This window comes from Pectobacterium wasabiae CFBP 3304, from assembly GCF_001742185.1.
In the GTDB taxonomy this organism is placed as follows: Bacteria; Pseudomonadota; Gammaproteobacteria; order Enterobacterales; family Enterobacteriaceae; genus Pectobacterium; species Pectobacterium wasabiae.
In genome coordinates, this window is sequence record NZ_CP015750.1 from 1095759 (window position 1) to 1208379 (window position 112621).

The 112621-nt window shown below is 50.6% G+C and carries 122 protein-coding genes, 2 tRNA genes and 3 rRNA genes (2 of these 127 only partly in view); 40 read left to right on the forward strand and 87 right to left on the reverse strand.

Annotated features, from left to right (window positions below):
* Nucleotides 1-14, forward strand: partial view of a DASS family sodium-coupled anion symporter gene (locus tag A7983_RS04855; protein ID WP_005972958.1) — the end only. Its footprint begins 1441 nt before the window's first position; the window shows 14 of its 1455 coding nt (coding positions 1442-1455); its start codon lies off the left edge, out of view; its stop codon occupies nucleotides 12-14.
* 276 nt (nucleotides 15-290) lie between these two features.
* Here the strand turns inward: A7983_RS04855 and metH are convergent, their stop codons facing one another.
* Entirely contained in the window at nucleotides 291-3974 is a 3684-nt protein-coding gene (gene metH, locus A7983_RS04860) for a methionine synthase (RefSeq protein WP_039478939.1), read from the reverse strand.
* A 457-nt stretch (nucleotides 3975-4431) separates the two neighbouring features.
* Here metH and iclR point away from each other — a divergent pair, with 457 nt between their 5' ends.
* The 4 genes from iclR (at nucleotide 4432) to A7983_RS04880 (ending at nucleotide 7392) form a co-directional block, all read left to right on the forward strand.
* Nucleotides 4432-5265 carry a glyoxylate bypass operon transcriptional repressor IclR gene (gene iclR / locus A7983_RS04865; protein WP_005972953.1) on the forward strand — a complete coding sequence of 278 codons (834 nt, stop codon included), beginning with the start codon at nucleotides 4432-4434 and terminating at the stop codon, nucleotides 5263-5265.
* A 144-nt stretch (nucleotides 5266-5409) separates the two neighbouring features.
* Nucleotides 5410-5799 carry a hypothetical protein gene (locus A7983_RS04870; RefSeq protein ID WP_005972951.1) on the forward strand — a complete coding sequence of 130 codons (390 nt, stop codon included), beginning with the start codon at nucleotides 5410-5412 and terminating at the stop codon, nucleotides 5797-5799.
* Between the two features lie 4 nt (nucleotides 5800-5803).
* A complete protein-coding gene (locus tag A7983_RS04875; RefSeq protein WP_005972947.1) occupies nucleotides 5804-6463 on the forward strand; it encodes a lysophospholipid acyltransferase family protein in 660 nt (219 codons plus the stop codon).
* Nucleotides 6464-6480: 17 nt separating this feature from the next.
* Entirely contained in the window at nucleotides 6481-7392 is a 912-nt protein-coding gene (locus tag A7983_RS04880) for a phosphatidate cytidylyltransferase (RefSeq protein WP_043885453.1), read from the forward strand.
* Here the strand turns inward: A7983_RS04880 and aceK are convergent.
* From aceK to A7983_RS04930, 10 genes are all read right to left on the reverse strand, one after another.
* A complete protein-coding gene (aceK, locus tag A7983_RS04885; protein WP_005972942.1) occupies nucleotides 7385-9151 on the reverse strand; it encodes a bifunctional isocitrate dehydrogenase kinase/phosphatase in 1767 nt (588 codons plus the stop codon). The genes A7983_RS04880 and aceK overlap by 8 nt on opposite strands.
* 49 nt (nucleotides 9152-9200) lie before the next feature.
* A complete protein-coding gene (gene aceA, locus A7983_RS04890; RefSeq protein WP_005972939.1) occupies nucleotides 9201-10508 on the reverse strand; it encodes an isocitrate lyase in 1308 nt (435 codons plus the stop codon).
* A 28-nt stretch (nucleotides 10509-10536) separates the two neighbouring features.
* Nucleotides 10537-12135, reverse strand: a complete 1599-nt coding sequence (gene aceB / locus A7983_RS04895) for a malate synthase A (RefSeq protein ID WP_039478935.1) — start codon at nucleotides 12133-12135, stop codon at nucleotides 10537-10539.
* Nucleotides 12136-12411: 276 nt separating this feature from the next.
* A complete protein-coding gene (gene metA, locus A7983_RS04900) occupies nucleotides 12412-13341 on the reverse strand; it encodes a homoserine O-acetyltransferase MetA (protein ID WP_005972935.1) in 930 nt (309 codons plus the stop codon).
* A gap of 137 nt (nucleotides 13342-13478) precedes the next feature.
* Nucleotides 13479-13850, reverse strand: a complete 372-nt coding sequence (locus tag A7983_RS04905; RefSeq protein ID WP_005972932.1) for a YjaA family stress response protein — start codon at nucleotides 13848-13850, stop codon at nucleotides 13479-13481.
* Between the two features lie 133 nt (nucleotides 13851-13983).
* Nucleotides 13984-14099, reverse strand: a 5S ribosomal RNA gene (rrf, locus tag A7983_RS04910).
* 131 nt (nucleotides 14100-14230) lie between these two features.
* Nucleotides 14231-17137: ribosomal RNA gene (locus tag A7983_RS04915) — 23S ribosomal RNA — on the reverse strand.
* Nucleotides 17138-17354: 217 nt separating this feature from the next.
* Nucleotides 17355-17430 (reverse strand) — tRNA-Ala (locus A7983_RS04920).
* A gap of 42 nt (nucleotides 17431-17472) precedes the next feature.
* Nucleotides 17473-17549, reverse strand: a tRNA-Ile gene (locus tag A7983_RS04925).
* Between the two features lie 73 nt (nucleotides 17550-17622).
* Nucleotides 17623-19165, reverse strand: a 16S ribosomal RNA gene (locus A7983_RS04930).
* Together the 16S, 23S and 5S rRNA genes with 2 tRNA genes alongside form the textbook arrangement of a ribosomal RNA operon.
* A gap of 507 nt (nucleotides 19166-19672) precedes the next feature.
* Between A7983_RS04930 and A7983_RS04935 the strand changes: the two genes are divergently transcribed.
* Complete coding sequence (locus A7983_RS04935; RefSeq protein ID WP_005970227.1) at nucleotides 19673-20221, forward strand: gamma carbonic anhydrase family protein; 549 nt, start codon at nucleotides 19673-19675, stop codon at nucleotides 20219-20221.
* On the opposite strand, the gene A7983_RS04940 is transcribed toward A7983_RS04935, so the two are convergent.
* The 6 genes from A7983_RS04940 to dprA are packed head-to-tail and all read right to left on the reverse strand — an operon-like array spanning nucleotide 20206 to nucleotide 24013.
* Complete coding sequence (locus A7983_RS04940) at nucleotides 20206-20463, reverse strand: DUF1488 family protein (protein WP_005970229.1); 258 nt, start codon at nucleotides 20461-20463, stop codon at nucleotides 20206-20208. The genes A7983_RS04935 and A7983_RS04940 overlap by 16 nt on opposite strands.
* Nucleotides 20460-21287 carry a shikimate dehydrogenase gene (aroE, locus tag A7983_RS04945; RefSeq protein ID WP_005970230.1) on the reverse strand — a complete coding sequence of 276 codons (828 nt, stop codon included), beginning with the start codon at nucleotides 21285-21287 and terminating at the stop codon, nucleotides 20460-20462. The genes A7983_RS04940 and aroE overlap by 4 nt, the downstream gene beginning before the upstream one ends.
* Nucleotides 21288-21306: 19 nt before the next feature.
* Complete coding sequence (gene tsaC / locus A7983_RS04950) at nucleotides 21307-21876, reverse strand: L-threonylcarbamoyladenylate synthase type 1 TsaC (protein ID WP_005970231.1); 570 nt, start codon at nucleotides 21874-21876, stop codon at nucleotides 21307-21309.
* Complete coding sequence (locus A7983_RS04955; RefSeq protein WP_005970232.1) at nucleotides 21869-22426, reverse strand: DNA topoisomerase family protein; 558 nt, start codon at nucleotides 22424-22426, stop codon at nucleotides 21869-21871. The genes tsaC and A7983_RS04955 overlap by 8 nt, the downstream gene beginning before the upstream one ends.
* 20 nt (nucleotides 22427-22446) lie before the next feature.
* Nucleotides 22447-22920: a DUF494 family protein Smg gene (smg, locus tag A7983_RS04960; RefSeq protein ID WP_005970234.1), complete on the reverse strand. Its 474-nt coding sequence runs from the start codon at nucleotides 22918-22920 to the stop codon at nucleotides 22447-22449.
* Entirely contained in the window at nucleotides 22892-24013 is a 1122-nt protein-coding gene (gene dprA / locus A7983_RS04965; protein WP_005970235.1) for a DNA-protecting protein DprA, read from the reverse strand. The genes smg and dprA overlap by 29 nt, the downstream gene beginning before the upstream one ends.
* Nucleotides 24014-24141: 128 nt before the next feature.
* Here dprA and def point away from each other — a divergent pair, with 128 nt between their 5' ends.
* The 5 genes from def (at nucleotide 24142) to mscL (ending at nucleotide 28919) form a co-directional block, all read left to right on the forward strand.
* Nucleotides 24142-24654 carry a peptide deformylase gene (gene def / locus A7983_RS04970; RefSeq protein WP_005970236.1) on the forward strand — a complete coding sequence of 171 codons (513 nt, stop codon included), beginning with the start codon at nucleotides 24142-24144 and terminating at the stop codon, nucleotides 24652-24654.
* 23 nt (nucleotides 24655-24677) lie between these two features.
* Nucleotides 24678-25625, forward strand: a complete 948-nt coding sequence (gene fmt / locus A7983_RS04975; protein ID WP_005970237.1) for a methionyl-tRNA formyltransferase — start codon at nucleotides 24678-24680, stop codon at nucleotides 25623-25625.
* A 67-nt stretch (nucleotides 25626-25692) separates the two neighbouring features.
* Nucleotides 25693-26982: a 16S rRNA (cytosine(967)-C(5))-methyltransferase RsmB gene (gene rsmB, locus A7983_RS04980; RefSeq protein WP_005970238.1), complete on the forward strand. Its 1290-nt coding sequence runs from the start codon at nucleotides 25693-25695 to the stop codon at nucleotides 26980-26982.
* 56 nt (nucleotides 26983-27038) lie between these two features.
* Complete coding sequence (trkA, locus tag A7983_RS04985; RefSeq protein ID WP_005970240.1) at nucleotides 27039-28415, forward strand: Trk system potassium transporter TrkA; 1377 nt, start codon at nucleotides 27039-27041, stop codon at nucleotides 28413-28415.
* A gap of 90 nt (nucleotides 28416-28505) precedes the next feature.
* Nucleotides 28506-28919, forward strand: a complete 414-nt coding sequence (mscL, locus tag A7983_RS04990; RefSeq protein WP_005970242.1) for a large-conductance mechanosensitive channel protein MscL — start codon at nucleotides 28506-28508, stop codon at nucleotides 28917-28919.
* 33 nt (nucleotides 28920-28952) lie between these two features.
* On the opposite strand, the gene A7983_RS04995 is transcribed toward mscL, so the two are convergent.
* From A7983_RS04995 to A7983_RS05185, 39 genes are all read right to left on the reverse strand, one after another.
* Complete coding sequence (locus A7983_RS04995) at nucleotides 28953-29165, reverse strand: alternative ribosome-rescue factor A (RefSeq protein WP_005970245.1); 213 nt, start codon at nucleotides 29163-29165, stop codon at nucleotides 28953-28955.
* Nucleotides 29166-29287: 122 nt separating this feature from the next.
* A complete protein-coding gene (gene rplQ, locus A7983_RS05000; protein ID WP_005970246.1) occupies nucleotides 29288-29680 on the reverse strand; it encodes a 50S ribosomal protein L17 in 393 nt (130 codons plus the stop codon).
* A 40-nt stretch (nucleotides 29681-29720) separates the two neighbouring features.
* Complete coding sequence (locus tag A7983_RS05005; protein WP_005970247.1) at nucleotides 29721-30710, reverse strand: DNA-directed RNA polymerase subunit alpha; 990 nt, start codon at nucleotides 30708-30710, stop codon at nucleotides 29721-29723.
* Between the two features lie 25 nt (nucleotides 30711-30735).
* A complete protein-coding gene (gene rpsD, locus A7983_RS05010; protein WP_005970249.1) occupies nucleotides 30736-31356 on the reverse strand; it encodes a 30S ribosomal protein S4 in 621 nt (206 codons plus the stop codon).
* A 30-nt stretch (nucleotides 31357-31386) separates the two neighbouring features.
* Nucleotides 31387-31776 (reverse strand): 30S ribosomal protein S11, encoded by a 390-nt coding sequence (rpsK, locus tag A7983_RS05015; RefSeq protein ID WP_002919257.1) that lies wholly within the window; start codon nucleotides 31774-31776, stop codon nucleotides 31387-31389.
* 16 nt (nucleotides 31777-31792) lie between these two features.
* On the reverse strand, nucleotides 31793-32149 hold the full coding sequence (rpsM, locus tag A7983_RS05020) for a 30S ribosomal protein S13 (RefSeq protein ID WP_005970252.1): 357 nt from the start codon (nucleotides 32147-32149) through the stop codon (nucleotides 31793-31795).
* A gap of 146 nt (nucleotides 32150-32295) precedes the next feature.
* Nucleotides 32296-32412, reverse strand: a complete 117-nt coding sequence (gene rpmJ / locus A7983_RS05025; RefSeq protein ID WP_002227352.1) for a 50S ribosomal protein L36 — start codon at nucleotides 32410-32412, stop codon at nucleotides 32296-32298.
* Between the two features lie 33 nt (nucleotides 32413-32445).
* Nucleotides 32446-33777: a preprotein translocase subunit SecY gene (secY, locus tag A7983_RS05030; RefSeq protein WP_005970255.1), complete on the reverse strand. Its 1332-nt coding sequence runs from the start codon at nucleotides 33775-33777 to the stop codon at nucleotides 32446-32448.
* Between the two features lie 7 nt (nucleotides 33778-33784).
* A complete protein-coding gene (rplO, locus tag A7983_RS05035) occupies nucleotides 33785-34219 on the reverse strand; it encodes a 50S ribosomal protein L15 (protein ID WP_005970256.1) in 435 nt (144 codons plus the stop codon).
* Between the two features lie 3 nt (nucleotides 34220-34222).
* Nucleotides 34223-34402 carry a 50S ribosomal protein L30 gene (rpmD, locus tag A7983_RS05040; protein WP_004846568.1) on the reverse strand — a complete coding sequence of 60 codons (180 nt, stop codon included), beginning with the start codon at nucleotides 34400-34402 and terminating at the stop codon, nucleotides 34223-34225.
* A gap of 6 nt (nucleotides 34403-34408) precedes the next feature.
* Nucleotides 34409-34909, reverse strand: a complete 501-nt coding sequence (gene rpsE / locus A7983_RS05045) for a 30S ribosomal protein S5 (protein WP_005970257.1) — start codon at nucleotides 34907-34909, stop codon at nucleotides 34409-34411.
* 14 nt (nucleotides 34910-34923) lie between these two features.
* On the reverse strand, nucleotides 34924-35277 hold the full coding sequence (gene rplR, locus A7983_RS05050) for a 50S ribosomal protein L18 (RefSeq protein ID WP_005970258.1): 354 nt from the start codon (nucleotides 35275-35277) through the stop codon (nucleotides 34924-34926).
* 9 nt (nucleotides 35278-35286) lie between these two features.
* Entirely contained in the window at nucleotides 35287-35820 is a 534-nt protein-coding gene (rplF, locus tag A7983_RS05055) for a 50S ribosomal protein L6 (RefSeq protein WP_005970259.1), read from the reverse strand.
* 12 nt (nucleotides 35821-35832) lie between these two features.
* Nucleotides 35833-36225 (reverse strand): 30S ribosomal protein S8, encoded by a 393-nt coding sequence (rpsH, locus tag A7983_RS05060; RefSeq protein WP_005970261.1) that lies wholly within the window; start codon nucleotides 36223-36225, stop codon nucleotides 35833-35835.
* A gap of 33 nt (nucleotides 36226-36258) precedes the next feature.
* A complete protein-coding gene (gene rpsN / locus A7983_RS05065) occupies nucleotides 36259-36564 on the reverse strand; it encodes a 30S ribosomal protein S14 (protein WP_005970263.1) in 306 nt (101 codons plus the stop codon).
* Nucleotides 36565-36577: 13 nt separating this feature from the next.
* Nucleotides 36578-37117, reverse strand: a complete 540-nt coding sequence (gene rplE / locus A7983_RS05070) for a 50S ribosomal protein L5 (protein ID WP_005970265.1) — start codon at nucleotides 37115-37117, stop codon at nucleotides 36578-36580.
* A gap of 14 nt (nucleotides 37118-37131) precedes the next feature.
* A complete protein-coding gene (gene rplX / locus A7983_RS05075) occupies nucleotides 37132-37446 on the reverse strand; it encodes a 50S ribosomal protein L24 (protein ID WP_005970267.1) in 315 nt (104 codons plus the stop codon).
* A 10-nt stretch (nucleotides 37447-37456) separates the two neighbouring features.
* Nucleotides 37457-37828, reverse strand: coding sequence for a 50S ribosomal protein L14 (gene rplN, locus A7983_RS05080; RefSeq protein WP_000613954.1), 372 nt, complete (start codon nucleotides 37826-37828; stop codon nucleotides 37457-37459).
* 163 nt (nucleotides 37829-37991) lie between these two features.
* The gene (gene rpsQ / locus A7983_RS05085; protein WP_005970270.1) at nucleotides 37992-38246 is read right to left on the reverse strand and encodes a 30S ribosomal protein S17; all 255 of its coding nucleotides are present in this window, start codon (nucleotides 38244-38246) and stop codon (nucleotides 37992-37994) included.
* On the reverse strand, nucleotides 38246-38437 hold the full coding sequence (gene rpmC, locus A7983_RS05090; protein WP_005970272.1) for a 50S ribosomal protein L29: 192 nt from the start codon (nucleotides 38435-38437) through the stop codon (nucleotides 38246-38248). Before rpmC ends, rpsQ begins: the two co-directional genes overlap by 1 nt.
* Entirely contained in the window at nucleotides 38437-38847 is a 411-nt protein-coding gene (gene rplP, locus A7983_RS05095; RefSeq protein ID WP_005970273.1) for a 50S ribosomal protein L16, read from the reverse strand. The genes rpmC and rplP overlap by 1 nt, the downstream gene beginning before the upstream one ends.
* 12 nt (nucleotides 38848-38859) lie before the next feature.
* Nucleotides 38860-39561, reverse strand: a complete 702-nt coding sequence (gene rpsC / locus A7983_RS05100) for a 30S ribosomal protein S3 (RefSeq protein ID WP_005970274.1) — start codon at nucleotides 39559-39561, stop codon at nucleotides 38860-38862.
* Nucleotides 39562-39578: 17 nt separating this feature from the next.
* Complete coding sequence (gene rplV, locus A7983_RS05105) at nucleotides 39579-39911, reverse strand: 50S ribosomal protein L22 (protein WP_005970275.1); 333 nt, start codon at nucleotides 39909-39911, stop codon at nucleotides 39579-39581.
* 14 nt (nucleotides 39912-39925) lie between these two features.
* Entirely contained in the window at nucleotides 39926-40204 is a 279-nt protein-coding gene (rpsS, locus tag A7983_RS05110) for a 30S ribosomal protein S19 (protein WP_004929772.1), read from the reverse strand.
* A gap of 16 nt (nucleotides 40205-40220) precedes the next feature.
* Nucleotides 40221-41042 carry a 50S ribosomal protein L2 gene (rplB, locus tag A7983_RS05115; RefSeq protein WP_005970276.1) on the reverse strand — a complete coding sequence of 274 codons (822 nt, stop codon included), beginning with the start codon at nucleotides 41040-41042 and terminating at the stop codon, nucleotides 40221-40223.
* Nucleotides 41043-41059: 17 nt separating this feature from the next.
* On the reverse strand, nucleotides 41060-41362 hold the full coding sequence (rplW, locus tag A7983_RS05120) for a 50S ribosomal protein L23 (protein WP_005970277.1): 303 nt from the start codon (nucleotides 41360-41362) through the stop codon (nucleotides 41060-41062).
* Entirely contained in the window at nucleotides 41359-41964 is a 606-nt protein-coding gene (rplD, locus tag A7983_RS05125; protein ID WP_005970278.1) for a 50S ribosomal protein L4, read from the reverse strand. Before rplD ends, rplW begins: the two co-directional genes overlap by 4 nt.
* Nucleotides 41965-41974: 10 nt before the next feature.
* On the reverse strand, nucleotides 41975-42604 hold the full coding sequence (gene rplC, locus A7983_RS05130; protein ID WP_005970279.1) for a 50S ribosomal protein L3: 630 nt from the start codon (nucleotides 42602-42604) through the stop codon (nucleotides 41975-41977).
* A 32-nt stretch (nucleotides 42605-42636) separates the two neighbouring features.
* Nucleotides 42637-42948: a 30S ribosomal protein S10 gene (gene rpsJ, locus A7983_RS05135; protein WP_001181005.1), complete on the reverse strand. Its 312-nt coding sequence runs from the start codon at nucleotides 42946-42948 to the stop codon at nucleotides 42637-42639.
* A gap of 307 nt (nucleotides 42949-43255) precedes the next feature.
* Nucleotides 43256-43729 (reverse strand): bacterioferritin, encoded by a 474-nt coding sequence (gene bfr, locus A7983_RS05140; RefSeq protein ID WP_005970280.1) that lies wholly within the window; start codon nucleotides 43727-43729, stop codon nucleotides 43256-43258.
* 72 nt (nucleotides 43730-43801) lie between these two features.
* The gene (gene bfd / locus A7983_RS05145) at nucleotides 43802-43996 is read right to left on the reverse strand and encodes a bacterioferritin-associated ferredoxin (protein WP_005970281.1); all 195 of its coding nucleotides are present in this window, start codon (nucleotides 43994-43996) and stop codon (nucleotides 43802-43804) included.
* A 204-nt stretch (nucleotides 43997-44200) separates the two neighbouring features.
* Nucleotides 44201-45385, reverse strand: a complete 1185-nt coding sequence (gene tuf / locus A7983_RS05150) for an elongation factor Tu (protein ID WP_005969581.1) — start codon at nucleotides 45383-45385, stop codon at nucleotides 44201-44203.
* A 69-nt stretch (nucleotides 45386-45454) separates the two neighbouring features.
* Complete coding sequence (fusA, locus tag A7983_RS05155; protein WP_005969576.1) at nucleotides 45455-47569, reverse strand: elongation factor G; 2115 nt, start codon at nucleotides 47567-47569, stop codon at nucleotides 45455-45457.
* Between the two features lie 96 nt (nucleotides 47570-47665).
* Complete coding sequence (gene rpsG, locus A7983_RS05160; RefSeq protein ID WP_005969574.1) at nucleotides 47666-48136, reverse strand: 30S ribosomal protein S7; 471 nt, start codon at nucleotides 48134-48136, stop codon at nucleotides 47666-47668.
* A 96-nt stretch (nucleotides 48137-48232) separates the two neighbouring features.
* Nucleotides 48233-48607: a 30S ribosomal protein S12 gene (rpsL, locus tag A7983_RS05165; RefSeq protein WP_005969567.1), complete on the reverse strand. Its 375-nt coding sequence runs from the start codon at nucleotides 48605-48607 to the stop codon at nucleotides 48233-48235.
* A 131-nt stretch (nucleotides 48608-48738) separates the two neighbouring features.
* Nucleotides 48739-49026, reverse strand: a complete 288-nt coding sequence (gene tusB / locus A7983_RS05170) for a sulfurtransferase complex subunit TusB (protein ID WP_005969566.1) — start codon at nucleotides 49024-49026, stop codon at nucleotides 48739-48741.
* An 18-nt stretch (nucleotides 49027-49044) separates the two neighbouring features.
* Nucleotides 49045-49404 carry a sulfurtransferase complex subunit TusC gene (gene tusC, locus A7983_RS05175; RefSeq protein ID WP_005969565.1) on the reverse strand — a complete coding sequence of 120 codons (360 nt, stop codon included), beginning with the start codon at nucleotides 49402-49404 and terminating at the stop codon, nucleotides 49045-49047.
* Nucleotides 49405-49413: 9 nt separating this feature from the next.
* Nucleotides 49414-49803, reverse strand: a complete 390-nt coding sequence (gene tusD / locus A7983_RS05180; protein ID WP_005969563.1) for a sulfurtransferase complex subunit TusD — start codon at nucleotides 49801-49803, stop codon at nucleotides 49414-49416.
* Nucleotides 49803-50525 carry a helix-turn-helix transcriptional regulator gene (locus A7983_RS05185; RefSeq protein WP_005969561.1) on the reverse strand — a complete coding sequence of 241 codons (723 nt, stop codon included), beginning with the start codon at nucleotides 50523-50525 and terminating at the stop codon, nucleotides 49803-49805. The genes tusD and A7983_RS05185 overlap by 1 nt, the downstream gene beginning before the upstream one ends.
* A 178-nt stretch (nucleotides 50526-50703) precedes the next feature.
* Between A7983_RS05185 and eptA the strand changes: the two genes are divergently transcribed.
* Genes eptA through pmrB form a run of 3 tightly spaced genes read left to right on the forward strand, consistent with a single transcriptional unit; the run spans nucleotide 50704 to nucleotide 54112 of the window.
* A complete protein-coding gene (eptA, locus tag A7983_RS05190) occupies nucleotides 50704-52350 on the forward strand; it encodes a phosphoethanolamine transferase EptA (RefSeq protein ID WP_005969560.1) in 1647 nt (548 codons plus the stop codon).
* On the forward strand, nucleotides 52347-53015 hold the full coding sequence (pmrA, locus tag A7983_RS05195) for a two-component system response regulator PmrA (protein WP_005969559.1): 669 nt from the start codon (nucleotides 52347-52349) through the stop codon (nucleotides 53013-53015). Before eptA ends, pmrA begins: the two co-directional genes overlap by 4 nt.
* Nucleotides 53012-54112 carry a two-component system sensor histidine kinase PmrB gene (pmrB, locus tag A7983_RS05200; RefSeq protein WP_005969557.1) on the forward strand — a complete coding sequence of 367 codons (1101 nt, stop codon included), beginning with the start codon at nucleotides 53012-53014 and terminating at the stop codon, nucleotides 54110-54112. Before pmrA ends, pmrB begins: the two co-directional genes overlap by 4 nt.
* Nucleotides 54113-54171: 59 nt before the next feature.
* On the opposite strand, the gene fkpA is transcribed toward pmrB, so the two are convergent.
* Entirely contained in the window at nucleotides 54172-54990 is an 819-nt protein-coding gene (fkpA, locus tag A7983_RS05205) for an FKBP-type peptidyl-prolyl cis-trans isomerase (protein ID WP_005969555.1), read from the reverse strand.
* A 282-nt stretch (nucleotides 54991-55272) separates the two neighbouring features.
* On the opposite strand from fkpA, the gene A7983_RS05210 reads away from it, so the two are divergent.
* Nucleotides 55273-55491: a protein SlyX gene (locus A7983_RS05210; RefSeq protein WP_005969553.1), complete on the forward strand. Its 219-nt coding sequence runs from the start codon at nucleotides 55273-55275 to the stop codon at nucleotides 55489-55491.
* A 103-nt stretch (nucleotides 55492-55594) separates the two neighbouring features.
* Here the strand turns inward: A7983_RS05210 and A7983_RS05215 are convergent, their stop codons facing one another.
* Entirely contained in the window at nucleotides 55595-55960 is a 366-nt protein-coding gene (locus tag A7983_RS05215) for a winged helix-turn-helix transcriptional regulator (protein ID WP_005969551.1), read from the reverse strand.
* Between the two features lie 91 nt (nucleotides 55961-56051).
* Here A7983_RS05215 and A7983_RS05220 point away from each other — a divergent pair, with 91 nt between their 5' ends.
* Both A7983_RS05220 and A7983_RS05225 read left to right on the forward strand, forming a co-directional pair.
* Entirely contained in the window at nucleotides 56052-56378 is a 327-nt protein-coding gene (locus A7983_RS05220) for a nuclear transport factor 2 family protein (protein ID WP_005969549.1), read from the forward strand.
* The gene (locus A7983_RS05225; RefSeq protein WP_005969547.1) at nucleotides 56378-57157 is read left to right on the forward strand and encodes an SDR family oxidoreductase; all 780 of its coding nucleotides are present in this window, start codon (nucleotides 56378-56380) and stop codon (nucleotides 57155-57157) included. Before A7983_RS05220 ends, A7983_RS05225 begins: the two co-directional genes overlap by 1 nt.
* A gap of 267 nt (nucleotides 57158-57424) precedes the next feature.
* On the opposite strand, the gene slyD is transcribed toward A7983_RS05225, so the two are convergent.
* The 4 genes from slyD to kefG form a co-directional block, all read right to left on the reverse strand.
* The gene (gene slyD / locus A7983_RS05230) at nucleotides 57425-58009 is read right to left on the reverse strand and encodes a peptidylprolyl isomerase (RefSeq protein ID WP_005969545.1); all 585 of its coding nucleotides are present in this window, start codon (nucleotides 58007-58009) and stop codon (nucleotides 57425-57427) included.
* A gap of 120 nt (nucleotides 58010-58129) precedes the next feature.
* Entirely contained in the window at nucleotides 58130-58324 is a 195-nt protein-coding gene (locus tag A7983_RS05235) for a YheV family putative zinc ribbon protein (protein WP_005969543.1), read from the reverse strand.
* Between the two features lie 69 nt (nucleotides 58325-58393).
* Nucleotides 58394-60205 carry a glutathione-regulated potassium-efflux system protein KefB gene (gene kefB / locus A7983_RS05240; RefSeq protein WP_005969541.1) on the reverse strand — a complete coding sequence of 604 codons (1812 nt, stop codon included), beginning with the start codon at nucleotides 60203-60205 and terminating at the stop codon, nucleotides 58394-58396.
* A 1-nt stretch (nucleotide 60206) separates the two neighbouring features.
* Complete coding sequence (kefG, locus tag A7983_RS05245; protein WP_005969540.1) at nucleotides 60207-60758, reverse strand: glutathione-regulated potassium-efflux system ancillary protein KefG; 552 nt, start codon at nucleotides 60756-60758, stop codon at nucleotides 60207-60209.
* 125 nt (nucleotides 60759-60883) lie between these two features.
* Between kefG and A7983_RS05250 the strand changes: the two genes are divergently transcribed.
* Nucleotides 60884-62791, forward strand: coding sequence for an ABC transporter ATP-binding protein (locus tag A7983_RS05250; protein WP_005969538.1), 1908 nt, complete (start codon nucleotides 60884-60886; stop codon nucleotides 62789-62791).
* A 66-nt stretch (nucleotides 62792-62857) separates the two neighbouring features.
* On the opposite strand, the gene A7983_RS05255 is transcribed toward A7983_RS05250, so the two are convergent.
* On the reverse strand, nucleotides 62858-63460 hold the full coding sequence (locus A7983_RS05255; RefSeq protein ID WP_005969536.1) for a LysE family translocator: 603 nt from the start codon (nucleotides 63458-63460) through the stop codon (nucleotides 62858-62860).
* Nucleotides 63461-63566: 106 nt separating this feature from the next.
* Between A7983_RS05255 and A7983_RS05260 the strand changes: the two genes are divergently transcribed.
* The 3 genes from A7983_RS05260 to A7983_RS05270 all read left to right on the forward strand — a co-directional run bounded on the left by A7983_RS05260 (nucleotide 63567) and on the right by A7983_RS05270 (nucleotide 65813).
* The gene (locus A7983_RS05260; protein ID WP_005969533.1) at nucleotides 63567-64583 is read left to right on the forward strand and encodes a hydrolase; all 1017 of its coding nucleotides are present in this window, start codon (nucleotides 63567-63569) and stop codon (nucleotides 64581-64583) included.
* 1 nt (nucleotide 64584) lies between these two features.
* The gene (locus tag A7983_RS05265) at nucleotides 64585-64821 is read left to right on the forward strand and encodes a YheU family protein (protein ID WP_005969531.1); all 237 of its coding nucleotides are present in this window, start codon (nucleotides 64585-64587) and stop codon (nucleotides 64819-64821) included.
* Between the two features lie 122 nt (nucleotides 64822-64943).
* Nucleotides 64944-65813: a phosphoribulokinase gene (locus A7983_RS05270; RefSeq protein ID WP_039478803.1), complete on the forward strand. Its 870-nt coding sequence runs from the start codon at nucleotides 64944-64946 to the stop codon at nucleotides 65811-65813.
* Between the two features lie 162 nt (nucleotides 65814-65975).
* On the opposite strand, the gene A7983_RS05275 is transcribed toward A7983_RS05270, so the two are convergent.
* On the reverse strand, nucleotides 65976-66383 hold the full coding sequence (locus tag A7983_RS05275; protein WP_005969525.1) for an OsmC family protein: 408 nt from the start codon (nucleotides 66381-66383) through the stop codon (nucleotides 65976-65978).
* A gap of 374 nt (nucleotides 66384-66757) precedes the next feature.
* Between A7983_RS05275 and crp the strand changes: the two genes are divergently transcribed.
* Nucleotides 66758-67390, forward strand: coding sequence for a cAMP-activated global transcriptional regulator CRP (gene crp, locus A7983_RS05280; RefSeq protein ID WP_005969523.1), 633 nt, complete (start codon nucleotides 66758-66760; stop codon nucleotides 67388-67390).
* Nucleotides 67391-67498: 108 nt separating this feature from the next.
* On the opposite strand, the gene argD is transcribed toward crp, so the two are convergent.
* Both argD and A7983_RS05290 read right to left on the reverse strand, forming a co-directional pair.
* Entirely contained in the window at nucleotides 67499-68725 is a 1227-nt protein-coding gene (gene argD / locus A7983_RS05285) for a bifunctional acetylornithine/succinyldiaminopimelate transaminase (protein WP_005969519.1), read from the reverse strand.
* A gap of 120 nt (nucleotides 68726-68845) precedes the next feature.
* Nucleotides 68846-69421, reverse strand: a complete 576-nt coding sequence (locus A7983_RS05290; protein ID WP_005969517.1) for an aminodeoxychorismate synthase component II — start codon at nucleotides 69419-69421, stop codon at nucleotides 68846-68848.
* A 334-nt stretch (nucleotides 69422-69755) separates the two neighbouring features.
* Between A7983_RS05290 and A7983_RS05295 the strand changes: the two genes are divergently transcribed.
* From A7983_RS05295 to A7983_RS05305, 3 genes are all read left to right on the forward strand, one after another.
* Nucleotides 69756-70025, forward strand: a complete 270-nt coding sequence (locus A7983_RS05295; protein WP_005969515.1) for a type II toxin-antitoxin system RelE/ParE family toxin — start codon at nucleotides 69756-69758, stop codon at nucleotides 70023-70025.
* Nucleotides 70009-70332 carry a helix-turn-helix domain-containing protein gene (locus A7983_RS05300; RefSeq protein ID WP_005969512.1) on the forward strand — a complete coding sequence of 108 codons (324 nt, stop codon included), beginning with the start codon at nucleotides 70009-70011 and terminating at the stop codon, nucleotides 70330-70332. Before A7983_RS05295 ends, A7983_RS05300 begins: the two co-directional genes overlap by 17 nt.
* A gap of 218 nt (nucleotides 70333-70550) precedes the next feature.
* Nucleotides 70551-71030 carry a hypothetical protein gene (locus A7983_RS05305; RefSeq protein ID WP_005969510.1) on the forward strand — a complete coding sequence of 160 codons (480 nt, stop codon included), beginning with the start codon at nucleotides 70551-70553 and terminating at the stop codon, nucleotides 71028-71030.
* 178 nt (nucleotides 71031-71208) lie between these two features.
* On the opposite strand, the gene A7983_RS24800 is transcribed toward A7983_RS05305, so the two are convergent.
* Entirely contained in the window at nucleotides 71209-71421 is a 213-nt protein-coding gene (locus tag A7983_RS24800) for a phage integrase central domain-containing protein (protein WP_407670468.1), read from the reverse strand.
* A 572-nt stretch (nucleotides 71422-71993) separates the two neighbouring features.
* Between A7983_RS24800 and pelA the strand changes: the two genes are divergently transcribed.
* From pelA to pelZ, 4 genes are all read left to right on the forward strand, one after another.
* Nucleotides 71994-73118, forward strand: a complete 1125-nt coding sequence (gene pelA / locus A7983_RS05310) for a pectate lyase PelA (RefSeq protein WP_005969507.1) — start codon at nucleotides 71994-71996, stop codon at nucleotides 73116-73118.
* A 540-nt stretch (nucleotides 73119-73658) separates the two neighbouring features.
* Nucleotides 73659-74783, forward strand: coding sequence for a pectate lyase PelB (gene pelB / locus A7983_RS05315; protein ID WP_005969504.1), 1125 nt, complete (start codon nucleotides 73659-73661; stop codon nucleotides 74781-74783).
* A gap of 708 nt (nucleotides 74784-75491) precedes the next feature.
* Complete coding sequence (pelC, locus tag A7983_RS05320; protein WP_005969502.1) at nucleotides 75492-76616, forward strand: pectate lyase PelC; 1125 nt, start codon at nucleotides 75492-75494, stop codon at nucleotides 76614-76616.
* A 169-nt stretch (nucleotides 76617-76785) separates the two neighbouring features.
* The gene (gene pelZ, locus A7983_RS05325; protein ID WP_005969499.1) at nucleotides 76786-78063 is read left to right on the forward strand and encodes a pectate lyase PelZ; all 1278 of its coding nucleotides are present in this window, start codon (nucleotides 76786-76788) and stop codon (nucleotides 78061-78063) included.
* A gap of 86 nt (nucleotides 78064-78149) precedes the next feature.
* On the opposite strand, the gene ppiA is transcribed toward pelZ, so the two are convergent.
* The 7 genes from ppiA to A7983_RS05360 form a co-directional block, all read right to left on the reverse strand.
* A complete protein-coding gene (gene ppiA, locus A7983_RS05330) occupies nucleotides 78150-78719 on the reverse strand; it encodes a peptidylprolyl isomerase A (RefSeq protein WP_005969497.1) in 570 nt (189 codons plus the stop codon).
* 208 nt (nucleotides 78720-78927) lie between these two features.
* Nucleotides 78928-79704 carry an ABC transporter ATP-binding protein gene (locus A7983_RS05335; protein WP_172645144.1) on the reverse strand — a complete coding sequence of 259 codons (777 nt, stop codon included), beginning with the start codon at nucleotides 79702-79704 and terminating at the stop codon, nucleotides 78928-78930.
* A gap of 44 nt (nucleotides 79705-79748) precedes the next feature.
* Entirely contained in the window at nucleotides 79749-80636 is an 888-nt protein-coding gene (locus tag A7983_RS05340) for an ABC transporter ATP-binding protein (RefSeq protein WP_005969493.1), read from the reverse strand.
* Nucleotides 80608-81489, reverse strand: a complete 882-nt coding sequence (locus tag A7983_RS05345) for an ABC transporter permease (RefSeq protein WP_086002459.1) — start codon at nucleotides 81487-81489, stop codon at nucleotides 80608-80610. The genes A7983_RS05340 and A7983_RS05345 overlap by 29 nt, the downstream gene beginning before the upstream one ends.
* Before the next feature lie 38 nt (nucleotides 81490-81527).
* A complete protein-coding gene (locus A7983_RS05350) occupies nucleotides 81528-82568 on the reverse strand; it encodes an ABC transporter permease (RefSeq protein WP_005969489.1) in 1041 nt (346 codons plus the stop codon).
* A gap of 132 nt (nucleotides 82569-82700) precedes the next feature.
* Nucleotides 82701-84311: an ABC transporter substrate-binding protein gene (locus A7983_RS05355; RefSeq protein WP_005969487.1), complete on the reverse strand. Its 1611-nt coding sequence runs from the start codon at nucleotides 84309-84311 to the stop codon at nucleotides 82701-82703.
* Nucleotides 84312-84411: 100 nt separating this feature from the next.
* Nucleotides 84412-85566 (reverse strand): mandelate racemase family protein, encoded by a 1155-nt coding sequence (locus A7983_RS05360; protein ID WP_005969485.1) that lies wholly within the window; start codon nucleotides 85564-85566, stop codon nucleotides 84412-84414.
* A gap of 636 nt (nucleotides 85567-86202) precedes the next feature.
* Between A7983_RS05360 and nirB the strand changes: the two genes are divergently transcribed.
* The 8 genes from nirB to A7983_RS05400 all read left to right on the forward strand — a co-directional run bounded on the left by nirB (nucleotide 86203) and on the right by A7983_RS05400 (nucleotide 95844).
* Entirely contained in the window at nucleotides 86203-88773 is a 2571-nt protein-coding gene (gene nirB, locus A7983_RS05365; protein ID WP_005969483.1) for a nitrite reductase large subunit NirB, read from the forward strand.
* Nucleotides 88770-89138, forward strand: coding sequence for a nitrite reductase small subunit NirD (gene nirD, locus A7983_RS05370; RefSeq protein ID WP_005969481.1), 369 nt, complete (start codon nucleotides 88770-88772; stop codon nucleotides 89136-89138). Before nirB ends, nirD begins: the two co-directional genes overlap by 4 nt.
* A gap of 55 nt (nucleotides 89139-89193) precedes the next feature.
* Nucleotides 89194-90573 carry a siroheme synthase CysG gene (cysG, locus tag A7983_RS05375; RefSeq protein ID WP_005969479.1) on the forward strand — a complete coding sequence of 460 codons (1380 nt, stop codon included), beginning with the start codon at nucleotides 89194-89196 and terminating at the stop codon, nucleotides 90571-90573.
* A gap of 537 nt (nucleotides 90574-91110) precedes the next feature.
* Nucleotides 91111-91827, forward strand: a complete 717-nt coding sequence (locus tag A7983_RS05380) for an ABC transporter permease (RefSeq protein ID WP_005969477.1) — start codon at nucleotides 91111-91113, stop codon at nucleotides 91825-91827.
* Nucleotides 91827-92561, forward strand: a complete 735-nt coding sequence (locus A7983_RS05385) for an ABC transporter permease (RefSeq protein WP_005969476.1) — start codon at nucleotides 91827-91829, stop codon at nucleotides 92559-92561. Before A7983_RS05380 ends, A7983_RS05385 begins: the two co-directional genes overlap by 1 nt.
* A complete protein-coding gene (locus A7983_RS05390) occupies nucleotides 92558-93322 on the forward strand; it encodes an ABC transporter ATP-binding protein (protein ID WP_005969475.1) in 765 nt (254 codons plus the stop codon). Before A7983_RS05385 ends, A7983_RS05390 begins: the two co-directional genes overlap by 4 nt.
* A gap of 101 nt (nucleotides 93323-93423) precedes the next feature.
* Complete coding sequence (locus A7983_RS05395) at nucleotides 93424-94293, forward strand: transporter substrate-binding domain-containing protein (RefSeq protein ID WP_005969474.1); 870 nt, start codon at nucleotides 93424-93426, stop codon at nucleotides 94291-94293.
* 93 nt (nucleotides 94294-94386) lie between these two features.
* A complete protein-coding gene (locus A7983_RS05400) occupies nucleotides 94387-95844 on the forward strand; it encodes a M20 family metallopeptidase (protein WP_005969471.1) in 1458 nt (485 codons plus the stop codon).
* Between the two features lie 75 nt (nucleotides 95845-95919).
* Here A7983_RS05400 and trpS read toward each other — a convergent pair whose 3' ends face one another.
* The 12 genes from trpS to pilM all read right to left on the reverse strand — a co-directional run bounded on the left by trpS (nucleotide 95920) and on the right by pilM (nucleotide 106190).
* Nucleotides 95920-96924 (reverse strand): tryptophan--tRNA ligase, encoded by a 1005-nt coding sequence (gene trpS / locus A7983_RS05405; RefSeq protein ID WP_005969469.1) that lies wholly within the window; start codon nucleotides 96922-96924, stop codon nucleotides 95920-95922.
* Nucleotides 96921-97625 carry a phosphoglycolate phosphatase gene (locus A7983_RS05410; protein ID WP_005969467.1) on the reverse strand — a complete coding sequence of 235 codons (705 nt, stop codon included), beginning with the start codon at nucleotides 97623-97625 and terminating at the stop codon, nucleotides 96921-96923. Before A7983_RS05410 ends, trpS begins: the two co-directional genes overlap by 4 nt.
* Nucleotides 97618-98295 carry a ribulose-phosphate 3-epimerase gene (rpe, locus tag A7983_RS05415; RefSeq protein ID WP_005969459.1) on the reverse strand — a complete coding sequence of 226 codons (678 nt, stop codon included), beginning with the start codon at nucleotides 98293-98295 and terminating at the stop codon, nucleotides 97618-97620. The genes A7983_RS05410 and rpe overlap by 8 nt, the downstream gene beginning before the upstream one ends.
* Nucleotides 98296-98407: 112 nt before the next feature.
* On the reverse strand, nucleotides 98408-99220 hold the full coding sequence (gene dam, locus A7983_RS05420; protein ID WP_005969457.1) for an adenine-specific DNA-methyltransferase: 813 nt from the start codon (nucleotides 99218-99220) through the stop codon (nucleotides 98408-98410).
* Nucleotides 99221-99299: 79 nt separating this feature from the next.
* A complete protein-coding gene (locus A7983_RS05425; protein WP_005969455.1) occupies nucleotides 99300-100301 on the reverse strand; it encodes an SPOR domain-containing protein in 1002 nt (333 codons plus the stop codon).
* 166 nt (nucleotides 100302-100467) lie between these two features.
* Nucleotides 100468-101553, reverse strand: a complete 1086-nt coding sequence (aroB, locus tag A7983_RS05430; RefSeq protein WP_039478754.1) for a 3-dehydroquinate synthase — start codon at nucleotides 101551-101553, stop codon at nucleotides 100468-100470.
* Between the two features lie 51 nt (nucleotides 101554-101604).
* Entirely contained in the window at nucleotides 101605-102126 is a 522-nt protein-coding gene (aroK, locus tag A7983_RS05435) for a shikimate kinase AroK (RefSeq protein ID WP_005969451.1), read from the reverse strand.
* A 351-nt stretch (nucleotides 102127-102477) separates the two neighbouring features.
* A complete protein-coding gene (gene hofQ, locus A7983_RS05440) occupies nucleotides 102478-103752 on the reverse strand; it encodes a DNA uptake porin HofQ (protein ID WP_005969445.1) in 1275 nt (424 codons plus the stop codon).
* A 57-nt stretch (nucleotides 103753-103809) separates the two neighbouring features.
* The gene (locus tag A7983_RS05445) at nucleotides 103810-104190 is read right to left on the reverse strand and encodes a HofP DNA utilization family protein (protein WP_005969444.1); all 381 of its coding nucleotides are present in this window, start codon (nucleotides 104188-104190) and stop codon (nucleotides 103810-103812) included.
* Complete coding sequence (locus A7983_RS05450) at nucleotides 104187-104774, reverse strand: hypothetical protein (RefSeq protein WP_039478759.1); 588 nt, start codon at nucleotides 104772-104774, stop codon at nucleotides 104187-104189. The genes A7983_RS05445 and A7983_RS05450 overlap by 4 nt, the downstream gene beginning before the upstream one ends.
* On the reverse strand, nucleotides 104767-105336 hold the full coding sequence (locus tag A7983_RS05455) for a PilN domain-containing protein (protein ID WP_005969440.1): 570 nt from the start codon (nucleotides 105334-105336) through the stop codon (nucleotides 104767-104769). Before A7983_RS05455 ends, A7983_RS05450 begins: the two co-directional genes overlap by 8 nt.
* 2 nt (nucleotides 105337-105338) lie before the next feature.
* Nucleotides 105339-106190, reverse strand: coding sequence for a type IV pilus biogenesis protein PilM (gene pilM, locus A7983_RS05460; RefSeq protein WP_005969438.1), 852 nt, complete (start codon nucleotides 106188-106190; stop codon nucleotides 105339-105341).
* Nucleotides 106191-106301: 111 nt separating this feature from the next.
* Here pilM and mrcA point away from each other — a divergent pair, with 111 nt between their 5' ends.
* Nucleotides 106302-108857, forward strand: a complete 2556-nt coding sequence (mrcA, locus tag A7983_RS05465; RefSeq protein WP_005969435.1) for a peptidoglycan glycosyltransferase/peptidoglycan DD-transpeptidase MrcA — start codon at nucleotides 106302-106304, stop codon at nucleotides 108855-108857.
* Nucleotides 108858-108941: 84 nt separating this feature from the next.
* On the opposite strand, the gene nudE is transcribed toward mrcA, so the two are convergent.
* Nucleotides 108942-109499, reverse strand: a complete 558-nt coding sequence (gene nudE, locus A7983_RS05470; RefSeq protein WP_005969434.1) for an ADP compounds hydrolase NudE — start codon at nucleotides 109497-109499, stop codon at nucleotides 108942-108944.
* A 436-nt stretch (nucleotides 109500-109935) separates the two neighbouring features.
* On the opposite strand from nudE, the gene A7983_RS05475 reads away from it, so the two are divergent.
* Together A7983_RS05475 and yrfG are read left to right on the forward strand one after the other, a co-directional pair.
* A complete protein-coding gene (locus tag A7983_RS05475) occupies nucleotides 109936-112083 on the forward strand; it encodes an intracellular growth attenuator family protein (RefSeq protein ID WP_005969433.1) in 2148 nt (715 codons plus the stop codon).
* Nucleotides 112084-112210: 127 nt separating this feature from the next.
* On the forward strand, nucleotides 112211-112621 hold the 5' portion of the coding sequence (gene yrfG / locus A7983_RS05480) for a GMP/IMP nucleotidase (RefSeq protein WP_005969431.1). The gene runs 276 nt beyond the window's last position; only the first 411 of its 687 coding nucleotides appear in the window; the start codon lies at nucleotides 112211-112213; the stop codon falls past the right edge of the window.

A 112621-nucleotide genomic window follows, 5' to 3' on the forward strand; every position in this document is an offset into this window, starting at 1 on the left:
TTGGGCTATATTAATCGCTAGCTAATACATGATGTGAAAAAGCCGAGTTTCCTCGGCTTTGAAGAAAAAGCGAAAGGAACATCATCTTCAGATATCTATTTGAAAATTCAGACTCATATGAGCCAGCAACGGCTTTAATTATTACCACCACTCAGGTGCAATAACATCGCAGTCCTTTCACGCCAGGGTTGCGAGGAACAGGGCTGAATAATCAGGGGGGCTGGCGCATACTCGCCATCCCCCTAAATATTCGGTTATAAAAGCAAATCACACAGATCGGTTCTCATAACTTAATCCGCATCATAACCAAGATTCGGCGCCAGCCAGCGCTCAACTTCACTCACGTCCATGCCTTTACGCACGGCGTAATCCTTCACCTGATCGTGCTGAATTTGGGCGACGGCGAAGTATTTGCTGTCAGGGTGGCTGAAATACCAGCCGGATACCGATGCGCCCGGCCACATGGCATAGGATTCAGTGAGCTTCATTCCGGTATGTTTTTCTACATCCAGTAGTTGCCAGATTTGCACTTTCTCGGTGTGATCTGGACAAGCTGGGTAGCCCGGCGCGGGGCGAGTGCCTTGATAATTCTCACGAATCAGCAGCTCACTACTGAGATTCTCATTCGGCGCATAGCCCCAGTAAACCTTACGCACGCGCTCGTGCAGGTATTCCGCAAAAGCTTCCGCCAAACGGTCAGAGATCGCTTTCACCATAATCTTGTTGTAATCATCGTGTTGAGCTTCCCACAGATCGGCCAGCGTATCCTCTTCCAGCCCACCGGTTACTGCAAACGCTCCCAGATAATCTGGCTTACCGCTGGATTTTGGTGCCACAAAGTCGGACAGACAATAGTTAGGAAAGTCAGTTTTTTCCGTCTGTTGACGCAGGTGGTGGCTGACCAACAGCACCGTTTCACGCCGTTCATCGGTATAAATCACCACGTCATCCCCTACGCGGTTCGCTGGGAATAGGCCAACCACGCCACGAGGATTCAACGCACCACGCGCTGACAAATCGTCCAACATCGCGTTAGCATCAGCAAACAGGCGCTTGGCTTCTTCACCGACCACCTCATCTTCCAGAATTCGGGGATATTTCCCCGCCAGCGACCAGGTCATAAAGAATGGCGTCCAGTCGATGTAGTTGCGCAGCGTTTCGATGCTGGCCGTTACCGCCTGCACGCCCAGACGATGTGCAACGGGAGGCGTGTAGTTTTCCCAATCCAAATCAGAAGCGTTAGCGCGGGCTACTTCCAGCGTCACGGGCGGCGTTCTCGGTTTTTTACGCGCGTGCTGAATACGCACGGTTTCATACTCTTTACGGGTACGCGCAACAAAATCATCATACTGTGTACTGGACAGCAGAGCCGATACCACGCCAACAGAGCGTGAGGCATTCTGCACGTAGACGGTCGGGCCACTGTAGTTCTGCTCAATCTTCACGGCAGTATGCGCTTTAGAGGTCGTCGCGCCGCCAATCAACAGCGGCAGCGTAAAGCCCTGACGCTCCATCTCTTTCGCCACGTTGACCATTTCATCCAGCGACGGCGTAATCAGCCCTGACAGCCCAATGATATCAACCTTTTCTTCACGCGCGGTCTTCAGGATCTTATCTGTCGGCACCATCACGCCCAGATCGATAATTTCGTAGTTGTTACATTGCAGCACCACGCCGACGATATTCTTACCGATATCGTGAACATCGCCTTTTACCGTCGCCAGCAAAATTTTTCCAGCAGACGCGCCTTTGTCTTTGCTGGCGTCAATATAGGGTTCGAGGTAAGCCACCGCCTGCTTCATCACACGCGCAGATTTCACTACCTGCGGTAAAAACATTTTGCCTGCACCAAACAGATCGCCGACCACATTCATGCCGTCCATCAACGGACCTTCGATCACTTCAATCGGTCGTGTCGCCTGCTGGCGCGCTTCTTCCGTATCCAGCTCGATAAACTCAGTGATGCCTTTAACCAGCGAATACTCCAGACGCTTCTTCACATCCCAACCGCGCCACTCCGCCTGCGTTTTACTGCTTTCATCTTCTGTTTTGCTACCGCGATATTTTTCCGCCAGTTCGAGCATGCGCTCGGTAGCATCACTGCGACGATTAAGGATCACATCCTCAACGGCATCACGCAGTTCAGCAGGAAGATCGTCATAGATCGCCAACTGGCTGGCGTTCACGATCCCCATATCCATACCATTGCGGATCGCGTAATACAGGAAGACGGCGTGGATCGCCTCACGCACCAGATCGTTGCCACGGAACGAGAACGACACATTGGACACGCCGCCGGAGATCATCGCATGCGGCAACTGTGCCTTGATGTCTGCACATGCCTCGATAAAATCCACTGCGTAGTTGTTGTGCTCGTCGATCCCCGTTGCCACCGCGAAAATGTTCGGGTCAAAAATGATGTCTTCCGGCGGAAAACCGACTTCTTCCGTCAGGATGCGGTAAGCCCGGCGACAAATTTCAATTTTGCGTGCACGGGTATCCGCCTGCCCGACCTCATCGAAGGCCATCACCACGACGGCTGCACCATAACGCCGCACCAGCTTAGCGTGATGGATAAAGGTCTCAACGCCTTCCTTCATGGATATCGAGTTAACAATGCCTTTGCCCTGAATGCATTTAAGCCCTTTCTCAACCACTTCCCATTTTGAGGAGTCGATCATAATCGGCACACGGGCGATATCAGGCTCACCGGCAATCAGATTCAGGAAGCGGGTCATCGCCGCTTCCGCATCCAACATGCCTTCATCCATGTTGATATCGATGATCTGCGCACCGCTTTCCACCTGCTGGCGGGCAACATCCAGCGCCTCGTTATATTTCTCTTCTTTAATCAGGCGTTTAAAACGCGCAGAGCCGGTAACGTTCGTCCGTTCGCCCACGTTAACAAACAGGGTGTTGGCATCGATAGTCAGCGGTTCAAGGCCGGATAAGCGACAGGCTACCGGGATATCCGGCAGTTTTCGCGGCGGCACGCCCTCCACCACTTTCACCATCGCGGCAATGTGTGCAGGCGTCGATCCACAGCAGCCACCGACAATGTTCAGAAAACCGGATCGCGCCCATTCCCCGATATGTTTCGCCATATCAGCGGGATCCAGATCGTATTCTCCGAAGGCGTTAGGCAGTCCTGCATTCGGGTGCGCGCTCACATAGCATTCTGAAATACGTGATAGCTCGGCGACATACTGACGCAGCTCATCTGGCCCCAATGCACAGTTCAGACCGAAGGAAAGCGGACGAGAATGACGCAGGGAATTGTAAAAGGCCTCTGTCGTTTGACCAGATAACGTCCGTCCTGACGCATCCGTGATCGTACCGGAAATCATCACCGGTAATACGATCCCTAACGCCTCAAATTCACTTTCGACGGCGAAACTCGCCGCTTTAGCGTTCAACGTATCGAAGATGGTTTCGATCATGATCAGATCGACGCCACCTGCGATCAATGCACGGGTTGATTCACGATACGCTTCTACCAGTTGATCAAAACTGACGTTACGAAAAGCCGGATCGTTCACATCAGGAGAGATCGACGCAGTTCGGTTCGTCGGGCCGAGGACGCCAGCAACATAGCGCGGTTTATCCGGCGTTAACGCTGTCCATTTATCCGCGCTGGCACGCGCCAACTGGGCGGCGACGGTATTGATTTCCGCCGACAGCGATTCCATATCATAATCCGCCATCGCGATGGTGGTGGAGTTGAAGGTGTTAGTCTCGAGAATATCGGCACCGGCTTCCAGATAGGCATCATGGATTTCACTAATCACCCGCGGCTTGGTCAGCACCAGCAGATCGTTATTTCCCTTCACATCGCTCGGCCAGTCGGCAAAACGCTCGCCGCGATAATCTGCTTCCTGCAGGCGATAACCCTGAATCATGGTACCCATACCACCATCCAGCACCATAATGCGTTGCGCCAACTGACGCCGCAATTCATCTACCCGATTACTCACGCGAACCCCATTCCCGGCCAATAAATACGATATGTTGTGTGTATACCCAAAATAATCCGAGTTGCAGGACAAAACGTTAACGTTTTGAACAGCGCGAGGCGTTGGCCCTTTAGGGCAAGGCTCATTCATGAGCCATGTCACGCGACAATCGCATGACAAATTCGTCTGGAACGAATTTGACCAGCCAACGGCTGACCTCTGGTGAGAGATAGGATGTCTCTCATTTCATCCCCAGGAGCTTACATAAGTAAGTGACTGGGGTGAGTAAGAGAAGCCAACACACATGCAGCTTGGAGTATGACGGGTATATCCTAGCATAAGTTATGAGCACGCTAACGCGAGGTAGCATGAGACTTTTTCAGGTCATTTGCCGATAAAAAACACAGAGAAAGAAGAGTTGCATTCTGTGGTAAAAAAACGAAAATCAATTCCATTACCATAAAAAGGGATCGATGCCATGACGCCACCAGAATCAGCCAAACGCGGCAAGAAACCCAGAGTCAGCCCGGGCAATACCGCGCAGCCAACTGGGCAGGTTCAGTCGCTGACCCGTGGCCTGACGCTGCTTGAATATATCGCCAAAGCAAACGGCAGCGTGGCGCTAACCGATCTGGCCCAGCAAGCTGGTTTACCGAATTCCACCACCCACCGCCTGCTTACTACCATGCAACAACAGGGCTTTGTGCGTCAGGTTGGCGATCTGGGGCTGTGGACGATTGCGTCGCACGCGTTTATCGTTGGCAGTAGCTTTCTGCAAAGCCGCAATCTGTTGGCGATTGTGCATCCGATATTACGCGCGTTAATGGAGAATTCGGGCGAGACCGTCAATCTGGCCGTTCTCGATCAGACGGATAGTCAGGCGATCATTATCGATCAGGTACAATGCACCGCGCTGATGCGGATGTCTGCACCGATCGGCGGTAAGTTACCGATGCATGCCTCCGGTGCTGGAAAAACGTTTTTGGCACATTTACCCGATGCGCAGGTCACACAACTGCTGCACAAAAAAGGGCTGCATGGCTATACACCACACACGTTGAGTTCGCCGCAGACTCTGAAGGAAAATCTCTCGCTGATTCGCAAGCAGGGGTATTCGTTCGATGACGAAGAGCACGCGCTGGGGCTACGCTGTATCGCGGCCTGTATTCTGGATGAACATCATGAAGCCTTTGCCGCCATTTCCATTTCCGGCCCCGTATCGCGCATTACGGACAATCGCGTAACAGAACTCGGCGCATTGGTGATCAAAGCCGCTAAGCAAATCATGCAGGAATATAGTGGGATACCATGATAATGGGCGAGCAGACCAGCCCGAAGATAAGCCCTGCGGCGTGAAAAAGAAGAGGTATAAAGGGGTGTTCGGCTCTTGTAATACCATTATTCTTACTGGCACTTACAGTATGCCTATACGTTTCACCAATGGATAATGTACATCATGGAACAAGATATAAAAGATCGCCGCCCCATTAAGGCTCGACAAACACGCTGGGCCAGCTATTTCGCTCGGGCGTTGCAATTGAGGGGCTTTACCCCTAACGCTATTTCCCTTCTCAGCATCCTTTTTGCTTTTATCGCCAGTATCAGCTTTATTTTCGCTTTTCGTACCGACCAAGACACCACCACTCGGCTACTCCTGCTGGTAGGGGCAATGGCAAAGCAGCATCGTATGGCCATTTTAACGCTGGTTTCCTTACTCGCCCTGATCGTCCCTGCTTATGGACAATGGCTTTTCATCGCCGCACTCGGGGTGATTCTACTCGGTTCGACCGTCACCTGTATTAACCGCACTCGACAGATTATGAGCGCACTACGTATTCAGGGATAATCTTATGGCTAACGTTTTCTCTGGGCTGGACAAAAAAATTGTCAGTTCACTTTTGGTCACGGTTTGTCGACTCCTCACCGGCGTTCGCGCACACTGGCGAAGCGAGCCCGATCTGACACGCCCTAAAATTTATTATGCCAACCATAGCAGCCACCTTGATGGGCTGGTGATCTGGGCCAGTCTGCCACACGAACTTCGGGCTATCGTACATCCGGTCGCTGCCGCCGACTATTGGCTAACAAAGCCACTACGCCGCTATCTGGCTCTGCGTATTTTTCAGGCTGTCCTGGTCGAGCGACGCAATAAAACCACAGAAGAGGGGCACTCGGAACGGCTTTCACAAGATCCACTGCAACCGCTAAAGGCAACGTTAAGCAAGAACCAGTCACTGATTCTGTTTCCCGAAGGCACGCGGGGAGATGGCGACCAGTTGAATAGCTTTAAAAGCGGGCTTTATCACTTATCAAAACAGTATCCAGACATAGAATTGATTCCCATCTGGCTGGAGAACCTTAACCGCGTCATGCCAAAGGGGTCGCGGCTGGTCGTTCCTATCATTTGCCACGCCACATTTGGTGAACCAATACAAGGCGTTGCCGAGATGGAGTCGAAACAGGATTTTCTTGAACGCGCTAAGCAAGCGCTTGAGGAGTTATCAGCGTGATAGCCTGGGATAACGAAATGCAATGGCTGCTGAGCGGCCTATTCGGATTACTGACTTTTGCCAGCCTAGTCGGTTACATACTGGCAAAACGTCAGCAAAATGCCACCATCATGAACCTCAATGCCCGAATTCGTGCCTGGTGGCTCATGTGTATTATTTCTGTGTTGGCGATGATGATTGGCCCCATCGGTTCGACGATCCTCTTTGCCCTGATGTCATTTTATGCACTGCGAGAATGCATTACGTTGATGCCAACCCGCCGGGGCGACCACGAGGCGCTGTTCTGGTGTTTTTTCATTATCCTGCCGCTTCAGTATCTGCTGGTTGGCATACAGTGGTACGGCGTTTTTATTATTCTGATACCGGTATACGCATTTCTATTCGTCCCTGCGCGTCTGGCGTTAGCGGGAGATACGCTGCATTTTCTTGAGCGTGCCGCCAAAATTCAATGGAGCCTGATGATCGCCGTCTATTGTGTCAGCCACGCGCCAGCGCTGCTGATGCTAGATATCGCAGGGTATGAGCACCAGAATATCAAGCTATTGCTGTTTCTCATGATCGTGGTGCAACTATCGGACGTGCTGCAATACGTTTTCGGCAAACTCTGGGGAAAACGCCCCATCGTTCCCAAACTCAGCCCAAACAAAACGGTAGAAGGGTTTATCGGTGGTATTTTGACCGCCAGTCTGGTCGGTATGGGGTTGTGGTGGATCACACCATTTTCTCCCTGGCAGGCCTTTCTCATCGCTTTCGTGATCGCACTACTTGGTTTTGCTGGCGGGCTTTGCATGTCCGGCATTAAGCGCGATCGCGGCGTGAAAGACTTCGGCACCATGCTGGAAGGGCACGGCGGGATGATGGATCGCATCGATTCTCTCTGCTTCTCTGCTCCCGTCTTCTTCCATATCGTGCGCTATTTTTTCACCTGAATGCCACATCAGCCGTCGGATGCCCTGACGGCTGATGCCCGCCCCGCTGGCTAAAACGCTTCCGACGCCGGTAAGCGTAAACATCCTCGATATAACCGTCCTTGATACGCTGCTGCAATACCCGCCAGTAATCTGCACAAAACAGATCGCCATGCATTTCCTCAAACAGTGTACGGATGTGGCGGTCGCTGCACAGGAAATGCGGGAATTCTTCGGGAAACACATCATTCGGCGCGACGCTGTACCACGGCTCTGCGGCCAGTTCGTCCTCTGGGTGACGCGGTGGCGGAATCTTGCGGAAATTTACCTCGGTCATGTAGCAGATTTCATCGTAATCATAAAACACGACCCGCCCATGACGCGTAACACCGAAATTCTTAAACAACATATCACCGGGGAAAATATTCGCCGCAGCCAACTGTTTGATAGCATTGCCATACTCTTCAATCACATCGTGCAACTGCTGTGCGTTTGCCTGTTCCAGATAGAGGTTCAGCGGTGTCATCCGGCGTTCCATGTACAAGTGTCGGATCACTAACTTATCGCCCAGATCTTCCAGCTTATCCGGTACTTCCCGCCAAAGCTCATCCAATAATTCCAGGCTGATGCGGTGCTTATCGATGACGAAATTTTCATATTCCTGCGTATCCGCCATACGCCCGACGCGATCGTGTTCTTTCACCAGTTGATAGCACGCCATTACTCGCTCCGCACTCACCTCTTTCTGCGGCGCAAAACGATCTTTAATGACCTTAAATACGCGATCGAACGAAGGCAGCGTAAATACCAGCATCACCATGCCTTTCACGCCAGGAGCGATAATAAACTGCTCTTCTGATTCGGCAATGTAATGCAGATATTCTCGGTAATACTCGGTTTTGCTGTGCTTCTGGCAGCCAATAGCCAGATAAAGCTCCGCCGTCGTCTTCCCCGGCAGAATGTCACGCAGCCAGGCCACCAGCGCGAACGGCAACGGGGCATACACCATGAAGTAAGAACGAGCGAAACCAAACACAATGCTGGCATCTGCCTGACTGGTTAAGCAGGTATCAATAAATAGTGCACCACATTCGTTGTGGTGAATCGGCAGCAAGAACGGAAAAACACCGTCAGGCAGCGACAGTTTCCCCACCAGCCAGGCCGCTTTGTTACGGTAAAATAGCTCATTCGCGACCTGTAACGTCGCCTGATCAAGCTGCTCAGCAGAGAAGGTGCGCTGTAAATACGTAACGATATAGTCAATATCACGCGGCAAATCTTCCCACGGTAAACGCAGCGGTACGTCGCCCAGCAACTTTTCCAGCATGCTTTGCCAGCCAGTAGTTGGCACAAACGTCTTAGCAATCGGTCTAGGAATCTCATGAAAGCGCTGTTCTGGCTGAGAACTGAAAACAAACAGTTTATCAGGAGCAAGTTCCCGATGATTAAACAGCCGACAATAGACGGAATTGAAAAAGCTCTCTGCAATCTCGAAACGCGGATAGTCCGGCAATAAGCCAGTGTAGATATGCTTCACCCGCGCCAAAAAATCCGCATCATCGCAGCGGATGCCGGTAATACAGCGCAACTGTGCGACCACCAGACCAACATGGTGATCGTATAAGTGAATACGCTGTTTCATTGCCTGTTGCACAGCGGGCCAGTCAGCCTGTTCAAAACGTTGCTGTGCGCCCGCCGTCACTTCAAGAAAACGACCATATTGCGCATCAAACCCTTGCAGGATCGTCTGCGCCACCAGCTTTTCAAGGTCACGCGTCATCATGATCTCCAGATGAAACCCGGCCAGCCGCACACTAGCCGGGTTAGGATCAGAACTGCTGTTCTTCCGTCGATCCCGTCAGCGCAGTCACCGAAGACTCGCCTCCCTGAATGATGTTCGTTACCTTATCGAAGTAGCCCGTTCCCACCTCCTGCTGATGCGATGAGAAGGTATAACCGTCTTTAATCGCGTCAAATTCAGGCTGCTGCACTTTTTCTACGTAGTGCCGCATCCCCTCACCCTGCGCATAGGCATGCGCCAGATCAAACATGTTGAACCACATGCTGTGGATGCCAGCCAGCGTAATAAACTGATACTTGTAGCCCATCGCTGACAGCTCATCTTGAAAACGCGCAATCGTGCTGTCATCCAGATTCTTCTTCCAGTTAAAGGAAGGCGAACAGTTGTATGCCAGCAGCTTGCCAGGGAATTTCGCGTGGATGGCCTCGGCAAAACGACGCGCTAGCGACAAATCCGGCGTCGACGTTTCGCACCACACCAGATCCGCATAAGGTGCGTAGGCCAGTCCGCGACTGATTGCCTGCTCGATCCCAGCACGCGTGCGATAGAAGCCTTCCACCGTGCGTTCCCCAGTAATGAAATCACGGTCATATTCATCACAGTCGGACGTCAGCAAATCGGCTGCATCCGCATCAGTTCGCGCAACCACTAAAGTGGGCACGCCCATGACATCCGCCGCCAGCCGTGCCGCGACCAGCTTCTGAACCGCTTCCTGCGTGGGAACCAGCACCTTGCCGCCCATGTGTCCGCATTTCTTCGCCGATGCCAGTTGATCTTCAAAGTGAACCGCCGCCGCGCCTGCTTCAATCATCGATTTCATCAGCTCAAACGCATTAAGCACACCGCCAAATCCGGCCTCGGCATCCGCAACAATCGGCAGGAAATAATCGGTATGGCGCTTATCGCCCGGCTCAATATGATTCGCCCACTGAATCTGGTCAGCACGCCGGAAGGTATTATTGATGCGTTCGATCACCGCCGGCACAGAGTTCGCCGGGTAGAGCGACTGATCGGGATACATGCTGGATGCCAGATTGGCATCCGCCGCCACCTGCCAGCCGGAAAGGTAAATCGCCTCAATACCCGCTTTCGCCTGCTGTAAAGCCTGCCCTCCCGTCAGTGCGCCCAGGCAATTAACATAACCTTTACGGGCTTCACCGTGCAGCAGGTTCCATAGCCTCGCCGCACCAAGCTGCGCGAGTGTGCATTCCGGGTTCACCGATCCACGTAGGTTAATCACATCTTCCGCGCTGTAGGGGCGCGTAATACCTTCCCAGCGGGCGGTTTTCCACTCTTTTTCGATATGCTGGACTTGTTGGGTACGAGAGTTCGTCATAGCAGAGATTCCTTTTTATTAGTCAGGATTAATCAAGCAATGCGTAGCCGGGTAACGTCAGGAAGTCGATCAGTTCATCTTGCGTAGTAATTTGCTCCATCAGCCGAGCAGCCTCATCAAAGCGCCCTCCGCTGAAACGGGCATCACCGAGTTCTTCCTGAATTACAAACATCTCTTCAGCCAACATCTGGCGGAACATCGCTTTGGTGATCACGCGTCCATCGCTCAACGCCTTGCCATGACGGATCCACTGCCAGATTGAGGTACGGGAAATTTCTGCCGTCGCCGCATCTTCCATCAATCCATAAATCGGGACACAGCCATTACCAGATATCCACGCTTCGATGTACTGCACGGCAACGCGGATATTCGCACGCATACCGATTTCCGTGCGCTCTCCCGGACAGGGTTCCAGCAATTCTTCGGCGTGGATAGGCGCATCGTGTTCACGGCGGATATCGAGCTGATTTTTGCGTTCACCTAACGCCCGATCGAACACCTCCATTACCGCATCTGCCAACCCCGGATGAGCCACCCAAGTGCCATCATGACCATTGTGAGCTTCCAGCTCTTTGTCTTTACGTACCTTATCCAACACCCAGTTATTACGCTCAGCCTCTTTACTCGGGATGAACGCAGCCATCCCGCCCATAGCGAATGCACCGCGGCGATGACAGGTTTTGATTAACAACCGCGAGTAAGCGCTAAGGAAGGGTTTTTCCATCGTCACCGACTGGCGATCGGGTAGAACGCGATCGCTGTGGTTCTTTAATGTCTTGATATAGCTGAAAATATAATCCCAACGGCCACAGTTCAATCCAACGATATGATCGCGTAAGTGGTAAAGGATTTCGTCCATCTGAAAAACAGCAGGCAGTGTTTCAATCAATACCGTTGCTTTGATCGTCCCACGGGGAAGGTCAAAGCGATCTTCTGTATAGCAGAAGACATCATTCCACCAGGCCGCTTCCTGCCATGACTGCGTCTTTGGCAGATAGAAATAGGGGCCACTGCCTTTCTTCAGCAATTCCTGGTAGTTGTGGAAAAAATACAGCGCGAAATCAAACAGGCTGCCGGGAATGGCTTCTCCCTGCCAGGACACGTGTTTTTCAGGCAAATGCAACCCGCGCACCCGGCAAACCAATACCGCAGGGTTGGGTTTCAACTGGTAGATTTTTCCTGTTTCATTGATGTAGGAAATCGTACCGCGCACGGCATCGCGTAAGTTGATTTGCCCATCAATCACCTTTTCCCATCCCGGTGACAGCGAATCCTCAAAGTCTGCCATGAAAACCTTCACATTGGCATTCAATGCGTTGATCACCATCTTGCGCTCAACCGGGCCAGTAATTTCAACACGGCGATCCTGAAGGTCATCGGGAATGCCGCGTATCGTCCATTCTTTATTTCGAATGGAATCCGTTTCCGAAATGAAGTTTGGTAGCTTACCCTGATCGATATTACGCTGCTGTACCTGCCGTTCGGCGAGCAACTGATTACGTGCTGGCGTAAAATGTGCGACCAACTCCGCTAAAAAATCAACCGCCTCTTCAGTAAGAATGTGCTTCTCACCTTCGCCAAAACGCTGACTAAATGCCAATTCTCTGTTTATCGTCTGCTGCATCATTCGTGGTTCCTTTTCAGATTCCGCTTCATTCATCAACAACCGCCAAGTCGGCAAGCCAGTATGTACATTTCTTAGCCGACAGAATTAAGCGTAATACAATCAAAATCAAAATCAAAAACAATTTCCATTTTTACGTAAATTTCACACTAACTCATTAATAAAAATGAAAATTAAAATAGAAAAAGAAATGGCTTTCACCAATTAACAGAAATGAAATGATTCAGCACAAAAAGAAAGGCACCTCGAAAGGTGCCTTAGAGAAAGAACGAGGATGGATTAGTCCAGCGTAGGGTTCATTCGACGTAAATCGTAAGGCGTAATCTGGTAAACGTAGTAATTCAGCCAGTTAACAAAAAGCAGATGACCGTGACTACGCCAGCTCGCTCTCGGTGCCAGCTCAGGATTGTCATTCGGGAAGTAGTTAACCGGAACCGCCGGATCTAATCCAGCATCGCTATCACGGAAAAACTCTCCTGCTAGCGTCAGAACGTCATACTCTGGGTGCCCAGTAACGAACGCCAGACGTTTATCTTTACTGGCAAACAGGTAAGCACCGGCCTGCTCCGACTCAACCAGAATATCTAAATCCGTATGCTGTCGAATCACATCAGATGGGAAATCTGCGTAGCGCGAATGTGGGGCCAGAAACGTTTCATCAAAACCGCGGGTCAGCAAAGCGTGGGGTTGTAGTGTTTGATGCAAGTAAACGCCAGATAACTTTTCCTTCCGGGTCATCTTGGGAATGCCATAGAGGATATTGAGAGCAGCCTGTACAGCCCAGCACACGAATAATGTGGATGTGACATGCTCTTTTGCCCACTCGATGACACGAGCGATCTGCGGCCAATACACAACATCGCAGAAATCGACGAGTCCCAGCGGGGCACCAGTAACAATCAAACCATCAAAATTTTCGTCCTGAATATCGTCAAAGTTGCAGTAAAAATTATTCAAATGCTCAGTTGGCGTATTCTTTGATTCTCGGCTATCGATACGCAGCAGTTGGATATCGATCTGTAGGGGAGAATTGGATAACAGGCGTAGAAACTGATTTTCAGTCTCGATTTTTTTAGGCATCAGGTTCAGAACCAGCACTTTAAGTGGACGGATTTCCTGCGTTTTAGCCCGCGAGGACGTCATTACAAATACGTTCTCATTGCGCAGAAAATTAACGGCTGGTAACTCATCAGGAACCCGAATTGGCATAACCTTATATCCTCAAAGCATACGTTTAAACGTTTAGACATCCAGATGCCCGAAGATAGCGAGTTTTCAGACTAATGTCGAGTACTCAGCGCATAAGGTGAAAATGTTTCACTGTGCCTAAAAAAACGTGATGCGCTTTATCCATTTTTCTTTGCTTGTTCAATAACTTCCGCATCGGCTAATACGCGAGCATTTTCGATCACAACTAGTCTAGCTCTTGGTGAAGTGGAAACGGTTATTTCCTGAAGAATGCGTAGCTCAACCTGAGACAACCCACCTTCATTCATTTCAAGAGCATGAATGACAAGTACATCTTGCCCAAATTTAAACCAACTACGTTTTATTAATTTTCGGGCTAAACCTTTAAGCACCTTCTCTGCACGAAAAAAATCAGCAACCAGTAGACGTGCATTACTGAAAACCTGACTGGAATCACCTAGCTCTTGGTGTGTTTCAGGATTACGCACAACCATTTTGTTCTTACGGATCTGGATATATAAGATCGTCATTTATTTCCCTATATTTCTTATTCCTAGTAGATCTCTATGTGCAAACGGTGAACAAATCTATTACAGATAAGGTCAAAAATAATATATAGCAAAAAGCCCCTGTCTTTCGACAGGGGCTTTCCACGTAGTTGATGCCTGGCAGTTCCCTACTCTCACATGGGGAAGCCCCACACTACCATCGGCGCTACGGCGTTTCACTTCTGAGTTCGGCATGGGGTCAGGTGGGACCACCGCGCTATCGCCGCCAGGCAAATTCTGTTTCATCCTAACCGTTATGCTCTACTTTCTTTGTATCGCACAACCATCAGAACCAATCTTTGAACAAGCTGAATATCGTTTTATATGAGTCTTTCATCACACCAAAACACCTTCGGTGTTGTAAGGTTAAGCCTCTCGGGTCATTAGTACTGGTTAGCTCAACGTATCGCTACGCTTACACACCCAGCCTATCTACGTCGTCGTCTTCAACGGCCCTTCAGGGGCATCTAGTGCCCAGGGAAGACTCATCTCGAGGCAAGTTTCCCGCTTAGATGCTTTCAGCGGTTATCTCTTCCGCACTTAGCTACCGGGCAATGCAATTGGCATCACAACCCGTACACCAGTGGTGCGTTCACTCCGGTCCTCTCGTACTAGGAGCAACCCCTCTCAATCTTCCAACGCCCACGGCAGATAGGGACCGAACTGTCTCACGACGTTCTAAACCCAGCTCGCGTACCACTTTAAATGGCGAACAGCCATACCCTTGGGACCTACTTCAGCCCCAGGATGTGATGAGCCGACATCGAGGTGCCAAACACCGCCGTCGATATGAACTCTTGGGCGGTATCAGCCTGTTATCCCCGGAGTACCTTTTATCCGTTGAGCGATGGCCCTTCCATTCAGAACCACCGGATCACTAAGACCTGCTTTCGCACCTGCTCGAGCTGTCACTCTCGCAGTCAAGCTAGCTTATGCCTTTGCACTAACCTCCTGATGTCCGACCAGGATTAGCTAACCTTCGTGCTCCTCCGTTACGCTTTGGGAGGAGACCGCCCCAGTCAAACTACCCACCAGACACTGTCCGCAACCCGGATTACGGGCCTACGTTAGAACATCAAACATTAAAGGGTGGTATTTCAAGGTTGGCTCCATGCAGACTGGCGTCCACACTTCAAAGCCTCCCACCTATCCTACACATCAAGGCTCAAGGTTCAGTGTCAAGCTATAGTAAAGGTTCACGGGGTCTTTCCGTCTTGCCGCGGGTACACTGCATCTTCACAGCGAGTTCAATTTCACTGAGTCTCGGGTGGAGACAGCCTGGCCATCATTACGCCATTCGTGCAGGTCGGAACTTACCCGACAAGGAATTTCGCTACCTTAGGACCGTTATAGTTACGGCCGCCGTTTACCGGGGCTTCGATCAAGAGCTTCGCCTTGCGGCTGACCCCATCAATTAACCTTCCGGCACCGGGCAGGCGTCACACCGTATACGTCCACTTTCGTGTTTGCACAGTGCTGTGTTTTTATTAAACAGTTGCAGCCAGCTGGTATCTGCGACTGGCTTCAGCTCCATCCGCAAGGGACTTCACCTACGCGCCAGCGTGCCTTCTCCCGAAGTTACGGCACCATTTTGCCTAGTTCCTTCACCCGAGTTCTCTCAAGCGCCTGAGTATTCTCTACCTGACCACCTGTGTCGGTTTGGGGTACGATTTGATGTTACCTGGAGCTTAGAGGCTTTTCCTGGAAGCGTAGCATTGGTTACTTCATCACCGTAGTGACTCGTCATCACGCCTCAGTGTTAACGATGACCCGGATTTACCTAAGTCACCCACCTTCACGCTTAAACCGGGACAACCGTCGCCCGGATAACCTAGCTTTCTCCGTCCCCCTTCGCAGTAACACCGAGTACAGGAATATTAACCTGTTTCCCATCGACTACGCTTTTCAGCCTCGCCTTAGGGGTCGACTCACCCTGCCCCGATTAACGTTGGACAGGAACCCTTGGTCTTCCGGCGTGCGGGTTTTTCACCCGCATTATCGTTACTTATGTCAGCATTCGCACTTCTGATACCTCCAGCAACCCTCACAGGCCACCTTCAACGGCTTACAGAACGCTCCCCTACCCAACAACACCTAAGTGTCGCTGCCGCAGCTTCGGTGCATGGTTTAGCCCCGTTACATCTTCCGCGCAGGCCGACTCGACCAGTGAGCTATTACGCTTTCTTTAAATGATGGCTGCTTCTAAGCCAACATCCTGGCTGTCTATGCCTTCCCACATCGTTTCCCACTTAACCATGACTTTGGGACCTTAGCTGGCGGTCTGGGTTGTTTCCCTCTTCACGACGAACGTTAGCACCCGCCGTGTGTCTCCCGTGATAACATTCTTCGGTATTCGTAGTTTGCATCGGGTTGGTAAGTCGGGATGACCCCCTAGCCGAAACAGTGCTCTACCCCCGAAGATGAGTTCACGAGGCGCTACCTAAATAGCTTTCGGGGAGAACCAGCTATCTCCCGGTTTGATTGGCCTTTCACCCCCAGCCACAAGTCATCCGCTAATTTTTCAACATTAGTCGGTTCGGTCCTCCAGTTAGTGTTACCCAACCTTCAACCTGCCCATGGCTAGATCACCGGGTTTCGGGTCTATACCCTGCAACTTAACGCCCAGTTAAGACTCGGTTTCCCTGCGGCTCCCCTATACGGTTAACCTTGCTACAGAATATAAGTCGCTGACCCATTATACAAAAGGTACGCAGTCACCTAACAAGTAGGCTCCCACTGCTTGTACGTACACGGTTTCAGGTTCTATTTCACTCCCCTCGCCGGGGTTCTTTTCGCCTTTCCCTCACGGTACTGGTTCACTATCGGTCAGTCAGGAGTATTTAGCCTTGGAGGATGGTCCCCCCATATTCAGACAGGATGTCACGTGTCCCGCCCTACTCATCGAACTCACAATCTGTGCATTTTTGTGTACGGGACTATCACCCTTTACTGTGCGACTTTCCAGACGCTTCCACTAACACACAAACTGATTCAGGTTCTGGGCTCCTCCCCGTTCGCTCGCCGCTACTAGGGAAATCTCGGTTGATTTCTTTTCCTCGGGGTACTGAGATGTTTCAGTTCCCCCGGTTCGCCTCATGACACTATGTATTCATGTCATGATAATGTGTCGAAACACATTGGGTTTCCCCATTCGGGTATCGTCGGGTATAACGCTTCATATCAGCTTACCGACGCTTATCGCAGATTAGCACGCCCTTCATCGCCTCTGACTGCCTAGGCATCCACCGTGTACGCTTAGTCGCTTAACCTCACAACCCGAAGATGTTTCTTTCGATTCACCATCGCGCTGCGATTATTTGAGAGACTCATTGACAGACTGACGCATCACGACCTACCCGAAGGCAGTCATGTATGTTCAGCTGTCATGTTTCAATTTTCAGCTTGTTCCAGATTGTTAAAGAGCAAAACATCGCAGTGCACCCAAACAGGTACACGCTGATGTTTTTTTATCATAACGAGTAGTGATGGTGGAGCTATGCGGGATCGAACCGCAGACCTCCTGCGTGCAAGGCAGGCGCTCTCCCAGCTGAGCTATAACCCCGTCTCTACTTACAGTTACCTTAGATACCACTCATGGAAGAGTTGGTAGGCCTGAGTGGACTTGAACCACCGACCTCACCCTTATCAGGGGTGCGCTCTAACCACCTGAGCTACAAGCCTATTAAGGTATTTCTGCTCGTTATTTTCATCAGACAATCTGTGTGAGCACTTCACTCAACACACATCTTTTTGGTAAGGAGGTGATCCAACCGCAGGTTCCCCTACGGTTACCTTGTTACGACTTCACCCCAGTCATGAATCACAAAGTGGTAAGCGCCCTCCCGAAGGTTAAGCTACCTACTTCTTTTGCAACCCACTCCCATGGTGTGACGGGCGGTGTGTACAAGGCCCGGGAACGTATTCACCGTAGCATTCTGATCTACGATTACTAGCGATTCCGACTTCATGGAGTCGAGTTGCAGACTCCAATCCGGACTACGACGTACTTTATGAGGTCCGCTTGCTCTCGCGAGGTCGCTTCTCTTTGTATACGCCATTGTAGCACGTGTGTAGCCCTACTCGTAAGGGCCATGATGACTTGACGTCATCCCCACCTTCCTCCGGTTTATCACCGGCAGTCTCCTTTGAGTTCCCACCATTACGTGCTGGCAACAAAGGATAAGGGTTGCGCTCGTTGCGGGACTTAACCCAACATTTCACAACACGAGCTGACGACAGCCATGCAGCACCTGTCTCACAGTTCCCGAAGGCACTAAGGTATCTCTACCGAATTCTGTGGATGTCAAGAGTAGGTAAGGTTCTTCGCGTTGCATCGAATTAAACCACATGCTCCACCGCTTGTGCGGGCCCCCGTCAATTCATTTGAGTTTTAACCTTGCGGCCGTACTCCCCAGGCGGTCGACTTAACGCGTTAGCTCCGGAAGCCACGCCTCAAGGGCACAACCTCCAAGTCGACATCGTTTACAGCGTGGACTACCAGGGTATCTAATCCTGTTTGCTCCCCACGCTTTCGCACCTGAGCGTCAGTCTTTGTCCAGGGGGCCGCCTTCGCCACCGGTATTCCTCCAGATCTCTACGCATTTCACCGCTACACCTGGAATTCTACCCCCCTCTACAAGACTCTAGCCTGTCAGTTTTGAATGCAGTTCCCAGGTTAAGCCCGGGGATTTCACATCCAACTTAACAGACCGCCTGCGTGCGCTTTACGCCCAGTCATTCCGATTAACGCTTGCACCCTCCGTATTACCGCGGCTGCTGGCACGGAGTTAGCCGGTGCTTCTTCTGCGGGTAACGTCAATCAGCAAGGTTATTAACCTTACTGCCTTCCTCCCCGCTGAAAGTGCTTTACAACCCGAAGGCCTTCTTCACACACGCGGCATGGCTGCATCAGGCTTGCGCCCATTGTGCAATATTCCCCACTGCTGCCTCCCGTAGGAGTCTGGACCGTGTCTCAGTTCCAGTGTGGCTGGTCATCCTCTCAGACCAGCTAGGGATCGTCGCCTAGGTGAGCCATTACCTCACCTACTAGCTAATCCCATCTGGGCACATCCGATGGCAAGAGGCCCGAAGGTCCCCCTCTTTGGTCCGAAGACGTTATGCGGTATTAGCTACCGTTTCCAGTAGTTATCCCCCTCCATCAGGCAGTTTCCCAGACATTACTCACCCGTCCGCCGCTCGTCACCCAGAGAGCAAGCTCTCCTGTGCTACCGCTCGACTTGCATGTGTTAGGCCTGCCGCCAGCGTTCAATCTGAGCCATGATCAAACTCTTCAATTTAAGATTTGTTTGATTTGCTGAACTCGTCAGCGATGCTCAAAGAATTAGTTACTGTTCATTCGTAATGAATTTACTGTTGTTCACTCTTCAAGACTTTTTATATCGTTAAGATACGGTCTTGTGAGTGCCCACACAGATTGTCTGATTATATTGTTAAAGAGCAGTGCGTTGCGGTGTTATCCGCTTCGCGAGGTGGCGTATGTTACGCTTATCACCTTCAGAGTCAACGTTTATTTTAAAGTGTTTTCTCTTTCTTTATCGACCCGGTTGTGAGTCACAGCGCCGTGTCGATGGAGGCGCATTATAGGGATCTGTTTTCGTTGCACAACAACTTTCTTGATCTTTTTTTCTGTTCGCGCGTTTTTCGACCCTTTCGATGAGATCTTACTCGATCTACGTCATTTTTCAGTTGATGCCGCTGCATATCTGTCGATATTTTTGTCTGTTAATGCGAATAATCAGCATATGGTAAATAACTACATATGCTAAATAACTACGAGGTTACCGATGAGTGCAAAAACATTCCGTCGTTATAAGGGGATTTCTCCCGTTTTAGGCAAAAGAGTCATGGTCGATCATTCCAGCGTGGTGATTGGCAAGGTAACACTAGGCGATGACGTCAGTATCTGGCCGCTTGTCGCCATACGCGGCGACGTTAACTACATCACGATTGGTGCAAGGAGTAATATTCAGGACGGAGCGGTACTTCATATCACCCACTGCTCAGAGAAAAAACCAGAAGGTAACCCACTTATTATTGGTGAAGACGTCACGGTAGGCCATAAAGCGATGCTGCACGGTTGCCAAATAGGAAATAGAGTACTGGTAGGAATGGGGTCAATACTTCTGGATGGTGCCATTGTTGAGGATGATGTCATGATCGGTGCTGGTAGCTTGGTCCCTCCAGGAAAACGGCTAGAGAAGGGACATCTATACCTTGGCAGCCCAGTTAAGAAAATTCGGTCACTGACACCAGAAGAAATAGAGGGACTGATTTACTCGGCAAATAACTATGTTCGTTGGAAAGATGAATATCTTGCTCAGGATAATGAGTAACAGCCTTCATCGTCCCATTCTTCAGCAACGATCATTTTTTCCAATTCATCTTCAAGATCCCATCGATATTCCCTGAACAACGCCAACCACTGTTCAGGGTTATCACCGCCGTAACGGCGCTGAAGACGTTCCCCACTTATCAGGCATTCCTGCTGAAAGCCATTCACCAAAACAGGAAAACGGATCGCCATTATCTTATCATCCCAACTTTCACGATCTGGGAACTGGATCGCTTGATTCATTTAGCGAGTTCCTGTTTTAGTAAACTAATAACTGGCTCTACGTCTGGCATCACACCATGCCAAAGTTTAAACGCATGTGCTGCCTGCCCCACCAGCATTCCCAAGCCATCTGCATAATGAATAGCCCCCTGCTGTACGCACCACGACAAAAAGGGAGTGAGTTGCGGTAAATAAAACATGTCATAACAGCTCGTTTCCGGCGAAATGAGTTCTGGCGGTAAGTTAGGAATACTGTTGTACATGCCAGAAGAGGTGGCGTTAATGACCAGATCGAAAGACTGGCCATGTAAATCGTCGAGCGCAACCGCTTGAATATCGCCGATATCACAGAAGGCCTTAGCCAAGGCATCAGCTTTGGAAAATGTCCTATTCGTCAGCACAACTATACAGCCATAAGCCAATAAGGGTTGGATAACCCCCCGCGCCGCGCCGCCCGCACCAACCAGTAAAACACGATCCGACGGTTTCACCAGCGCCAGTCGTTGCAGATCGCTGAGCAAACCGATGCCATCAGTATTATCACCAAATAGACGACCGTCACCCAGCCTCTTCAATGTATTCACCGCACCAGCACGCGCCGCACATTCGCTACGCTCATCGGCTTCGGCAAAGGCCCTTTCTTTAAAGGGCGCAGTTACATTTGCACCACCAGCGCCATCGCGAAAATACTGACGCAGCAGCAGCTCAAAATTATCCAGAGGTGCTAACACACGTTGATACGTCAGCGTTATCCCCGTCTGTGCAGCAAATAGCTCATGTATGCGAGGTGATTTACTATGCGCAATCGGATTACCAAAAACTGCAAAAGACATTACTTCAGACACGTTCCCCTCCAACTTACCGTTACCCCTGACGAATAAGCTCGCCTGTTAATACATCCCTGATTTCCGATGGGTTCATTCTTCCACCGACATCCCCAACCAGCACGGGAAAGTCATCACCAAATTGCTGAGAGACTTCCTGAGCAGTACGGCAAGGAGGTTGACCGCTTAAATTGGCACTGGTCGACACCAACGGTTTACCGTAGCGCTGGCACAGTTCCTTGACTAATGGATGCCCACTAACGCGCACCGCAAGCGAAGAAAACTGCCCCGTTAACCATTGCGGCGTCGTGCGCTTTGCCGGCAATACCCAAGTAACTGGACCCGGCCATGTAGAAAACATCGCAGCCTTCTGCTCATCGGATAACGCACTATCATCAATATAAGGTGCTAGTTGGCTAAAACCTGCCGCAATCAGGATCAACCCTTTTTGCCAGGGGCGTTGTTTCAGCGCTAGCAGACGATTAACCGCCACTTCACTATCAGGATCGCACCCCAGCCCAAATACCGCTTCCGTCGGGTACGCAATAACCTGTTCGTTATGTAATTCCCGTAAGACGGGAATCATTAATTCATCAGACACATCACTCATTCTTATCAACTTCTGCCGCTATCGGTTTTCCGCATAATTTACTGGCACAAAATAGCTTGGTGCCTTGTGCCGTCTTTTTCTCAAACAATAAAGCGTAATGGCAAGAAGGACATTTACCCGCTATTGGTTTATGGTTTAATACAAACTGGCAATCGGGATAGCGATCGCAAGAATGAAACACCTTGCCGTAGCGAGACTTGCGCTGTAGCAGCGTACCTTCATTACACTGTGGACATCGAATCGCCGTTTCATCAGGGCGATCGATAGTCTCGGTATGGTGACATTCAGGGTAATTGCCACAGCCGATGAACATCCCATAACGGCCTTGCCGTAGTACCAATGTCGACTGACAAAGCGGACATTGCTGCCCATCCAACACTTTGACGACATGTCCATCCGTTTGCGCTTTAAGCGGGCGAATGAACTCACATTCCGGATACGTAGAACAGCCAAGAAATGGACCATGCCGACCAGAGCGGATGACCAGCACTGACCCACAGTCTGGACATATTTCCTGTTTTTTTTCAGCAAACAAGGCAGGTTTAGCCATTCGAACTGTTATTCCTCTGCCTATTGCACATAACCGTCATTGACCTCAAAAAGTAATTCTTCCATTTGCTGATAGGCATTCTCGCAACCGGGCACATTGAAAAGCACCATAAGAATGACCCACTTCAGATCTTCCAGATCAAACTCCTGTGTTTCCAGCGCCATGACGCGTTCGATGATCATCTCGCGCGTTTCAAGATTCAGAACCTGAATTTGCTCAAGGAATAATAAAAAGCCACGACAGTCTGCATCCAGACGTAGCTCCTCATCTTGCGTATAGATCCGCATAGCCAGAGCATCACTCGCCAAATAAAGCGGCGCAGCTTGTCCTTCCTGAATATCGGCCAATTTTTCCAACCAACTCAACGCGCTATAAATATCGTTACGATGGAATCCAGCGCGAGTGAGGTCATCAGTTAACGTATCCTGATCGACACGCATTTCAGTTTCATTGTGGATGTAGCTCTCAAACAAGTACATGAGTACGTCGAACATGGCTTGCCCTCCTTAATCGGACATAGCCGCCGGGTACTGCTGCGATCCATCCTGCTAACTCCAGTTCTAATAGCTTAGTAACTACCTCTGGCACAGGTTGGCCGGCACGTTCAGCGACAACGTCAACAGGTGTAACCTCATCTCCTACGTTAGCCAACACATCGGCAAATGGCAATTCGCCATTCTCTTCTTCGTTAGAAATAGTTTGCCCGCTTTCCATCGGCAGCCACTGTAGTTCACTCACCAACTGTTCAAGAATATCCTTCGGGTGTGTAACCAGGCTTGCTCCTTGCTGGATCAACCAATGTGTACCCTCAGCCATAGGATTACCGATAGCCCCCGGCAAGGCAAAAATGTCCCGCCCTTGCTCCAAAGCATAACGGGCGGTGACCAGTGACCCACTACGGATAGACGCTTCGATAACCAGAACGCCCAGCCCTAATCCGCTGATGATGCGATTTCTTCTAGGGAAGTTGGTGGGAAAAGGCGGCATAGCAAGGGGAAATTCCGAGACCAGTGCGCCACCATCGCCACAAATACGCTCAGCAAGCTTAGCGTGCCGCTTGGGATAAATATTCTCCAGCCCGCTCCCCAGCACTGCTATCGTTTTCCCTCCAGCATCCAAGGCAGCCCGATGAGCAATACCGTCAATACCAATCGCTAGCCCACTGGTCACAGTGAGTTCATTCGCGGCAAATTCCTGTGCGAAAAAACATCCCCAGCGTTCACCATAAGCGCTATTGCCTCGGCTACCAACGATCGATATTTGTGGCGATGCCAATAATTCACGAGAACCAGAGACAAAAAGCAACAGAGGAAAATCACGAATATTGCTCAACAGAAAGGGATACAGAGCATCTTCGCACGTCACGATATGGTGATTGGGATAAGACAACCAGTTGAGAGTCTCCTCCAGGATCTTGGGATCATAGGCCCAGAACTGGGATATTTGAGCCTGAGACAGGCCTAATACGCTCAACACATTGTTATCTAACTCATTTAGATCAATAAGCTTTCTGGCAATCGCTCGACCACACCTGATTCCCAGATGCCGTACACCTGTCATACGTAGCCAAATTTCTGTTGATAGCATCAGCGTCCCTTATTCCGCTATGTTCAGATAAGTGGTGCAATTCGGTGCTGATGCTGTCAATCGAGGCAGGAAATGTCTAGAATGTACGCTAAGACTCTTTCACTATTCAGATACAGATCTAAACATATATGTCAGTTTTGCAGGTATTACATTTCCCAGATGAGCGGCTCCGCATCACTGCGCAACCCGTAAAAGAAGTCAATGCAGATATTCAACGTATCGTGGATGATATGTTCGATACCATGTACGAAGAAGAAGGTATTGGGCTGGCCGCAACGCAAGTGGATATTCATCAGCGTATTATTGTGATTGACGTCTCCGAAGAACGAGACCAACGGCTGGTGCTGATCAATCCAGAGCTGATTGAAAAGAGCGGTGAGACGGGTATTGAAGAGGGTTGTTTGTCGATCCCCGAAACACGCGCACTGGTTCCTCGAGCAGAGCATGTAAAAGTGCGAGCATTGGATCGTGAAGGTAAAGTGTTCGAACTTGAAGCAAGCGAGCTACTTGCCATTTGTATTCAGCATGAAATGGACCATCTGGTTGGGAAATTGTTTATCGATTACCTTTCCCCGCTTAAACGCCAGCGCATTCGTCAAAAACTGGAAAAGCTGGCTAAGCAGAATAGCCGAGCTCAATAATTTTCATCCTGACAGGAAGCACCGTGTCTGATTCTTTACGCATCATCTTTGCCGGAACCCCTGACTTTGCAGCGCGTCATCTTGACGCGCTTTTATCATCAGGGCACGAGGTTGTAGGCGTTTTCACACAGCCTGACCGCCCATCGGGTAGAGGCAACAAGCTCACGCCAAGCCCAGTAAAAGTACTGGCAGAACAACATAACATCCCTGTTTTCCAGCCTAAATCTCTGCGACCGGCAGAAAATCAGGCGATGGTTGAGGCGTTAAGTGCCGATGTTATGGTCGTTGTCGCCTACGGGTTAATTCTGCCACAGCCGGTGTTATCTATGCCTCGCCTCGGTTGCATTAATGTACATGGTTCTCTGTTGCCTCTCTGGCGTGGAGCTGCGCCTATCCAACGCGCATTATGGGCTGGGGATAGTGAAACCGGCGTGACGATCATGCAAATGGACGTAGGGCTCGATACTGGCGCAATGTTACACAAAATTTCATGCCCCATCCTGTCACAGGATACCAGCGCAACGTTGTACGATAAACTTGCCGAGTTGGGGCCGCGTGGCTTATTGGAAACGTTGGAACAGCTTGCAACTGGCAGCGCTGTCGCTGAGGCACAAAATGACGCTCTTGCCACCTATGCAGAAAAACTTAGCAAAGAAGAAGCTCGCTTAGACTGGCAGCTATCCGCCGAGCAGCTCGAACGCTGTATTCGCGCTTTTAATCCTTGGCCAGTCAGCTATTTCATCGTAGATGAACAACCAGTAAAAGTCTGGAAAGCTGAGGTCATCACCAAATCACATGGCTTACAGCCTGGCACAATCATACAGGCAGAGAAACAAGGCATTCAGGTAGCAACAGCCAATGGCGTCTTGAATATTCAGGAGTTGCAACCCGCAGGCAAAAAAGTGATGAGTGCGCAGGATCTGCTGAACTCACGTCGTGAGTGGTTCGTTCCCGGTAATACACTGAACTGATCTATTTTTCATACCGGCGCCATGCCGGTATATCCTCTCTCTTTTACGTATACATCATCGCTAACACATGAAAAGCTCATACAATCTACGCAGTATTGCCGCAAAAGTGGTGGGACAAGTTCTGGATCAGGGGCAATCACTCAGCGCCTTATTACCTGTTCATCAACGTGAAGTTTCCGATAAAGATCGTGCGCTTTTACAAGAGCTTTGCTTCGGCGTATTACGCGTTTTACCGCAGTTGGAATGGTGTATTCAACAACTGATGGCTAAGCCTCTGACAGGCAAACAACGCACACTACATTACCTCATCATGGTTGGTATCTACCAATTACACTACACTCGTATCCCACCCCATGCAGCCTTAGCAGAAACGGTAGAAGGTGCCGTCGCATTAAAGCGACCACAGCTCAAGGGACTGATTAATGGCGTATTACGCCAATTTCAACGTCAGCAGGAAGAACTCATACAGCGTGAGGCAACAAACGCGTCTCACTACCTGCATCCAAGCTGGCTGCTAGCGCGTATTGAGCATGCTTATCCAAATCACTGGCAAAGCGTTGTTGATGCAAATAATCAACGCCCTCCAATGTGGCTGCGCGTGAATCGGTTACACCATACACGAGAAGCCTATTTAGACTTGCTGGCGCAAGAGGGAATCGAAGCGTTTGCTCATCCCGACTACGCCGATGCGATACGACTTGCTTCTCCCTGTGCCGTCGATCTCTTGCCGGGTTTTTCACAAGGGTGGGCAACAATACAGGATGCTTCAGCTCAAGGCTGCGTCTACTGGCTTGATCCACAAGATGGCGAGCAAATCCTCGATCTCTGTGCCGCACCCGGTGGAAAAACGACGCACATTCTAGAAGCTGCGCCAAAATCTCACGTGCTCGCTGTCGATATTGATGAAACGCGTTTAGGCCGAGTAAAAGAAAATTTACTGCGATTACAAATGAATGCAGAAGTGAAACAAGGCGATGGACGTTACCCCAACTCATGGTGTGAGGGACGTATGTTTGATCGTATTCTGTTGGATGCCCCTTGTTCCGCTACTGGCGTGATTCGTCGTCACCCTGATATAAAATGGTTACGCCGTGACAGAGATATCGAGGAATTGGTTGCACTGCAAAAAGAGATTATTGATGCCATCTGGCCACATCTAAAACCAGGCGGCACCATGGTCTACGCGACCTGCTCCATTTTGCCGCAAGAGAATGCCCAGCAAGTTACAGATTTCTTGTCTCGCCATGCCGATGCAACGCTTGTTGATACGGGTACAAGTGAAATACCGGGTATACAGATGCTCCCCCATGCTGATGGTGGTGATGGTTTCTTTTATGCGAAGCTGGTAAAAAACTGATATTGAACCCAGTATTGTCTGCAACAGGCGGCAATCAATAAACGGCATGGCTTATTATGAAAATTATCATTCTTGGCGCGGGTCAGGTCGGCGGAACACTAGCAGAAAATCTAGCGGGTGAAAACAATGACATCACTGTCGTTGATACTGATGCAAATCGGTTGCGCCAGCTTCAGGATAAATTTGATCTTCGCGTCGTTACAGGCTATGCCTCTCATCCGCGTGTTCTGCGTGAAGCGGGAGCGGAAGATGCTGATATGTTGGTCGCCGTTACCAATTCAGATGAAACGAATATGGTCGCATGCCAGATCGCTTATTCTCTTTTCAAAACACCAAACCGTATTGCTCGCATACGGGCCGCTGAGTACATTCGTGAATCTGAGCATCTGTTTTTACCAGAAGCCGTCCCTATTGATCATCTGATCTCCCCAGAGCAGTTGGTGATCGATAACATTTACAAGTTGATCGAATACCCTGGGGCACTTCAGGTCGTCAACTTCGCTGAAGGTAAAGTGAGTCTTGCCGCTGTCAATGCCTACTATGGCGGCCCGCTAGTCGGCAATGCCCTTACTTCTCTCCGCGAGCATATTCCTCATGTAGAGACCCGCGTTGCGGCGATTTTCCGCCACGATCGTCCTATTCGCCCTCAGGGTTCCACCATCATCGAAGCCGGAGATGAAGTCTTTTTTGTCGCGGCTTCCCAGCACATTCGCGCGGTGATGAGTGAGTTGCAACGCCTTGAAAAACCGTATAAAAGGATCATGATCGTTGGCGGGGGTAACGTTGGCGCAGGATTAGCGCAGCGATTAGAAAAAGACTACAGCATCAAGTTGATAGAACGAAATGCAGAACGTGCGACGGAGTTGGCAGAACTTCTGCAAAATACAGTTGTGTTTCATGGCGACGCCTCAGATCAAGAGTTACTCGCCGAAGAACACATTGAGCAGATAGACGTATTCATCGCCATTACCAATGATGATGAAGCAAATATTATGTCAGCTATGCTGGCTAAGCGTATGGGCGCGAAAAAAGTGATGGTGCTCATCCAGCGTCGGGCTTATGTCGATCTGGTTCAGGGCAGCGTCATTGATGTCGCTATTTCCCCACAGCAGGCGACAATTTCTGCACTACTCAGCCATGTCCGTAAGGCTGATATTGTTAGCGTATCCTCTCTGCGCCGAGGGGTTGCCGAAGCGATCGAAGCCATCGCACATGGTGACGAAGGTACATCGAAAGTTGTCGGCAGAATGATCGAAGATATTAAGCTCCCACCGGGTACCACTATCGGAGCAATTGTTCGCGGTGATCACGTCATTATTGCCAATGCAAATAGCAAAATTGAGCAAGGTGATCATGTCATCATGTTCCTGGCTGACAAGAAATTTGTGCCTGATGTTGAACGCCTATTTCAACCAAGCCCTTTCTTTTTGTAATTCGGGAGCAAATTTATTACTAACCGATAATCTGGCAAAGATGCGGCTATTGGTTAGAATTAATTTATATTTTTGGCAAGGAGAACGGATATGAGCATCATCAAAGAATTCAGAGAGTTTGCCATGCGTGGCAATGTTGTCGATTTGGCGGTAGGTGTCATTATTGGTGCCGCTTTCGGCAAAATTGTTTCCTCTTTGGTATCAGATATTATTATGCCGCCGCTGGGGCTTTTGATTGGTGGTGTGGATTTTAAACAATTCAGCCTTATTCTTCGTGACGCCCAAGGCGAGATTCCTGCCGTGGTCATGAACTACGGCGCTTTCATCCAGAATATTTTCGACTTTGTCATCGTCGCTTTCGCTATTTTTATAGCGATTAAGCTTATGAATAAAATGCGCCGTACACAGGAAGATACGCCCGCAGCACCACCGAAACCGAGTGCAGAAGAGAAGCTATTAGCTGAAATCCGCGACTTGCTTAAAGAACAGCAGCCCAAACAGTAAAAATTGAGTTTTTGTTCGACCTCTACTTCATTATTACGCAGAAAGTAGAAAGGCCAGTGGTAAAGAATCATTTGATTGCTTACCACTGGCCTCCCAACTACCTTTTTTCACATGCTTACCTTTTCTACGATAGCTCCCTTTCCCTTTTTCATTCACTTCAATTCGTTGGCGAAACAGCGGGTCATGCAGCAATGCCTCAATAGCATTATCCTTAATTTCCCCACGCTTATGACGGTATGTGGTCATCATCACTCCTAAGAAAGTCACGTTGGTATGTACATAAAGAAAACATGCAGAGTATATAGTCGAAATGTTTACTTTAGATATAAAAAAACCGGGTTTCCCCGGTTTTTTTACGCTCTTACAGATTACTCTGCAGTAGCCACTTCTTCTGTCTGAGAGACTGAGCGATCAACGAGCTCGATGTATGCCATCGGCGCATTGTCACCAGCACGGAAGCCACACTTCAGAATACGAGTGTAACCACCGGCACGGCTCGCGAAACGCGGGCCCAGTTCATTAAACAGTTTTGCCACGATCTCGTTATCACGAGTACGGGCGAATGCCAGACGACGATTAGCAACGCTGTCGGTCTTGGCAAGAGTAATCAGCGGTTCAACAACGCGACGCAGCTCTTTCGCTTTCGGCAGGGTCGTCTTGATGATTTCATGACGAACCAAAGAACTAGCCATGTTACGGAACATAGCCTGACGATGGCTGCTGTTACGGTTCAGTTGACGACCACTCTTACGATGGCGCATGACCTTATCCTTCTCAGTAAAACCTTAACCTGTGATCTGGTTACTCATCAGCAATGCTTGCAGGTGGCCAGTTTTCTAGGCGCATGCCCAGAGACAGACCACGGGAAGCCAGTACGTCTTTAATCTCAGTAAGAGATTTTTTACCCAGGTTAGGCGTTTTAAGCAGCTCAACCTCGGTACGCTGTACCAGATCACCGATGTAGTGGATAGCTTCTGCCTTAAGGCAGTTAGCAGAGCGGACAGTCAATTCCAGATCGTCAACAGGGCGCAGCAGGATCGGATCGAACTCTGGTTTCTCTTCTTTAACTTCTGGTTGACGAACATCACGTAAGTCAACAAAAGCTTCAAGTTGTTCAGCCAGAATGGTGGCCGCACGGCGGATCGCCTCTTCAGGATCGATCGTACCATTGGTTTCCATTTCGATGACTAGCTTGTCCAAGTCAGTACGCTGTTCTACGCGAGCTGCTTCAACATTGTAGGCAATACGCTCTACAGGGCTGTAGCAAGCATCAACTAACAGACGACCAATCGGGCGCTCATCTTCTTCCGTATGAATACGGGCAGATGCCGGCACATAACCACGACCACGTTGAACTTTGATGCGCATGCTAATAGATGCGTTCTCATCGGTCAGATGGCAAATTAAGTGCTGCGGCTTGACGATTTCGACATCACCATCATGGATGATGTCGGCTGCAGTCACAGGGCCAATGCCAGATTTATTCAGGGTAAGAATAACTTCATCTTTACCTTGAACTCTCACCGCCAGCCCTTTCAGGTTGAGCAGGATTTCCAGGATATCTTCCTGTACGCCTTCTTTGGTGCTGTACTCATGCAGTACACCATCAATCTCAACCTCGGTCACCGCGCAACCTGGCATGGATGAAAGCAGAATACGGCGCAGTGCGTTGCCAAGAGTATGGCCGAAGCCTCGCTCTAATGGCTCAAGGGTCACCTTGGCGTGCGTCGAACTCACTTGCTCGATATCAACCAGGCGCGGTTTTAGAAACTCTGTCACAGAACCCTGCATTGTGTCCTCTCTTTGGTACTAAGCTTTACTTGGAGTAAAGCTCGACGATCAGGTGTTCATTAATGTCCGCAGACAGATCGGTACGTTCAGGAATACGTTTGAACACACCTTCCATCTTGGCAGCATCAACTTCCAGCCAAGTTGGCTTTTCACGCTGTTCAGCCAGCTCCAGAGCGGCTTTCACGCGAGATTGCTTTTTCGCTTTCTCACGGATGCTGACTACGTCATTCGGGGATACCTGATAAGAAGCGATGCTAACAACGCGACCGTTTACCATGATAGCTTTATGGCTTACCATCTGACGTGATTCAGCGCGAGTAGCACCAAAACCCATACGATAAACAACGTTATCCAGACGACCTTCCAGCAGTTGCAGCAGGTTTGCACCTGTGTTGCCTTTCAGACGTGCAGCTTCTTTATAATAGTTACGGAACTGGCGCTCCAGAACACCGTAGATACGGCGAACTTTTTGCTTTTCACGCAACTGTACACCATAGTCAGACAGACGCGGTTTACGCGCACCGTGCTGGCCAGGAGCTTGTTCAATTTTACACTTGGAATCGATCGCACGAACACCAGACTTCAGGAACAGGTCGGTGCCTTCACGACGGCTCAGCTTGAGCTTAGGACCCAAATATCTTGCCATTTTCTTTCTCCAACAATCCTAAAAGCGGCGTTATACGCGGCGCTTTTTCGGCGGACGACAACCGTTATGAGGGATCGGAGTCACATCAGTAATATTAGTGATGCGGAAACCAGCCGCGTTCAATGCGCGGATAGTAGACTCACGGCCCGGACCAGGTCCTTTAACCATAACTTCCAGGTTCTTAATACCGTATTCTTTCACGGCCTCTGCGCAACGTTCTGCAGCTACTTGAGCAGCGAACGGCGTAGATTTACGAGAACCACGGAAGCCGGAACCACCGGCAGTTGCCCAACCCAGCGCATTACCCTGACGATCAGTAATGGTTACGATGGTGTTGTTGAAAGAAGCATGGATATGAGCCACACCGTCAGAGACTTGCTTTCTTACACGCTTACGTGCACGAATAGGTGCCTTTGCCATTATTCAATCACCCCGATTATTTCTTGATCGGTTTGCGCGGACCCTTACGGGTACGGGCGTTAGTCTTGGTACGCTGACCGCGAACCGGCAGACCACGACGATGACGCAAACCACGATAAGTACCAAGGTCCATAAGACGCTTGATGCTCAGGGTAACTTCACGACGCAGATCACCTTCTACAACAAACTTGGCAACTTCGTCACGCAGCTTATCGATTTGCTCTTCAGACAGCTCACTGATCTTAACATTCTCGGCAATCCCTGTTGCAGCACAAATAGCCTGCGACCGAGTTTTACCGATACCGAAAATTGATGTTAATGCAATAACGGTATGTTTATGATCAGGAATGTTAATGCCTGCTATACGGGCCACTATGCACTCCTACAATTTTATACAGCAACACCATTCTGAAAAGCCCGTTTTCAGGATACTCAAATAATGTTGCAGCTACATACAAAAGATTGGCTGGCTAATCTAGCCAGCTCAACCCAACTTTGCAAGAAAAATATGCGAGATAATCAGCCTTGACGCTGTTTATGCTTCGGTTCGGCACTGCAGATCACACGAACGACACCGTTACGCTTAACAATCTTACAGTTACGACATAATTTCTTGACGGAAGCACGAACTTTCATTTTTACTCTCCGTAACTTCTCAAGCTCACCTAATTAACGGTTATAGCCTTTCAGGTTTGCTTTCTTCAATGCAGACTCGTATTGACTCGACATCATCAGAGTTTGCACTTGAGCCATAAAGTCCATGATGACGACAACAACGATCAATAAAGATGTACCCCCAAAATAGAAAGGCACTTTCATTGCGTCACGCATAAACTCCGGGATCAGGCAGATAAAAGTAATATACATCGCACCAATCAGAGTCAGGCGAGTCATCACTTTATCGATATATTTCGCCGTTTGCTCTCCCGGACGAATTCCTGGCACGAATGCACCGGACTTCTTCAGGTTATCTGCTGTTTCACGCGGGTTGAAAACCAACGCAGTGTAGAAGAAACAGAAGAAGATGATTGCAGACGCATAGAGTAACACATAAAGCGGTTGTCCGGGCTGCAAATACAGCGAAATAGTTGTCAGCCAGTTCCAACCGGTACCGCCCCCAAACCAGGATGCAATCGTGGCAGGGAACAGAATAATACTGGAAGCGAAGATAGCTGGAATAACACCGGCCATATTCACTTTCAGTGGTAAATGCGTACTCTGTGCTGCATAAACACGACGACCTTGTTGACGTTTTGCATAATTAACGACGATACGACGTTGACCACGCTCAATGAAAACAACGAAGAAGGTTACTGCAAACACTAAAACTGCAACCAACAGCAACAGGAGGAAGTGCAGGTCGCCTTGCCGAGCTTGCTCGATGGTATGGCCAATGGCCGGCGGGAGACCCGCAACAATACCAGCAAAGATTATGATCGAGATACCGTTACCGATACCGCGCTCCGTAATCTGTTCTCCCAGCCACATCAGGAACATTGTTCCTGTAACCAGGCTTACAACAGCGGTAAAGTAGAAAGCAAAACCTGGGTTTATGACCAAATCTTGCATTCCAGGCATATTCGGCAAACCGGTAGCAATACCGATAGATTGGAATATAGCCAATACCAAGGTGCCGTAACGGGTATACTGGCTAATCTTACGACGGCCAGCTTCCCCTTCTTTCTTTATTTCAGCCAAGGCGGGATGAACCACCGTCAGCAACTGGATAATAATCGATGCCGAAATGTACGGCATAATACCCAGTGCAAAGATAGAAGCACGGCTGAGAGCACCACCAGAGAACATGTTAAACATTTCAATGATGGTGCCTCGCTGCTGTTCAAGCAATTTGGCAAGCACAGTGGCATCAATACCAGGAATCGGAATAAAAGAGCCAATACGGAAAACAATTAGCGCACCGATAACAAACAAAAGTCTGCGCTTCAGTTCACCAACTCCGCCTTTAGCACTCTGAAAATCTAATCCTGGTTGCTTAGCCATCTGCTACTTATTCCTCAATTTTACCGCCAGCAGCTTCGATAGCAGCACGAGCACCTTTAGTGACACGCAGACCACGAATCGTTACCGGACGAGCAACTTCACCAGACAGAATCACTTTCGCGAATTCAATCTGAATGCCAATAACATTAGCGGCTTTCAGCGTATTCAGGTCAACTACGTCGCCTTCTACTTTAGCAAGATCAGACAGACGAACTTCTGACGTGATCATTGCTTTACGAGAAGTAAAACCGAATTTCGGCAGACGACGGTATAAAGGCATCTGACCACCTTCAAAACCACGGCGCACGCCACCACCAGAACGAGAGTTCTGACCTTTGTGACCACGACCGCTAGTTTTGCCCAGGCCAGAACCGATACCACGACCTAAACGCTTCGGTGCATGTTTAGCACCTTCGGCCGGAGACAGAGTATTTAAACGCATCTGTTACTCCTCCACTTTAACCATGTAGGAAACCGCGTTGACCATACCACGAACCGCAGGAGTATCCTCGCGTTCAACAGTATGACCAATACGACGCAGACCCAGGCCAAGCAGTGTTGCCTTATGTTTCGGCAGACGACCGATTGCACTACGGGTTTGAGTGATTTTAATAGTCTTTGCCACGGTCAATTACCCCAGAATTTCTTCAACGGATTTACCACGCTTGGCAGCGACCATTTCCGGGGACTTCATGTTGGCTAAGCCATCAATCGTTGCACGAACCACGTTAATCGGGTTAGTGGAACCATAGGCTTTAGCCAATACGTTGTGAACCCCTGCAACTTCCAAAACGGCGCGCATTGCACCACCGGCAATAATACCGGTACCTTCGGAAGCTGGCTGCATGAACACACGAGACCCCGTGTGAGCACCTTTAACCGGGTGCTGCAGGGTGCCGTTGTTCAGCGCGACATTCATCATATTGCGACGGGCTTTTTCCATCGCTTTCTGGATCGCTGCTGGAACTTCGCGAGCTTTACCGTAACCAAAACCAACGCGGCCGTTGCCATCACCCACTACAGTCAGTGCGGTGAAGCTGAAAATACGACCACCTTTAACGGTTTTAGATACGCGATTTACCGCGATCAGCTTTTCCTGCAGTTCGCCAGCTTGTTTCTCGATGTGAGCCATCTTACACCTCTACCTTAGAACTGAAGGCCAGCTTCACGGGCAGCATCTGCCAGTGCTTGGACTCGACCATGATATTGGAAACCGGAACGGTCGAAAGAGACATTCTTGATGCCTTTTTCTAACGCGCGTTCTGCAATAGCTTTACCTATTGCGGTTGCTGCGTCTTTGTTGCCAGTCGACTTCAGTTGTTCAGCGATAGCTTTTTCTACAGTAGAAGCGGCTACCAGGACTTCAGAACCGTTCGGTGCAATGACCTGCGCATAAATATGGCGTGGAGTACGATGTACCACCAGACGCGTCGCACCCAGTTCCTGGAGCTTGCGGCGTGCGCGGGTCGCACGACGGATACGAGCTGCTTTCTTATCCATAGTGTTACCTTACTTCTTCTTAGCCTCTTTGGTACGCACGACTTCGTCGGCGTAACGGACACCCTTGCCTTTATAAGGCTCAGGACGACGGTAGGCGCGTAATTCCGCAGCAACCTGACCAATAACCTGCTTATCAGCACCTTTCAGTACGATTTCAGTTTGGCTTGGGCATTCTGCAGTAATACCTGCCGGCAGTGCATGCTCTACTGGGTGAGAAAACCCAAGAGACAGGTTAACCACATTGCCTTTAACAGCAGCACGGTAACCAACACCAACCAGTTGCAGCTTCTTAGTGAAGCCTTCGGTAACACCGATAACCATTGCGTTCAACAGAGCGCGAGTGGTACCCGCTTGGGCCCATCCGTCAACGAAACCTTCGCGCGGGGCGAAAGTCAGAGCGTTGTCAGCTTGTTTCACTTCAACGGCATCATGGATCTTACGACTCAGCTCGCCGTTTTTACCCTTAATCGAAACATCCTGACCGTTGAGTTTTACCTCTACGCCGGCAGGAATGACGACGGGTGCTTTTGCAACACGAGACATTTTTCCTCCCGATTAAGCTACGTAGCAGATAATCTCGCCACCAAGACCAGCCTGGCGAGCTGCACGATCAGTCATAACACCTTTAGAGGTAGAAACAACTGCGATACCCAAACCGGCCATAACTTTTGGCAGCTCATCTTTTCTTTTATAGATGCGCAGACCTGGACGGCTTACTCGCTGAATGCTTTCTACCACTGCCTTGCCCTGGAAATATTTAAGTTCTAATTCCAGAACTGGCTTGGTGTCGCCTTCGATTTTGAAATCTTCAATGTAACCTTCTTCCTTCAGCACGTTGGCAATTGCCACTTTCAGCTTGGAGGAAGGCATGGTGACCGCAACTTTGTTCGCGGCTTGACCGTTACGGATACGGGTCAGCATATCCGCGATCGGATCTTGCATGCTCATCTGTCTTTACTCCCGTGATTCAATTGGTGACAATTACCAGCTAGCCTTTTTCAGACCCGGAATTTCACCGCGCATAGCGGCTTCACGGACCTTGATACGGCTCAACCCGAACTTCCGCAGGAAAGCGTGCGGACGACCAGTTTGGCGGCAGCGATTACGCTGACGAGACGGGCTGGAATCACGCGGCAGAGTCTGCAGCTTAAGAACAGCATCCCAACGATCTTCGTCGGATGAGTTCGCACCAGAGATGATAGCTTTCAATTCCTCGCGTTTAGCGCGGTATTTTTCAGCCAGTTTCACACGAACAACTTCGCGTGCTTTCATGGATTGCTTAGCCATTAGTAACCCTACCTTACTTGCGGAATGGGAAGTTAAAGGCGGCCAACAGCGCACGACCTTCATCATCGGATTTCGCAGTAGTGGTAATGGTAATGTCCAAACCACGAACGCGATCGACTTTATCGTAGTCGATTTCCGGGAAGATGATCTGCTCACGCACACCCATGCTGTAGTTACCACGGCCATCAAATGACTTAGCGGACAAGCCACGGAAGTCACGGATACGCGGTACAGCAATGGAAATCAGTCGCTCAAGGAACTCCCACATGCGTTCACCACGCAGAGTTACTTTACAGCCGATCGGATAGCCCTGACGGATTTTGAAGCCTGCAACAGATTTGCGTGCTTTGGTGATCAACGGTTTTTGACCGGAGATTGCTGCCAGATCAGCTGCTGCATTATCCAGCAGTTTCTTGTCAGCGATCGCTTCACCAACACCCATATTCAGGGTGATCTTCTCGACCCGAGGGACTTGCATGACAGAATTGTAGTTAAACTCAGTCATGAGTTTTTTAACTACTTCGTCTTTGTAGTAATCATGCAGTTTCGCCATCGTACTACTCCAAATTACTTGATAGTTTCGCTATTAGATTTAAAGAAACGGACTTTTTTTCCGTCTTCGAATCTAAAGCCTACACGGTCAGCCTTACCAGTTGCCGCATTGAAGATTGCAAGGTTAGAAACTTGAATTGCAGCTTCTTTTTCAACGATGCCACCTGGTTGGTTCAGAGCCGGAACCGGCTTCTGATGTTTTTTAACCAGGTTAATACCTTCAACAATGACCTTACTAGCAGACAGGACATTTTTTACTTTACCGCGCTTACCTTTATCTTTGCCGGTTAGCACAATAACTTCGTCATCACGACGGATTTTCGCTGCCATGATTCGCTCCTTAAAGTACTTCTGGTGCCAGAGAGATAATTTTCATGAACTTCTCATTACGCAGTTCACGAGTTACCGGCCCAAAAATACGCGTACCGATAGGCTGTTCGCTGTTATTGTTTAAAATAACGCAAGCATTTCCATCGAAGCGAATGACAGAACCGTCCGGGCGACGAACACCCTTCTTGGTGCGCACCACTACCGCCTTCAGAACATCGCCTTTTTTCACCTTACCGCGAGGAATTGCTTCCTTGATGGTAATTTTGATGATATCGCCGACGCCTGCGTAGCGACGGTGCGAGCCACCTAGAACCTTGATACACATTACGCGACGTGCACCGGAATTATCGGCCACGTTCAGCATAGTCTGTTCTTGGATCATTTTAGTGCTCCGCTAATGTCAACTACTACTTTAGGACCCTTTCGGGCCATTAAATACCCCATAATTGAGGGCGCAGCATTATAACACCGCTTCCTTGGTATGGGTAGAAAAAATAAACGGCCCTTTGCAGAGCCGTTTATCGTAAGAGAAGAGCGCTACTTTATTACAGAATCGCTTTCTCTACAACGCGAACAAGTGTCCAAGACTTAGTTTTGGACAATGGACGGCATTCGTGGATTTCAACCACGTCACCGATACCACATTCATTGTTCTCGTCATGTACGTGCAGCTTAGTCGTACGTTTAATGAATTTACCGTAAAGCGGGTGTTTCACGAAACGTTCGATAGCAACAACAATGGATTTCTCCATTTTGTCGCTTACAACACGACCTTGCAAAGTACGGATTTTATCGGTCATTACGCACCCGCCTTCTCAGTCAGTAAAGTCTTAACACGTGCAATATTGTGACGCACTTGTTTTACCAGGTGAGTCTGTTGCAACTGACCACTGGCAGCCTGCATACGCAGGTTAAATTGCTCGCGCAGCAGGCCGAGCAGCTCAGTGTTCAGCTCTTCAACGCTCTTTTCACGCAGCTCATTTGCTTTCATTACATCACCGTCTTAGTTACAAAGGTGGTTTTGATAGGCAGTTTCGCTGCTGCCAGTTGGAATGCCTCGCGGGCTAACTCTTCCGGCACACCGTCCATTTCGTACAGGACTTTACCTGGCTGAATCAAGGCAACCCAATATTCCACGTTACCTTTACCTTTACCCATACGAACTTCAAGCGGTTTCTCGGTGATCGGTTTGTCCGGGAATACACGGATCCAGATCTTACCTTGACGCTTAACAGCACGAGTCATGGCACGACGTGCAGCTTCGATTTGACGAGCAGTCAGGCGACCGCGGCCAACAGCTTTCAGACCGAAAGTGCCGAAGCTAACATCCGTACCCTGCGCCAGACCACGGTTGCGGCCCTTGTGCACCTTACGGAATTTTGTACGCTTTGGTTGTAACATCAGCGACTCTCCTTACTTGCGGCCTTTACGCTGCTGCTTTTTAGGTTGAGCAGCCGGTTTTTCCGGTTGTTCAACGGCAGCCATACCACCCAGGATCTCACCTTTGAAGATCCACACTTTCACACCGATAACACCATAAGTGGTGTGCGCTTCGGAAGTGTTGTAGTCGATATCCGCACGCAATGTATGCAACGGAACACGACCTTCACGGTACCATTCGGTACGCGCGATTTCAGCGCCGCCAAGACGGCCACTTACTTCAACTTTAATACCTTTAGCGCCCAGACGCATGGCGTTCTGTACCGCACGCTTCATAGCACGACGGAACATCACACGACGCTCCAGCTGAGAAGTGATGCTGTCAGCAACCAGTTTTGCGTCCAGTTCAGGTTTACGAACTTCTGCGATATTAATCTGTGCAGGTACGCCAGCGATATCCGCTACGACTTTGCGCAGTTTTTCAACATCTTCACCTTTTTTACCGATCACGATGCCTGGACGAGCAGTGTGAATAGTCACACGGATGCTTTTTGCAGGACGTTCGATAACGATACGAGAAACGGAAGCTTTCTCCAGTTCCTTCGTCAGGTATTTACGAACTTTAAAATCGCTGTCCAGGTTGTCAGCGAATTCTTTGGTATTCGCATACCAGGTAGAGTTCCAAGGTTTGACAATACCCAGGCGAATACCATTAGGATGTACTTTCTGACCCATTGCTAGTCTCCAGAGTCTCAGCGATCGGACACAACCACAGTAATGTGGCTGGTACGCTTCAGGATGCGATCCGCACGGCCTTTAGCACGCGGCATAATGCGCTTCATGCTTGGGCCTTCGTCAACGAAAATTTTCGCGACTTTCAGATCATCAATGTCAGCGCCATCGTTGTGTTCTGCGTTAGCAATAGCAGACTCCAGCACTTTTTTAACCAGACCAGCAGCTTTCTTGTTGGTGTAGGTCAGAACTTCCAGAGCTTGCGACACTTTCTTACCGCGAATCAGGTCTGCCACCAGGCGAACCTTTTGAGCAGAAGAACGAGCGTGGCAATGTTTAGCGATAGTTTCCATCTCTTCCTCCTACCTTAGCGCTTCTTGGCCTTTTTGTCGGCCGCATGGCCGCGATAAGTACGAGTCGGCGCGAATTCACCCAGCTTGTGACCGACCATTTCATCGGAAACAAACACCGGAACGTGCTGACGACCATTATGGACAGCGATGGTCAAACCGATCATATTTGGAAAGATCGTTGAACGACGGGACCAAGTGCGCAAAGGCTTCTTGTCTCCGCTTTCCACCGCTTTCTCTACCTTCTTCAGCAAGTGCAGGTCAATAAATGGACCTTTCTTGAGAGAACGTGGCATGGTTTATCCTCTAAGATTATTTAGTACGGCGACGTACGATAAATTTATCAGTACGCTTGTTGCTGCGGGTCTTTTTACCTTTGGTCTGAAGGCCCCACGGACTTACCGGGTGCTTACCAAAGTTACGACCTTCACCACCACCGTGTGGGTGGTCGACTGGGTTCATTGCCGTACCGCGAACGGTAGGACGAACACCACGCCAGCGTGCAGCACCAGCTTTACCCAGAACGCGTAGCATATGCTCAGCGTTGCCAACTTCGCCCAGCGTAGCGCGGCAGTCGGATTCGACTTTACGCATTTCGCCAGAACGCAGGCGTAGGGTAACGTAAGAACCATCACGAGCAACGATCTGAACGTAAGTACCAGCAGAACGAGCCAACTGGCCGCCTTTACCTGGTTTCATTTCTACGTTGTGAACCGTTGAACCGACTGGGATGTTACGCATCGGCAGGGTATTACCCGCTTTAATCGCAGCATCAACGCCAGATTGAATCTGGTCGCCGGCTTTCAGGCCTTTTGGTGCCAAAATGTAACGACGCTCGCCGTCTTTATACAGAACCAGCGCGATATTCGCGGAACGGTTCGGATCATACTCCAGACGCTCAACAACCGCAGGAATACCATCTTTGTTGCGTTTAAAGTCAACAATACGATAAGCCTGTTTGTGACCACCACCAATGTGACGGGTAGTGATGCGGCCATTGTTGTTACGGCCACCGGATTTGCTGTTCTTTTCCAGCAACGGGGCATAAGGTTTGCCCTTGTGCAGCTCAGGGTTAACCACTTTAACAACGTGGCGACGACCCGGAGATGTCGGTTTACATTTAACAACTGCCATTGTCTTTCTCCTCCGACTTACTCAGCGCCGCCGATGAAGTCCAGATTCTGGCCTTCTTTCAGGGTGACGTAAGCTTTTTTCCAGTCGCTGCGACGACCAATACGCTGTCCGTGACGCTTAACTTTACCCTTAACTACCAGGGTGTTTACGTCTTTAACTTCTACTTCGAACAGTTTCTCTACAGCAGCAACGATCTCTGCTTTAGTCGCGTCTTTAGCAACTTTGAGAACGATGGTGTTAGTTTTTTCCATCGCGGTAGATGCTTTTTCAGATACGTGCGGCGCGCGCAGTACTTTCAGCAGACGTTCTTCACGGATCATGCCAGCATCTCCTCAACTTGCTTAACTGCATCAGCAGTCATAACGACTTTGTCGAAGGCGATCAGGCTAACTGGGTCGATTGCTGCTGCATCACGCACATCAACCTTGTACAGGTTACGCGCAGCCAGGAACAGATTCTCATCCAGTTCACCGGTGATGATCAACACGTCTTCCAGTGCCATTTCTTTCAGTTTCTGAGCCAGCAACTTAGTTTTCGGTGCTTCTACAGAAAACGTCTCGACAACGATCAGACGATCTTGACGTACCAGTTCGGACAGAATGCTTTTCAGCGCGCCGCGGTACATCTTTTTGTTAACTTTCTGACTGTGATCCTGAGGCTTAGCAGCGAAGGTCACACCACCGGAACGCCAGATTGGGCTCTTAGCAGAACCTGAACGCGCACGGCCAGTACCTTTCTGACGCCAAGGTTTTTTACCGGAACCAGTTACTTCAGCACGGGTCTTCTGGGCGCGAGTACCTTGACGGGCACCTGCTGCATAAGCAACAACAACCTGATGTACCAGCGCTTCGTTGAAATCACGACCGAAGGTAGTTTCGGAAACAGTCAGCGCGCTTTGCGCGTCTTTCAATACTAATTCCATTGCTATCTCCTCACGCCTTCACAGCTGGTTTAACGATCAGGTCGCTACCGGTAGCTCCCGGAACAGCACCTTTAACCAGCAGCAGGTTGCGCTCAGCGTCAACACGCACTACGTCCAGGCTCTGAACGGTTACACGTTCGTTACCCAGCTGGCCTGCCATTTTCTTGCCTTTGAACACTTTGCCCGGAGTCTGGTTCTGACCGATAGAACCCGGAACGCGGTGGGACAAGGAGTTACCGTGGGTAGCATCCTGAGTACGGAAATTCCAGCGCTTAACTGTGCCAGCAAAACCTTTACCTTTAGATGTACCAGTAACGTCTACTTTTTTAACGTCAGCGAAAATTTCAACACTGATGCTCTGACCAATAGTGAACTCTTCGCCTTCAGACAGACGGAATTCACGCAGGGTACGGCCAGCTTCTACACCAGCTTTAGCAAAGTGACCTGCTTCTGGCTTGGTAACACGGTTTGCTTTTTTAGCACCAGTAGTTACTTGCACAGCGCGGTAACCGTCGTTAACCAGGTCTTTAACCTGAGTTACGCGGTTTGCTTCAATTTCGATAACGGTTACGGGGATAGATACGCCATCTTCAGTGAAGATACGGGTCATACCCACTTTTTTACCGACTAAACCAATCATTGTTTCAACCTCTCAATCGCTCAATGACCTGATTAACCCAGGCTGATCTGCACGTCTACACCAGCAGCCAGATCCAGACGCATCAGAGCATCAACGGTTTTCTCGGTTGGCTCAACGATGTCAACCAGACGCTTGTGAGTGCGAATCTCGTACTGATCGCGCGCATCTTTATTGACGTGCGGAGAAATCAGAACGGTAAAGCGCTCTTTGCGGGTCGGCAGCGGGATCGGACCACGTACTTGCGCACCAGTGCGCTTAGCAGTCTCGACGATTTCCGCAGTTGATTGATCAATCAGACGATGATCAAACGCTTTCAGGCGGATACGGATTCTTTGGTTCTGCATGAGACCAGAGCTCCAATTATTTATAAACGTAAATGATTACTCCTCACACCCATTTCGATTGATGGGGGAGTGTAATCGTCAGCACATAACCCCATATCGGGAGTATTGTTTTGGGCGCAATAAATTAATATTGACCCTCTGATTCGGATTGAATCAGGCTTACCTTGTTTCAGTAAGCTCGCGCATTATACGCAAATTGGCTGGGGAAGCAACAAGCAGGATAAAATGATTTTAAACGCGGCCGGAACGATGTGAGCTAGTCCGGCCGGATTCGGCATAAAGCACATAACATCGTATATCTACTCTGTTACTCAGCTTTTAGCTGAGCTTGAAGATAGTTTTGTATACCAAGACGTGAAATTAAATCTAATTCAGTTTCCAGCCAGTCGATGTGCCCTTCTTCATCGGCAAGAATTTCTATCATTAAATCCCTGCTGACATAGTCATGTACAGAGTCAGCATAGGAAATTGCCTCACGCAAATTCTTTGCGCCATCCAATTCAAGTTGAAGGTCTGAACGTAAGATCTCTTCAACATCCTCGCCAATATTTAACTTACCCAAATCCTGCAGATTCGGGATGCCTTCAAGAAACAGGATTCGTTCGATGTAGCGATCAGCATGCTTCATTTCGTCAATAGACTCATGATATTCGTGATCGTTGAGACGGGTTAAGCCCCAGTTTTTAAACATACGGGCATGAAGAAAATATTGGTTAATGGCTACCAGCTCGTTGCCCAATAACTTATTCAGGTGTGTAATGACTTTTTTATCGCCTTTCATGACATGCTCCTCCGCTCCAGTTCTTAAAGTGTAGAACTGGCCAGCCGAGAGTCAAAAAAACGACCCTACATTTTATGCTACTTCATACATGTCAGGAATTTTAGCTTGTTCTTCCTCAAAAATAACACGCGCCTGACGAATACATTTACCGCAATCTGTCCCGATAGGAACGAGCTTGCGTAATTGTTGCATAGACTGAGGCTGGTGCTGACGAACAGCATTACGAATGACTTTGTCAGAAATCGCGTTGCATAAACAAACATACATACCAGAATGACTCATCGTTATCGCGAGTGTCTTTCACGCTACCTTTCAGGACACTACAAACGGCATTTGAAACCGCTCCTAGCGATTTTTTAACCAACTTCAATATTGTAAATAAGAATTATTTTTATTTCAATTTCGATTTAATCATTTAGGCGTAAAAAAAGGCACCGAGGTGCCTTTTTCATGCATTTAGTTTATCAGCGATTAAGCGATAACTTTAGCAACAACGCCCGCGCCTACAGTACGGCCGCCTTCACGGATTGCGAAACGCAAACCGTCATCCATCGCGATTGGGTGGATCAGGGTAACAACCATTTTGATGTTGTCGCCCGGCATTACCATCTCTACGCCTTCTGGCAGTTCGATGGTACCCGTTACGTCAGTGGTACGGAAGTAGAACTGAGGACGGTAGCCTTTGAAGAACGGAGTATGACGGCCGCCTTCATCTTTGCTCAGGATATACACTTCTGATTCGAACTGGGTGTGCGGCTTGATTGAACCCGGCTTAGCCAGTACTTGGCCACGCTCGATTTCTTCACGCTTGATACCACGCAGCAGAACACCAACGTTCTCGCCTGCACGACCTTCGTCCAGCAGTTTGCGGAACATTTCTACGCCAGTACAGGTCGATTTCGCAGTATCTTTGATACCAACGATTTCAACTTCTTCACCGACTTTAACGATACCGCGCTCTACACGACCAGTAACAACAGTACCACGGCCGGAGATAGAGAATACGTCTTCGATTGGCAGCAGGAACGGCTTGTCAATTGCACGCTCTGGTTCTGGGATATAAGAATCCAGGTAGCCAGCCAGTTCGACGATTTTCGCTTCCCACTCGGCTTCGCCTTCCAGCGCTTTCAGAGCAGAGCCACGAATTACCGGCGTGTCGTCGCCAGGGAAATCGTACTGAGACAGCAGCTCACGCACTTCCATCTCAACCAGTTCCAGCAGCTCTTCGTCATCAACCATGTCACATTTGTTCAGGAACACGATGATGAAAGGAACGCCAACCTGACGACCCAGCAGGATGTGCTCACGAGTCTGAGGCATCGGGCCGTCAGTTGCAGCAACAACCAGGATCGCGCCATCCATCTGGGCAGCACCGGTGATCATGTTTTTCACATAGTCGGCGTGTCCTGGGCAGTCAACGTGCGCATAGTGGCGAGACGGGGTATCGTATTCAACGTGAGACGTGTTGATGGTGATACCACGTGCTTTTTCTTCTGGTGCGTTATCGATCTGGTCGAATGCACGTGCGTTACCACCGTAGGTTTTAGCCAGAACGGTAGTGATTGCAGCAGTCAGAGTCGTTTTACCATGGTCAACGTGGCCGATAGTACCGACGTTAACGTGGGGTTTTGTACGTTCAAATTTTTCTTTAGACACGGCGATATTCCTTACTCAAATGCTCTCCCCCTATGGAGAGAGCACGGGATTTTGTTTTAACCCTGAGGCTTATTTACCACGGGCTTCAATTACGGCCTGAGCAACGTTGTTAGGCGCATCATCGTACTTCAGGAACTCCATGGAGTAAGAAGCACGGCCTTTAGTCAGAGAACGCAGTTGAGTTGCGTATCCGAACATTTCAGACAGCGGAACTTCAGCGTGAATCACAACGCCAGTAACGTTAGATTCTTGACCACGCAGCATACCACGACGACGGCTAAGGTCACCGATGACGTCACCCGTGTTCTCTTCAGGCGTTTCAACTTCAACCTTCATGATCGGCTCAAGCAGAACTGGTTTCGCTTTCTTAAAGCCATCTTTAAAGGCGATAGAAGCGGCCAGTTTAAACGCCAATTCAGAGGAGTCAACGTCATGGAAAGAACCGAAGTGCAGACGCACACCGAGATCAACCACTGGGTAACCAGCCAGAGGGCCCGCTTTCAGTTGTTCCTGGATGCCTTTATCAACGGCAGGGATGTATTCGCCAGGAATTACACCGCCTTTAATGTCGTTGACGAACTCGTAACCTTTCGGATTTGAGCCCGGCTCCAGCGGGTACATGTCGATAACAACATGACCATACTGACCACGACCACCAGACTGCTTGGCGTGTTTACCTTCGATATCGGTAACTTTCGAGCGAATTGCTTCACGATAAGCAACCTGTGGTTTACCCACGTTTGCTTCAACGTTGAACTCACGCTTCATACGGTCAACGATGATATCGAGGTGCAACTCACCCATACCAGCGATGATAGTCTGGTTAGATTCTTCGTCAGTCCATACACGGAAAGACGGGTCTTCTTTAGCCAGACGGCCCAATGCCAGACCCATTTTTTCTTGGTCAGCTTTGGTTTTCGGTTCTACCGCGATGGAAATTACCGGTTCTGGGAATTCCATACGTTCCAAAATGATGACGTTGTCTGGATCACACAAGGTGTCACCCGTCGTTACATCTTTCAGACCGATAGCCGCAGCGATATCGCCTGCGCGAACTTCTTTGATCTCTTCACGCTTGTTAGCGTGCATCTGAACGATACGACCAAAACGCTCACGTGCTGATTTAACTGGGTTCAGTACGGTATCACCGGAGTTAACCACGCCGGAGTACACGCGGAAGAACGTCAGGTTACCCACAAACGGGTCGGTAGCGATTTTGAATGCCAACGCAGCAAACGGCTCGTCATCACTTGCGTGACGCTCAGCCGGTGTGTCTTTACCGTCATCCAAAAGACCGTTGATCGCAGGTACGTCAACTGGGGATGGCAGGTAGTCAACTACCGCATCCAGCATCGCCTGAACACCTTTGTTCTTAAACGCAGAACCACAGGTTACCAGGATGATTTCGTTGTTCAGAACACGCTGACGCAGAGCTTTTTTGATCTCTTCTTCAGTCAGTTCTTCACCACCCAGGTATTTCTCCATCAGCTCTTCAGAAGCTTCTGCTGCGGACTCGATCAGGTTCTGGTGCCATTCTTCAGCCAGATCTTGCATATCAGCCGGGATATCTTCGTATTCGAAGGTCACGCCCTGATCGGCATCATTCCAGTTGATGGCTTTCATTTTCACCAGGTCAACAACACCGGTGAAACCTTCTTCAGCACCAATCGCCAACTGCAGCGGAACAGGGTTCGCGCCCAGACGAGATTTGATCTGACCAACAACTTTCAGGAAATTCGCACCCATGCGGTCCATTTTGTTAACGAACGCAATGCGTGGAACTTTATATTTGTTTGCCTGACGCCATACGGTTTCAGACTGCGGCTGAACACCACCAACTGCGCAGTAAACCATTACCGCACCATCAAGCACACGCATAGAACGTTCTACTTCGATAGTGAAGTCAACGTGTCCTGGGGTGTCGATGATGTTTACGCGATGCGGTTCATACTGCTTAGCCATACCAGACCAGAATGCAGTAGTCGCTGCGGAAGTGATAGTAATACCACGTTCCTGCTCCTGCTCCATCCAGTCCATGGTAGCTGCGCCGTCATGAACTTCACCGATTTTATGGTTTACACCAGTGTAGAACAGAATACGTTCGGTAGTAGTGGTTTTACCGGCGTCGATGTGCGCACTGATACCGATGTTACGATAGCGTGCGATGGGTGTTGTACGAGCCATTTGTATCCTCTATTTACTAGGGCGTTCAATTTAGTTAACCCAAGCGGGTTGGCTATTTTTAGCGCCCGCTTGGTTAGCATGACTACAACGAAGGGATTACCAACGGTAGTGAGCGAACGCCTTGTTAGCTTCGGCCATACGGTGAACGTCTTCACGTTTCTTAACAGCAGTACCTTTGTTTTCTGCTGCATCAGAAAGTTCGTTCGCCAGGCGCAGAGCCATAGATTTATCACCGCGTTTACGAGCAGCTTCTACGATCCAACGCATTGCCAGCGCATTACGACGAACCGGACGGACTTCTACTGGTACCTGATAAGTAGAACCACCAACGCGGCGCGACTTAACTTCGACAGTCGGGCGAACGTTGTCCAGAGCTACTTCAAAAGCTTCCAGATGGCCTTTACCAGAACGCTGAGCCAGGGTCTCCAGCGCGGTATAGACGATTGCTTCAGCAGTAGATTTTTTACCATCTACCATCAGGATGTTTACAAATTTGGCCAGCAGTTCTGATCCGAACTTAGGATCCGGCAGAATTTTACGTTGACCAATGACGCGACGACGTGGCATGGAAATACTCCGTTGTTAATTCAGGATTGTCCAAAACTCTACGAGTTTAGTTTGACATTTAAGTTAAAACGTTTGGCCTTACTTAACGAAGAACCATTAAGCCTTTGGCTTCTTCACGCCGTATTTGGAACGGGATTGCTTACGGTCTTTAACACCTGAGCAGTCCAGCGCGCCACGAACGGTGTGGTAACGCACACCAGGCAGGTCTTTAACACGACCGCCACGGATCAGGATCACGGAGTGCTCCTGCAGGTTATGACCTTCACCGCCGATATAGGAGGTAACTTCAAAACCGTTAGTTAAACGAACACGACATACTTTACGCAGTGCAGAGTTCGGTTTTTTAGGGGTGGTAGTATATACACGGGTACATACGCCACGTTTCTGCGGGCATGCTTCCAGCGCCGGAACGTTGCTTTTAGCAGCCTTCAGGGAGCGTGGTTTGCGTACCAGCTGGTTAATTGTTGCCATTAAAAAAGCTCCTGGGTTTTGCTTCGTAAACACGTAATAAATCGCCTCATGTTTGCGCAAGGCAAAGTATGAGGACGCAGAATTTTAGGGCTGGCAGTGGAAGGAGTCAAGAAATATACAAAAAATCGGCGTTACCACGCGAGTTGCTGAGGGTGTTCCACTGTCAGTTGAACAAATTCATTATAGTCAATGAGAGCCACATCGTTTGAAATTTGTTCAGTCATGCCTCTTGCCTCAGTGTCAGGTCGGAGCACATAGAGAGACACCGCTGAAGCAAGAAGGCGGTGAATAATGTCTCCACCAGCCAGTGCAGCAATCACACCATCTTGTAGTAAGACCAAAGCATCACCCTCGTCCACACTACGCAAAAGCGTATCCAGGTCAGCGTGATAAGGAGAACTTGAGAGCGTATGTAGCATAAATGGAGAGGCCCGCAGCTAGAATGAAAGGATGGAATGATAATCGGCCAGCTTGCTACGCCATGCTTCTGGCGCTAACAACTCCACATCCAAAACCCAGTCCGTATCTACACTCAACCCGCGCTGACGCACGGAAGTCTCGCACAGATAGCAACATTCGATATCGTACAACGGCAGCACACCAAACGTGGCGATGTAATTACGCATCAGAATCTTTTCCGGCTGTTGGTGCGGCAGAAGTTGGAGAACGCCATCGCCAACAAAAAATACGCCAATCTCTTCCGTCAGTGCTGACATCGCCAATAGCGCATCCAGCCCTTCTCGCCCGGACGCACTCCCATGCGGAGAATGCGTAAAAACAAATGCGACTCGCTTCATAACGCTACCTTAAAACTGAATAACCCGATCGCAGGTCAACACCGATTGCGCTAACTCACCCAGTCCGCTCAGAATAAAACCGGGTTGCAGGTTCGCTCCCACAAGGCGGAGTTGGGCAGCTTGCTGAGCGTCGGCAACGCCTCGGCGCAGCGCGGCAGCGACACACACATTCAGCGCCACCTGATGCGTTGCCCCCAGCTGTTGCCAGCCACGTACAAGATCAAATTCATCATTAGCTGGTGATGTTAGTTGGTTGGCATTCAGCACGCCTTCCCGATAGAAGAACACACTTTTCAGCCTGTGTCCCTCAGCTAACAGCGCCTGCGCAAACTGCAATGCACTGCTCGCTTGCTGTGTGCCGTAAGCCGGGCCGGTCACCAGCAAACAATAACTCAGCATCAACGCTCATGTCCGCTGAAGTCGCCACTTTTGAATTGGCGAATATAAAGATAAACCGTGTGTTTGGAAATATTCAGACGTTCAGCGACCTGGTTGATAGCGTCTTTAATATCGAAGATGCCTTTCTCGTACAGGCTCAGGACGATTTGGCGGTTTTTGGCATTATTAGAGACGTTGCGGTCCGCATTGACTTCCTCAATGGAAAATTCCAGCGTTTGTGCAACCAGATCGTCAACGGATGATGCGAAGTTGACGGAAGAGGCGACGTCATGCGTTTCAGGTGGAATAAAAGTCTGCACGATCTGAGAGAAAGGTACGTCCAGATTCATGTTGATACACAGCAACCCAATCACGCGCTGATCGCGATTACGGATCGCAATCGTCACTGATTTCATCAACACGCCGCTTTTTGCACGGGTAAAATAGGCTTTCGACACGCTGCTATCTTCACCAGCCATGTCATGCAGCATACGCAATGCCAGATCCGTAATCGGCGAGCCAATCTTCCTGCCAGTATGTTCCCCGTTCGCAATACGCACAGCGGAACATTTAAGATCCTCAAGCGAGTGCAACACAATCTCACAATGCTCGCCAATCAACATGGCCAAACCATCAACCACCGCTTCATACGATTTCAGGATCTCATAATCCGTTTGACTGAACGGCCGTTCATCCAGTAAATCAAGCTCATAAGATTCGCCAGATACAAGCGAATTAGACATGGCACACACCACCCTCAACGTCATTTATTTATTTTGTATTGACAGGGGACATAGTCTAGCAAATGTCCACACTCTCGTCCCTGAATTTCACGGGCCCCCTCTTAAGGTTGTATTAATTTAACCCCGCTAGAGTCTGCGTCTTCTTTCCTCTCCATAATGGAAATCACGAGAGACGTGTATGAAAAATCCAATACCGATGGGCAGGCCACACCTGAACAGCATCACGTTTGTGCTGATATTTTCTGCCTTTATTACTCTGGCCCAGAACATCGCCTACTACCGTCAGGCGCTGCAACTGCTGGATATGACCGACTGGATCACTATCCTCTTCTTTCTCAGCATGCCTGTGGTGATTTTCGCGGTGCTGAATATTATTTTCACGCTGCTGGCAGCCCCTTATCTACGTAAGGCCGTCATTGTTTTCTTCTTACTGTCCGGCGCCGCCGCGCAATACTTTATGCTGAACTACGGCATCATCATTGACCGAACCATGATCCAAAATATCGTCGAGACAACGGCCAGCGAATCCTTTTCGCTGCTTACGCCACAACTTGTCGCCTGGGTATTCTTTCTTGGCGTCATCCCCGCCGCGCTCGCCATCTGGATAAAAATAAAGCCCGCCAAGCCGACGACCCTCTATATTGGCCTGCGCGTTCTCAGCGTCATTATTTCGTTATTCGCTATTTTATCTATCGCGGCCTTCTTTTATAAAGATTACGCCTCGTTCATGCGTAATAACAAAGAGTTGGTAAAAGCGATTACGCCCAGCAATATTGTGGCAGCCAGCTTGTCCTACCATAAACATAACGCGCTGGCTAATTTACCTCTGGAACAGATTGGTCTGGATGCCCACAAGGCTTCGCCACCGTCCCCAATGGCAAAAAAGAATCTGGTTATTCTGGTAGTTGGAGAGACATCCCGAGCGCAAAATTTTTCGCTGGGAGGCTATGAGAAGGAAACCAACCCGCTACTGGCAAAAGCCAACGTAGTTTATTTTGAAAACACGTCATCATGCGGCACATCAACGGGCGTTTCCGTTCCCTGCATGTTTTCCAATATGCCGCGCCAAAGCTTTAATGGCGATTTAGCCAGCCATCAGGAAGGGCTGCTAGACATATTACAACGTGCAAAAGTTAACGTGCTCTGGCAGGAAAATGACGGCGGCTGCAAAGATGCCTGTACCCGTGTACCAACGGTTGATGTGACATCGCTGAAACTACCAGGGCTATGCACCAACGGCGAGTGCCACGATGAAGCATTATTCCACGGCGTAGAAGACTATATTAACAAGCTCGATAACGATGGGATTATCGTATTACATACGATAGGCAGCCACGGCCCAAGCTATTACCAGCGCTACCCTGACTCATTTAAGAAATTTACTCCAACCTGTGATACCAATCAGATTCAAACCTGTACGCAGGAAGCACTGACTAACACGTATGACAACACGATCCTGTATGTCGATTTTTTTCTGGATAAGACGATCAATTTACTGAAACAGCATCAGGATAAATTTAATACTTCACTGGTTTACCTATCTGACCACGGCGAGTCGTTAGGTGAGAACGGAATCTATCTGCACAGCATGCCCTACTCTATTGCGCCCAAGCAGCAAACACATGTGCCGATGTTGATTTGGTTATCAACGGGTTACCAGCAGCAACAGGCGATTCAGGACACCTGTCTGCGTCAGAGTGCGAAGCAGCAGGATTACTCGCAAGATAATCTTTTCCATACCATACTGGGGATGTTTACTATCGCTACGAAAGAATATCAGCCCCAGCTTGATATCCTTCAGCCGTGCAGGGATAAGGCAACATGAAATTATTGATTGTTGAAGACGATAAGTTGCTGCAGGAAGGATTATTATTGGCGCTGAGTCATGAAGGCTATGCCTGCGATTGCGCAGGCACGGCCAAAGAAGCAGATGCGCTCATCGGCAGCGCACATTACAGTCTGGTGATCCTCGATCTTGGCCTACCGGATGACGACGGACTAACCCTGCTATCACGCTGGCGTAAGAATAATTACCAGCATCCCGTACTCATCCTAACCGCGCGGGATAAGGTCAACGATCGCGTCAGCGGGTTGGATGTCGGCGCGGACGATTACCTCGCCAAGCCTTTTGCGCTGACAGAATTACAGGCGCGAGTGCGCGCGTTGATTCGCCGCAATCAGGGATCGAGCAACAGCAAGATACAGGTCGACAACATTACGTTGGATTTAAACAACCAGCAGGTACTGCTGGACGAAAAACCGGTAGTGCTGACGCCCAAAGAGTTTGCGATACTTTCCCGCCTAGTGTTGAAAGCCGGTTCTCAGGTGCACCGTGAGCTTCTCCATCAGGATATTTATGCCTGGAACGACGACCCGTCATCGAATTCGCTTGAGGTACATATCCACAATCTGCGCCAAAAGATAGGGAAAGACCGGATCCGGACCCTGCGAGGCTTTGGCTACCTGTTGACCAAAGGGGAGCAACCATGAAGGGCGACGCCGAAGCCGTCACCAGCATGCGTCGCCGTTTGGTGCTGGCACTGGGCGGCATTCTCCTCGTCTGCCAGATGATCAGCGTATTCTGGCTCTGGCACGAAAGCGAAGAACAGATCGGCCTGCTGGTTGATAAATCCCTGAGCGCCACTGCTCAAAATATGCAGATCGATCAAGAAATTAATGAGGCTATCGCCTCTCTCAGCATCCCAAGTCTGGTGATGGTCATCCTGACATTGCTCATGTGCTTTCAGGCAGTCAGTTGGATTACCCGCCCGCTTTCCCGTCTTCAGGAAGAGTTGCAGGATCGCACGGCCGAAAATCTGGAACCGCTGCCACAACAGAGTGATATTAAAGAAGTCGCGGCTGTCACCCATACCATCAACCAGCTTTTTCAACGTCTGGACGAGACGTTGAAACGCGACAGGCAATTTACTGCCGATGTCGCCCATGAGTTACGAACCCCGCTCGCGGGTATCCGGCTACACCTTGAGCTACATCAGCAGCAACATCAAATAGATTGCAGTTCACTCATCAAACGCATTGATAAAATGGTGAAAACGGTGGAACAGCTCTTGCTGCTTGCGCGTGTCGGACAAGAATTTTCGGCAGGCCACCACGAGAATGTTGCATTCCTGAAAGACGTCATTTTTCCTATGCAGGATGAACTGGCCGAAATGCTGCAAAAGCGCCAACAGACGCTGAAATGGGTATTACCGCAGGAAGATATCATTCTGCCCGGTGATGCCACGTTACTTCAGCTACTGTTACGTAATTTGGTAGAAAATGCCTATCGCTATAGCCCGGAAGCAAGCCAGATTACCGTGAGCCTTAACACCCGACAACATGTTGAACTACAGATCGAAGATGAAGGGCAAGGTATAGATGAAAGCAAAGTGGGTGAATTAAGTAAGGCGTTTGTTCGCATGGACAGTCGCTATGGCGGTATCGGCCTTGGGCTTAGCATCGTGACGCGCATTGCTCAGTTGCACAATGGGAAATTTTTCCTCAATAATCGGTCACAAGGCTCCGGTGCTATCGCACGGATAGTGCTAACCACACCTGACGACGCCCAAATGCCGCTTGAAGAGTAAAAAAGAACAAAAAAAACCGCAGGACAATGCCTGCGGTCATAGCACCATAATAACGACGCTTATTTAGCGGTTTTCTCTGCGGCGGCTGGTTTTTCAGCTTTCGCATCATCTGCGGCTTTCAGGTCAGCTTCAGATTTAATGTCCAACAGCTCAACGTCAAACACCAGCGTAGAGTTAGCCGGAATGCCAGGCACACCGTTTTCACCATAGGCCAGCGCTGGTGGGATAGCCAGCTTGATTTTGCCGCCTTTCTTAACGTGCTTCAGACCTTCAGTCCAACCTGGGATGACGCCGTCCAGACGGAAAGAAAGCGGTTCGCCACGTGTGTAGGAGTTGTCGAACTCGCTACCGTCAACCAGCGTACCTTTGTAGTTAACGACTACGGTATCGCTGTCTTTCGGTGCGTTGCCGCTACCTTCTTTCTCAACCTGGTACAGAAGGCCAGATGCCGTTTTCTTCACGCCTTTTTCTTTGGCGAAGGTTTCAAGATACTTGGTGCCTTTGTCCGCATTATCTTTCGTATCTTGCTTCATCTTGGCTTCAGCAGCAGCTTTCACTTTGCCTTCAAAACCTTGCAGCGTTTTCTCAATTTCTTCGTCAGTCAACTTGCTCTTGTCAGCAAACGCATCTTGCACACCAGCAATCAACTGATCTTTATCCAGTTTGATGCCCAATTTTTCCTGCTCTTTCAGGGAGTTATCCATATAACGCCCTAAAGAAGCACCTAACGCGTAAGCCGCTGCCTGCTCATCGCTTTTGAATTTGGCTGCCGCAGTATTATCAGATGCCTGCGCCTTGTCTGCCGCCAGAACCTGACCTGCGTTCAGAGCCAGAGCCATCGTTGTTGCTAACAGCGTTACTTTAAACAGTGATTTCATCCATTTCTCCAGCATCTGGAGCGACGCGCTCCAGCCATCATTAAAATAAATTCGCGCCTACTATAACTGTGCGGACGAAGACAACACAACGACGCACTCGACAATCCTTTGATAAAAAACGTCAGGAAGCTTTTCCGACATCATTTGTATCGCCCTAAGGCCATCTGGCAACGATATGCCCCATTTCGGATACTGCATTGCGCCCTACTGCGACCGTTTTTACTACCAGAAGTTTCCGCTTTCTGACAAACTTGCAGGTAACAAGAAGTAAGGGGAATACCGATGTCACCATCAGCACTTGAAGAACGGCTTGAACAGTTGGAAAGCCGACAGGCCTTTCAGGAATTAACCATAGAAGACCTTAACCAAACGGTTATTCAACACGAGCGAGAAATTAGTCGCCTGCGTGAGCACGTTCGTCTACTCACCGACAGACTGCGCAACCAGCAAACGTCGCTCGTCGCACCACAGTCGGAAGAAACGCCACCGCCGCATTACTGAGGGTGTAGCGCGTTCTCCAATACCGAGACGATGCAGCGAGATCTGGCGCAACATTCGAAGCGCTCAGTCCTAATGGCAAAGCGGATCGTCGATCCACCAAGCATCAGTCGATGGCCTGCTCGTCCTCTGCGCCCTTCGAAAGGAAATCGTCGCGCTGTTCTGCCCATTTCAGCATTGCATCCAGAGCGGGGCACAAGGCTTGCCCCCATTCTGTGAGCCGGTATTCAACCTTGGGCGGCACCTGAGGATACAGCTTCCTTGAAACGATGCCATCAGCCTCTAGTTGCCGCAACTGCTGAGCCAGCATCTTCTGGGAAATGCCCGGAATCAACCTTTCTAAGTCCGAATAGCGTTGTACTTTTCCATCGAAAAGGTGGAAAAGAATGATGAGCTTCCAGCGGCCTTCAAGCAGTCGAATTACTTCTTCCACGCCAAGTGCAGCGGTGGCTGGTGTGTATACTTTCCTCATAACTCAGTAACTTACTTTTTTGTGCGTTCTTGATAAATAGATAGTCTATGGTGAAAATATCTGTACGGCAAACTATAGCGAGAACACGCTTATGTCCTTTTCACTACCAAGCTCTGTTTCTACCTATTTCGAAATCAGCAACGGCTCAGACATTGCTCAAATAGTCCACTGCTTCACGCAGGATGCCGTCGTCGTTGACGAAGGCCAGATATACCGAGGTCATGATGCCATCCAGTCCTGGCTGCTTGAGACTCAGAAAAAATTTGAGTACACCGTTGAGCTTGTCAGCGTGACCCAAGATGGCGATCGTTTATCAGCCACCGCCAATGTTGTTGGCAACTTCCCCGGTAGCCCTGTCCAGCTAGACCATCTGTTTGATCTGGCAGGCGGCAAGATCACGTTACTGGAGATTGTCTGATGTCCATGCGCATGGAATTACAAGACAAACGCGTCCTTGTGACAGCAGGCACCAAGGGGATCGGCAAAGCTGTCGTTGGTTTGTTTCGCGAACTCGGAGCAAAAGTGCTCACAACCGCACGAGAGCAGCCAACCGATAAATCGGCAGACATCTTTGTTGCTGCCGACCTGATGACGGTCGAAGGCTGCAACGTGGTGGCAAATGCAGTCATTGCCAACTTTGGAAGCGTGGACATCATCATCCATGTCCTGGGTGGCTCAACGGCACCAGGAGGAGGCTTCGCAGCATTGGGAGAAGACGAATGGCAGCGCGAACTGAATCTCAATTTGTTGCCTGCCGTTCGCCTGGATCGTGTATTGCTGCCTGGCATGCTGGCGCAAGGTTCTGGCGTTATCGTTCACGTCACATCAATCCAGCGTGAACTCCCTTTACCTGAATCGACTACCGCTTATGCCGCCGCGAAGGCTGCGCTTTCGACATACAGTAAAAGCCTATCGAAAGAAGTGTCACCTCAAGGTGTTCGCGTCGTTCGAGTGGCGCCAGGGTGGGTTGAAACAGAAGCATCGGTTGCTCTGGCAGAGCGGATCGCCTTGCAGGCTGGAACTGACTATGAGGGCGGCAAGCAAATCATCATGAATTCGCTTGGAGGTATTCCATTGGGTCGACCGTCGAGGCCGATTGAGGTAGCCAATCTCATTGCCTTCCTGGCATCGCCACTCGCCGCAACGATCACAGGGACAGAGCACGTGATTGATGGCGGTACGATTCCAACCGTATAGGCAACATGAAAAATGACAGGCAATACAGAGCCAAAGCCCCGTTACCCGATGTGCGTGGGCCGAAGTAGGCTGGCTGATATTGCGCCGATGACCGCCACCTAGGCTGGGCTTGTTACTCAGCAAGGAATAGCCCTATGAACTTGGCTCACGGCGCCTTAACTGTCGGTGTGGCATGGGCAAAAGATTTGGCTGCGCTGATGCTATCTTGAAATAAAAAACCTCAGGTGATATTCATCAACCTGAGGTTTTTTTATGCGCTACGACCGATTAGTGGCAACCACATCCACCGTGGCCGCCGCAGCCGCCTTTACCGTGTTGGTGATCATGGTCATGATCGTGGTCATGGCCGTGACCGCCACAGCAGCCGTCGCCGTGTTCATGATCGTGTTCGCCATGAACGTGACCGTGCGCCAATTCTTCTTCCGTCGCTTCGCGAATCGCAATGACTTCAACATGGAAGCTCAGGTTTTGGCCTGCCAGCATGTGGTTACCGTCGACAACAACGTGGTCGTCTTCAACTTCGGTGATTTCAACCGGAACTGGACCCTGATCGGTTTCAGCCAGAAAACGCATGCCAACTTGCAATTCGTCAACGCCCATAAAGACATCTTTCGGTACGCGTTGAACCAGATTCTCGTCATAGTTGCCGTAAGCGTCGTTGGAACCAATGTTCACATCAAACGTTTCGCCAGCTTCACGGCCTTCCAACGCGGTTTCCAGACCTGAAATCAGGGAACCGTGACCATGCAGATAGTCCAACGGCGCGCTCACCGGAGACTCATCAACCAAAACACCGTCTTCTGTACGTACCTGATAGGCCAGGCTGACCACCAGATCTTTTGCTACTTTCATGATATCTCCTACCGTTGGAAATCAAACTGGCGCAAATTGTAGCTGAAAAATGTCCCTATGTACCGTCTGGAATCAAAAAACGTCAACGGTTGGTGACAATGCCACCATGACACTCATCCCTCATTCTGGCCGGAAGATCCCGATAATATCGCTAGCCTGCGGGGCGGGTGCCGTCGTGGGTTCATCTGCCCGACTCTGGCGATATCCGCACTTTACGCACACCACCACCTCAACGTCATCTTCTCGTCCAACCGCTAGCGTGTCCTGAGCCTGACACGTCGGGCACACCGCCCCGGCAATAAAGCGTTTACGCATACTCGCTCCCATTACTCTCCGTTCTAAAATCTAGAACCTGGAATCTATTCTACTAGGCGTTATTTATTCTTACTCGTCGTCCTCATCCCACACACTTGGCCGGCGGCGCTCACGCAGCATTTCGCGCTGGAAAATATCCTCCAGCTCACGGCGCGCCTCTTTTACACGAGAAATCTGCGCGACATCCCCCGTCAGTTGCGGCACCAGTTCACGCAGCATACGCATATCGAGACGGCGAAAATGCTGTTGTGCACGCATCGCCTGATGAGGATGCATACCGAGGGTTACCAGCGTTTTACGTCCTAGCTCCAGCGCACTGGAAAAGGTTTCGCGCGAGAAATGTTTCACACCGGTTTGCAGCAACTCATGGGCTTCAACACGACCACGCGCCCGTGCCAGAATCTCCAAATTCGGAAAATGCTGTTGGCACAGATGCACTATTTCCATCGTATCTTCCGGCGTATTACAGGTAATCACAATCGATCGTGCTTTGTCCGCGCCCGCCGAACGCAGCAACTCCAGCTCCGTGGCATCGCCATAATAAACCTTATAGCCATAGCTGCGCATCAGGCTAACGGCGCTGATATCCCGTTCAAGAACTGTGATCCGCATTTTGTTCGCCATTAATAAACGACTGATCACCTGCCCGAAACGTCCGAAACCCACCACAATCACCTGCGGTTCGTCATCCTCGACATAGGGTTTCTCATCTGGCACATCCTGCACGTTATAGCGACGCGCTAAAATGCGGTCGATCGCCTGCATCAGCAGCGGCGTCGTCATCATCGATAACGTCACAGTCACCAGCAACAGCGGCAGTTGCTCACCTTTCAATACGTTAAATGACGCCGCCGCGGAAAACAGCACAAAAGCAAACTCGCCGCCCTGACTCAGCACGCCGGCAAACTGCAAACGCTCGGAGCGGCGCATTCGGTTAATCCGTGCAAGGAAGTAAAGTACAGCCGCTTTCACCGCCACCAGCACCAATACCGCAACCATAATTTTCACGATGTGGGTGTAGAGAATACCGAGGTTCAGCGCCATTCCTACAGAGATAAAGAACAGGCCTAGCAGCAAACCTTTGAACGGTTCAATCGCAATTTCCAGCTCATGTCGATATTCACTTTCCGCCAGCAGAATCCCGGCGATAAAAGTGCCTAACGCCATAGAAAGCCCTAATGCTTCCATAAACAGCGCAGAACCCAGCACCAGCAACAACGCGGCGGCTGTGAACACTTCGCGCACGCCGGATGCCGCAATAAAACGAAACAGCGGACGCACCAGATAGCGACCACCGATTAGCATGCCGAGAAACGCAGCGACCTTCAGTCCGATCCGTTCCCAATCGCCGAAATCCCCCTGCACACCAGCCAGAATGGGAATCAGCGCCAGCGCGGGAATCACCGCCAGATCCTGAAACAGCAGGACAGAAAAGCCAAGCTGACCGGACTCACTGCGGTTCATGCCTTTCTCACGCATCAGTTGCAGTGCCATGGCCGTTGACGACATCGCTAGCCCCACGCCGCCAATCAGCGCTGACTGCCATGAAAAGTCCGTTAGATATAATGCCCCACCGAGAATCAGCGCACTCAAGCCAACCTGAGCCGCCCCAACGCCAAAGATCGAACGGCGCAGCGTCCAGAGCTTTGCCGGATTCAGCTCCAGACCGATGATGAACATCAGGAAAACCACGCCCAGCTCAGAGAAGTGCAGGATGGCGTCCACGTCGCGAATAAAGCCGAGCCCCCAAGGGCCAATGGCGATCCCGGCGATCAAATAGCCCAATACGGCACCAATTCCTAATCGGGCAGCGATCGGTACAGCTACTACCGCAACAAACAAAAACAAGACTCCGGCGGTCAGTAGCGCGGAACTCTCCATATCAGCGTTCCTCTTCAGATAAAGGGGAGGATAACCATTCGCCGTAGGCTCTGGCATGGCTTGATAACACATCGGGCTGTAAACGACGTGCCCAGTACACAATCATCGGGCGCATCCAATGCATACGGCACATGCCAGCCGTCAGTTCAAACGGGCGTAGCAAATCATCCATGGGGTAACGGTTGTTACCATCAACATGGTAAGCGTCTTCCGGTTCACCGGTCGTAATCACTGAACGCCAGTATTTCCCCGCCAGCGCATTCCCGCCAATCCCATTGGCAAAACCACGGGATAACACCCTATCGAGCCACTCTTTCAGTAACGCAGGGCAGCTATAGGTATAAAACGGGTGTTGGAAAACAATGATCTGATGCTCACGCAGCAACTGTTGTTCGTGATGAATATCGATAAAAAAATCAGGATAGTGTGCGTAAAGATCGTGCACGGTTACATTCGCCAACTGCTGCGCCGGTTGCAATAGGACCCGGTTCGCTACCGAGTCCTGTGGTTCCGGATGGGCATACAGCAGCAAAATTTTCGGTGGCTGCGACATCATTCCCCTCCAAAGCGTCGTCATGATAATCGTTTTCCGTTACCATGCAGCGCAACGACTAAAAACAGGACACCGCGTGTCCTGATATGTCCATAATTTAACATACTCTGAACATACGGCGCTTTATGATTGTTTTCTCTTCGCTGCAAATTCGACGTGGTGTACGCGTTCTAATCGACAACGCGACAGCAACGGTTAATCCCGGCCAGAAAGTCGGTCTGGTTGGCAAGAACGGCTGTGGTAAATCTACGCTGCTGTCATTACTGAAAGGTGAAATCAGCGCCGATGGCGGTAGCGCGACATTTCCGCAAAACTGGTCACTGGCCTGGGTCAACCAGGAAACACCAGCATTGGGCAAACCGGCGCTGGACTATGTGATTGACGGCGACCGCGAGTTTCGCCAGTTGGAAGCCGCGTTACAAACCGCCAACGAAGAGAACGACGGCAACGCCATTGCCACACTGCACGGCAAACTGGATGCGATTCAGGCCTGGACGATACAAGCGAGAGCGTCAAGCCTGCTCAGCGGACTCGGGTTTTCTCAGCCACAGTTGCAACAGCCTGTCAGCGCCTTTTCCGGCGGCTGGAGGATGCGTCTGAATCTGGCACAGGCGCTGATTTGCCGTTCCGATCTGCTGTTGCTGGATGAACCGACCAACCACCTCGATTTGGATGCGGTAATCTGGCTGGAGAAGTGGCTGAAAAACTACGCCGGCACGCTGGTACTGATCTCGCACGACCGTGATTTCCTCGATCCGGTAGTGACTAAAATTCTGCACATCGAACAGCAGTCGCTCAACGAGTACACCGGCAACTACTCCTCGTTTGAACGCCAGCGCGCCACCCGTCTCGCACAACAGCAATCGCTCTATGAGCATCAGCAGGAACGTGTCGCGCATCTGCAACACTATATTGACAGGTTTCGTGCGCAAGCAACCAAAGCCAAGCAGGCCCAAAGCCGGATAAAAATGCTGGAACGCATGGAGATGATTGCACCAGCGCATGTCGATAACCCTTTCCGCTTCAGTTTTCGCGCCCCGGAGTCGTTACCCAATCCACTCATGAAGATGGAAAAGGTCAGCGCTGGCTACAACGACAAGCTGATTCTCGAGTCCATCAAGCTCAATTTAGTGCCGGGTTCCCGCATCGGGCTGCTCGGCCATAACGGCGCGGGTAAATCCACGCTGATCAAGCTGCTTGCTGGCACGCTTGCTCCACTGAAAGGGGAAATTGGACTCGCGAAAGGCGTTAAGCTCGGTTATTTCGCTCAGCATCAGTTAGAGTTTCTACGTGCGGACGAGTCACCCTTGCAACATCTGGTACGTCTGGCAGAACGGGAAACGGAACAGCAACTGCGCGACTACCTCGGCGGCTTCGGTTTTCAGGGCGATAAGGTCACCGAAATTACCGAGCGCTTCTCCGGTGGTGAAAAAGCCCGTCTGGTGTTGGCGCTGATCGTCTGGCAGCGTCCGAATCTCCTGCTGCTCGATGAACCGACCAACCACCTCGATCTGGATATGCGTCAGGCATTGACCGAAGCGTTAATCGATTTTGAAGGCGCGCTGGTTGTCGTCTCGCACGATCGACACCTGATCCGTTCTACCACCGACGATCTCTATCTGGTACACGATCAGAAAGTAGAGCCGTTCGATGGCGATTTAGAAGATTACCAACAGTGGCTGGTCGGCCTGCAACGTCAGGAAAATGCGGCCGATGAAGCGCCCAAAGAGAATGCAGCCAACAGTGCGCAGGGTAGAAAAGATCAGAAACGTCGTGAAGCCGAATTGAGAACACAAACTCAGCCGCTGCGTAAACAGATAACCAAGCTTGAGCAGCAGATGGAAAAGCTGGGTGAAACGCTGGCAGCGCTTGAAGCCCGACTGGCGGACAGTGCAATCTACGATATCAGCCGTAAGGCCGAACTCACTGACTGCCTGCAACAACAAACCAAAGTAAAAATCGAGCTAGAAGAAACAGAACTGTCCTGGCTGGATGCGCAGGAACAGTTAGAGCAGATGATGCAGAGCGAATGAATCTGGTCTCTCTCACCGGAAAGGCGTCGCGAGCGAAAAACCGCTCGCGACTTTATCAAACCAGCACTAATGCCAAATCAACAGCACGCAGGCGGCGGTCAGCAGCCCCATTGACACATTGAAGATAATCCACGCTTTCTTACTGCGCAGCAGTCGCCCAATCATCGTACCAAACCCGAGCCAGATGACGCCGGAAACCAAATTCACCAGCACAATGCCGATGCTTATCGCGATCACCGAATGGTTATAGCCTTCACCCGCCAGACTAAAACTGGCAACCGCGCCCAGCGCCATCAGCCACGCTTTTGGGTTCAGGAATTGTAGTAACCACCCTTGATAAAGCCGGATCGGCTGGGGCGGAGCAACGGACGTTTCCAGCCGTTCGTAAGCCGCCGTGGCGATTTTCCACGCCAGCCAGAGCAGGTAAGCACTACCGAGGACTTTCAGGATAAAATGCAGCGAAGGGTAAATCAGAATCAAACCGCCGACGCCGAATGCCACCAGCAGCAAAATACTCTGCATCCCCAGCATGATGCCGACCATCAACCACAGTGAACGCATAAAGCCAAAATTCGCGCCCGAGGTCGTCAACAGCATATTATTCGGCCCCGGCGTGATAGCCGCTACCCACAGAAAACCCAACATCGAAAGAAATAAACTCAGTTCCATTATTTGTGGGCGCTCCTGACCCAAATGTCGTACCAACTGGCAGCATTGAAGCTAACAGTGTGATATTGATCGTACAAGAGCCGACAACAAGATTTTCATATCCTTTATGCATGACCATTTTCGTCCGCTAAGCGGTGCCCATAATCCGCATCTGCAAACGCTATTACCGCGCCTGATTCGGCGTCACGCGCAGTTCTCGCCAGTCTGGCAGCCGCTTGAATTACCCGACGGCGATTTTGTCGATCTGGCGTGGAGCGAAGCGCCCGAGCAGGCTAAGCATAAACCGCGCGTGGTGCTGTTTCACGGATTGGAAGGCAGTTTTCATAGTCCCTATGCCCACGGCCTGCTGCATGCCTGCAAACAGCGTGGCTGGCTGGCCGTCATCATGCATTTTCGCGGGTGCAGCGGTAAGCCCAACCGGATGAAGCGTATTTATCACTCCGGTGAAACCAGCGATGCCAGCTATTTTCTGCATTGGATGCAAGAGACGCTGGGCGGGGCTCCTACCGCCGCCATCGGCGTTTCTCTCGGCGGCAACATGCTGGCCTACCTGCTCGGTCAGCAGGGCGAAGCCTGTTCCCTGTCCGCCGCCGCCATCGTTTCCGCCCCCTTAATGCTCGAGCCCTGTAGCCGTCGGATGGAACAAGGTTTCTCGCGCGTCTATCAGCACTACCTGCTGCGTCTGTTGAAACAAAACGCCGGCCGCAAGCTGGCAGCCTACCCAGACACGCTGCCGATTCAGTTGCCGCAGTTGAAGCGAATCCGTCAGTTACGCGAGTTTGATGACGTCATTACCTCACGTATCCACGGCTTTCGCGATGCGGCTGACTACTATCGACGCTGTAGTGCTCTGCCGCTATTGCCTAAAATACGCAAACCGCTGCTGATCATCCACGCAAAAGACGATCCTTTCATGACGCCGGAGGTGATTCCCGATCTGTCGCAGTTACCGTCTAATATTGAGTATCAGCTAACGGAACATGGTGGGCACGTCGGCTTCGTAAGTGGTACGTTATTGAAACCGGAAATGTGGCTGGAACAGCGCATTCCCAACTGGCTTAGCCCATTTTTGGACCACGCCACCGATTCTTCTTCAGGAACCCTTTTTACTCAGGAAACATAGCGTGATTATTCCCTGGCAACAGCTCGATCCAGAAACGCTGGATAACATCATCGAATCGTTCGTGCTGCGCGAAGGCACTGACTACGGCGAACAGGAGCGCTCGTTGGCACAGAAAGTGGAAGATATCCGCAGCCAACTCCAATCGGGCGACGTAGTTTTGGTGTGGTCTGAGTTACATGAAACTCTCAATATTATGCCACGCGGCCAGCTCAATGCAGGAGGGCATGCCCCTTATTGATCATGGCGAAAGGCGTGAAAGAGCGCGCCAAACATGCTAACAATGGGAACCATTACGTCTTTTTTGAGGATGCACGCAGGCTTCAGCCTATGTGGCATCGCGATCATGGAGTCACGCGCCTTATGTCACATCAGCATCCGATTATTGCGGTTACCGGCTCCAGCGGAGCAGGTACCACGACAACCAGTCTGGCCTTTCGTAAGATTTTCCAGCAGTTTGATCTACGCGCAGCCCAGTTGGAAGGCGACAGCTTTCACCGCTATACCCGCCCGGAAATGGACATGGCAATCCGCAAAGCGCGTGATTTAGGGCGACACATCAGCTATTTCGGCCCGGAAGCGAATGATTTCAGCCTGCTGGAACAATCGTTTATCGAATATGGCCTGCATGGGCGCGGCCAGACGCGGAAATACCTGCATACCTACGATGAAGCGATCCCCTATAATCAGGTTCCCGGAACATTCACACCGTGGGAACCGATGCCGGAACCCACCGATATCCTGTTCTATGAAGGGCTGCACGGCGGCGTAGTCACCGAACAAAATGACGTGGCACAGCATGTGGATTTGCTCGTCGGCGTGGTGCCAATCGTCAACCTGGAGTGGATTCAAAAGCTGATTCGTGACGTCAATGAACGTGGCCATTCACGTGAAGCGGTGATGGATTCCGTTGTCCGCTCCATGGAAGACTACATCACCTACATCACGCCGCAGTTCTCTCGCACCCATATCAACTTCCAGCGCGTGCCTACCGTGGACACCTCTAACCCGTTTGCCGCCAAGTCGATTCCGTCACTGGACGAAAGCTTCGTCGTCATTCACTTTCAGGGGTTGGATAATATAGATTATCCCTATCTGCTCGCTATGCTGCAGGGTTCGTTTATCTCCCACATCAACACGTTGGTCGTTCCCGGCGGGAAAATGGGGCTGGCGATGGAGCTCATCATGGCACCGCTGGTGCAGCGACTGATAGAAGGGAAAGCCATCGAATGAGCAAAGCTGGGCACGGTAACACGAGCCAAGAGAATAATGCCGATCGTTTAAGCATCGAGATACACGAGCCGGCCACAGGGGTGAGGCCTCCTGCGGGAACCTCCTCTGTGTTTCCCCTAATAGCGGGCTTAAGTGATCAGCATTAGTGCCTCAAGAAAAAGATTATGCCAGCACTCTAATTTCGTGGCTGTGCGTCACCTCAACGGCTTTGCCCAGCATCAATGCCACAGAGCAGTATTTTTCCGCTGACAGGGCAACCGCCCGCTCGACGACTTTATCGGTCAATCCTTTCCCCGTCACAATAAAATGCAGATTGATATGGGTAAATAAACGCGGCGCTTCAGAGCGGCGTTCCGACGTCAATTTCACCTCACAATCCGCCACATCATTACGGCCCTTTTGCAGAATCGATACCACATCAATCGCGCTGCATCCTCCTACGGACATCAACACCATTTCCATCGGACTGGGCGCTTTATCGCCAGAATTACCATCCATCAATATCTGATGTCCTGATGCCGATTCGCCCAAAAACGTTAAGCCTTCAACCCATTTTACCCGAGCCTGCATGATGCCTCTCCACTAAAAATTTTTTGAAAATTTATATCGTTACTGTACAAAAACCAGCGTTAATCAGAGCTTTGTCATGCTGAAGCGAGACAACACAAGACACATCATTAAAGCTGTGTTAAAACAAAAATAGAATAGACCTTTTCTGGACAAACCCAGAAACGAAGAAGATGATGACGTAGCCAGACATACCCAGCCACGTTTACGGTGCGGCAAGGTAGCAGCCGGAAAATCAAGGGTACAGTGGTTCCAGTATATTCCCTGACGTCATTCTGCCTAGACTGAATTTTATTTTTTTAGCAGTTAAACACGCCGTACAGGGAACTCTGACCCCTGTAATTTGCGCAGTGAATTACAACAGAGGATGATAGCGAATGGTTCTCGGCAAACCGCAGACAGACCCAACTCTCGAATGGTTCCTTTCCCATTGTCATATCCACAAGTATCCATCGAAGAGCACGCTGATTCACCAAGGTGAAAAAGCAGAAACGCTTTACTACATCGTGAAAGGCTCTGTCGCAGTGCTAATCAAAGATGAAGAAGGCAAGGAAATGATTCTTTCCTACCTCAATCAGGGCGATTTTATTGGTGAGCTCGGCCTGTTTGAAGAAGGTCAGGAGCGCAGTGCTTGGGTTCGGGCAAAAACCGCCTGTGAAGTGGCTGAAATTTCATACAAAAAATTCCGCCAGCTCATTCAGGTTAACCCGGACATCCTCATGCGCCTGTCTGCGCAAATGGCAAACAGACTTCAGGTAACCTCAGAAAAAGTCGGCAACCTCGCCTTCCTTGATGTGACTGGCCGTATCGCCCAAACATTACTCAACCTGGCCAAACAACCTGATGCCATGACACATCCAGATGGCATGCAAATTAAAATTACCCGTCAGGAAATTGGGCAAATCGTTGGCTGCTCGCGTGAAACCGTGGGCCGCATTCTGAAAATGTTAGAAGACCAGAATCTGATCTCTGCACACGGTAAAACGATCGTCGTTTACGGCACTCGCTAAATCCCTGTCGCAGTACTACCCTACCAATAAAAAAGCGTGAAGCCTCGGCCTCACGCTTTTTTTATCGCACAATGCGTACAAAACGGTTTATCACAAAATATCGTGAACTCAGTTCGCGGTATCAACCACTTGAGCGACCGCTTTGGCGAATTTCGCCATCCCCTGCACAATATCATCTTCATCAATGATCAAAGACGGCACAAAACGAATGACGTTCGGCCCCGCCATCAACACCATAAGCCCCTGTGCCGTTGCGGCAGCCAGAAATTCGCCCGCACGACCATGCCACTGCGGTTTCAGCTCTGCACCCAACAGCAGCCCCATACCACGTACCTGATCAAATACGCTGTACTGCTGGTTGATTCTCTCCAGTTCACTAACAAAGCGATCGTGACGATCCGCTACGCCCGACAGCACTTCTGGCGTATTGATGATATCCAGCGCGGCTTCAGCGACCGCACAAGCTAGCGGATTGCCACCATAGGTCGTTCCGTGTACCCCAACCGTCATGGCTGATGCAATCTCTTCCGTCGTCAGCATCGCGCTAATCGGGAAACCACCACCCAGCGCTTTCGCGGTAGTGAGGATATCTGGCGTAATGCCATAGTGCATATAGCTGAATAATTTACCGGTACGCCCCATCCCACTCTGTACTTCATCAAACACTAGCAGCGCTTTATGTTGATCGCACAAGTCACGAACGCCCTGCAAAAATTCAGGCGTAGCCGGGGTAATGCCGCCTTCACCCTGAATTGGTTCCAGCACGACCGCGCAGGTGTGATCGTCCATCACCGCTTTAACAGCAGCAAGATCGTTGAACGGAACGTGCACGATATCCGCAGGTTTAGGCCCGAAGCCATCGGCATATTTAGGCTGTCCGCCAACCGAAACGGTGAACAGCGTCCGGCCATGAAATGCATTGTAGAAGGCGATGATCTTGGTTTTATACGGGCTATGGCGTTTAACCGCATAGTGACGCGCCAGCTTAAATGCGGCTTCGTTAGCCTCTGCACCAGAGTTAACAAAGAACACACGATCGGCAAAAGTGGCATCGATCAGCTTACTGGCGAGGCGTAGCGCAGGTTCATTAGTGAAAATATTGCTGGTATGCCACAGTTTTTCGCCCTGTTGATGTAGGGCATTAACTAGCGCCGGGTGGCAGTGACCGAGCGCCGTGACGGCGATGCCACCGGAGAAATCGATATATTCTCGGCCGTCCTGATCCCAAACGCGGCTCCCCTTACCTTTCACGGGTACAAACTTCGCGGGTGCATAAACCGGCAAAATAACTTTATCGTGGGTATCCCGTGTCACTGCTTTCTGCTCTGCTGCCATTTGCTGCCTCACTCTGCTGTCCATTACGTCAGAAATGAAAATATAGTCAATAAATATGCATAAAAAATCAATTACAGGCAATATTAAATCAGCCGATGAAGAGAATAACTTTCTATGCGATTAAATTTTAAGGAAATTGTCCAAAAGCTGATGCCCTTGCTGGCTGAGAATGCTCTCCGGGTGAAACTGCACCCCCTCCAGCGGCAACACGCGATGGCGGATCCCCATAATCTCGTCACGTTTCCCTTCATATTCGCTCCAGGCGGTAACCTCAAAGCAATCGGGTAGCGACGCGGGGTCAATGATGAGCGAATGATAGCGGGTAACCGTCAAAGGCTGGGTCAACCCGGTGAAAACGCCCGTATCGTTGTGTGCAATCGCTGAGGTTTTGCCATGCATCACCTGTCGCGCCCGCACCACACACGCGCCAAACGCCTGTCCCATCGCCTGATGGCCAAGACATACGCCCAAAATAGGCAATTTACCAGCAAAGTGACGTATAGCCGCCAGTGAAATACCCGCCTCATCTGGCGTACAGGGGCCCGGAGAAATTACCAACCGCTCGGGCGCAAGCTGCTCAATCTCGTGCAGCGTCAGTTCATCATTACGCTTCACCACGACTTGTGCGCCAAGCTCACAAAAGTACTGGTAAAGGTTGTAGGTAAAGGAGTCGTAGTTATCGATAATTAGCAGCATAAATTAGTTAACTTATTGATAAATAATAAACATGTTATTTGATTTTTCTTTTCATACCCGCACTAATACCCGCAATTTTTTTGATACATTCTTATGGGCTAAAGCGATAAAGGCCATTGTACCTGCCTCCAGCATGAAAGGGATGACAAGAAATTGACCTCACTGGTCACTCGTATCATCCCGATACTGGAAACATTGGTAGCTGTCATCGACGGCAGTGTTTCACGGTCACAAATACGACAAAGTTTTGCAGACTTCAAGCGCTTTGACTCTGCCAGAAAAGCGAATAATCTAGCACCAGGTTCTACAGTGAAGGTTACAGGATGTCGACCTGATGCGTGTATGCAAAGCCAAATGGTTCACTAAGGAGGCTAAATCCCACGCCATCAAGAATAGCGAGTTATGTGAAGCTATTGAGGTGGTGATACAAGGGAAAGCTGACGATCTCGGCTGCGGCGTTTATAAGAAGCGGCTGAACCAGAATCGCGAACTGGCCGGATTCCGCGCGTTGGCGAAGCACTACGCAACCCTTGCCGATGAAAAGATTACGGTACTGATTAAGAGTAAAGAACTGGTGGAGATTTGTCATGACCGCAAAAAGTAAATTCAAGAGTCCTGCATTTGAGGCTATTCACAGCGCGGCTTCTGAATTATTCAGCGTCGACGCTATTCCACAGGAAGCGATGCGCAACTTTGATAAAGTATGTCTCAACAGCGTGGACGATCTTCAACCTTTTGAGATTAAGGCGCTACGTGAAAAATTGAACGTCAGCCAGTCAGTTTTCGCCGGCTACCTGAACACCAGTGTTTCGACGGTACAGAAATGGGAAAGCGGCGTAAAACGCCCCAGCGGGTTGTCACTGAAACTGCTCACCGTGGTGCGAAAACATGGGTTGAAGGTATTGGTTTGAAGGTGCTGGTTTGATTTATCGGACGGGTTGTTTTGGGAGGTAGATTGACGGTCTGTTATGTGCCCAGGAGCGGGCTTTATGGTGGTTGTCAGTGGGAGGTATTTCAGCAGAATGAGACTTCTTTAAGTACGACCATTGTTTATACAGTCACAAACTATTGAATCTGGCTACGGTCGGCGTTACCGACTAACAAAAGAAAGGATGCAGGAGCTCGAAATATGCGTACTCATCAACAGAACAAGTCTCGTAAACTGTATCGCAGCGTCAACACGACTACGCGGCATCATTCTAATAATCCAGGTGCTGAGTATCGCTGGGAACGCAATCGTAAAAAAGTTGGAGATGATCTACTGGCAAAGCGCGGGACAATGCGTGGCCAGCAGAAGCGCGGCCGGGACTACACGCCATTATTTTACTTTCTCATCAAACAGGCTGGAAAACCGTGGGATGAAATATTCAGCGAAGTATGTGGACGTCTTGATACCACCGAGCCTGTATTCTGGTTGGTCGCGCTACATGAGCATCAGCGAAGAGATTTAGTCTGCATTGGCGAAAGTAGTTTTTATCCGGGTCTATTTGTTGATGAAAATGGAATCCTTCAACAGGTAAACCCTTCGATTTCGGGAAAGGACGTTAAGGTTACTTGCCGTTGCTGCACACACACTTACATTGGTGAGCCTGTGCCCTGGATGGATTGAGTGACGACACTTCTTGCCCTGCCACAGGTGCACCTGCCATTAATCAATTTTGAGAGCGATTGTTAACTTCCATTCCTCGCCCATAGCAGACGTGTTATTCATGGGCCTGTCTGTACCTTGTTACGTTCAGTATGAGCAAGCTGGCGTCCAATCACATCAGGGAGGTATCCCATTTCATTTAAAATAGTTGATGCCGTAGCACGAAAACCGTGCGCGGAAAAACCAATGCTGTCCTTGCCATTGCCTGACCAGCCGCCGCCTCCGCCCCTCGCCCTTCGATACGTTTAATAATCTCAAGCAGGTGAGCTGCTTTAACACTTTTGATCGCCAATTTGCCAATGGTGGGGAATACATCGGCAGCAAAGACAAAAGGCTCACCATCCCTGCGCAATAAATTAGTGTAATAATAATTACATCGATCACAAATGATTTATTTCCACAATAAATAACTTTATTAATAGGTAATATTTATTATTCCTTCCCTGTAGAACGCTATTTTCATGAAATTATTTTTAACAAAAAAAACAATAACTAAAAATACCTCATGAATTAATTACGTTTTTTAAGTTTGGCAGGTTAATTCACAAGGCCAATCTTTCTAATTGGTATTTATTTTTAACTTTTGACGGCGATCACAATTGCTTCACAATGAATAACGCTTACGTAATAAACGAATAAAAATAAAGAATCCAGATCGAAAAATAAAACATAAACAATTGAATTTAAAGTATTTAAAAAGAAATCAGTTTCTATTTTAAGATAATGAACACAAATCCTCTCAGTTGTCCTCTGTTATTTAATTAATATATTTAACGCCCCATCTTGTATTGTTTATTTTTTCTGTTAACACTTAGCTCGGCTTTATAGACAACCTTAATTTCATTTTTGTTGAAACAGCCATTTTATTACACAGGGTGTGTAGTGATAAATACCCAAAAAATTCTACGTCAAGGAGAGTACACAATGAAATACCTACTGCCTTCTGCAGCCGCTGGGCTGTTGCTGCTCGCAGCCCAACCGACAATGGCGGCAAACACGGGAGGTTATGCCACCACTGACGGCGGCGATGTTTCCGGCGCGGTGAAGAAAACCGCACGTTCTCTGCAAGAAATCATTAATCTCATCGAAGAAGCGCAACTGGATTCTAAAGGTAAGAAAGTCAAAGGCGGCGCCTATCCGCTCGTCATCACCTATAACGGTAATGAAGATGCATTGATCAAAGCGGCTGAAGCCAATATCTGTGGCCAATGGAGCAAAGATCCGCGCGGTGTAGAAATCAAAGAGTTTACCAAGGGGCTCACCATCCTTGGTACCAACGGCTCTTCCGCCAACTTCGGTATCTGGCTGGTTAACTCTTCCAACGTTGTCGTGCGTAACATGCGCTTCGGCTATATGCCGGGTGGCGCAAAAGATGGCGATGCCGTCCGTATCGACAATTCACCGAACGTCTGGATCGACCACAACGAGATCTTCGCTAAGAATTTCGAATGCGCTGGTACGCCAGACAACGACACCACTTTTGAATCGGCTGTCGATATCAAGAAAGGGTCAACCAACGTCACCGTATCGTACAACTATATCCACGGCGTGAAAAAGGTAGGTTTGAGCGGTTCAAGCAACACGGACACCGGTCGTAACCTGACTTACCATCACAATATTTACAGCGATGTTAACTCACGTCTGCCGCTGCAACGTGGTGGTCAGGTACATGCTTATAACAACCTGTATGACGGCATCAAAAGCTCAGGCTTTAACGTCCGCCAGAAAGGGATTGCACTGATCGAAAGCAACTGGTTCGAAAATGCACTCAACCCAGTAACTGCACGTAATGACGATTCCAACTTCGGTACCTGGGAACTGCGTAACAACAACATTACCAGCCCGTCTGATTTTGCTAAATACAAGATCACCTGGGGTAAACCGTCCACACCGCACATCAATGCGGATGACTGGAAGAGCACTGGCAAATTCCCTGCCGTTCCGTATAACTATTCCCCTGTTTCCGCACAGTGCGTGAAGGATAAACTGGCGAACTATGCTGGCGTAGGTAAAAACCAGGCAGTACTGACAGCAGCCAACTGTAAATAAACGCGTTAATCCCGGCGTATTCACTCTACGCCGGGTTCTCTCTGAGCGAGCTATTTTGACTCGCTCATTTTTTACGCTACATAGCGACTAATAATAATTATTTCTTAGCAAACTAAAATTCAATATAAAATCAGCCCATAGCAAAAACAAAACTGAATATGCTTGTGATATTATATTTTGACTTAAGATGAAATTTTACGTTAGTCGCAGAAATAACCACAAGAAAGTAGCGACTTAAAATCAATATAGATAAAGAAACCAGAGTAAATTAGTTACTGATTTAAATAATAACCTACTGATTTATAATTATTTTAAAAGAATATCGTTTTCTATAAAATCCAAATAATCCAATCATCAGCATTACAAAATGTTTCAACAGTAATACATTTAACATTCCACCCTTGAATTGAACTTATTTTTTGACCACACTCCCCTTGGTTTTTCATCAAAATTGATGATTCATTTTTTTTGAAAAATGTGACATTGGGCATATGGAGCGATAAATGCCCATGAAAATTCTATTTCAAGGAGACAGTCAGAATGAAATACCTATTGCCTACGGCAGCCGCTGGATTGTTATTACTCGCTGCACAGCCAGCGATGGCCGCAAATACGGGCGGCTATGCCACCACAGATGGTGGAGATATTTCCGGTGCCGTGAAAAAAACCGCACGTTCCCTGCAAGAAATCGTGGATATTATTGAAGCCGCGAAAGTGGATTCAAAAGGCAAGAAAGTCAAAGGCGGCGCTTATCCGCTCATTATCACCTATAACGGTAATGAAGATTCATTAATCAAAGCGGCTGAAAAGAATATCTGCGGCCAGTGGAGTAAGGACGCCCGCGGCGTACAAATCAAAGAGTTCACCAAAGGCATTACCATTCAGGGTACCAATGGCTCATCCGCCAACTTTGGCGTCTGGATCGTGAATTCCTCTAACGTCGTGGTACGTAATATGCGCTTCGGTTATATGCCGGGCGGTGCGCAAGACGGTGATGCCATTCGTGTTGATAACTCTCCAAACGTCTGGATTGACCACAACGAGATTTTTGCCAAAAACTTTGAGTGTAAGGGCACACCAGACAACGACACGACTTTTGAGTCAGCGGTTGATATCAAGAAAGGCTCAACTAACGTCACGGTATCCTACAACTACATTCATGGCATCAAGAAAGTCGGTCTAAGCGGCGCAAGCAATACGGACACAGGTCGTAACCTGACTTACCATCACAATATCTATCGCGATGTTAATTCACGCCTGCCGCTGCAGCGTGGTGGTCTGGTTCATGCCTACAACAACCTGTATGACGGCATCACTGGCTCTGGCTTTAACGTTCGCCAGAAAGGGATCGCGCTAATCGAAAGTAACTGGTTCGAAAATGCACTGAACCCGGTGACAGCACGTAACGACAGCTCCAACTTTGGTACCTGGGAGTTGCGTAACAACAACATCACCAAACCGGCAGACTTCTCCAAATACAACATTACCTGGGGTCGCCCTTCCACACCTCACGTCAATGCTGATGATTGGAAAAGTACCGGAAAATTCCCTTCCATCTCTTACAAATACACGCCAGTTTCGGCACAGTGTGTGAAGGATAAACTGGCAAACTATGCTGGCGTAGGTAAAAACCTGGCAGTACTGACAGCAGCTAACTGCAAATAAATGCGGTCAGGCTTCCTTTCCCCAATGAATGGCAGGAAGGAATAAGCCTGAATTTTCCACAACAGCGACTTTTCACTCTGAGTCATTGTTCTGTCCGAGCGAGCGCTAAGCGCTCGCTCATTTTTTATGAAAACCTACGCGTGAATATTGAAATACACGCCTAAAAATAAGCAATGAATTAACGATCAAACTAATTATTAAATTAGTTAATTGATAGTTTAACCAATAAATAAACCATTCATTAGTTAAGGATTAGGGTATACAGCCTAAATAATAACTCACCAACACGGGATTAATTAATAACTTGATCGACATCAAGTATTTTCTGATACCATCATCTCAATTAGGCAACCCTATTCGCTGATATTACTCACGGAGATCGTTTCTATCAAATCGCCCCTATCAAAAAATAATAAAACGAAATATAATTTCGTTTTTAATAAAAACCATAAATACCCTAATTTTAGAAAAAATGAAAACAATATTGTCATTTAAAATAGACACTTATTAATCATCAACACATCCCTATGTTATTCAATCGATAGATTTAATATCTAAATATTGAGTTATTTTATTTTTGTGGTAACACTTAGCCAGTGTTTCAATAAACCTAATTTTCATTTTTATTGAAACACCGCAATAATATAATCTGGGTTATGTGGAGCATAAATACCCAAACAAAAATTCTATTCCAAGGAGAGTACCCAAATGAAATATCTACTGCCTTCTGCAGCCGCTGGGCTGTTATTGCTTGCAGCCCAACCGACGATGGCGGCAAATACGGGGGGTTATGCTACCACTGACGGCGGTAACGTTGCCGGTGCCGTAAACAAAACAGCGCGTTCCATGCAAGATATCATTGATATTATCGAAGCGGCGAAACTGGACGCTAAAGGTAAGAAAGTCAAAGGTGGCGCTTACCCGCTCGTCATCACCTATAACGGTAATGAAGATGCGCTGATCAAAGCTGCTGAGAATGATATCTGTGGTCAATGGAGTAAAGACGCTCGCGGTGTGGAAATCAAAGAGTTCACCAAAGGGATCACTATCATCGGTACCAATGGTTCTTCCGCCAACTTCGGGATCTGGCTGACGAAATCATCCGATATCGTCATCCGTAATATGCGTTTTGGTTACATGCCGGGCGGTGCGCAGGACGGTGATGCAATTCGTATCGATAACACGCCAAACGTCTGGATTGACCACAACGAGATCTTTGCCAAGAACTTTGAGTGTAAAGGTACAAAAGACGGTGACACCACATTCGAATCCGCAATTGATATCAAGAAAGCGTCTACCAACGTGACCGTGTCGTACAACTACATTCACGGCATCAAAAAGGTAGGACTGAGCGGCTTCAGCAGCAGCGATACGGGTCGTGATCTGACTTACCATCACAATATTTACGATGACGTTAACGCTCGCCTCCCACTGCAACGTGGCGGCAAGGTTCACGCTTACAACAACCTGTATACCAACATCACCAGCTCTGGCCTGAACGTGCGCCAGAAAGGGATTGCGCTGATCGAACGTAACTGGTTCGAAAATGCCAAAAACCCGGTGACCTCACGTTACGACGGTTCCAACTTCGGTACCTGGGATCTGCGTAATAACAACGTGATGAGCCCAGCCGATTTCGCGAAATACAACATCATCTGGGACAAAGATACCAAGCCCTACGTGAATGCTGAAGACTGGAAAAGCACCGGCACGTTCCCTTCTGTTTCTTACAGCTACTCTCCGGTTTCGGCACAGTGCGTGAAGGACAAGCTGGTGAACTATGCTGGCGTGAACAAAAACCTTGCGGTGCTGACAGCAGCAAATTGCAACTAGCCGCGAAGTGTAAAGTGTAAATAAGCGGACTTCAGGCTCCTACCCTCATTGTCCTGTGCTAACAGGAGTCTGCAAACGAGCTTAACGCCCGTCGATTTATCGTTCGGGCCGCACTTGAGCGAGCCCTAAGGGCTCGCTCATTTTTATCGTTAATATTCAAGGAAATGAAATGAAACGTACTCTTTTGTTCGCCGCACTGTTCAGCACCAGCCTCACATTCAGTGTCGGCATACCGATGGCGAGCGCAGCCACACCGGCAGCACCAGAGTTGAAAGGATTCGGGACGGATACCACGGCAGGCAGTGGCGGACGCATTATTCGCGTCACGACGCTGGCGTCTTCCGGGGTTGGTTCACTCAGGGAAGCACTGGCCGCCAAAGGGCCGCGCATTATCGTTTTCGAGGCTGGCGGTATTATCGACTTAAACAAAAGTGACCTCCGGCTAACGGAACCGTTTGTCACTATCGCGGGTCAGACCGCACCTTCTCCCGGCATCACCATTATTCGCGGCGGGATGGGGATTAGCACCCATGACGTACTCATGCAGCATATTCGTTTTCGTATCGGCGATGCAGGTACGGGTAAGAAAAGTGGCTTTGAACGCGATGTTTCAATCAACGGCGCAAATGCCTACAACGTTGTCATCGACCACTCAAGTTTCGCCTGGGGTACAGACGAAAACCTATCGATATCCGGCCCACGCTATGACGGCCCACAGAGCACCGCACACCGTATCACGCTCTCGAATAATATCGTTGCAGAAGGCTTATACGATTCCGCCCACACCAAAGGCATTCACTCGATGGGGACGCTGGTTCACGATAACGTGACTGACGTGGCGATCGTGGGCAGCCTGTATGCACACAACAACGAGCGCAACGCCTGGTTCAAAGCGGGCTCAACGGGCGTCATGGTCAATAACCTGATCTACAATCCCGGCATCTGGGGCCTTCGCGTTGGTGGGGTAAAAGGAGAGTGGGAAGGGAAAACTATGCCCGCCAGCCCACGAGTCTCCGTTGCGGGTAACGTCATGCACTACGGCGCAAATACCAAAGCAGGTTTAGGGCTGGTAGGAAGCAACAGCTCTGGCGATGTCTGGATGTCAGATAACCTCGCGTATGATGCCAACGGAAAAACTGCGCCGCAAACGTCAGGCAGCGGGATTACTTTACTCAAAGTATCCCCTATTTGGCCTGCGGGCTTAACGGCCTCACCGGCCAGCTCAGTCACCAATCAGGTACTACAAAGCGCAGGCGCACGTCCCAAAGATCGTGATGCTGTCGATAAGCGTATCGTGGACAATGTTAAACAGCGGAAAGGTAGCTTCGTAAACAGCCAGGAAGACGTTGGCGGCTACCCCGTAGCAACGGCAACTTACCGCAAACTTAGCGTGCCAAGTACTGGCGTAGATGCCTGGCTACAGCAGATGGCAAAAGCTCTGGAGTAACGTGCTAGCAGAGACGTTAAGATCGAAAAAGGCCACTCTCGTGGCCTTTTTCATATTCTCAGTGTCTTACTTCCCTATCTCACCCATCAAGGCAGCACTTTCGCTGACTGAATCACGATCGGCGTAGTCGGCACATTCTGGTAAGGCCCAACATTCTTCGTTGGCACTTGTGAAATCTTATCCACGACTTCCATGCCCTTCACCACTTTACCGAACACAGCGTAACCAAAATCACGCTGGCCATGGTCGAGGAAAGCGTTATCCGCGATGTTGATAAAGAACTGGCTAGTCGCGCTGTCTTTGTCAGCAGTTCGCGCCATCGCGATGGTGCCGCGCTGATTACGTAAACCGTTATCGGCTTCATTCTTGATCGGCGCATTTGGCGCTTTCTGGTTCATTTCGCCAGAAAAGCCGCCACCCTGCACCATAAAGCCTGGGATCACACGGTGAAATGTTGTCCCATTATAAAAACCGTTGTTAACGTACTCGACGAAATTTTTTACCGAAACCGGTGCCTTTTGATTATCTAAAGACAGTTCGATATTGCCTGCAGACGTCGTCAACAGCACATGAGTAGTGCTGGAAGCCGCAAAGGCGGGGGAAAATGCCGTCAGTGAAATAAGGGCTGCTGCCGCAACCAGAGTACGTTTGAACATGAGAATTCCTTTTTGAAGAGGCCGACTACAGAAAGCGTAATGATTGTAAGTATCCGCACTCTTCAACGCCACCCATTTACCTTTTTTTACGTATAAAAGTCTGTTCGTAACCAACTGTGAACGAAAACCTGCGTGAAAGATAAAAAAGGGCCGATGACTCGGCCCTCATAACGATGATTATCGCGCAGCGTACCTAGACAATACGCATCTATCCCATGCGCTCCGAACGCACCGCCAGATCGCGGCTGTACTGACGGCTGGCATCCACCAGCATCGAGGTGTAAGCATCCTTCGGCACATCGCTGGTCAGATCGTCGGTCTCCAGCGTTTCCAGTATCTTACCGTATTGCATCACCGCCACTTTATGACACAAGTGGGAAATCACGCCCAAATCGTGCGTCACCATCAGGTAAGTCAGCTTTTCCTGCTGGTGCAACTCCGTCAGCAGATTGAGGATCTCCGCCTGCACCGACACGTCCAGCGCCGAGGTTGGCTCATCCAGCAGCAGCACTCTCGGCTCCAGAATCAGCGCCCGGGCAATCGCCACGCGCTGGCGCTGCCCGCCCGATAGCTGATGCGGATAGCGGCGACGGAAGTTCGTTCCCAGCCCGACCTTCTCCAGCAAGGTATCGATGCGATCGTCACGGTCATCAAAGCGGTGGATCGACAGTGGCTCTTCCAGAATCGCTTCCACCGTATGGCGGGGGTGCAACGACCCATACGGATCCTGGAACACCATCTGCACCCGACGACAGCGTGCCCGATCGATCCGGTGCGCCAGTTTCTGCCCGTCAATGTGCAGCGTGCCTTCCCAATGATTAAACAATCCGGCCAGACACTTCAGCACCGTCGTTTTTCCTGAACCCGATTCCCCCACCAGACCAAAGATATCGCCATCATTGACCGTGAGGTTCACGTCGTACAACACCTGATTCGCCGTGCTGCCCTGCCCGAAAGAGAGATTCAGGTTACTCACTTCGATCATCGGCTTGCGCTGACTCATTGCTTCAGTTGCCATGATTATCCCCTTTATCCATTGATCCAGGCTGGATCGCGATTCATCACCGGCAAACGCGGGCGTCGATGGTCGATATCCGGCAGCGAATTCAGCAACCCACGCGTGTACGGATGTTGTGCGTTGTCCAGATCGGCGGCAGCTATCGACTCCACGACGCGCCCGGCATACATCACCAGCACCCGATCGCAGAAACTGCGTACCAGATTGATATCGTGGCTGATGAAAATCAGCCCTAGACCGCGTTCGCTGACCAGATCGTCCAGCATCGCCAGTACCTGCAAGCGCACAGACACATCCAGTGCGGAGGTCGGTTCATCGGCAATCACAATTTCGGGTTCGGTAATCAGCATCATCGCAATCATGATGCGCTGCCCCTGCCCGCCCGAAATCTCGTGGGGATAGAGATGGTAGACACGCTCTGGCTGACGAATACGCACCACGTCCAGCATAGCCATGACCTTTCCCTTCGCCTCGCGGTGCGACACCTTATGGTGCGCCAGATAGGCTTCAGCAATCTGATCGCCAACGCAAACCACCGGGTTCAGCGAATATTTAGGGTCCTGCATAATCATGGATATGCGCTTGCCGCGAATCTGACGCATCCGCGCCTCATCCGCTTTCAGCAGATCGGTATCACCGAAGCGCAGTTTGTCCGCTGTAATCCGCGCGCTGTGCGGATGCAGTTGCAATAGCGCACGGCCAACCGTCGATTTACCGGAGCCGGATTCGCCGACGATCGCCAGCTTTTCACAGCCAAGCGTGAAGGAGACACCGCGCACGGCATCGGTCACGGCACCACGGTTCACGAAGCCTACCCGCAGATTTTCCACTTCCATCAGGGGCGAGCTTTCCGGCGCACGTTGAGAAGACTTATTCAGTTCTGGGATCGAGGATGTCACGTAGGCCGTCTCCAAGGAAGTTGAACGCCAGGCTGTTAATCAAAATCGCCAGCCCCGGAATAGTTACTAACCACCAGCACTCCATCATGTAACGACGACCCGCAGAGATCATCGCGCCCCATTCAGGATCGGGCGGCTGTGCCCCCAACCCCAGAAAACCCAGACCAGCCGCTGTCAGAATGATGCCCGCCATATTCATGGTGATACGAATAATCACCGACGGCAGACACAGCGGTACAATGTGGTGTAGCAGGATGCGGACAGACGATGCCCCTTGCAGCTTCACGGCAGAAACAAAATCCGCATGGCGCAGCGACAGCGTCTCCGCCCTTGCCAGACGCGCAATCGGCGGCCAGGCCGTCAGCGTAATCGCGATCACCACATGATCCAGACCGGGACCGAGTGCCGCCACGAACGCCAGTGCTAATACCAGGCTGGGGAAAGAGATGAAAATATCGGTGATACGCATCAGGATGGTATCGACGATACCGCCGTAATACCCAGAAATCACGCCCAGTGCCAGCCCTATTGGCCCAACGGTGACCGACACCAGCGCAACGATATACAGCGTGATGCGCGAACCGTAGACCAGACGACTAAACACATCGCGCCCAAACTCATCAGTGCCAAAGTAATGTGCCGCACTCGGTGCCTGTAGCGCATTGGCCAAATCCTGTACCAGCGGATCGTGCGTGGCGATCCACGGCGCGAAGATGGCAACCAGCACCAACATCAGCACAATCGCAGAACCAATCGCGGTCAGTGGATTGCGCATCATCGTCAAGAGAAACCCGCCGATTCGCGCCCCGCGTAGCCGCAGACGACTCACGCGTTTTTCCGGCGATGTCCGCATTACCGACTCACGGCTGACCGGCGGCTCAGTGGAAATATTCATGCGTTCGTCCTCGGATCAAAGATTTGATACAACATGTCCGACAGCAGGTTAAGCGTCACGAAGATCAACCCCACCAGCAGCACACACCCCATCACCGCGTTCATATCCCCCAGCAGCAGGCTGCCCGTCAGATAGGAACCAAAACCTGGCCACGAGAAGACTGTTTCGATCAGTACCGCACCTTCCAGCAGTGAGCCATACGCCAGCGCCACCACCGTCAAAAGCTGAACCAGAATATTGCGAAACGCGTGCGCCCAGACAACACGGAACTCAGACAGCCCTTTTACTCGCGCAGTAATGATGTATTCCTGCGAAAGCTGCGCCAGCATGAAGCTGCGCGTCATACGGCTAATATAGGCCAACGAATGGAAACCGAGGATCGTCGCTGGCAGCACCAGATGGTTCAGCGCGCTGCGGAACACATCCCACTCGCCTGCCAGTAATGAATCCAGTAGCAGCAGGCCGGTACGGTTCTCCACCAGACCGTCGTAGGCCATATCAACCCGCCCAGCACCGCCGACCCAATTCAGCCAGGCATAGAACACCAGCAGCCCCATCATCCCGACCCAGAAGATCGGCGTCGAATAACCGGCCAGACTGATAAAACGCACCACATAATCCGCCCACTTACCACGTCGCGCCGCAGCCAGCACGCCTAGCGGTACACCCAAACCCGCACCCACGATAATGGCCATGGTGGCAAGCTCGATGGTGGCAGGGAAAACCCGGATAATGTCATCCATAACCGGTCGCCCAGTCAGGAGCGCATTGCCCAAGTCCCCATGCATCAGTGAATTGAAGTAAATAAAGAACTGGATATACAGCGGCTTATCCAACCCCAGTTGTTGGTAAACCTGTTGATAGGTACTTTGGTCAGCATCCTGCCCGACAATAGCCAGGACTGGATCGATTGGCATCACGCGGCCGATCACGAAGGTCAGGATTAATAACCCGAACAGCGTGACGACGACCTGAAACAGACGTTTTGCCAAACGACGCAGTACTCCACCCGGCTTGATCCAATCAGAGAAAACCATGTTCTTTCTCCTGATATCCCGGTTAGCGGCGACAGCAAATCACCACCCACGCGGTCATCTCTTTTTAGCGTATCTGATCGGGATGATTAGCCAGGAACGTGTCGGCTAATCATCCGATTTAACGTGTGGACACTAGCGCTGCTTATAGACCTCGCGCAGATGCGTCGTGGAAGACGGATGCGGCACATAGCCTTTCACGTCCTTACGCAACACCACAGAATCGATCATCTGCGACACCGGAATAATGGCCGGGAACAGCTCTTCATAGCGATTCTGTACGTTGATATACATCTGCTTTTGTTTCTGAGGATCTTTCTCCAACAGCGCCTGATCGATCATGTCGTTCAAGGGCTTGTCGTAGAAAGAGGTGCGCCAGCCTTGGAAGTTGGTCAGTTTGGCTTCGTCGCTGTTATCGGGGTTATAGACAACAGAACGCAGACTGGAGTGAGGATGCGGATCGACACCGCCACCACCGCGGCCGACCAGCATATCGAAGTTACGATCGCGCATCGCGCCGTAAACCTGATTACCGGTGCCGGAGATGATTTTGGCTTTGATGCCCGCCTGTGCCAACGTGGACTGTACCGACGTCGCCAGATTCAGGAACGGCTGATCGGAAAGAACACGTAGCGTGGTTTCAAATCCATTTGGATAACCTGCTTCGGCCAGCAGTGCCTTAGCGCGTGGCACGTCCAGCTTGTAGCCAGGGTCCGGCAGCGTCGCATCCATCCCTTTTTGGATGGGGCGCTGATGATAGAAGCCGTAGCCGGGCATCACCGTCTTGTTGACGCCATCGTAATCAATCAGATAACGAACCGCTTCGCGCACCTTCGGTTTAGCGAAGTATTCATTTTTCAGGCTCATTGCAACGTAGTACAACGTGCCTTTTTTCACCTCATCAACTACAACGTCCTTGTCTTGTTTCAACGCATTGATATCCGGCACCGACATCCCAGAGGCCACGTCAATGTCGCCTTTTTCAATCATCAGACGCAGCGCCTGTGATTCGGTCATGTGGCGGAAAATCACGCGCCGCATTTTCGCGTCGCCCTGCCAGTTATTCTCAACCTTGCTGATGCGCAGCACGTCTTTCGCCTGCCACACATCCAGCTTGAACGGGCCAGAACCGGCTTCATTGGTAGTCAGCCAACCGTTACCCCAGTCACCGTTTTTCTCATGTTGCATAACCGTTTTGCTGTCCAGCACCGAGCCGCTACCCAACGTCGCCAGCGAATAGATCACCAGTTTGGGGTCGTTCGGTTTAGGCAGTTCGATTTCAACGGTGTGAGCGTCTTTGGCGCGGATCATTTTCTCCACGTTTTCCGCAGTGAAACCGTAGGACTTCCACGTCGTGGCCTGAGCCATGTTGAGGCTAAGCAGACGTTTCATCGACCAGGCAAAATCTTGCGCCGTCACGGGGTTACCGGAATGGAATTTGGCGTTGTCTACCAGATTGAAGGTAATGACATTGCCCGCCTCATTGACGCTCCAGCTTTTCGCCAGAGAAGGCAGGATGTTACTCAGGTTGGCCGGATCAAGCACCACCAGCGAGTCATAGAGGTTGACGATAATACCCACCACTTCGTTACCGGTCATGGCGGCCGGGTCGAGTGAGAGCATGTTGTTCATGTTCATCCCCACGATCAGCTGATCGTCAGGGGTTTTTGCCGATAGAATGGCCGGTGTAGCGGCCATGCAGAGTGAACCTAACAGCAGGGTACGGAGTATTGCTCGTGCTTTCATCATTATTCTCCAAGGTGTGGGAGCATGGAAGACGACAACTTTTTATTTTTTAGGTAAGACTATCTTTCAGATCGAACAAAAAACTATTCATACAGAAAAACTATTCTTTGCTTAGGGTATGCTCCTCAATCCAATCAAAATTAATATCTTCTCCCAGCCCCGGACGTTGCGGCAGATGCACAAAGCCCTCGTCATCCATCGGGTCGACAATCGAATTCAGGTAAGCAGCAGGCTCATCGTAGTCGAGGAAAGGATGCAGCAATCCGCGTTCATACCAGCGGCAGTTTTTAATTGCCCCCACGACGTTGAGGTTTGGCGCGCCGTTACCGTGAATTTCGCAGTCCATACCGAAAGATTCCGCCAGACTGGCAACCTTCATACACGGCCAGAGACCACCGACGCCTTGCACGCCCGCGCGTAAAATGTCGCATGCGCCTTCTTTAACCCAGTCAGCACGGCTGAAATATTTACCCGACAGGCTTTCCGGCCCGATGACATCGATATCCAGGCTCTTGGTCAGCCAACTGTAGGACGCCATGCTCTGTTCTTCCATCGGCTCTTCAAACCAGGTGAAATCGAGCTTTTGCAGTTCACGGCCGATATATAGCGCATCGCTGCGGCTATACCAGTGGTAGCCATCCAGCATCAGGCAGACATCCGGACCGACCGCTTCACGCACCGCTGCACAGGCTTTCACATCAATCTTAGGGCTAGGAGCAAACGAGACAGGCGGCATCCAGGTATGTAATTTGATGGCTTTGTAGCCACGCTGCACCAGCTTTTCTGCAAACTGACCAAATTCCTCTGGCGTGGATAAACCGCCTTCCAGCTCATCACCACACATGGTACTACCGTAAGCAGGGACTTTTTCACGGTAGCCGCCAAGCAGCTTATGCACCGGCATGTTCAGCACGCGGCCTTGCAAATCCCACAGTGCGGATTCCACAATCGACAACGCGCGATCGGTCAGTTGGTTGGCGCTGCCGCGTTGCCAATGCACCAGATCCTGCCAGAGACGCTCGCGGTCGAACGGATTCTGCCCAATCAGCACTTTACGGAAAAAAGCATTAACGATATGGGGACGAATCACTTCCGGCGGAGCGAAAGCGTAACCTTTTTGGCCGTCATCTGCCGTGATGGTTAATAGCGCCATCTTGGCCTGATTTTCAGGTCCCGGGTGTGAATGACCCGCACTGTCGGAAACCCGGCGTGTGGGATAAGTAAAGACGGTGACATCAATTGATTCTATTTTCACGTTGTTACCTGCCTTGATGTTTAACACAACTCATGTACAAGATTTGCGAATGTAAGCCGTATAAATAATTAAAGAATAACTCCACTAACTGTGTTGGCCTTGTCGATAAAAAAACACCGCTATTTTCTGGTTCGACCTTATAAGTCGATCCGTGTCACATAAAAGAAATAGCGTGCTAATTAAAAAAAAATGCTGTTTTATTTTCAATTATTAAGGTTGTTACACCGTTAGTCATTAGGCAATTTCTTTCATATGAAGAAATTATGTCGCGGATAACTGTGCATTTGCACATAAAACTGTGAGCACTATCACCTGAAAATTTCATACCCTTATTAAACAAGCGGATAATCCCTTAGTTTTATTTTTACGCCTTCAGAAACGTGAATGATTGATAAGGGGGACGATTACCCTGATAGCGGATTGGCCGCTAATCAGTCGGCTTGTGACCAAAAGCGTGCTATAGATCTCATTTTTTCCACCCCCTAAAACTTCAATAAAAACCAACACTTAATAAAAAGTAAGTAAAATCATTAACATACCCACAAAGAAGTATATAAAAGACAACTTGATATACATCAATAAGCGGCCTTTGTAGCGCGATAAGGTAACCTCAGAAGAAGCAATTTTGAGGCAAAAATGAACAAAGTCAGACTCGCTGTTATCGGTAACGGGATGGTTGGCCACCGTTTTATCGAAGAGTTGCTGGATAAGGCCCCAACGTCCACCTACGAAATTACCGTTTTTTGTGAAGAACCCCGCGTCGCCTACGATCGTGTCCACCTCTCTTCCTACTTCGCTCACCACACGGTAGAAGAGCTTTCTTTGGTACGCGAAGGCTATTACGAAAAAAATGGCGTTAAAGTCCTGCTCGGTGAACGCGCCATCACCATCAACCGCAGTGAAAAAGCCATTCACTCCAATTCCGGCCGTACTGTGTATTACGACAAGCTCATCATGGCAACCGGCTCCTATCCGTGGATCCCTGCAATCAAAGGATCAAACGGGCAAGACTGTTTTGTCTACCGCACCATTGAAGACCTGAATGCCATCGAAAACTGCGCCCGCCGTAGCAAACGCGGTGCGGTAATCGGTGGGGGTCTATTAGGTTTGGAAGCGGCTGGCGCGCTGAAACACCTTGGTGTGGAAACACACGTCATTGAGTTCGCCCCTGTGCTCATGGCCGAGCAGTTGGATGCACAGGGTGGCACCCTGCTGCAACGCAAGATCGAAAACATGGGTGTGCGTGTGCATACCGGCAAGAATACGCAGGCCATTCAACACTCTGGCCTGGAAAGCCGCAAAACGATGGTGTTTGCCGACGGCAGCACGCTGGAAGTCGACTTTATCGTGTTCTCTACCGGCATCCGTGCGCAGGACAAACTGGCACGCCAGTGTGCGCTGGAAATTGGCCCACGCGGCGGTATCGCCATTAACGACTGGTGTCAAACTTCCGACCCTGACGTCTACGCCATCGGCGAATGTGCCGCCTGGCAGGGCAGACCGTTTGGTCTGGTTGCGCCCGGCTACAAAATGGCACAGGTTACCGTCGACCACCTGTTAGGGCATGAGAACCGCTTCCAAGGCGCCGATATGAGTGCCAAGCTCAAACTGATGGGTGTCGATGTCGGTGGGATTGGCGATGCACACGGCCATACACCGGGCGCACGCAGCTACATGTGGCTGGATGAAAACAAAGAAACCTACAAGCGTCTGATTGTCAGCGCTGACAATAAAACACTGCTGGGTGCCGTACTGGTCGGCGACACGCGGGATTACGGTAACCTGCTGCAATTCATGCTGAACAAGATCCCGCTGCCAGATTCCCCGGAAGCGCTGATTCTTCCTGCAACGGCTGGCAGCGCAAAACCGACGCTGGGTGTCGATGCACTGCCGGAAAGCGCGCAAATCTGCTCCTGCTTCGACGTGACCAAAGGCGACATCATCAAAGCGATTAACGGCGGCTGTCATACCGTCGCGGCGCTTAAGGAAACCACCAAAGCCGGTACGGGCTGCGGCGGCTGTATTCCACTGCTTACGCAGGTGTTGAACTCGGAACTCAGCAAGCAAGGGATTGAAGTCAATAATCACCTGTGCGAACACTTTGCCTATTCGCGCCAGGAGCTATACCACCTGATCCAAATCGAAAAAATCAAAACGTTCGATCAACTGCTGGAGAAACATGGTTCAGGGTACGGCTGTGAGGTCTGTAAGCCGACTGTGGCCTCTCTGCTGGCTTCCTGCTGGAACGAATACGTGCTCAAACCACAGCACACGCCGCTGCAGGATTCCAACGATAACTTCCTCGGTAATATCCAGAAAGACGGCACCTATTCCGTCATTCCACGTTCTGCTGGCGGAGAGATCACACCGGATGGTCTGATCGCTATTGGCCGCATCGCGAAGCAATATAACCTGTACACCAAGATGACCGGTTCTCAGCGCATGGCGCTATTTGGCGTACAAAAAGACGACCTGCCTGACGTGTGGGCTCAGCTCATCGAAGCTGGGTTTGAAACAGGCCACGCCTACGCCAAAGCGCTGCGTATGGCAAAAACCTGTGTCGGCAGCACCTGGTGCCGTTTTGGCGTCGGCGACAGCGTAGGGTTTGGCGTCGAGCTGGAAAACCGTTACAAAGGCATCCGCACCCCGCACAAAATGAAATTTGGCGTCTCCGGCTGCACGCGAGAATGTGCAGAAGCACAAGGTAAAGATGTGGGGATCATCGCCACCGAAAAAGGCTGGAACCTCTATGTATGTGGCAACGGCGGGATGAAACCGCGCCACGCTGACCTGCTGGAAGCCGATCTGGACCGCGAGACCTTAGTCCGCTATCTGGATCGCTTCATGATGTTCTACATCCGCACGGCCGATAAGCTCCAGCGTACTTCAGTCTGGCTGGATAATCTCGAAGGCGGTATCGACTACCTGCGCAATGTGATTGTGAAAGACAAACTGGGAATTAACGATCAGCTTGAAGCTGATATCACACACCTGCGGGCAGGCTACGTCTGTGAATGGCAGGCCACACTGGAATCTCCGGAAGCACAGAAACGCTTTGCCCACTTTATTAACAGCCCAGAACGTGACCCGAACGTACAAATGGTGGGTGAACGTCAACAACACCGTCCGGCGCGCCCTGCTGAGCGTATTCCGGTGAAACAAATTAATCAGGAAAAAAATAGCGAGCTGGAAGGGGAAAACGCATGAGCCAGTGGACTACCGTATGTAAGTTAGACGACATCCTACCCGGCACCGGTGTTTGTGCTCTGGTTGAGCAGCAGCAGATCGCCGTGTTCCGGCCACGTAACGATGAGCAGGTTTACGCCATCAGCAATATCGATCCATTCGCCCAAGCAAGTGTGTTAAGTCGCGGGATAGTGGGTGAACATCAGGACGAACTTTGGGTAGCAAGCCCATTGAAAAAACAGCATTTCCGCCTTAATGACGGTTTCTGTCTGGAAGATGATGCCTATTCTGTTGCCGCTTATGATACTCAGGTAACCAACGGTAATGTGCAAATATCCATCGCAAACAGTGACGTAGCGGTTGATAATAGCCAACCATTACCGTAGGCCGGTGCCCTGGACCACAGGGCACACCACAATCTGAGTCTTCAAGAGGCGTTACATGGATTACCTGCCAATATTCTGTCAGCTACACAATAAACCTTGTCTGTTGGTAGGAGGCGGTGAAATAGCCGAGCGCAAAGCCCGGCTATTGTTGGATGCTGGCGCAGTGATTACCGTCAATGCGCTCGATTTTAACGAGCAATTTCAGGCATGGGAGCAGGATGCTCAAGTAACGCTGGTACGTGGCACCTTCGACCCTACGTTACTGGACGAGGTGTGGCTGGTGATTGCCGCCACAGACGATCAGGACGTCAACAATCACGTCTATGCCAGCGCCAGCGAACGCCGGATTTTTTGCAATGTGGTCGATTCACCAGAACGTGCCAGCTTCATTATGCCGTCAATCATCGACCGTTCACCGCTGATGGTTGCCGTATCTTCTGGCGGCGCTGCGCCGGTATTAGCTCGGCTACTACGGGAAAAACTGGAAAGTATTCTGCCGCAAAACCTCGGTAAACTGGCAGCATTCGCAGGCGAATTGCGCAGTCGGGTAAAAAACCGCTTCTGCAAGATGAGTGCGCGCCGTCGTTTCTGGGAAAAACTCTTTGTACACGATAGGCTAGCACAGGCGCTGGACAGCGAAGACAGCGAACGCGTTCAACAACTGACGGAACTGCTGTTCTCCGCCCCACTGGATGACCGGGGTGAAGTCACCTTGGTCGGTGCAGGACCGGGTGACGCCGGGTTACTGACGTTGAAAGGCTTACAGCATCTACAGAAGGCTGATATCGTGGTTTACGATCGGCTGGTATCGAAAGAGATCCTTAATCTGTCACGCCGTGATGCCGAGCGCATCTTCGTCGGCAAAACGTCTGGCTATCACTGCGTTCCTCAAGATCAAATCAATCAGTTGCTGGAAGAAAAGGCACGCGCTGGCCATCGGGTCGTCAGGCTGAAAGGCGGCGACCCGTTTATTTTCGGCCGTGGTGCTGAAGAATTGGAGTACCTGCAACAAGCGGGCGTGCCGTTCTCTGTCGTTCCCGGCATTACCGCTGCGTCAGGCTGCTCAGCCTATAGCGGTATCCCACTCACCCACCGCGATCACTCGCAGGGCGTCAGGCTGATTACCGGGCACGTCAAGCACGACACCGATCTGGACTGGTCCAGCCTCGCTGCGGAAAAACAAACGCTGGTGTTTTACATGGGGCTTCAGCAGGCTGAGCACATTCAAAGTAAGCTCATTGAGCAACAACTACCGGAAACGGTGCCTGTCGCCATTATCGAAAACGGCACCTCGACCAAACAGCGCGTTCTGAGTGGACAGCTTTCACAGTTGAGTGAATTAGCCCAACAGGCCAGCAGCCCGAGTTTGATCATCATCGGTAACGTTGTCGGGCTACGGGAAAAATTAAGCTGGTTCTCTGACCAGACAGCATAATCCTCTCCTCACCCCCCTATTCACCCGCTATCCGTCCTGCTGGATAGCGGTTATTGCACCATCATAATGCAACGCCCCACCAAACAGCATAACAATGCACTATTTTGAACATGCTCCCTTACAAAATGTCACTTTAATGCTTTACCACAGGCCACATCTGTCTTATTTTGACTAAAACAAAACTCATTAATAAGCAGACTATGTGAATAAATAATCAATTATCATTCATGTGAAACGTGGCCCGAGTATTGCTTAGCTTTCTAATAGATTCGCGGCACGACTTCTGAATCGTTCTCACCGAACGGATTTCATCGTCAAACCATCGTGTTTCATCGAATTCGTACTCCATAGAATGAGTACATCATCGAGTCAGTACCATTACGCATTGCTGCTCTCGTTCCTGAACAGAGTGTGTAGCCCTCTCATCACAAACACAGTTCTGTGTAACGGAGCCATTTTTTACTACTAACAAAACTTGCTAAGAACACTATTTGCTAAGAATAAAATTTGCCAAAAACAGGCAGTTTGGAGTCACTTGTGGAAAACATTAGTTTCTGGCAGCTCATCAGTTTTGGTGAACACGGCTGGGGAAAATTATTACTGATTGGGGCAGGAATGACGCTCGCGCTGGCGATCTGCGGCTTCCTGCTGGGGGCTGCGATCGGCACGATCGGTGCCTGGTCCAAAATTTGCGGCAATCGCCCCGTGCGCTATCTGGCAGATGGTTACACGACGCTCATCCGTGGCGTTCCCGACCTACTCATCATCTACCTGCTTTATTTCGGCGGCAGCTCTGCGTTAACCCTGCTCGCCAAACTGTTTGGCAGCAATGAGTTCTTTGGCTTTCCGGGCTTCCTCGCTGGGGTATTAGCCGTCGGTATTTCCTCCGGTGCACAGCAGACGGAAGTCTACCGCGGTGCCTTCTACGCCGTTTCCAAAGGGGAAATTGAGGCAGCCAAAGCCTGCGGTATGCCAACGCTATTGCGCCTGCGCCGCATCATCATACCGCTCCTGCTACGCCACGCGATCCCCCCACTCGGCAACGTGTGGCAGTTGGTGCTGAAAACCTCTGCGCTGGTTTCCGTTACCGGCGTCGCAGAGCTGATGACGCAGTCGCAAACCGGCGCCGGTTCTACCGGTAAACCGTTTGATTTCTTCATGGCAGCCGCACTGCTGTACCTGCTTATCTCAATCTGTTCCGGCTGGATTATGCGCCATGCTGAATCTCATTATTCCCGGGGTGTGAAACGCTGATGGATTTTCCTTTTCTGTACGAGACGTTTCTGGAGATTATCCCCGGCATCCCGCTGACCCTACAGCTGGCAGTCAGCTCTGTTTTTCTGGGCTTCTTTCTGGCGCTGGGCTTAGCACTGATGCAGTTGTCATCCTTTGCCGTGCTGCGCTCTATTGCACGAACCTACGTGTTGTTTTTCCGCGGCACACCGCTGCTGGTGCAGCTGTTCCTGATTTACTACGGGCTTGGGCAATTCCCCTGGGTTCGGGAAAGCATATTTTGGCCGTTCCTGCGGGAACCCCACTGGTGCGCCCTGCTGTCGCTCAGCCTGTGTACCGGTGCCTATGCCAGTGAAATTATCCGTGGCGGATTGCAGTCCGTTCCCGTAGGCCAGATCGAATCTGCACGCGCCTGCGGCATGCCGTCATTCATGATTTTCAAGCGTATCGTTTTCCCACTGGCAATCCGTCAGGCGCTCCCTGCTTACGGCAATGAGCTGATTTCGATGGTCAAATCGACCTCATTAGCTTCTATCATCACGCTGATGGAAATCACCGGTATCGCCGCACGCCTCATTGCAGAAACCTACCGAGCGCTCGAAGTCTTCCTAGTCGCCGGTGCTATTTATCTGTTTATTAACCTTATTCTGACACGTCTACTGATGTGGACGGAGTTTAGGCTTACCCCTCATCTCCGTGCGCCGGGTGCGCAACCGGCAGCGAAAAAAATTAAGAAATTGGGAGATCTGCAATGACGACACCCGCCATTAGCCTGCGTAACATTCATAAAAGCTTCGGTTCTCTGGACGTCCTGAAAGGGATTTCGATTGAGGCCAACCAAGGGGAAGTCATCTCAATTTTGGGATCGTCCGGTTCAGGCAAATCGACGCTGCTACGCTGTAGCAACCTGCTTGAGCTTCCCGATCAGGGCGAGATTATCGTCGGCGGAGAAGCGATTGAAATGAAGCCGAACCGTAAAGGGCAGAACCGCCCATCGAATCTCAAACAGATCGACCGAATTCGTAGCCAGTTGGGCATGGTATTCCAAAACTTTAACCTCTGGTCACACAAGACCGTGCTGGAAAACATCATCGAAGCACCCGTGTACGTCTTAAAGCGTCCACAGGCGGAATGCGTGGAACACGCCGAGCAGTTGCTGGAGAAGGTCGGACTGGCGGATAAGCGTCACTATTATCCCGCTCACCTGTCCGGTGGTCAGCAACAGCGCGCAGCGATTGCCCGTGCGCTCGCGATGGAACCTAAAGTGATGCTGTTTGATGAGCCAACCTCTGCACTCGACCCAGAGCTGGTTGGTGAAGTGCTGCGCGTCATGCGCACGCTAGCGGACGAAGGAATGACCATGCTGGTCGTGACTCACGAAATGGATTTTGCCCGCGAAGTCTCTAACCGCATCGTCTTCCTCCATCAGGGGGAAATTGAAGAACAGGGAACGCCGGAGCACGTTTTCACCGCCAGCCAGTCGGCTCGCTTCCGGCAATTTATTGCCAGTTGGTAAACACAGCCCCGCAGATTTCGTGCGCAGACGTCTACCTCTGCCACGAAATTCAGAGGGAATAAACAAAATATAACGATATAGAGTTCCAGGAGAAAACCATCATGATCAAATCAAAACTCACTCTGCTCGCCTGCTCGCTGTGTATGGCAGGTACGCTGGCCGCCTCATTCACCGCCTCAGCGGAAGAGAAAAAATGGACCACCGTCCGCATCGCGACCGAAGGCGCTTACCATCCGTATAACTTCACCAAGCCAGACGGCACGCTGGATGGCATGGAGATCGAACTGTATAAAGTGCTGTGCACCAACATGCAGGTAAAATGCGAGATCATGGTTCAACCGTTCGCCAGCGCTATTCCTGCGCTGAACGCGGGTAAATATGACGCGATCATTGCAGGGATGTCCGCCACGGCAAAACGCCGTGAGGTGATCGATTTCAGCCAGCCGTACACGCAGTCAGGGCAGACCTTCGCCGTACTGAAATCCAGTTCGCTCGCCAAAGATTTCCCAGACGCGGGCGTGCGTTTCTCTATTGAACCCGCCGATGAAGCGAAAGCACTGGCAGAAGTTGAGAAACTGAAACCGCTGCTGGAAGGCAAAACCATTGGCGTGCAGTCTGCTTCTATCGCTAGCGCCTTTTTAGATAAATATATGAAAGGTTTTATGAAAGTGCGCGAATATAAAACCACGCAGGAACACGATCTGGATCTGAAAGCTGGTCGTGTGGATCTGGTCATCGCTTCCGCACCTTATTTAAAAAGCACGACGGACAAACCGGGCAATGACAGCATCGTGATGCCGGGGCCACAGTTCATCGGCGGCATTCTGGGCAGCGGCTCCTCCGTTGGCCTGCGTAAAAGCGATCCTGAGCTGAAAGCCATGTTCGACAAAGCGATCGATCAGGCCAAGCAAGACGGCACCATCAGGAAGCTGAGTGAAAAATGGTTCGGTATGGACACCACACCGCTCTGAGTGTGACCCTCTAGTTGAATCGCGTGTCATCGCCAAGGTGCTGTGACACGCTCCTCGCAAATGCATCAGAGCAATCAAACGAGCACACCACGCATGAATGCAACACACAATGAAGGAACGCTGCCTGCCGTCAATCACCAGAGCGTAGGAGAGATCTGCGACCTGATTGCAGCTAAACGGCAGCAATTCTGTACGTTGAGCGACGGTATCTGGGATACGCCAGAGCTGAACTACGAAGAACATCGTTCGGCAGCACAGCACGAAGCCGTCCTGAAAGCAGAAGGTTTTCGCCTGACGAAAGGCATTGCCAACATGCCGACTGCGCTACTGGGGGAATTCGGTGAAGGTCTGCCGATTATCGCCATTCTAGGTGAATATGATGCGCTGCCGGGTCTGAGCCAGCAGGCAAATGTCGCCGAGCCGAAGCCGCTCGAAAATGGTGGCAATGGCCACGGCTGCGGACATAACCTGCTCGGTACCGCAGCACTACAGGCTGCGACAGCGGTGAAAGATTACCTGCAAAAACACGCGCTGACCGGAACGGTACGTTTTTACGGCTGCCCTGCGGAAGAAGGCGGATCGTCCAAAGGTTTTATGGTCAAGGAAGGCGTGTTTGATGACGTCGATATTGCCATCTGCTGGCATCCAGCGACCTTCACTGGCGTCAACAGCCCGGTATCGTTAGCCTGTAACGAACTGAATTTTTACTTCAAAGGCCGTGCCGCTCATGCTGCCAGCAGTCCACACTTGGGGCGCAGCGCGCTGGATGCCGTTGAATTAATGAATGTTGGCGTGAACTACATGCGCGAACATATGCCGTCCTCCGCGCGCGTTCACTACGCAATTACCGACAGCGGCGGCCAGGCACCAAACGTCGTACAGGCTAACGCGACCGTGCGTTACCTCGTAAGAGCACGTCAGTTGCCGGAACTGCATCAGTTGGTCAAACGCGTGAAAAAAATTGCCGAAGGCGCGGCGCTAATGACTGAAACCGAAGTCCGCAGCGAGGTGATTAGCGGTGATGCCAATCTGCTGGCAAACCCGCCGCTGGAAGCGCGTATGCACGAACATCTGCTGGCGCTCGGTCCGATAGCGTTCGATGATGAAGACCGTAGAGTAGCAGCAATGTTCCAGACGGCGCTGAGCGCCGAAGACATTGCTGAATCCTACGCACGTTTCGGCGTCAAACCTCAACCGGATTTAACGCTGCACGACGGAATTTATCCGCTATATAGCCCGAATGAAGCCTTCATCGGCTCCACCGATGTGGGAACGGTTAGCTGGGTGGTGCCGACCGTGCAGATCCGCAGCGCCACTTATGCGATCGGTACACCAGCGCATTCGTGGCAGTTGGTTGCACAGGGGAAAACTGGCGCAGCGCACAAAGGTATGGAATATGCGGCAAAAGCGATGGCCTCACTGGCTATCGATCTGCTGGTCACACCTGAACTGATTGCTCAGGCAAAAGCCGACCATCAGGAAAGGTTACAGCACACACCGTTTGAGAACCCGATTCCAGACGACGTGTTTGCGCCTATCCCGCAGGGATAAGAAGCCGATTCGAAGGGATAAACCAGACGTATCTGGGAAACCGTCAGGAGAGTACCTCCTGACGGTGATTAAGGCTTACGGGCGGGAAACAAAACCGACTGCGTCGTAGACTTTCTTCAGCGTTTCCTGTGCACGAGCGCTGGCTTTTTCAGCCCCTTCACGCATCACCTGTTGCAGGAAAGCCTCATCGTTGCGGAAACGGTGATAACGTTCTTGCAGCTCAGACAGCATACCGGATACGGCATCCGCCACCGCGCCTTTCAGGTGACCATACATCTGGCCGTTAAATTCCTGCTCCAGCTCTGGGATGCTTTTTCCCGTCACGCCAGACAGAATATCTAGCAGGTTCGATACCCCGGCTTTATTTTTCACATCATAGCGAACGACTGGCGGCTCATCGGAATCCGTCATCGCGCGTTTGATCTTCTTCACCACCGCTTTCGGATCTTCCAGCAGTCCGATAACGTTATTGCGGTTATCGTCAGACTTGGACATCTTCTTGGTCGGCTCCAGCAGCGACATCACGCGGGCACCCGATTTCGGAATAAACGGCTCTGGCACTTTGAAAATGTCGCCATACAGGCTGTTGAAGCGCTGCCCGACGTCACGACTCAGTTCCAGATGCTGCTTCTGATCTTCGCCCACTGGCACCTGATTCGTTTGGTACAGCAGAATATCCGCCGCCATCAGTACTGGATAATCAAACAGGCCGGCGTTGATATTCTCTTCATAGCGCGCGGATTTATCCTTGAACTGCGTCATGCGGCTCAGCTCGCCGAAATACGCGTAGCAGTTCAGTATCCAGCTCAGTTGGCTGTGCTCAGGCACGTGCGACTGAACAAAAATAGTGCTCTTTTTCGGATCAATGCCACAGGCCAAATACAGCGCCAGCGTGTCCAGCGTTGCTTTTCTCAGCGCCTGCGGATCCTGACGTACCGTAATGGCATGCAAATCCACAATGCAATAGATGCAGTCGTAATCATCCTGCATGTTGACCCACTGACGTAACGCCCCCATGTAGTTACCAATGGTCAATTCACCAGACGGTTGCGCACCGCTAAATACAATGGGCTTGCTCATACTAAGGGTTCCTGATTGTGTGAAGAAGACTGCCCGATCAGAGGCAAAATATCGGCAAAGCGATCCAGAACGATATCCGGCTGACTCAGCTCGATCGCTTCACCATAGTTATAACCATACGTCATGCCGACACTGCGGCAACCCGCCGCCTGCGCGGCCTGAATATCATTGCGGGAATCACCGATGAACACGAGTTCGCTCGCGCGTAATCCCAGCTTACCCAGCACCAGATAGAGCGGCGCAGGGTGAGGTTTTTTCACGATGACGTCATCGCCACCGATGATCAGTGAAAAATAGTCGCCGATCCCCAATCCTGACAGCAGCGGCGCAACAAACGGCGTGGGCTTATTGGTCACCACGGCCATCGGAACCCCTTGCTGTGCCAACTGCGCCAGCGTCTCTTTTACCTGTGGGAACAGCGTACTACCGCTATCCACCGTCTGCGCATAATAGCGATCAAACCGCTCACGCGTTTCCTGATGACGTACTGCCGTTGGCTCAACGCCAGCCCAACGCAGCGCACGTTCAACCATCACGTCAGCACCGTTGCCGATCCAGGTTGCAACACGGGCTTCGCCCGCAGCAGGCAATGACTGTGCCACTAAGGCCTGATCGATAGCCGCCGCCAGACCCGGTGCGCTGTGAATCAGCGTACCGTCCAAATCAAAAGCCAACCCGCGAACCGCGGTTAATTCAGTCATGTTTCGTCCTTGAAATTTCATTACGCATTTGATCGATAACGGTACGGTAATCTGGATGACCAAAAATAGCCGATCCCGCCACAAACATATCCGCGCCCGCTTCCGCAATCGCGCCGATATTCTCCACTTTTACTCCGCCATCGACTTCCAGTCGAATGTCGTAACCGCTGTCGTCGATCAAGCGACGAACCTGACGCAGTTTATCCAGCGTGCTGGGAATAAAGGACTGGCCGCCAAATCCAGGGTTAACCGACATCAGCAGAATGATATCCAGCTTATCCATAACGTAATCGAGATAACTTAGCGGGGTCGCAGGGTTAAACACCAGCCCAGCTTTACAGCCGTGATCTTTGATGAGTTGGAGTGAACGATCGAGATGATCGGTGGCTTCGGGATGAAAGGTAATGAAACTGGCTCCCGCATTGGCGAAATCGGGAATGATACGATCAACCGGTTTCACCATCAGATGAACGTCAATCGGCGCGGTAATGCCATAATCGCGCAGGGATTTCAGGACCAGCGGGCCAATCGTCAAATTCGGCACGTAGTGGTTATCCATGACATCAAAATGCACCACATCAGCCCCGGCAGCTAATACGTTCGCGGTATCTTCACCAAGACGGGCAAAATCAGCCGACAAAATAGACGGCGCGATTAAAAACGGTTTCATTCATTTCTCCAAACGGTAAAGTCTGAATGCCTGCGGGTAACCTCACTCTCGGCTAATGACGCCTCTCAGACGGCATTAACCGATTCACCGCGCTCTGTTTGCCCAAACGGTATTACCGATATAGGGCTAATAACTCGTTTACTTTACTACGCCCTAAAATATTACGGCTAATTGTTCTGCGCGCTTTAACAACATAAAGCACAGCTTCCTGATACCACTCGCGAGTTAGCAAGGTGTCATGATTGGAAATCAGCACGGGAATCTGGCTTTCTACTGACAAGCGTCGGGCCAACTGCGCCAAGCTCTGCTGATCGGCACGACTGAAATTATTGGTGTGGTAGGCCGTAAAATTCGCGGTAGCAGACAGCGGTGCATAAGGCGGATCGCAATAAATAACCGATCCCTTCTCTGCTTTTTCCAGCGTGTCCTGATAATGCTCACAAACGAAGGTGGCATTTTGTGATTTCAGAGCAAACCAGCGAATCTCTTCTTCAGGGAAATAGGGCTTCTTATAACGCCCGAAAGGAACATTGAACTCACCGCGCATGTTGTAACGGCACAGGCCGTTATAGCAGTGGCGATTCAAATAGAGAAATAGCAGCGCGCGCCGATAAGCATCGCTGCAAAGGTTAAATTCGTCACGCAGCAGGTAAAACGCCTCAGACGTGTTCACTTCATCTGTAAACAGTTTACGGGCGTCGAGAACAAACTCATCAGCATTCGATTTGACGATATTGTACAGGTTAATTAGGTCGCTATTAATATCAGCCAGTATGTAGCGCTCATATTCCGTATTCAGAAACACAGAACCCGCGCCAACAAAAGGCTCAATAAGACAGTCTCCTGCGGGTAAATAGCGACGAATTTCTTCTACCAGCGGATATTTACCACCAGCCCATTTTAAAAAAGCGCGGTTCTTCTTCATGCCGTCGTTAGTTACTCATACGTTTCAGAGCCGCGGATTGTACTCTGTGTCAGACAGCACATCAGGGCTAAAATTGGTGTTACTTATTCAAGTCCTGCTTCACCTGACGGATCGGCTTAACCCATGGTTTTTTCGCTTGTATCTCTGCAGGCAGCGTAGCAATCGCCTGTTTCGCCTCCGCAGAAGAAGCATAGACTCCGGTCACTAACACATACCAGGATTTTCCGTCTCGTTTCGTTTCATACACCCATGAATGGGCGAGGTTGTGTTGTTTCGCGTAGGCTTTCAGCGTATCCGAGCGCGAAGCGCTGCTCAGTTGCAAAGTAAAGTGGCTGGCTGGCGCATTCTGTACGGAAACATTCTGCCCGGCAGTCGCAGGCACCGCTTTTGCGTTAGTCGCAGGTTTGCTCGCTACTGGCGTTTTTGGGGCGCTGTTCGCGGCAGGCTTAGCGTTGTTGGCGTGTGCAGGCGTCGCATTACTGTGCGTATTTTTAGCTGACGATGTCGCTGACGTTTTTCCTGCTGGAGCCACCGTTGCAGGTGCCGTCGGCAACGTCGAATTTCCTGACGCCCCCTGAGAGAATTCGCTCACGCGCCCTTGCTGTTGCGACAATGCATCGGTGATATTACCCGGCAGCTCAATACGCTGCTGACCTGCCACCGGTGGTTGAACCTGCGCATCTGTTGGCGTACCAGAAATCGGTGGGGCACTTAATGTTTGAGGTGACATCGGTGCAGGTGCTTGTCCATGACCAACATCACCGGGAACCGCAGTAGGGTTCTCGCCCTGTGAAGAAGGTTGCGAGCCCTGTGTCATAGAAGACGATGAAGAGAGATCAATATTCCGCTCTCCACCCGCTTGATTCTGCGTCTGTGGCGTTTGTGGTTGAGAAGGGGCCTGCAAAGCAGAGCCGATACCCACGATCAACAGCACCAGCACGACAATCCCGATACCAATCATCAGGTGTTGTCTGGAAAGCGCGATTTTTGGTACCGCGAAGTTGCTGCTTTTTTGCTGACGAGTAGGTCGACGGTCACTGGTATCAGGCTTCAGCTCATCTTCCGGCTTGAACTCATCCATTTAACATCTCCCCACTAAAAAGCTCAAATCCGCCATACGATCGTCAAGGCGAATCATTGAATCGTAACGCATTGTATTTTATTAACCATAACCCATCAGGGCGTGTCTGTCGTTAATACTTATCTTTCATAACTGCCAGTTTTTCATAACCCGACAGCATTATGTATCAGGCTTGGCAATCCGCTATTGAGGCCAACACCATGTCATGCGCAACGCCACCGCGGACTTCTGATTGACCAATCGCTGTTGGCAACACCAGACGTAGCTCACCTGCCAGCACTTTTTTGTCACGCATCATGTGAGGAAGATAGGCTTCAGGCGTCATTTGCGTCGGGCCGTTCACTGGCAGGCCAGCGCGAACCAACAAAGACTTGATGCGCTCGACGTCCGCTGCGGAGAACTGCCCGAGGCGACGTGCCGTATGCGCAGCCATCACCATGCCTGCCGCAACTGCTTCGCCATGAAGCCAGTTACCGTAGCCCATTTCAGCTTCAATGGCATGCCCGTAAGTATGGCCCAAATTGAGCAATGCACGCATGCCACTTTCACGTTCATCAGCGGCGACCACTGCCGCTTTGATTTCACAGCAGCGTCGAATGCAGTAAGCCAGTGCGTCATGCCGTAGCTCACGCACTGCCTCAATGTTTTCTTCGAGCCAAAGAAAGAAATCGCGATCCAGAATAATGCCGTACTTAATGACTTCCGCCAGCCCGGATGACAATTCCCGTGCCGGTAAGGATTTCAGGCAGTCCAAATCGATCACAACCGATACGGGCTGATAAAACGCCCCGATCATGTTTTTACCCAACGGGTGATTGACGGCGGTTTTACCCCCGACGGAAGAATCTACCTGCGATAACAGCGTTGTCGGAACCTGAATAAACCGGACGCCGCGCTGATAGCTGGCTGCGGCAAAACCGGCTAAATCGCCGATGACACCACCGCCTAAGGCGACAATCGTCGTATCACGACCATGTGGCTTCGCCAGCAGCGCAGTAAAAACCTGATCCAGTACGGTCAGCGATTTGTATTGCTCGCCATCAGGTAAGATAACCTGATCGACATGCACGCCATTGTTTTCCAGCACACCACGAACGCGGTCAAGGTACAGAGGGGCCAATGTCTGGTTAGTCACCAGCATGACCTGCTCCCCCGCTTTTAACGGCATAAAAGATGCCGAATCATCAAATAATCCGGCGGCTATCGTAATGGGATAACTGCGTTCCCCTAGTGTTACGGTAATTCTTTCCATGCTCGTTAAACAACCCGTTCAGATCCGCCCAATGCGGATTAAGGTATGCTCTTAGTTGCTTTCCAGCATATTGATAATCTGGTTAGCAACGACCTTGGCACTTTGCTCGTCAGTCCGAATGGTAACATCCGCGATTTCTTCATAAAGCGGGTTCCGCTCTTTCGCCAGTGCTTCCAATACTTCACGTGGAGGGGTTTCAACCTGAAGTAACGGACGTTTCTTATCACGCTGCGTGCGGGCCAGTTGCTTCTCGATTGTCGTTTCCAAATAAACGACAACGCCGCGCGCGGAAAGACGGTTACGCGTCTCACGTGATTTGACTGAGCCACCGCCTGTCGCCAGTACGATGCCTTGCTTTTCCGTCAATTCATTAATGACTTTCTCTTCACGATCGCGGAAGCCTTCTTCGCCTTCCACATCGAATACCCAGCCCACATCAGCCCCAGTGCGTCGCTCAATTTCTTGATCGGAGTCGAAAAACTCCATATTGAGTTGCTGAGCTAACTGACGGCCAATAGTGCTTTTGCCGGCACCCATAGGCCCAACCAGAAAGATATTGCGTTTCTCTGCCATGTTTTTTGGTATTACTAAGACAATTCGTTAATGATAACCCGCCCCGCCAATCAACCCAGCGGCGGGACCTAAACTGAAACCTCATGAGCGATAGTGCGAGAATCAGACAAAAAATTATCTCAAGACTCAGGGTAGTTTGGCAACCGAATAAAATGTCACACCGACCACAGAGGGTCAATGCAGTATGTTTTGTAGACATTTTCGGTGGAACAACACTTCAGTGCTCAATTCGCTAACCCTTGTAAGCTAAATCCGCCGCAGCGTCAAACTCATAAGCGCTGAACGTGACAAAAATATTGCGTCCCATCTGCAAAAAATCACAGTACAACATCAGAGCGCACCTGGGTTTGCTCACGATGAGGCAGGTATCAGCGTCGGTGTAATGAAAATAACCAATTCTCGTCGCGTATGCTGCTGAGTATGGTTTCTGAACAGATGACCAAATACGGGAACCTCACCCAATAGTGGCACCTGACTGTCACTATTCTTTTTTTGCTGCTGGAAAATGCCGCCTAATACAATAGTTTCTCCATCAGCGACCGTCACCTGAGTTTGGATTTCCTGTTTATCGATCGCTAATGCTTCGCCATTATCGCCCTGCTTAATCGTCTGCCCCGGCATGTTTTGACTGATTTTCAGGTTCAGCGTAATGCGTCCGGCACGCAGAATATCGGGCGTCACTTCCATGCCAAGCACCGCTTCTTTAAACTCGATGGACGTCGATCCGCTGGCACCGCTGGAGACCTGATACGGAATTTCCGTTCCCTGCTTAATACTGGCAGTCTGCTGGTGTGCGGTAAACAGGCGGGGGCTGGCGATAATTTCAACCTGGCTTTCCTGCTCCAGCGCCATTAGCTCCAAATCCAGCAGACGACCATTCAGTCGTGCCAAATGGAACCCTGCATTTACCGCTGGCGTGTCTACTGGCAGGCCAACATTAAAATTGTTCAGCCTGAGCGCCTTGTCCGCCGCGTTTCCTTCCCCCAGCCCCCAGTTAACGCCCAACGCCTGTAGGTGTTCGCTGCTGATAGTGACAATATGCGCTGCCAGTTGTACCTGCGCTAACGGCAGATCGAGCTCCTTTAACCACGGTTCAAGCTGTGCCAACGCGTCTTCCGTATCGCGAATCAATAAGGTATTCGTCCGTTTATCCACGGTTACGCTGCCACGTGTAGAAAGCAGAGCCCCACGCTGAGCCTGAACGCTGGCCGCTACGTCGGCCACATCAGCATACTGCAACGCGACAGAGAGGTTACGTAGCGGCAGTTTCTGCGCCAACTCCACCATACGTTCGTCCTTTTCCTTCTGTTGGGACGCAAGGTGCTCGGCAGGGAAAACCAGCAGCACGTTTCCGTTGCGCTCGACGCTAAGTTTTCCCATACGTAAAACGATATCCAGCGCTTGCTGCCAGGGAACCTCTGCCAGCCTCAGGCTCAGATTTCCCGTCACGCCCGGCGCGATGACCACATTGAGCTGTTGGTGATCGGCTAACGCCTGTAGCACCTGGGGTATCGGCGAATCCTCAAAAGCCATCGATACCGAAGACTCAGCCTCGACGTGATACGGCACAGCGAGAAGCAGTAGCCAACTCAACGTCGCCACGCGACATAATATTCTTATATTCATAACCTTCCTTGTTATCGAGATAAGTGGTTGTTAAAAATAAGGGTCGATAGGGACGTTTCACTTATCCTTTGGCCTATTAACAAATGGCGAATCCAGCAGCAGGCTATCCGGCAAGCCATCACAACCGGCCTCACGCAACGTCGGAACAAGCTTGGCACCGGATTTATCCAGTTGACTGACCGACCAGTTTCCAGGGGGAATGACCTCGCCACTGGTTAGCCTGACCCACCCCATCTCTGGTTGTGCCAACCAACCAATCCAACGCTCACCAGAACCAATCACGCCCTTTAGCCGCCACGCTGGCAAGGTCGCCGAGGTCTGGCAACGTGCCACGTTCAGAGGATGAAAAGGGTCGATACGCGCTACGGTTTTTTCTGCCTGCACGCTATGCAGCACGAACAACAACATCCATGCGATACGGCAGATTGTCTGGCTCATTGCGCCACCTCCGGCCCGACCAGCGATAATTCAACCTGTAACCGTGGCGCTTCCGACGATAGCGCTGTTGGTACGGCATCAGGCTTTATCGTCAACTGTGCAATTCGCAATACATAGGGCAGCGTGGTCAATTCACGCAGTACCTGCAATACCCCCGTGTAATCCGCGCTAAATGTCAGTTGCCAACGTTCTTGGTGGGGCGTTTCTGCATAACGGGAAGCTGGCTGCCACGACAGCAGAGAAGCGCCCGCCTGCGATAAGGGTTTGACGAGTAGCTGTGCCAGCCTGTCGGACTGAAAGGAATTGCGTTGCGTGATTTTTCCCGCTAACTGCGCTCGTAACACCGACAGTAACGGCATCGCGTCTAGTTTTTGTTGCACCGCTTGTATACCCAGACGCGCCTGCACGGTTTGCTCTTCTATGCCAATCACTGCTTGCCGGACGTCATCGATAAAGAACCAATCTGATAGCAGCCCAACGGTGGCGACAAACGCCAGTTGAAGGACGACCTGCTGCCAGAGCGGTTTAGTGATGAGCCCTGGCCGATTCGACACAATATCAAGCATGATTTTTTGATTAATCATGATCATCCCCTTGTAGGGCATCAGTAGCATCACGCCAATCAGCCTGTAAGGAAAAACGTAGCCCGTTATCCACACCGTGTTCTCGGGACGTGCGCAGCAGTTGTACGCGTTCAACTGCAACATGGCGCAATAACGCGTGTTGGAGCGTAATGATGTCGTGATAGTTTTCGCTCACGCCTGTAAGTAACAGATGCGATCCACGATCGACAATTTCTGTCAGCCACAGGCGCGCAGGCATCATGCCAGCAAGCTGATCTAGCAAATGAAGATTGCGAAGATTGTCATGCAGAATTACCGCCTCTGTACGTTCTTGCACCTGAAAGCGATGCAGCGTTTCCCGCGCGAGGTGAGTTTGCTGATACAACGTGGTCAGTTGCTGCTGTTGCGCCAGAACCGCATTGAGCCCATCCTGCGCACGTTGTTGTCTGTGCTGCCAAAACAGATGACTTGCCGCAATAAGGCATAGCATCAACCCCGTCTGTAGCCACAATAGCCCTAACCAGCGACGTGCCCGCTGACGCATCTGAGTTTTACGCCAAGGTAAAAGATTAATCAGCAGCATGGTCAGGCATCCTCAGAGCGCAACGCCAACCCACTCGCGATCGCAAAAGCCGGGGGAAAACTCGGTAACGGCGGCTGCATGTGGCTAAACACCGTTAACGGCGACCACAGCAATAGTTCGTCAGTACGCTGGCAGACTAAATCGGGCGAGACGCTGGAGCAATAGGCTATGCTATCGACATCATGCTGATAGCGAGCGCTTACAACCGATACGATATCGGCTTCATCATTCAGTTCATCAAGGTGTATTACGCCCGAGTGAAATGCGTGGCTCAACGGGGATGCCCACAGCCAACCATCCAACAGGCGATGCAGAAACAGACGGTTGGATTCAAGTCCGGCCAGTTGTGCCATGGTTCGAAGCGCGCATGTTGGAACGTCAAGGACATCAGGACGTAGCCCCGCGCTCTTAAAGCATGTCAGCCATTTGTCGATTTCCTGTAAGCGTGCAGCCGTCACCAGCAGTGAACCCTGCGCCTGTGGATCTTCCCGATAGTCTATCGCCAGCGATTCCCGGCTAATCGGCAGCTTACGAGCCGCCATGGTTTCGATATAGAGACTACGTTCTGGCTCCTGTAAACGCCGGTCGGGCAGCGGTAAATGCTGCTGCAAAATCGACTGCACAGGGAACCCTACCCGCAGCGAAATATGTTCAGGCAGTAAACGACGCCATGTTCGTAAGGCCTCACAAAGCACCTCAGTATGGTGTAGACTACCCGTGTGCAACGTATCGTCCGGTAGTGGATATTGCCACCAGTGACGAAGCTGCCAACCGTAGCGGCGACGCTGAACTGCCAGAGCGCGCATGAAGCCGTTCTGTATATCTAACCCAACCCGCCAGATGTGATAAGCCATGTTTAACCCGATTTCCTTATCCAATAAACGTATCCACAGTGCTGGGTTATCTTTATACTAGCGCCCGATTGTTTATAAACTGTCCAAACGCTACTGAATGGAAAATCCCAGGTGAAGTTCGTAAAGTATCTATTCATCCTTGCAGTCTCTTGCATTCTGCTGGGAGCTGCCTCGATATATGGTTTGTACCGCTATATCGAACCCCAACTGCCCGATGTCGCCACGCTGAAAGACGTTCGGCTACAAACGCCAATGCAGGTCTACAGCGCCGATGGTGAACTGATCGCTCAATTTGGTGAGAAACGCCGTATCCCGCTCAAGCTGGACCAGATTCCTCCTGAGTTGGTGCATGCTTTTATCGCGACCGAAGACAGCCGCTTCTACGATCACCACGGTGTCGATCCCGTCGGGATTATTCGTGCCGCCTCTATCGCGCTCACGTCTGGTCACGCCTCTCAAGGGGCGAGTACCATTACGCAACAGCTCGCCAGGAACTTCTTCCTGAGCCCAGAGCGCACCCTGATTCGTAAGATCAAGGAAGTGTTTCTGGCTATCCGTATTGAGCAGTTGCTGACCAAAGATGAGATCCTTGAGCTCTATCTGAACAAGATTTACCTCGGCTATCGCGCCTATGGCGTTGGCGCAGCGGCACAGGTTTACTTTGGCCGCCCGGTTGATCAGTTAACGCTGAGCGAAATGGCGATGATCGCTGGTCTGCCGAAGGCGCCATCGACGTTCAACCCGCTCTATTCCTACGATCGTGCCGTTGCCCGCCGCAACGTCGTGCTTGCGCGTATGAAGGATGAAAACTACGTCACGCAGTCGCAATACGATGCGGCGCGTAACGAAAAGCTGGTCGCGAATTATCACGCGCCTGAAATTTCGTTCTCCGCACCGTATGTTGCAGAAATGGCACGGCAGGAGATGTTCAAACGCTACGGCGAAGATGCGTACAACGACGGTTATAAGGTCTACACAACTGTCACCAAAAAATTGCAAACTGCCGCACAGGATGCATTGCGTAATAACATTCTCGCCTATGACATGCGCCACGGTTATCGCGGCCCAGGCAAAGTGCTGTGGAAAGTGGGTGAAGGCGTTTGGGATCAGGCAAAGATGATTGCCGCCCTGAAAGCGTTGCCGGTCTATGGCCCGCTCTCTCCAGCCATCGTCACCAGCACAACGGCAGACAACGCCATTGCAATCCTGTCTGACGGCAGCAACATCGCCTTGCCGATGGCGGGTATGCGCTGGGCACGCCCCTTCCGTTCTGATACACAGCAAGGGCCAACGCCGAAGCGTGTAACGGATGTGGTGCAGACAGGCCAACAGATTTGGGTGCGTAAAGTGAACGATGCCTGGTGGCTGGCACAGGTGCCGGACGTCAACTCTGCCATCGTCTCACTCAACCCGAAAAATGGCGCAATAGAAGCGCTGGTTGGCGGCTTTGACTTTAACCAAAGCAAATTCAACCGTGCAACACAGGCGCTACGTCAGATTGGTTCCAACATCAAACCTTTCCTGTACACCGCGGCGATGGACAAAGGTTTAACGCTGGCAACAATTCTGAACGACGTCCCCATCACCCGTTGGGATGCAGGTGCAGGATCTGACTGGCGGCCGAAAAACTCCCCGGCAACCTATGATGGTCCGATCCGTTTGCGTCAGGGGTTAGGCCAATCTAAAAACGTGGTGATGGTGCGCGCCATGCGCGCGATGGGTGTCGACTATGCGGCGGAATACCTGCAACGCTTTGGTTTCCCGGCGCAGAATATCGTCCATACCGAATCGTTGGCGCTGGGCGCGGCCTCGTTTACACCGCTACAGGTTGTACGTGGTTATGCCGTCATGGCAAACGGCGGCTATCTGGTCGACCCCTATCTGATTAGCAAGATAGAGAACGAAGTGAGTGGGACGGTCTTTACCGCGACGCCGAAGGTAGTCTGTGATACCTGTAATCTACCGTTGGTCTACGGTGATACGCCACGTTCTCCAGTGCTAGCAACCACTAACGTTGAAGATGTGGCCACGTCAAACGAAGCACCGCCGTTAGGTCTGCCGCAGCCGGAACTGGAGCCTGTTACACCAGAGGCCGCACAGCAAAGCGCAGCACAGCCTTATGCACCGCACGTTATCAGTACCCCGCTGTCATTCCTGATTAAAGACGCGCTGAACAGCAACGTCTTTGGTGAACCAGGTTGGATGGGAACGGGCTGGCGCGCAGGTCGTGATTTAAAACGTCGTGATATCGGCGGTAAAACCGGTACAACAAACAGTTCCAAAGATGCCTGGTTCTCCGGTTATGGCCCGAATCTGGTGACCTCAGTCTGGATCGGCTTCGACGATCATCGCCGCGATCTGGGTGCCAGTAGCGCATCTGGGGCCATCAAAGATCAGATCTCCGGCTATGAAGGTGGCGCAAAATCGGCCCAGCCTGCATGGGATGATTTTATGAAGGCCGCGCTGGATGGCGTACCGGAACAACCACTGACCCCGCCGCCTGGCGTCGTCAGTGTGGTCATTGACCGCAGCAGCGGCAAGTTATCCAGCGGTGGAGGGAACAGCCGTTCTGAATACTTCGTCGAGGGTACGCAGCCGAAAGAATATGAAGTGCATGAAGTCGGCACCACGCTGATGGATAACGGACAAAGCGAAGAACTGTTTTAGCCAGCGTTCGATGACGTTACGCAGTATAAAGAAGGCACCAGAAACGGTGCCTTCTTGTTTTGACTATGATGATGAATCAGGAAATTAGCGGGGTGTACGGCGCAGCCAGTCGTGAGCCAAAAACAGCGCACTGACATTACGCGCTTCGCGGAAGTCGGGCTCTTGTAGCAGCGACATCATATTGTCCACCGGCCAACGGACTTGCGGCAGGGGCTCCGGCTCATCACCTTCCAGACTCTGCGGGTACAGTCCGCGCGCCACCACAATATTCATCTGGCTGGAAAAATAGGAGGGAGCCATGGTTAACGTCGCCAGCAGATCCATCTTCTCCGCCCCGAAACCGACTTCTTCCATCAGTTCGCGATTCGCCGCTTCAAAGACCGTTTCACCGGGATCGATTAGCCCCTTGGGGAAACCCAGTTCGTATTCCTCAATGCCGACAGCATATTCACGGATCAACAACAGTTCATCATCAATGATCGGGACAACCATCACCGCCTGCCGACCGCTTGAGCGCATCCGTTCATAAACCCGGCGTACCCCGTTGCTAAATTCAAGATCGACGGATTCCACATTGAACAAGCGCGAACGCGCTATCGTTTCCACCTTGAGGATTTTAGGTTTTTTCAGGTTATGACTCATTGATGCCCCCAGAGAGTTACGACCAGAACGGCACCTTAGCCCAACGCGCATGAGGGGCTGCGTTTATCGCAACCTGAACACGACATGCTGTTGAATAAGAAGAGATCGTAAATATTCTTTTTTGATTCTATTCACATTGTGCGTTAACAGTCACCTTCGCTGCAACTATCGTGACGATGAATTTACGTGTGGGCAACATGCAGGACACATCCTGTATGAGAAACCACCGCCATAAGTCAATAACTTAAAAAAAATAGGATTATCCTCATTCAAGAGGCATTTTTTGCTTGTTACTATCATCACCTTATGCGATTAATTCTATTCGTAATTACGTTATTAATCTAAGAAAACAACGCCATACGGGTTATCATCGATTGTATAATTTTGTTAAACTCCGACGGAAACAAGGAGCATCGCGTTTTGGAATGGAGATGACATGAGCACAATATTTACCCTATTGGCGATATTGCTTGCCTGTCTGATCGTTATCGGAGGTCTTGTCGGCTACCGTATGCGACGCCGTTTCCTGTCCGCTCGCCCCTTACCTGTTTCGCAATCGCTTCCCCGTCGGTTAACTGAAGATGAACGGATCGCCATTGAGCGTTATCTGGCTCAGGAAAACAGTCAACAAACCACGCCGCTTGATATCCCCAATGCACAGCCAAAATTGCCGCGATCTCTGCAAAGTAATCGGGTGTATCCCATCACCCATACCATTACACGCTACGGCCTGAGCACCGATGCTCAGAATAAGTGGCGTTATTATATCGATACTCAGGAAATTCATCTGCCGCCCAATTGGGAACAGTTCATTACCGAAAACAACACCGTCGAACTAATTAAGACACGCTCGATCCCGTTGGTCATTTCCCTAAACGGGCATTCGCTAACCGAATGCCTCGACGAGCGTCCACTGGCTCCGCTACCGGCTGAAATCCCAGTGCCAAATGCGTCTATCCGTCAAGAAGGCAGTGAGCATGCGGAGTTGGTTACCATCCGCAAAGAAACGCGTGAAGAACACGTCATGCACCACTCCAGAGGGTTGAAAGAAACGGCCGTGCTCTGCCTGTCTTTTCTACTCCTGTTCATCAGCCTGAATAGCCCTATCGCCTTACTCCCCTGGTTGATTGGTACTGCAACGTTGCTGGTAGGCTGGAGTCTATGGCAGCTTTTCCGATCGCCGTCCGCCCAGGAACTGCGGGATGTACATTGCCTTCACGGCACTCCGCAAGGCTTGGGTTTGTTTGGAGAATCCAATCAGGGGCCGCTCGGCAATATCTCACTCGGCAACATCGATCTGATCTACCCGCCTCACTGGCAGCCCTATATCACACAGGATCTAGGGCGAAAAACAGACGTAGATATCTATCTCAACCGACAGGTGATCCGTCAAGGTGAGCACCTTTCACTGCATGATGAAGTGAAATATTTTCCGCTACAGCGCTGGGGCCGGAATCTGCTGCTGGCCGCAGGTTCACTGCTCAGCCTGATGTTGCTAGTCACTAACGTGCAGCTTGAACTGCCGTTAAAACTCAGTCTGGCTTGGCTTCAAGGCGCACAACACATTGAAGTAACGCAAGTCAGCAATCTGGAAAAAGCCCAACTCCGTATTGGTGACACGCTGGCGGTTCGCGGCAACGGCATGTGTTATGTGCCAGCAGGCATTCACCCTGTCTCCGCACCATCGCCCTATGCATTCAGCCCTTTCGATTGCTCCGCGATTTACTGGAACAAAGCCGCACCACTCCCACTGCCGGAATCCGAGACAATTGAAAAAACGTCCGCCTTGCTTAAATCCGTCAACAGCCAACTCCATCCACAAGCGGATAAAGAAGGTCAGGTCAATTCTCAGCTAGCGTCCACCATCCAGAAATCAGGGCTGATTCTGATGAAGAACTTCGCCGATGTCGTCCTGAGAACACAAGATTTGTGTAAACAGGAAAACGATTGCTCCCGCCTGAAAAATGCGCTGGTGAATCTGAGTGACGTCAAAAACTGGAATACCTTGGTGAAAGATGCCGATTCCGGCAAGTTGAAAGGCATGAATGTCGTGTTGCCCGCCGTCAGCGCAGAAACACTCGAATCATTGGTCAACAGTTCCACCGATCAATTCTTCTATCAGGAAATCAATAATGCGGCAGAGTCGCTGAACAGCCCGCCACCCGGTGGGTTCCTGATCCGCAGCGACGAAGGCCGGCAGTTCGTTAATCACCCGCTCCCTCCCATGCCGCTCAATGAATATCGTCCATCAGATCAGTGGCAGGAACTTCAGCGGCTTTCAGCGATGCTGCTGCATACGCCGTTTAATGCCACGGGTGTTATCACTCAACTCAATACCGATGCCAACGGAACGCAGCACATTAGCCTGCACAGTGAACCCGATGTCATTACCGTCTGGCGCTATCTCGGCAGTTGCCTGCTGCTGCTGCTCTTTTCCGCGACATTTATCATTAATGCAGTTCTGACCGGAATTAAAATACGCAGAAGCCAGAAACGGGTTACCGATATTCAGCGCTATTACAGCTTACGCTTCAATATGATGGCGGATTCATTCCCGGATAATCGTCCTCTACTCCCCCGCTAACAGCATCGTGCCCTCTCTACGATTATGCTAACCTAGCGGAATCGATTTCTTGTCACTATTGTCACTATTGCATTGCGCGTCTCCTGCTTCATCACTCCTATGGCACGGCGCGACATCTGGAGTCGTTATGAACCCCCACGTTAACTGGCACGACATCGACACCGTGATACTGGATATGGATGGCACGCTGCTCGATCTGGCGTTTGACAGCTATTTCTGGCTTAAACTGGTCCCGCAGTCGCTCAGTGAAAAACGTCAAATCAGCCTTGAACAGGCACACCAACTTATCCAACGAGAGTATCAAGCCGTTCAGCACACGCTGAGCTGGTACTGCTTCGATTACTGGACGGAACGTCTCGATCTGGATATCTATCAGATGACGACAGATATCGGCACGCGTGCCCGATTGCGCGACGACACCACGCCGTTTTTAGCGGCGCTGCGTGAGTGCGGTAAAGAGACAATTCTGCTAACTAACGCCCACCCGCACAGTCTGGCGGTAAAAATCGAGCATACGGGGCTGGATCAGCACCTTGAT

What these genes read in the sequence shown, in the direction of transcription:
- iclR (WP_005972953.1), top strand. Translation starts at nt 4,432, where the DNA reads ATGACGCCACCAGAATCAGCCAAACGCGGCAAGAAACCCAGAGTCAGC.
- A7983_RS04870 (WP_005972951.1), top strand. Translation starts at nt 5,410, where the DNA reads ATGGAACAAGATATAAAAGATCGCCGCCCCATTAAGGCTCGACAAACA.
- A7983_RS04875 (WP_005972947.1), top strand. Translation starts at nt 5,804, where the DNA reads ATGGCTAACGTTTTCTCTGGGCTGGACAAAAAAATTGTCAGTTCACTT.
- A7983_RS04880 (WP_043885453.1), top strand. Translation starts at nt 6,481, where the DNA reads ATGCAATGGCTGCTGAGCGGCCTATTCGGATTACTGACTTTTGCCAGC.
- aceK (WP_005972942.1), bottom strand. Translation starts at nt 9,151, where the DNA reads ATGACGCGTGACCTTGAAAAGCTGGTGGCGCAGACGATCCTGCAAGGG.
- aceA (WP_005972939.1), bottom strand. Translation starts at nt 10,508, where the DNA reads ATGACGAACTCTCGTACCCAACAAGTCCAGCATATCGAAAAAGAGTGG.
- aceB (WP_039478935.1), bottom strand. Translation starts at nt 12,135, where the DNA reads ATGATGCAGCAGACGATAAACAGAGAATTGGCATTTAGTCAGCGTTTT.
- metA (WP_005972935.1), bottom strand. Translation starts at nt 13,341, where the DNA reads ATGCCAATTCGGGTTCCTGATGAGTTACCAGCCGTTAATTTTCTGCGC.
- A7983_RS04905 (WP_005972932.1), bottom strand. Translation starts at nt 13,850, where the DNA reads ATGACGATCTTATATATCCAGATCCGTAAGAACAAAATGGTTGTGCGT.
- A7983_RS04935 (WP_005970227.1), top strand. Translation starts at nt 19,673, where the DNA reads ATGAGTGCAAAAACATTCCGTCGTTATAAGGGGATTTCTCCCGTTTTA.
- A7983_RS04940 (WP_005970229.1), bottom strand. Translation starts at nt 20,463, where the DNA reads ATGAATCAAGCGATCCAGTTCCCAGATCGTGAAAGTTGGGATGATAAG.
- tsaC (WP_005970231.1), bottom strand. Translation starts at nt 21,876, where the DNA reads ATGAGTGATGTGTCTGATGAATTAATGATTCCCGTCTTACGGGAATTA.
- A7983_RS04955 (WP_005970232.1), bottom strand. Translation starts at nt 22,426, where the DNA reads ATGGCTAAACCTGCCTTGTTTGCTGAAAAAAAACAGGAAATATGTCCA.
- smg (WP_005970234.1), bottom strand. Translation starts at nt 22,920, where the DNA reads ATGTTCGACGTACTCATGTACTTGTTTGAGAGCTACATCCACAATGAA.
- dprA (WP_005970235.1), bottom strand. Translation starts at nt 24,013, where the DNA reads ATGCTATCAACAGAAATTTGGCTACGTATGACAGGTGTACGGCATCTG.
- def (WP_005970236.1), top strand. Translation starts at nt 24,142, where the DNA reads ATGTCAGTTTTGCAGGTATTACATTTCCCAGATGAGCGGCTCCGCATC.
- rsmB (WP_005970238.1), top strand. Translation starts at nt 25,693, where the DNA reads ATGAAAAGCTCATACAATCTACGCAGTATTGCCGCAAAAGTGGTGGGA.
- trkA (WP_005970240.1), top strand. Translation starts at nt 27,039, where the DNA reads ATGAAAATTATCATTCTTGGCGCGGGTCAGGTCGGCGGAACACTAGCA.
- mscL (WP_005970242.1), top strand. Translation starts at nt 28,506, where the DNA reads ATGAGCATCATCAAAGAATTCAGAGAGTTTGCCATGCGTGGCAATGTT.
- A7983_RS04995 (WP_005970245.1), bottom strand. Translation starts at nt 29,165, where the DNA reads ATGACCACATACCGTCATAAGCGTGGGGAAATTAAGGATAATGCTATT.
- rplQ (WP_005970246.1), bottom strand. Translation starts at nt 29,680, where the DNA reads ATGCGCCATCGTAAGAGTGGTCGTCAACTGAACCGTAACAGCAGCCAT.
- A7983_RS05005 (WP_005970247.1), bottom strand. Translation starts at nt 30,710, where the DNA reads ATGCAGGGTTCTGTGACAGAGTTTCTAAAACCGCGCCTGGTTGATATC.
- rpsD (WP_005970249.1), bottom strand. Translation starts at nt 31,356, where the DNA reads ATGGCAAGATATTTGGGTCCTAAGCTCAAGCTGAGCCGTCGTGAAGGC.
- rpsK (WP_002919257.1), bottom strand. Translation starts at nt 31,776, where the DNA reads ATGGCAAAGGCACCTATTCGTGCACGTAAGCGTGTAAGAAAGCAAGTC.
- rpmJ (WP_002227352.1), bottom strand. Translation starts at nt 32,412, where the DNA reads ATGAAAGTTCGTGCTTCCGTCAAGAAATTATGTCGTAACTGTAAGATT.
- secY (WP_005970255.1), bottom strand. Translation starts at nt 33,777, where the DNA reads ATGGCTAAGCAACCAGGATTAGATTTTCAGAGTGCTAAAGGCGGAGTT.
- rplO (WP_005970256.1), bottom strand. Translation starts at nt 34,219, where the DNA reads ATGCGTTTAAATACTCTGTCTCCGGCCGAAGGTGCTAAACATGCACCG.
- rpsE (WP_005970257.1), bottom strand. Translation starts at nt 34,909, where the DNA reads ATGGCTCACATCGAGAAACAAGCTGGCGAACTGCAGGAAAAGCTGATC.
- rplR (WP_005970258.1), bottom strand. Translation starts at nt 35,277, where the DNA reads ATGGATAAGAAAGCAGCTCGTATCCGTCGTGCGACCCGCGCACGCCGC.
- rplF (WP_005970259.1), bottom strand. Translation starts at nt 35,820, where the DNA reads ATGTCTCGTGTTGCAAAAGCACCCGTCGTCATTCCTGCCGGCGTAGAG.
- rpsH (WP_005970261.1), bottom strand. Translation starts at nt 36,225, where the DNA reads ATGAGCATGCAAGATCCGATCGCGGATATGCTGACCCGTATCCGTAAC.
- rpsN (WP_005970263.1), bottom strand. Translation starts at nt 36,564, where the DNA reads ATGGCTAAGCAATCCATGAAAGCACGCGAAGTTGTTCGTGTGAAACTG.
- rplE (WP_005970265.1), bottom strand. Translation starts at nt 37,117, where the DNA reads ATGGCGAAACTGCATGATTACTACAAAGACGAAGTAGTTAAAAAACTC.
- rplX (WP_005970267.1), bottom strand. Translation starts at nt 37,446, where the DNA reads ATGGCAGCGAAAATCCGTCGTGATGACGAAGTTATTGTGCTAACCGGC.
- rplN (WP_000613954.1), bottom strand. Translation starts at nt 37,828, where the DNA reads ATGATCCAAGAACAGACTATGCTGAACGTGGCCGATAATTCCGGTGCA.
- rpsQ (WP_005970270.1), bottom strand. Translation starts at nt 38,246, where the DNA reads ATGACCGATAAAATCCGTACTTTGCAAGGTCGTGTTGTAAGCGACAAA.
- rpmC (WP_005970272.1), bottom strand. Translation starts at nt 38,437, where the DNA reads ATGAAAGCAAATGAGCTGCGTGAAAAGAGCGTTGAAGAGCTGAACACT.
- rplP (WP_005970273.1), bottom strand. Translation starts at nt 38,847, where the DNA reads ATGTTACAACCAAAGCGTACAAAATTCCGTAAGGTGCACAAGGGCCGC.
- rpsC (WP_005970274.1), bottom strand. Translation starts at nt 39,561, where the DNA reads ATGGGTCAGAAAGTACATCCTAATGGTATTCGCCTGGGTATTGTCAAA.
- rplV (WP_005970275.1), bottom strand. Translation starts at nt 39,911, where the DNA reads ATGGAAACTATCGCTAAACATTGCCACGCTCGTTCTTCTGCTCAAAAG.
- rpsS (WP_004929772.1), bottom strand. Translation starts at nt 40,204, where the DNA reads ATGCCACGTTCTCTCAAGAAAGGTCCATTTATTGACCTGCACTTGCTG.
- rplB (WP_005970276.1), bottom strand. Translation starts at nt 41,042, where the DNA reads ATGGCAGTTGTTAAATGTAAACCGACATCTCCGGGTCGTCGCCACGTT.
- rplW (WP_005970277.1), bottom strand. Translation starts at nt 41,362, where the DNA reads ATGATCCGTGAAGAACGTCTGCTGAAAGTACTGCGCGCGCCGCACGTA.
- rplD (WP_005970278.1), bottom strand. Translation starts at nt 41,964, where the DNA reads ATGGAATTAGTATTGAAAGACGCGCAAAGCGCGCTGACTGTTTCCGAA.
- rplC (WP_005970279.1), bottom strand. Translation starts at nt 42,604, where the DNA reads ATGATTGGTTTAGTCGGTAAAAAAGTGGGTATGACCCGTATCTTCACT.
- rpsJ (WP_001181005.1), bottom strand. Translation starts at nt 42,948, where the DNA reads ATGCAGAACCAAAGAATCCGTATCCGCCTGAAAGCGTTTGATCATCGT.
- bfr (WP_005970280.1), bottom strand. Translation starts at nt 43,729, where the DNA reads ATGAAAGGCGATAAAAAAGTCATTACACACCTGAATAAGTTATTGGGC.
- bfd (WP_005970281.1), bottom strand. Translation starts at nt 43,996, where the DNA reads ATGTATGTTTGTTTATGCAACGCGATTTCTGACAAAGTCATTCGTAAT.
- fusA (WP_005969576.1), bottom strand. Translation starts at nt 47,569, where the DNA reads ATGGCTCGTACAACACCCATCGCACGCTATCGTAACATCGGTATCAGT.
- rpsG (WP_005969574.1), bottom strand. Translation starts at nt 48,136, where the DNA reads ATGCCACGTCGTCGCGTCATTGGTCAACGTAAAATTCTGCCGGATCCT.
- rpsL (WP_005969567.1), bottom strand. Translation starts at nt 48,607, where the DNA reads ATGGCAACAATTAACCAGCTGGTACGCAAACCACGCTCCCTGAAGGCT.
- tusB (WP_005969566.1), bottom strand. Translation starts at nt 49,026, where the DNA reads ATGCTACATACGCTCTCAAGTTCTCCTTATCACGCTGACCTGGATACG.
- tusC (WP_005969565.1), bottom strand. Translation starts at nt 49,404, where the DNA reads ATGAAGCGAGTCGCATTTGTTTTTACGCATTCTCCGCATGGGAGTGCG.
- tusD (WP_005969563.1), bottom strand. Translation starts at nt 49,803, where the DNA reads ATGCTGAGTTATTGTTTGCTGGTGACCGGCCCGGCTTACGGCACACAG.
- A7983_RS05185 (WP_005969561.1), bottom strand. Translation starts at nt 50,525, where the DNA reads ATGTCTAATTCGCTTGTATCTGGCGAATCTTATGAGCTTGATTTACTG.
- eptA (WP_005969560.1), top strand. Translation starts at nt 50,704, where the DNA reads ATGAAAAATCCAATACCGATGGGCAGGCCACACCTGAACAGCATCACG.
- pmrA (WP_005969559.1), top strand. Translation starts at nt 52,347, where the DNA reads ATGAAATTATTGATTGTTGAAGACGATAAGTTGCTGCAGGAAGGATTA.
- pmrB (WP_005969557.1), top strand. Translation starts at nt 53,012, where the DNA reads ATGAAGGGCGACGCCGAAGCCGTCACCAGCATGCGTCGCCGTTTGGTG.
- fkpA (WP_005969555.1), bottom strand. Translation starts at nt 54,990, where the DNA reads ATGAAATCACTGTTTAAAGTAACGCTGTTAGCAACAACGATGGCTCTG.
- A7983_RS05210 (WP_005969553.1), top strand. Translation starts at nt 55,273, where the DNA reads ATGTCACCATCAGCACTTGAAGAACGGCTTGAACAGTTGGAAAGCCGA.
- A7983_RS05215 (WP_005969551.1), bottom strand. Translation starts at nt 55,960, where the DNA reads ATGAGGAAAGTATACACACCAGCCACCGCTGCACTTGGCGTGGAAGAA.
- A7983_RS05220 (WP_005969549.1), top strand. Translation starts at nt 56,052, where the DNA reads ATGTCCTTTTCACTACCAAGCTCTGTTTCTACCTATTTCGAAATCAGC.
- A7983_RS05225 (WP_005969547.1), top strand. Translation starts at nt 56,378, where the DNA reads ATGTCCATGCGCATGGAATTACAAGACAAACGCGTCCTTGTGACAGCA.
- slyD (WP_005969545.1), bottom strand. Translation starts at nt 58,009, where the DNA reads ATGAAAGTAGCAAAAGATCTGGTGGTCAGCCTGGCCTATCAGGTACGT.
- A7983_RS05235 (WP_005969543.1), bottom strand. Translation starts at nt 58,324, where the DNA reads ATGCGTAAACGCTTTATTGCCGGGGCGGTGTGCCCGACGTGTCAGGCT.
- kefB (WP_005969541.1), bottom strand. Translation starts at nt 60,205, where the DNA reads ATGGAGAGTTCCGCGCTACTGACCGCCGGAGTCTTGTTTTTGTTTGTT.
- kefG (WP_005969540.1), bottom strand. Translation starts at nt 60,758, where the DNA reads ATGTCGCAGCCACCGAAAATTTTGCTGCTGTATGCCCATCCGGAACCA.
- A7983_RS05250 (WP_005969538.1), top strand. Translation starts at nt 60,884, where the DNA reads ATGATTGTTTTCTCTTCGCTGCAAATTCGACGTGGTGTACGCGTTCTA.
- A7983_RS05255 (WP_005969536.1), bottom strand. Translation starts at nt 63,460, where the DNA reads ATGGAACTGAGTTTATTTCTTTCGATGTTGGGTTTTCTGTGGGTAGCG.
- A7983_RS05260 (WP_005969533.1), top strand. Translation starts at nt 63,567, where the DNA reads ATGCATGACCATTTTCGTCCGCTAAGCGGTGCCCATAATCCGCATCTG.
- A7983_RS05270 (WP_039478803.1), top strand. Translation starts at nt 64,944, where the DNA reads ATGTCACATCAGCATCCGATTATTGCGGTTACCGGCTCCAGCGGAGCA.
- A7983_RS05275 (WP_005969525.1), bottom strand. Translation starts at nt 66,383, where the DNA reads ATGCAGGCTCGGGTAAAATGGGTTGAAGGCTTAACGTTTTTGGGCGAA.
- crp (WP_005969523.1), top strand. Translation starts at nt 66,758, where the DNA reads ATGGTTCTCGGCAAACCGCAGACAGACCCAACTCTCGAATGGTTCCTT.
- argD (WP_005969519.1), bottom strand. Translation starts at nt 68,725, where the DNA reads ATGGCAGCAGAGCAGAAAGCAGTGACACGGGATACCCACGATAAAGTT.
- A7983_RS05290 (WP_005969517.1), bottom strand. Translation starts at nt 69,421, where the DNA reads ATGCTGCTAATTATCGATAACTACGACTCCTTTACCTACAACCTTTAC.
- A7983_RS05295 (WP_005969515.1), top strand. Translation starts at nt 69,756, where the DNA reads ATGCGTGTATGCAAAGCCAAATGGTTCACTAAGGAGGCTAAATCCCAC.
- A7983_RS05300 (WP_005969512.1), top strand. Translation starts at nt 70,009, where the DNA reads ATGACCGCAAAAAGTAAATTCAAGAGTCCTGCATTTGAGGCTATTCAC.
- A7983_RS05305 (WP_005969510.1), top strand. Translation starts at nt 70,551, where the DNA reads ATGCGTACTCATCAACAGAACAAGTCTCGTAAACTGTATCGCAGCGTC.
- pelA (WP_005969507.1), top strand. Translation starts at nt 71,994, where the DNA reads ATGAAATACCTACTGCCTTCTGCAGCCGCTGGGCTGTTGCTGCTCGCA.
- pelB (WP_005969504.1), top strand. Translation starts at nt 73,659, where the DNA reads ATGAAATACCTATTGCCTACGGCAGCCGCTGGATTGTTATTACTCGCT.
- pelC (WP_005969502.1), top strand. Translation starts at nt 75,492, where the DNA reads ATGAAATATCTACTGCCTTCTGCAGCCGCTGGGCTGTTATTGCTTGCA.
- pelZ (WP_005969499.1), top strand. Translation starts at nt 76,786, where the DNA reads ATGAAACGTACTCTTTTGTTCGCCGCACTGTTCAGCACCAGCCTCACA.
- ppiA (WP_005969497.1), bottom strand. Translation starts at nt 78,719, where the DNA reads ATGTTCAAACGTACTCTGGTTGCGGCAGCAGCCCTTATTTCACTGACG.
- A7983_RS05335 (WP_172645144.1), bottom strand. Translation starts at nt 79,704, where the DNA reads ATGATCGAAGTGAGTAACCTGAATCTCTCTTTCGGGCAGGGCAGCACG.
- A7983_RS05345 (WP_086002459.1), bottom strand. Translation starts at nt 81,489, where the DNA reads ATGCGGACATCGCCGGAAAAACGCGTGAGTCGTCTGCGGCTACGCGGG.
- A7983_RS05350 (WP_005969489.1), bottom strand. Translation starts at nt 82,568, where the DNA reads ATGGTTTTCTCTGATTGGATCAAGCCGGGTGGAGTACTGCGTCGTTTG.
- A7983_RS05355 (WP_005969487.1), bottom strand. Translation starts at nt 84,311, where the DNA reads ATGAAAGCACGAGCAATACTCCGTACCCTGCTGTTAGGTTCACTCTGC.
- nirB (WP_005969483.1), top strand. Translation starts at nt 86,203, where the DNA reads ATGAACAAAGTCAGACTCGCTGTTATCGGTAACGGGATGGTTGGCCAC.
- nirD (WP_005969481.1), top strand. Translation starts at nt 88,770, where the DNA reads ATGAGCCAGTGGACTACCGTATGTAAGTTAGACGACATCCTACCCGGC.
- cysG (WP_005969479.1), top strand. Translation starts at nt 89,194, where the DNA reads ATGGATTACCTGCCAATATTCTGTCAGCTACACAATAAACCTTGTCTG.
- A7983_RS05385 (WP_005969476.1), top strand. Translation starts at nt 91,827, where the DNA reads ATGGATTTTCCTTTTCTGTACGAGACGTTTCTGGAGATTATCCCCGGC.
- A7983_RS05390 (WP_005969475.1), top strand. Translation starts at nt 92,558, where the DNA reads ATGACGACACCCGCCATTAGCCTGCGTAACATTCATAAAAGCTTCGGT.
- A7983_RS05395 (WP_005969474.1), top strand. Translation starts at nt 93,424, where the DNA reads ATGATCAAATCAAAACTCACTCTGCTCGCCTGCTCGCTGTGTATGGCA.
- A7983_RS05400 (WP_005969471.1), top strand. Translation starts at nt 94,387, where the DNA reads ATGAATGCAACACACAATGAAGGAACGCTGCCTGCCGTCAATCACCAG.
- trpS (WP_005969469.1), bottom strand. Translation starts at nt 96,924, where the DNA reads ATGAGCAAGCCCATTGTATTTAGCGGTGCGCAACCGTCTGGTGAATTG.
- A7983_RS05410 (WP_005969467.1), bottom strand. Translation starts at nt 97,625, where the DNA reads ATGACTGAATTAACCGCGGTTCGCGGGTTGGCTTTTGATTTGGACGGT.
- rpe (WP_005969459.1), bottom strand. Translation starts at nt 98,295, where the DNA reads ATGAAACCGTTTTTAATCGCGCCGTCTATTTTGTCGGCTGATTTTGCC.
- dam (WP_005969457.1), bottom strand. Translation starts at nt 99,220, where the DNA reads ATGAAGAAGAACCGCGCTTTTTTAAAATGGGCTGGTGGTAAATATCCG.
- A7983_RS05425 (WP_005969455.1), bottom strand. Translation starts at nt 100,301, where the DNA reads ATGGATGAGTTCAAGCCGGAAGATGAGCTGAAGCCTGATACCAGTGAC.
- aroB (WP_039478754.1), bottom strand. Translation starts at nt 101,553, where the DNA reads ATGGAAAGAATTACCGTAACACTAGGGGAACGCAGTTATCCCATTACG.
- aroK (WP_005969451.1), bottom strand. Translation starts at nt 102,126, where the DNA reads ATGGCAGAGAAACGCAATATCTTTCTGGTTGGGCCTATGGGTGCCGGC.
- hofQ (WP_005969445.1), bottom strand. Translation starts at nt 103,752, where the DNA reads ATGAATATAAGAATATTATGTCGCGTGGCGACGTTGAGTTGGCTACTG.
- A7983_RS05445 (WP_005969444.1), bottom strand. Translation starts at nt 104,190, where the DNA reads ATGAGCCAGACAATCTGCCGTATCGCATGGATGTTGTTGTTCGTGCTG.
- A7983_RS05450 (WP_039478759.1), bottom strand. Translation starts at nt 104,774, where the DNA reads ATGATTAATCAAAAAATCATGCTTGATATTGTGTCGAATCGGCCAGGG.
- A7983_RS05455 (WP_005969440.1), bottom strand. Translation starts at nt 105,336, where the DNA reads ATGCTGCTGATTAATCTTTTACCTTGGCGTAAAACTCAGATGCGTCAG.
- pilM (WP_005969438.1), bottom strand. Translation starts at nt 106,190, where the DNA reads ATGGCTTATCACATCTGGCGGGTTGGGTTAGATATACAGAACGGCTTC.
- nudE (WP_005969434.1), bottom strand. Translation starts at nt 109,499, where the DNA reads ATGAGTCATAACCTGAAAAAACCTAAAATCCTCAAGGTGGAAACGATA.
- A7983_RS05475 (WP_005969433.1), top strand. Translation starts at nt 109,936, where the DNA reads ATGAGCACAATATTTACCCTATTGGCGATATTGCTTGCCTGTCTGATC.